Genomic DNA, 115343 nt, shown 5'->3' on the forward strand with positions numbered 1-115343 from the left:
TTTTCGATGATGTTCGATGCAGCATTGAATCATCTCCTGAATGCGATAAACGGATTGTGTATAGATTTCTACAAAGACACGGCGTTTTTCGTAATCAGATAAAAGTTTGTCGAAATGATCGCTAACTTTATGTTTTGGTGCTGTATGCAACGGGCGATCGGCGCTTTTTGAATCTTGTAATAAGATAAATACGCCATCATTTTTGAATCTTGTCGCAAATGAATAATCGCCATGATAAGCATCAGAGAAATCATCATAATCCGCAATAAATTCTCCTGAATAAACGATATATCCATGTGCAGTTTGAATTCCAAATCCATACGTTTGAGGATAGGAATGGGTTACTGGGAAGAAGATCACTTGGCGTCCACCAATTCTTCTTGTTTCTTTTTGACGTACGACTTTTAAACGAGCTCCGGTAATATGATTTTTCTTTAATAATTCGTTTACAACGCCAAATGTGAATGGAGAAACATAAACATCTGCTTTGATTTCCTTCAATAAATAAGGAAGAGCACCCATGACATCATCATGTCCATGAGTAATCAAAATTCCTTGAATGCGATCTTCATGTTCCTTTAAATAAGTGAAGTCAGGCACGATGCACTCGACTCCTAGTGCCCCTTTAAAATCAGGGAACTTTAATCCGGATTCTACGATATAAATATCCCCATCAATTTCGATGACGAGCATATTTTTACCATCTTCATCCAATCCGCCAAGGGCGAACAGTCTGATGGTTTCATCTTTCTTGAGAAATTCTGTTCCAGCCATTTCGACCTCCATGACTATTAAGTGAGATTTATTATTCTTAGTATAACATCGACTTGCTAGTCGACCTTGATTCCGTTAAGAGAAAATGTTCTTGCTTGCTCAATTTTGACATTGACGATATCGCCTTCTTGAATATTTTCTCCTGTAAAGTTGACTGGAATCGATGTATCTGAATATCCACAATATACATTCGGATCTTTTTTAGATGGTCCATCAACTAATACTGGAACGATTTTTCCCACCAATTGTTGATGGTTTTCATTCGCCTGACGATTCCATAATTCATTCAAACGATATAAACGTTCTTTTTTCGTTTGCAGGTCAATATCATCTTCCATTTTTGCAGCTGGTGTTCCAGGGCGCGGTGAATAAATAAAGGTATACGCATTATCAAAACGACATTCCCGAACCACATCTAATGTATGTTCAAACGCTTCATCACTTTCTTGTGGGAAACCTACGATAATGTCTGTAGAAATCGTAACGCCCGGAATGGTATTGCGAATTTTATGGAACAATTCTTTATATTCCGCACTCGTATAGCGTCTTCCCATACGACGTAAAATATCATCATCCCCACTTTGTAAAGGCAGGTGGATGTAAGGCATGATGTTGTCATATTTTGCGATAATTTCGATCATTTCATCGCTAAAGTCCCAAGGATGGCTTGTCATAAAGCGAACTCGTTCAATTCCAAGTTTTGCACATTCTTCAAGTAAGCGCGCAAAGTCCCAACTATTTGGTAAATCTTTGCCATACGCATTGACATTTTGTCCTAATAAAGAAATCTCTTTATAGCCAAGTTTTTTAAGGACTTTCACTTCTTCTAAAATTGCCTCTGGCTGACGGCTTCTTTGTTTCCCTCTTGTATAAGGAACGATGCAGTATGTACAGAATTTATCGCAGCCATACATAATGTTGACCCATGCTTTATATTTTCCCGCACGATGTTCAGGTAAATTTTCATAAATTTCCCCTTGGCGTGAATAAACTTCAACCACTTTTTCGTTATTTTTGCAACGTTCGATATAATCCGGCAACTGGTTAAAATTGTGAGTGCCAAATACTAAATGACACCATGGATATTTTTCTAATAAAGTGCGTGTAAAGCCTTCTTCTTGAGCCATACATCCGCCAACTCCAATAATGAGATCCGGTTTATTTTTAAATAACTTTTTATAACTTCCGACTTCGCCAAGTACGTTATTGGCCGCATTTTCGCGAATACCACAAGTGTTCATTAAAATGATATCTGCATCTTGTGCATTTTGGGCTGGGCTGTAGCCACAAGCTTCTAAAATCCCCGCAATATTTTCGGAGTCTCTTTCATTTGCTTGGCATCCATAAGTAGAAATATAGTATTTCTGATTCAAGCCCATCGTTTTTTGTGATTCTGTAATCTGGAATGTGGAGATCGTTTCCACTTGATCGCGGTTCCGTTTTGCGGCTTGGTCACGATTTGGCAAATGCCAGTTCTCTTTAATTTTCATATCGAATTCCTTTCTAGTTTGATATGTAGACGATTCAAATCCTTTTCATGTTTGAATTGAATAATTGTTTTCCTATTCATTTAAAATGTCCTAAGTGGATACTTTAGCACAATTTCTCTTATCTATTTTACAGTAGCACTCACGAAAGCAAAACTTTTGTGTTCGATCAAAATTAAATCGCACTTTAAACCGCGCAAATGCCAAAAAAAAAACCGCTCAAGGCGGTTTTGATTGATTTGTTTAGTTATTTCGCAATTTCCTGTGCACGGACTTCGCGAATTACGTTCACTTTGATCTGTCCGGGATAAGTGAGTTCAGATTCAATTTTGTCACGGATTGCTCTTGCCATCTTAACGCAAGCTGTATCATTAACGGCATCTGGTACAACCATGATGCGAATTTCACGTCCAGCCTGAATTGCATATGCTTGGCTGACACCTTCAAATTCATTGGCAATTTTTTCCAAATTTTCCAATCGTTCTACATAAGCTTGAGCAGATTCTTTACGAGCACCTGGTCTTGCAGCTGAAATGGTGTCAGCAGCAATAACTAAGTGGGAAGTTAAGTATTTAGCTTCAACATCTCCGTGGTGTGAGGCGATGGCATTCAGCACGATGTCTTTTTCGCCATGTTTTTTACAGAATTTATAACCAAGATCGACGTGGCTTCCTTCTTGTTGATCGATATTCAGTGCTTTACCGATATCGTGCAATAAGCCAGCTCGTTTTGCCATATGCTGGTTCAATCCCAGCTCCGCAGCCATGCTGCCGGCAATCAACGCCACTTCAATTGAGTGTTGAAGCGCATTTTGACCATAGGAGAAACGATATTTCAAAGTACCGATTAAACGTACGATTTCACGATCAATACGCCCGATACCCAACTTGAATACTGTTTCTTCTCCAGCTTTCATGATTTCGGCTTCGACTTCGTGTTGGAATTTCTTCACGACTTCTTCGATACGTCCTGGTTGAATTCGTCCGTCTCGAATTAAATATTCAAGAGCAAGACGCGCCACTTCACGACGAATTGGGTTGAAACATGTGATTGTGATTAAATCAGGTGTATCATCAATATTCAATTCGACGCCTGTAGCCTGTTCAAACGCCCGGATATTACGGCCCTCACGTCCAATGATTCGACCTTTCATTTCTTCACCAGGGATGGTGACTACCGAAATTGTACGGTCCATTGTTTCTTGTTGAGCCATGCGTTCGATGCTCAAAGCGATGATTTCTTGTGCGTTACGTGCAGCAGTGGATTTCGCATTGTCTTCTTGCTCTTTGATATAGGCCATGGTTTCGTGTTCCATTTGTTTTTCGACCAATGCAAAGAGTTCAGTGCGAGCTTCTTGCGACGTCATGCGAGCGACTCCTTCAAGAACTTCGATCTGACGATCAATTTCTTTTTGGAGTTGTTTATCTTTTTCTTCCAGAGCAATCAATTTTTCATTGACTTTTTTTGTCTGGTTGGCGAGATCTTTTTCTTTTTGATTCAAAGACTCGTCTCTGAAATTCAAACTATCCTCGCGGCGCAGAAGTTTGTTTTCCATTTCCATAACTTCTTGACGACGCTCTTTGATTTCTTTTTCCGCTTCTACTTTCAGATCATGTGCTTGTGTTTTACCATCAAGTACAGCCTGTTTAAGACGCGCTTCTGCATCACTTTGTGCTTTGTCTAAAATTTGTTGTGCCTGTTGCTGATTTTTATTTAGACCTGCTTTAGAATAGGCAACCATTAACAATATGCCTAAAACAAGTCCGACTATCCCGGCCAGAGTGATCCATAATGGAGTCATATATTCTCTGTCCTTCCTTGACATTCTCCATAAAATTCATGAAGATTCTTGTTTCATCCACCATTTATCTCATTTTTTTATTGTAAGCAAGGAAAAGATGAGTAAACCGTGTCCACAAGCTAGTTTAGACTGTTCCCGCTGTCGAACGGTGCAGTTTTGTTGCATTTATTTTGAATCTCATATCCAGTCAAATTCAATTGACTAGTAGAGTTTATCAGAGAAATAAAGCAATCCAATTATAACAAATCCGACTTGTTTGTCTATGTGTTCTACCCTGCAATAGTCTCGAAATGAATGTTTTTGCGTGATTTCGATGTAACTTTTTGAAAACGTTTACGTTATTTCTTTTCTCTTTTCGATTTTTTAATCAACATAATCCCTGAAAAGGGTAGAAAAAAAGCAGAGCATTACGCTCTGCTAATAGGCTTATTCACCGACTTCGAGTACCTGTCTGCCATTATATTGACCGCAAGATGGGCAAACTTTGTGAGATAATTTGTATTCTCCGCAGTTTGGGCATTTTACGATTGCAGGTTTAGTCAGTTTGTAATGAGTTCTTCTTTTTGCCTTACGGTGTTTAGAACCTCTTCTCTGCTGTACAGCCATCAGTGCACCTCCTACTTAATCCTCGAATTTAAATTCTTTGAGTTTTGCCCAACGTGGATCCTCTTCTTTCGTTTCAGGAATAACATCCTGATCGCTAATCAGAGTCCAACCTTCACCTTGTGGGTATTCTTCACGGGCTAAATGAGTAATGCTCATGGGTGCTTCATATGCTATGGCTTCTTCTGCCTCATCCGTCAGGTCAATTACATCTTTAAATACCCGAATGATTTCTTCTTCATCATCATCCTCGATTAAAGGATCAAAAGAATATTCTTGTCTCGAATCCGTTTCGAAATCCACATCCAGATCTTCTCCGGTTATGGAGTCAATGACAGTCATAGTTCCTGTATAATGAAGGCTGCTTACCACTTTGCTTTTGCCATCAAAATGAAGTGTTCCTTCAATATGACAATGGGGCAAAGCTTGAACAGGCGTGTTGACAAACCGTTCTCCAGTTGGATCACAGTATTCTAAGTCAACTGGAATACTGGACTTCGGTGCAGCCAGAAAATCGCTTCTTTTAAATTTCACGATATTCACCTCATGTAGCATTTGATATTATATGCATGCTGTTTGCAAATGTCAAACAAAGAAATCATGTCATCAAAATGTGCAAAGAATCTTAAAAATCGGCCAACAAATATCGCCTGTATTCAAATTGCAAAATGACAATTTTCGATCTCTTTATCTAAGAATTGATATTCATTTGAATATCAACTCCATCATAGCAAATTTTTTATCGAGTCCGTTTCCTTCCATGCATATTTTAAAACTAACTTTTTCTATATTCATAAATAAAATCACAAAGAAACCTTCTTTGGATTTTGTTTCTTGTCTTTTTCGTTCTATTTTTGAGTCACAGTAATTGATTCAATTACTGGTTGTTGGTCCGCTTCAATCGTTCCGTTGTTATCCGTTGGTTCTGCTTTTTGGGCAATTTGATCAACGACTTCCATACCGGAAGTTACCGTTCCAAATGCAGCATAATTTCCATCTAATGATTCATTATCCGCTTGCATAATAAAAAATTGTGAGCTTGCTGAATCTGGATCATTGCTTCTTGCCATCGAAACCGTTCCACGAACATGTTTTAGACTGTTATCAAATCCATTAGCGGCAAATTCTCCCGTAATTAAATGAGAGCTTCCGCCCGTTCCAGTTCCAGTTGGATCGCCACCTTGAATCATGAAGCCTTCCATAATGCGATGCATCGTCAATCCATCATAGAAACCAGATTGGGCAAGTTTTACGAAGTTTTCAACAGTTTCTGGCGCAATCCCTTCATCCATCGTAAAGACAATAGGTTGATCATAGTCTTTCATCTTGATCACTGCTTCATATTGCGTTTGTCCCGGTTCGCTATGATCTGCTTTTGCTTGAGTTGTTTGCGTTGTTGTCGATTCCAAGTCCGCTTTGCTTTGTGTAGATGATGTTGCATTTGTTGAGTTAGAACATGCAACAAACAACATCGAACTTAAAAGCAAGATTGCTCCTGTTTTAACTTTCATTTGATTCATAATTTTTCACCTTCTAAAAATACTTCAAGCCTCAGTATTCGCTTGAATCTGCTTTTTTCATTTTGTCATTGAACAAAATCCGCTTTAGTTGCGTTTGTCTTCATTACATTAAACTATCCACTTCGCTTTTACACCGTTTTCGTTTCAAAAACACAAAGAATTCACTATTCTCTTCGTGATTTTAAAAAGTTCTCCCTTTCCTTTTACACTTAAATAGCTTGTCGATTAGCATCTTCACTTTCGGTTTATCTTGAATTTATGATTTAAAATGAATCGAAGTCTTCGATTGTTTGATAGACTGAAAGCATGATTATTGCAGGTGTGATTGCTGAATTCAATCCGATGCATGATGGGCATCGTTATTTACTTCAAACCATCAAAGAACAACTTCATCCCGATGTTTTAATCGTTGTTCTATCTACTTATTTTTCTTCTCGAGGTCTTCCTTCCTTAGAAAATGTCGAAACAAAAACAAAACTGGCACTCGAAGCTGGTGCTGATCTAGTGATCGCTTTACCAAGCGTTTATGCCATGCAAAGTGCGGATTATTTTGCTCGTTATGCGATCGAAGCTTTATCGAGCGCTCAAGTCAATATTCTATGCTTTGGATCAGAAAGTGCCAATTTGCATACCCTTCAACAAAAAGCCAAACAAATTCAACTCTTAAACGTTGATCCCTCTACATCACTCGCCCGAAATGCGGCCAAGTTCGATCTCGACTTACAACCAAACGATATTCTCGCCATCCAATATATTCGTTGGTGTGAAAACTTTAATATCAAGCCCTATCCGATTTTACGCGATCAATCGCTCAAATCCGCTACTCAAACCAGAGCAGACTATTTTTCCGGAATAGAGCAAGTTGAAGATCATTTATTCGAACCTCAGCAAAATTGGTCTTCCTATTACCCTTTTTTGCGTTATCAACTTTTAGAGAATGATCCAAAAGTGCTGAGTCAAATTTTCTTAGTCGAAGAAGGAATTGAACATCGCTTAATTCAATGTGCCCTTTTGCATGATCGTTGGGAAGACTTCTTAAATGCGGCAGTAACGAAAACTTATTCTAAAGCGCGGATTCAAAGAACTTGCTTTATGATTTTGCTACAAATTTCTAAAACAGAAGTGAAAGAACACCCCTCTTTTTTTGAAATGCAAATCCTTGGCATGAATACAATTGGTCGCAATTGGATTAAGTCTTTGCCAAAAGAAACACCCATGGCAAGCAAATTCAACCAATTGCCCACTCACTTACAAAAATGGCATCTCAAAGAACACCGTTTATATTCTTTGATTTCGCCAAAGACAAAACCTTGGAAAGTCGTCGTTGAACACGAATAAGAAAATCGCAATTTCATCGAGTGGATCAACCAAAAATCAAAATACTTCTTGTGCGAAAGGAGAATTGATGATGAAACAAAATCCCCACAACAAAACAAAACGATGGATCGGCCTTGCTGCTCTAATTGGAACATGTGTTATGATCTATCGTCATTACTTACCCCCAATTAAAAAACCAAAAGACACTCCTTATGAATATGGATTAGTCCTTGGTTGTGCTGCTCATGATGATGGAAGCATGTCCAACTCCCAACTTGGACGTTGCCAATTCGCTTTAAAGGAGTATGATCGCGGTCGTTTTAAAACGCTCATTTTATCCGGATCCGCTGTCCAAAATGAATATGTAGAAGCTGAAGTCATGGCCAAATGGATCCAAGAACAAAATCCCAATATTCCTTTACTTTTAGAAACGCAAGCCAAAAATACGTGGGAAAATTTAAAATTTGTCCAACAAATGATCAAAGATGCCCCTATTGAAATCATCACTGGCTCGATGCATGCAAGAAGAGCCAGTGCAATTGCCGCCAATTTCTTCCCGAATTATTGCGTTGCGAGCTATCCTGACTTCACGTTCAAAAAACTAATTTTAGAAGCTCGTTCACGCTTGCTCTATTGTTTTATCGAACTAAAAAAATCATTACAGAACACTCGTTAAAAAACTGCTCGACGATCTAATCTATCCGATCGATTCGAGCAGTTTTATTTTGAATATGATCATTTTATTGGAATTGATTATTTGGATTTTATTCGCAAGTAAGGCCTTCTTGAGTTTCAAAACCTTCTACTAAATCTTTATAAACTAATTTTGTATCTTCTGGAAGTTCAGCAACTTCTAAAATTTTGGAGAAATCCTCGAGTTCAATCGAGAGTTTTAAACTTTCTTCTGTCATTTCTGATTTAATCGAATCTGCTTCAACATTTAACATCGATCCAATAGCTTCTTTATAGACTGATTCATTTTGTTTGACTGCTAATTTGACATCTTCATCGGTTAGTTCAGCACCTGCTACTCCAGATAAATCACGGATTGTCGAATATGGCATTTCGAATTCACATGTCATGCTATCGATTTCGGCATCTTCACTTGGTGCAGTAATTGTAAATGCGACTTTCATTCCGTCTAATTCCGTAGCGCAACTTGTCGATACAGTTTTGGATACTGGGGCATTGTTTGAACATCCTACCAATAGGGTTGCTCCGATCAATAAAGCTGAGATTGATTTAAAATTTTTCATTGTTTTTTCCTTTCTTGGAAATGGAGTAATCCTGATCACTTATCGTGATTTTCTTAAATCCACTATAACTTGTAAGCGCTCATAATGAAATAAAAATACACAAAAAAATACATATTTTTTTCATTTCACCTTCAAATAATTCTAAGCCTGTTCTTTTTATTCACCGAAAAATAAAAGGAATGCTTTTCACTAGCATCCCTTTCTTATTGATGAATTATATTTTATTGAATCGTACGAATGATTTCATTGACGGAATGAACACGATTTTTTGAATTTGACGTGTTCAATAGATCGGAAGCTGGTCAAGATTGATTTGAGAAGTTTTTGATCAATTATTGATTGTGTTTAGATTTAATTTGGTTTTTTATTCGCAAGTTAGTCCTTCTTGAGCTTCTAACTTTTCAACTACATCTTTAAAGATTAATTCAGTATCTTCTGGAAGATCTGCGATTTCATAGAATTGATCCATGTCATCAATATCAACTGAAAGTTTTATGCTGTCTTCGGTAAATTCAGCTTCCACAGATTCCACATCAACGTCAAATTCAGATGCCACTGATTGTTTATAAATTTCGGCATCTTGTTGAGCCGTCGCTTTGAATTCCTCATCAGAAACATCCGTCATTCCCGCTAATTCCTTAATAACTGAAAACGGCATTTCAATTCCAGTTTGAACGTGATCAATTTTGGCATCTTTGCTTGACGCACTAATTGTAAATTTCATTTTCATTGCGCCCAATTCAGTCGAACAGCTTTTTGATACTGTTTTAGAGACACTAGGTACAGTTGCATTATTTGAACATCCAACAAATAAAGCTGCTCCAATGAGTAAAGCAGAAATTGTTTTTAAGTGTTTCATATACTTTTCCTTTCCAGATTATCGAATAATCCCAATCACTTAAAACTACTTTAAACACTTTAATTATAACTCGTAAGCGCTACAAGCAATATAAAAAACGCTAACTTCTTTAGCGGTTATGTCTGTTGGCATGACCGTTTTTTCTCTATCTCATCAAATAACAAGAATTCGATTGCACGATTCAATCATGGACAACACTCTGTTTTTCATGGAACTGAAAAAAGGCAGCAACTCAAGGAGTTTACCTTAAGTTCCTGCCATTGCTACACCTGAATTATAGTTAACTATTCTTCATTATTTTTTGATTTTGATAGATGCAAGATCACGGAAGATAAAATAACAAACCCAAAATAAGTCAAGGTTCCACCTATCAAATCATTACCAGGGATTGCTAATAACCAGCTTGTAGCAATCGCCAAAATGATATAAATTATCGTACATGTAATAATAAATTTTTTTACAGATTCAAACATAGCTTGCCTCTCAATAATTGAAAGTAGTGTAATTCGCCATTTGATCTTCAAATCCAGTAACATTGAAAGAAATACCTGCACCAGGGCCAAAACTTACGCCGATTCCACCCACCGATGCCTTTCTATGACAATATGAAGAACTGACATTAGCAATGCCACTACTGTCATTTTTAGAAATTTTGGCATTAATTCTTACCCATTCTAACGCTTGTCCATAATAATCACTGCATTCCACAGAATATCCTACACCTTGATTTGGGGATTGAGAGATTAAATTAGTTTTTCCTGCGGCAACCCCAATGCTTTTATATGAAGCTGTAGCACTTGAAGAAATAAGAGCAAAATTATCTGCCCATGCAAGAGCGAATGCATCTTGCATTCTAAATGCAGGAACCATTTTCCATGTAGCAGTAGCGGTTATATTGAAAGTATCCTTTCCAGACTCCGGTACTCTTGATGCAGTAACATAAATTGACATTTCATTGGAACCTATTGCACCTTTTGTTAATACACCATCATAATTTTTTAAATATTCTTCTTCAGTTTCTAAAACTTGAACTGTTTTTGTAATCGCAACAAGCTCCCCTTCGTAAGAAAAATTAGGATCGATTTCGTAAATCTCATATAATAGTTCTATTTCTTTTTGGCTCAAATGGTCGTATTTATTTCCCTCAAACTCGTTAGCGTTAATTGAGGATGTAGGAATACATAAAAACGTTATCGAAAAAATTAGAATTATGTTAATTAGTTTTTTCATAAGTATATCTCCTTTCTAAACTAAATTTCACATATACGCAGTATACTTTCCCATGGTTATCACATCTCCCTATTTCTACTTTAATTGTAAAACATATTATTTTTTTATGTTAGTCTTATGCAATCACCAAAAATATATTATAATAATAAAATACGATCTACATCATCGACATTTTCAGCAATCATAAACATTAAACATAACGATTGTATGTAAAAAATAATGTATCAACATCCAAGCACACCCTTGGAAGAGAGTGTACTTTTTTCTCTGTTAATTTTTTATTCAGTAGAACAATCGAGTAAAGAAGTGACTGATTAGTACTGTTTTTTCATCTCACAACACCTACACAGGAATATGTGATGGTTCAAGTAATTTTTTAGTTCTTATTAAATGTTAATAAAGAGAGTTGATCAAGTATGGTCGATTCCCTTTCCTCTGACGATAATGACTGTATTCGAACTTTCACCCACTAGATGCGTGTCATGCTCGCCGCAGCACTTAAAAAGAGAATGCCTAATTTCAAGCATTCTCTTCTTGTTGATGAATTTTATTTTATTGAATCGTGCGAATGACTTCATTGACGGAATGAACTTTTTTCAAGTTAGCGATCAGCTTTTCAAGCATTTGTCCATTGCGCACAGTGATGTCAATTTTGGTTGTCGCGGTTAAAGAATCGTTATTCACGTTAGAAGAAATTCCTTTGATTCCAATCGCATTTTGTTGAAGAACAGTAACCAAATCGGACAACAAATAGTTGCGGTCTTCCGATTCAATTTGTAAATGAACTAAATAACTATTATCCTCAATTTCTTCTGCCCATGAAACAGGAATTAAACGTTCTTGTTCTCGTGCAATATTTGGACAATCTTTGCGATGCACTTTAACGCCACGTCCTTTGGACACATAACCAACAATCTCATCTCCTGGAATTGGGCTACAACATGGTGCTAAAGACACTTGGATCGTATCAACACCTGTAACAATGACGCCACAAGCGCTTGGTTTACCACGATTTCCATTTTTTGAATACAACTTAATAATTTCCGCATTATCGTCAGATGCTGCTTTCGTTGTTGCAAGACGGTCGATAATCACTTGCACTGGGATTCGTTTTGAACCAATTGCTGCATATAAATCTTCTGTGTTGTGATAAGAAAACGATGGCAGCATTCCTTCAATTCGTTTGGTGTATTTTGCAAGTTCGTCCATCGAATTTTCTTTTAATGCATGTTCAAGCATCAATTCGCCTTGTTTAATCATCTCACGACGATCTTTTAAGTCGATTTTTTGGAAATAAGAACGAATCTTATTTCGCGCATGAGCAGATTTAACAATTTTAATCCAGTCACGGGATGGGCCGGATGATGTTTTACTCGTCAAAATTTTGACAACATCCCCGGTTTTTAAAGGTGTATTTAAAGGCACAATAGCGCTATTGACTACTGCTCCTGTCGTATGGTTTCCTACTTCAGTATGAATGCGGTACGCAAAGTCGATTGGTGTCGATCCAGAAGGCAGAGCGATCACTTTTCCCCGCGGAGTAAAGCAATATACATTCGCTTCAAAAATATCTTTTTGAACTGTCGACATGTATTCTAATGGGTCTTCACTATCTTCATCCGTGATGATCGAGAAATCTCTAAACCACGAGAGTTTATCTTCCATTTCTTTAATATTGCTTTCATCGCTACCTTTACCATTTTCTTTATACAACCAATGGGCAGCAACCCCTTTTTCCGCAATGGAATCCATTTCTTCTGTTCGGATTTGGATTTCAAAGATACTTCCATCTGTACTCGAAATGACTGTGGTATGCAAAGACTGATACATATTGGATTTTGGCATCGCAATATAGTCTTTAAAACGACCTGGAATTGGTTTGTAGGTCGCATGGATGTAACCTAAAATTTCATAACAATGGGTAATCGAATCAGTAACGATACGAATTGCCTGCATGTCGAGGATTTCTTCGAATCGTTTATGTTTACTCATCATTTTTTTATAGATGGAGTAGAAATGTTTAGAACGACCAAAGATGCGATAAGGGATATGGAATCCATCTAGAATATATTCAATATCCGTGATCATTTCTCGAACTTGAGCATTACGTTCACTGACACGTTCAGCAACCATGCCTTTGATCATTTCGTATTGTGTTGGATATAAGTATTTAAAAGAAAGGTCTTCTAGCTCATTTTTCACTTTAGAAATCCCTAAACGGTGCGCAATTGGCGCATAAACTTGAAGCGTTTCTTTAGCAATTTTCTGTTGTTTTGCCGGAGATTGGTATTCAAGCGTTCGCATGTTATGTAAACGGTCGGCAAGTTTAATCAAAATTACGCGAATATCTTTGGCCATCGCAATAAAAATCTTGCGGTGGTTACTTGCTTGATATTCTTTTTCGTCTTTAAATTGTGAATTAATTTTCCCAATTTTTGTAACTGCTTCGACAAGATCTGCAATTTCACTGGAAAATTCATTAACGATCGTGTCGTAACAAACTCCATCACAGTCTTCTACCGTATCGTGGAGTAAGCCCGCTGTGATTGTTTTTGGTGAACAATGCAGTTCTGCTAAAATATTCGCCACTTGAATGACGTGGATGACATAAGGTTCACCTGATTTTCTGAATTGCCCTTCATGTGCTTTCAGAGCAAATTGGTATGCTTTTTCGATGAGTTCAAGATTCTCCGGCTTTTTAATATAAGTTCGGATATTTTCCATACATTGATCCATCGTTACACTTTTTTTGTCCGGCATAATTGAGGTCCCCTTTCTGTTTTACGGTCCATCAAATCATTGAGTACGCAAATGACATGTATTGATTTCTTTACTTTAAACTACAAAAAATTCTCGTTTTTTTCATATTTTATATTGTGATGACTCGATCAACAATAAAAACACTGTGTTTTTGAGCACACAAAAAAACGAGGTATTTTTTTACAATTTAATCATTTCTATCCCAAAATACAACATATAATGCATGTTCTTTTTGTTTATTGACAAAAAACAAAACCAATCTAAAACAAAAGACAAAAAATCCTGTTATTTAGAATGCCCTAAATTAGATCCATTCGTATAACAGGATTATTGGATTAAAATCGATTAATTTTCTTCTATAAAAAATAGGCTTATTCACCTTCGTAATGAACTAAGCTTAATACTGGTGCATCATCGAGTTTGTTACGACCATGCAAGTCATCTAACTCAACAACAAACGCATAACCAACAACTTGGCTATCACAACGTTTTACCAAGTTTGAGATTGCTTTAACCGTTCCACCTGTTGCTAATAAATCATCAACAATTAAAACTTTGCTATCTTTTGTTAACGCATCTGCATGCATTTGTAAACGGTCAACACCATACTCTAATTCATAAGTTTCTTCAATGACTGCACGTGGTAATTTACCTGGTTTACGTACTGGAACAAAAGGTAATTGAGCTGCAATGGCTGCTGGAATACCAAACATAAAGCCACGTGCTTCAGGCGCTAAAACATGTGTTGCTCCTACTTCTTTAGCAAAGTCGGCAATTTGTTGAGCTGTTTGCGCTAATGCTTCTGGATTAGCAAGGACTGGTGTGATATCACGAAAGATAATTCCTTCTTTTGGATAACCAGGAATACTTTCAATAATTGTTTTTAAATCCATGATGAATGATTTCTCCTTCAATAAATACGTTCTTTTCAATTTAAATCTATAAAACGAAAAACGCATTCTCTATTCTATACTACTTTAGCTCTGGAAAAACGACCTCTATCAATTTTGTCGCGTTTTTGGTCATTCTATTCCTTATTTATAGATAATTTCATCAATCAAGAATTCTGCTTTTTCGCGTCGATAGCTCGATAAGTTCACGGTACCGATCAGCGCTTCGATTTGTTCAAAAGGGGTATGGGCATCTTGTTGGCTTTGATTGAAGTGAATCGCTTCAACACCATTCGCAAAAACAAATTTACGATGTACCCCTTGACTGAGATCAAAACTACGAATAACGAGGGGATCACGCAAAATAAAACGAGGTAATTCAAAACCTTGGCCAAATGGACGAAAAGCATCTAATGAACGCACATTGTCAACATTAATTTCATCCGGTTCGATTTCCACTAACGTTTCTTCTTGTGCTTGCCACTTATAGTGATGACCTTTCTCAATTAAATAAGATTTAAAGTCTTCATAGCGAGTTGGATCAACCGTCATTCCTGCTGCTTGTTCATGTCCACCATGCTGCAAAAAGCCATCAAAGTCAGCTAAAAACTCAACGCAATTAAATCCTTTTGGGGCGCGCATAGAACATTTAATCCCATCAGGATTGATTGTCCCGACAATTGCTGGTTTTCCATATTGGGAACAAAGATTCCCCGCTGCCAAACCAATAATTCCTTCTGGAAATTGTTCGTCTGCCGCAAATAAAACCGAATGCATCGGATTAATCAGCACTTGTGCTTTGCCATAAACAAAATTGGATAACTCTTTTCGCTTATTGTTGATCTGATTTACAGATTGCGCATAAGCAGCCACTTGAGGCGCGGACTGACATTCCATATAACGCACAAACGTGTTCACATTGGCAATATTGGACAAACGACCCACAGCATTGATCTTGGGCGCAATTTGAAACGCTGCATCACGTTCATTAATCGGATGGCGCGTAATAAATGGATCAAAATGAATATTTCCTTTTTCATTCATTAAAGCCAATCCTTTTTGAATAATACTTCGCGTCTGTCCACCAACTCGCATACAATCGGCAATGGAGGCAATGGCAGCATACTCAACGAACTCATCACTGATCACATTCAATGCTCTCATGCACTCAAAAGCGACACCTGCTCCACACAAACTCGAAAAGCAAGGTTCTAATAAATCAGGATGCACTAAAACTTCACATTCAACTGTTTCAGGAAGAATATGGTGATCCGTCACAATGACGCTCATTTTTAATTCTTTAGCTTTTTGTAATGCATCTTTCGCTTTCACGCCATTATCACAAGTAATAATCAGCGAATAACCTTTATCATAAGCCATTTGTACTGTTTTTTCGGATAAGCCATATCCTTCTTGAATACGATCAGGGATATAATAGCCACACTCTAAACCAAGTTGTGATAATCCTTCATGTAAAATCGTTGTGGACATAATGCCATCACAATCGTAGTCACCAGCAATCAACACTTTTTCTTTCTGATCTAACGCTTGTTGAATGCGCTGTTTAAACGATTGAATACATTCGCTTTGCGATACTGGATATAAATCACGAGGATGTAAAATTTCATCGATTAAGTCTTCATCTGGAGAAATTGCAGAGAGGACTTTTTGAATAAATTTGCTCAAATTTGTCATACATCTCATTATAAAGGACTCTATTTTTCATTCAAATTTCATTTTAGATTCTTTTTGTTCATCTATATCTACGTACTTGAAGCATCTGTAAATATTTGAAAATAATAGAGTGTAAGATAAATCCCTCAATTCGTAAAAGACACACACTAATAAAGGCGAGAACCAAGTGAATTCAACTTCACAAAGAATATTGCACCCAATCAAATTCTCACCTATTTTATATTTAATCCATTCGGCCGCCTAATCTAACATCAAAAATAAAATCCAAATGTTCTTCCGCGTTTGTTCCTATTTAGATAGTATTTGCGAGGCAAATGCCATTTTCACCCCTTAGCGTCCAATATCGACGTTAAGCTCAAAAAAAGCTTAAGATAAGGTATCACATGTATAGTTTAGTCTGGTGGAAAACTTGTATTTTAATATACAAAATACATTGTAATAGCAAATAACATGCATATACCAAAGACAATGATATTTAATATAGTCGTGATCACTTTCACTAAGACATTTTCATTATCTTTTCGTAGTTGAGATATTTGTAAAGCGGTATTCATAGCTTGAATCACCAATAGCAATAAAAATATGCAGACCCGCCAAAAATCATCGATTTTCGTAAACAGAAAAATTACGTATAATACAATAAAAATTAATGTTCTATATAAATATTTCATACCCATTCACACTTTAGGTTAGTTATTTCTATTATAGACATTAATTCCCCACTGAATATCAGCCTGATCTTTAGGATCATCAAAATATGATGAAAACCACTCTAGTTTTGTTGTTCCAGAAGTAATTTGAACAATTCCAGCTGCTGCCTTCAAAGTATTCGGTCCAAATATCTCACTTCCTACATATCCATAATGGAAATTCCCTATAGTTTCTCCCGTCATTGTTGCTCGTAATTCTGTTTCAAAATATTGAGTATTTAATCCCAAATATGCTTTATAATCCCAAATACCTCCACCTTTTACTCTCTGAGCAAAGTATGTCCCCGCTACAACTGTTGCAGTACCAAAAACTGCATTGTCATACACAGATCTTAATTCTGCCGCATGTGCTCTACATTCAGTCATTAAATCAATCGTTTCTGCTGCAGGCATTGGTCTAAAAGGAGCTTCTGGCGCATGGAGTATGGTAAACGACAAATCGGAATCCACTTTTAAAACATTTAAATCAACTAAATAATTAATTTTGCTTACAAATTTATTTAGGATATTTAGCTGATTTATGTCAATATTCCTCCCATCTATATGCGTATCAATCTTCCCCATGTTTACAGGGACAAACTCTTTATTTTTTCCAATGGATTAGATAAAAGTGAATTTTACTTCGACTTATCTTTTACGGGTTCTCCATTTTCGTCAATTGCTCCCTCAACCCTCAAGCCACGCCATAATACCAAACTTGCAAAACGGGCATGTTATCACATCTTTGTAAACCTCTTGATTGCAACATGGACAAATAACATATTTTTCATTCTTTACATTTTCCATCTGTTTATCGCTCCCATACAATTTCAAATTTGTAGTTTTCTGCTTTAAATTCTTCGGGAATTGCCTATTCTTCAATTTCATAATTCATGCTAGTGTGATCAATTGTTGGTGCCACCTCTTCATGATCTTGTTCCGTTGCGGCACTATTGACACTTTCTGTAGAACCAGCCTGATCATTTATATCTTGATTTGTCACACAACCGCTGAATAGCAAAGCAATAGCGAATAATAGATTCAGTTTTTTTCATACCGACACCTCATTACGAACCAATAAACAGAATCCCATCATTTTAGATTTAATAAACGTAATATCCTCCATTACCATTCAAAGCTTGAATCATCGTTGATTGTGAAACAGTTCTTAGATAGTCTCTATCTTTATTTGGGTCGCTGTAATGCAAATTTTCATTTGCATCATATCCCACTCCGACAACGAAATGAGGTGTAAATCCTTGATAATATGGATCCAACAAACTCAACATATTCGATGGATTGAGCTCTAATATTCATAACAAGTTGATTGGCAAACTCATTATCACCAATTTAAAATCTAATTATGATTATGTAGATCAAATTTATTTAATAAGCTCTGTGTTTTATTTACATTTCTATTGTAAATAAATTCAACTAAAAGAAAAAGCGCTTTCATTATATATTTCAGAGTTTTTCATAGGATGATTTTAGATACTAGTAACTTCTTTACATTTTTATCTAAGACCAAATCTGAATATTTAGATAGACTGATTGTAGAAGCAATCGTTTTTAATGTAGTTTTTCCAGACATGCACCACTTTTCCATCTGGATATATCAAAACTCAAAAAAAAAATCCTTTTAGTCTTTTCTCGAATTTACTCTTTCGAGTATTGACTAAAAGGATTCTTCCGATTTCATGTTTGTTAAAAATCAAAGTATCCAAACCATCCCAACTATAATTTAGATCCATGCTGGTTTTAGTTTTGTTCTTCTTGATTCGTAATCGATTGGGCATATGATTCTGGAACGGGAATATTTAAATGTTGATAAGCCTTGGCAGTTACCATTCGCCCTCGTGGTGTTCTATTGATTAAACCAATTTGTAATAAATATGGTTCATACATATCTTCTAAAGTAGTCGCATCTTCCCCGATTGAACTAGCTAAAGATTCAAGACCAACAGGTCCTCCATTGAAACGATAAATGATGCCCTCTAAAAATTTGCGGTCCACCTGATCTAAACCAAGTTCATCAATGCTCAATCGTCTTAAAGAATCTTGAGCTACTTCTTTGGTCACTAACCCATCGTTATACACTTGCGCAAAATCACGAATTCTTCGTAACATGCGATTGGCAATTCGTGGTGTACCACGAGAACGCAATGCAACTTCATGAACCGCTTCATCTTCCATTTCACAACCTAAAATTGATGCTGTTCTTGAAACAATCTTTTCAAGTTCTTGCGTGGTATAAAACTCCAAGGCTGATACAATCCCAAAGCGATCGCGTAGTGGCGCCGATAAATCTCCAGCACGTGTTGTTGCCCCAACAAGTGTAAATGGCGGTAAAGGTAAGCGAATGGAATGCGCTGTTGTTCCTTCTTTACCGACAACGATATCTAAAAAGAAATCTTCCATTGCGGGGTAGAGAATTTCTTCAATTTGGCGAGGGATGCGGTGAATTTCATCAATAAATAAGACGTCACCTGCTTCTAAGGTCGATAAAATTGCCGCTAAATCCCCACTTCGTTGGATTGCTGGACCACTTGCGGTCACTAAATTGCCTTTCATCTCATTGGCAATAATCATCGCCAATGTCGTTTTTCCTAGTCCTGGAGGTCCATATAATAAAACATGATCCAGTACTTCATTGCGTGACCGTGCCGCTTGTATATATACATTTAAATTGGCTTTTAATGCATCTTGACCAATATATTCTTTCAGAGATTGAGGACGAATTGCTTGTTCGCTATCTTCCCCTTCAAACTCGCTTTTTTGTGCATCTAAGATCCGCTCTTCTGCCATGCAAGTCTTCCTTTCTTGATTACTTTATCTTTTATGATTTATTGTCATTTAGAAACGCTTATTTTTAGCAAGGATTTTCAAACAATGACGAAGCAGATCGTTCACATTACCTTTTTCAATCTGATCTGCACTCAATTCAATCGTATTAATTTCGGCCTGCTTATAACCAAGAGTCAATAATGCTTCACTGACTTCATCCCAAACTGGCAAGTCGACAGTTTTTCCTTTGCTTTGACTTGGTAGCGTTGTTTCGATCATGATTTTTCCTTTTAAATCCAAGATCATTTGTCCTGCTGTTTTTGCGCCAATTCCCGGCAGTTTTTTAAGTGTTCCTGTATCTTCTTTTTCAATCGCCGTGATGATCGTTTGACAATCCATTGCCCCAAGCATATTCAATACACTTTTGCAGCCTAATCCTTTAACTTGGATCAATGAGGTAAATAATTCATATTCCTCTTCTGTTTCAAAGCCGTATAAATATTGACCATCTTCTTTGAATTGGTGGTAAGTAAATAATTCCACTTGTTCATTTCGTTGATATTTGGATGGCCGATTTACATAGACATCATAGCCAACTTGGCCAACTAAAAGAACAATGCAATCTTTTCGTTTGGTCAGTACTGTTCCTGATAAATAAGCGATCATGGTTGAATCTCCTTTTTTAATTCATTTTGTTCATGCCTTCTTGTACTGATCAAAATGAGGATCGAATGTCTGATCTGTCGACAAAACAATTCGATATTGATTATAACAAAAGAAACGTATAAAAGCGCAACGAGTTTGCTGCGTGATTTTCAATGAACTTTCATGTATTTTCATTATTTTCTGTAAGCAAATTTCCGTTTTTCTCATTTTTTCGAACTCTTCTTGTACATTTTTTATCGAACTAACTTAATTCTTCCGTAATTTTTAAATTTGAGTGATATAACTTTTGTATTACATTCGGAATTGTCTACGTTTGGAGTTCAATCGTCGATAATTTATGAACAGTAATGCAAATTCAAATAAGATAGGAGATACAACAATGAGTAAGATTTATAACTTTTCTGCAGGACCAGCCTGTATGCCAGAATCTGTTTTAAAAAAAGCAGCAGAAGAAATGCTAAACGCAAATGGCTCAGGAATGAGCGTTATGGAAATGTCACATCGATCTTACGATTTTGAATCCATCCTTAAAGATACAAAAGATACGATGCGTCGTTTAGCCAATATCCCAGAAGAATATGAAATTCTGTTTTTACAAGGTGGAGGAAACTTACAATTCTCCATGATCCCGATGAACTTCAATCAACATGGTGCTGACATCATCAACACGGGTCAATGGACAAAAAAAGCGATTAAAGAAACGGAAAAATTAGGACGTGTGCATATTGCTGGAGATAGCAGTGATGCAACATTCTCTTATATTCCAAAGATCACTCAAGATGATCTCGATCCCGATACGGATTATGTTTATATTTGTGAAAACAACACGATTTACGGTACGAAATATAAACAACTTCCTCCTCATGAAGGAAAACGTTTAATTGCCGATTTATCTAGCTGCATCTTTACCGAACCACTTGATGTGACCCAATACGACCTCATCTTTGCGGGTGCTCAAAAAAATCTTGGTCCAGCTGGTGTCACCGTTGTCTTTATTAAAAAAGATTTATTGGATGAACAACGCGATGATATCCCGTCGGCAATGCTCGACTATAAAACTTATGTAGACAATGACTCCATGTACAACACGCCACCAACTTATGGAATTTATATGGTCGGACTCGTCTGCAAATGGTTAGAAGAAGAAATCGGTGGATTAGCTGAAATGGAAAAAATTAACCATAAAAAAGCTTCTCTGCTCTACGACTATTTAGATCACTCCCAATTATTCTCTAACCCCGTCGCAAAAGAAGACCGTTCTTACGTCAATATTCCTTTTGTCACAGGGAATGCTGATTTAGATAAAAAATTTATTGCCCAAGCAAAGGAAGCTGGCTTTGTAAACATTAAAGGTCACCGCTCTGTTGGTGGTATGCGTGCTTCTATTTATAACGCAATGCCATTAGAAGGTGTCCAAGCTTTAGTTGATTTTATGAAAAAATTTGAAGAGGAAAATGCATAATGAATAAAATTTCTTTAATGAACGTCATTGCCCCCAAAGGCTTGGCAGTATTCGATCAAAACTATCAATGCCAAGAAAAAGCAGAAAACCCAGATGCGATTATCGTTCGGTCTGCTGATCTACACGACTATCCTTACAATGATAACTTAAAAGCAATTGCGCGAGCTGGTGCGGGTGTCAACAATATCGATTTATAGGCTTGCACAGAAAAAGGGATCGTTGTTTTTAACACCCCAGGTGCAAATGCTAATGCCGTAAAAGAACTCGTTATTGCCGGATTATTACTGGCAAGTCGCGATCTCTATCATGGAATTGAATGGGTCAACACCCAAAAAGGAAGCGAAACGTTAACAAAAGATGTAGAGAAGCAAAAAAAGAAATATGCGGGTCATGAAATTGCTGGCAAAACACTCGGCGTTGTTGGCTTAGGCGCAATTGGCAGCAAAGTTGCCAATACGGCTTTACATTTAGATATGAACGTTTTGGGATATGACCCTTATCTTTCTGTCGATTCAGCATGGAAACTTAGCCGTTGGGTTGAACATAAAGTTGATCTCAACGATTTATTTGCCAACTCTGATTTTATTTCTTTGCACTTACCTTTATTAGATTCCACAAAAGGATTAATCAATAAAGAAGCAATCGCCCACATGAAAGACGGCGTTAAAATTCTTAACTTTGCCCGTGGTGGTTTAGTCGATGATGATGCTATTTTAGAAGCATTAGATTCAGGGAAAGTTGCTTTATATGTGACAGACTTTCCTGATGGTAAACTCGCTGGCCATGAAAAAGTCATCGCTTTACCACATTTAGGCGCAAGTTCTGAAGAATCTGAAGAAAATTGTGCTGTTGCTGCTGCACAAGAAATTCGTGCTTATTTAGAAGAAGGAAACATCATCAACTCTGTGAATCTGCCTAATGTTTCTTTGGACATGCGTTCTCCATACCGCGTTGGGGTCATCCACACCAACACTCCAAAAATGCTTTCGCGAATTACCGACATTTTGTCCAAAGACGATGCCAACATTGAAAACTTAATGAATAAATCTCGTGGCAACATTGCCTATACAATTTTGGATCTAGATACTGCTCCTACTCAAGAATCATTAGATGCGATTGCCCATCTGCAACAAGTCATGCGCATCAACTTATTCAAAAAATAAGCATGAGTCATAAGCTCAATCGTATAAGATAAGTTAAGCGTCGCAAAAACAAACACTCCCACAAACATTACGCCTACAGTTTTTTGTGGGAATATGCATACTCACGAATAGAGTGTCCCCCCAAAAAAAATTCTAAATACTCCTCCACTCAAAACTCATCATTTTCCCTACTCACTTACTCAATACAACTCACAACATGAGTTGGCTAGACATGTAACTTTCTCAATGACGCTTTACTAATCAAAAAACCCGATGGAAAACTTTGCGGTATAATCCATCGGGCTATTTTTTATCCTATAAAACAAAAACAATATTTATTGTTGGTTTGCTTTTCGAAAAGCGACTTCATCGAAATCAAGTAAAATCGGGCAATGATCACTGCCATAAATATCGTCTAAAATTGTAATTTCGCGAATATAAGGCATGAGTTCAGGAGAAGCTAGCCAATAATCGATGCGCCATCCATCATTGCGCTCTCTTGCCCGGCTGTAATAAGACCACCACGTATATTGGCGAGTTTGCGGATGCAGTTCGCGAAATACATCTTTAAAATAAGGCATTAAATGCGCTTCAAATCCCTGCCGTTCTTGAATTGAATATCCAGGGCTATTCTTCCCGGCTGCTTCATTATAAATATCGAGCTCAGTACGAGCGACGTTAAAATCACCGCAAACCAAAACTGGACAACCCAATCGACGCAAATGTTGACCAAAAGCTTCATCCCATTGTTGACGAAATTCAATTCGCTTCAAACCATCTTGGGCATTTGGCGTATACACGGTCACTAATGCAAAGCCATCAAAGATTGCTGTAATGACGCGTCCTTCTTGATCTAATTCTTCTACACCTAAACCATAAGTGACTTGTTTTGGTTTGATGATACTTGCGATCATCGTTCCCGAATAACCTTTTCGTTTTGCGGAATTGATGAACACTTGATCAAAGAGATAAGGATCCATTTCAATTTGTTCAGGTAAAGCTTTGATTTCTTGAAAACAAGCAACACTTAAATCAAGCATCCCTAAAATGTCTTCTAGACCTTTCTTTTGGATTGCACGATAACCATTAATATTCCAAGTTAAAAGTCTCATCCTATCCCTCCATCATGCGATTTTGAATTGCTTTTTTGGCTAGGTGCTGTTGCGATCAATGGCATTTGTTTTTCATCTTTTAAATCAAAATTTGCTTCACGACATAAATAGATCGGACGTTCTTTCACTTCCATGTACGTTCGCGATACATATTGACCTAAAATACCAATGGAAAGAAGTTGTATACCACCAATTAACATAATGATGCAAATTGTACTTGGCCATCCTGCAACCGGATCGCCAAACATCATTTTGCGAACGACAATAAATATAATCGCGAAGAAAGAAACAACCGATAACAGCATTCCAAATGCCGAGGCAAATTGTAAAGGCACAGTTGAAAAAGAAACGATTCCACTAATCGCATATTTAAACAATTTCCAAAACGACCACTTCGTTTCTCCGGCTACTCGCTCAACATTTTCATATTCAAGCCATTTTGTCTTAAAACCAACCCATCCAAATATTCCTTTGGAAAAGCGGTTATATTCGCCCATTTGTAAAATGGCATTCACAAATGGACGGGTCATCATTCGATAATCACGAGCACCATCCACCATATCGACATCTGATGCTTTATTCATCAACTTATAAAATTGGCGAGCAAAAAAGGAACGAATCGGTGGTTCTCCAGCTCTCGTTACTCGTCTAGTCGCACAAGAGTCATACCCTTCAATTTCAATCGCATCAATCATCTGTTTTAAAAGAGCCGGGGGATCTTGTAAATCCGCATCCATAATGACGCAATAATCGCCCTGCGCATTTTTTAATCCTGCATACATCGCCCCTTCTTTTCCAAAGTTTCTTGAAAAAGAGATATAGTGCACTCTTGGATCTTTTTCGGCAACTTTTCGAATTTCTTCCATTGTCCGATCCCGAGATCCATCATCCACAAGCAAAAATTCAAATTCATAATCACTCAGTTGTTTAGATTCGTGATCTAATGCCTCATAGAGGATGGGAATCATTTCTTGTTCGTTATGACAAGGCACAATAATACTTACTTTCGCCATCTTTCCCTCCAATTTCTCAAATATTCACATTGAGTTTATCTTCTCAACGAATTCTTTATTCCATAATTCTTTAAGATGGTATCACGATTTATAAACTTTTGCTTGTAGGATTCGATCTAGATGCATTTTCAAAAGAGAATCAATTCTAACTCTCTTTTGAATTCATCCACGATCATAATCTAAAATTGAATCTTAGTGTCCCATTGATGACTTCTATTCTATTCGATTCTTTTATTGTATTGATTTATAATAATGATAATTATGAACAGAAAGGTAACACGTTATGAAAAAGAAAAAGTTGATCTATTTTATTTTGATGGTTTTCCCTTTAATCGTAGTCTGCCTTACACTCCCGTTTTTACCCGAACAAATTCCTGCGCATTATAATTTGAACAATGAAGTGACGCGCTGGGGATCAAAATATGAAACTTTGTTTTTTCCTTGTATAGCCCTTTTTGTTGGATTATTTTTGCTTGGAATCGCCAAGTTGAGTTCAAAGGATCTGGAAAATGGCCAACAAAACGAAGAAGTCTGCTTATTGGCAGGGATTGTCGCATTGCTTATATTCAATGTCATGACTTTATTTTTTCTCTATACAGACTTCAAATCCATTGCTAATTTGAATTCTGTCCCCATCGATCTCTACCAACTCATTTTCGGCACACTCGGGTTTGGATTGATCTTTCTAGGTCAACAAATGCCTAAAGTAAAGATGAATCATTCCCTCGGTTTACGAACACAATGGAGCATGAAAAACGAAACCACTTGGTTAAAAAGTCAAATATTTGGTGGCTATTCATTTATCGTGACCGGCATTGCCATTTTACTGATTTGTTTTATGACTAACGGATTAAATTTGTTTTTATGGGTATTTGCAGTAATCATCCTCCAGTTGATTGTCGATATTTTTGCAACCTGGAAAATCGCAAAAGACAATGAAGCCAATATTGAATAAACTTTTATCAAGCGATTTTTTATACAACGCAAGTAGCGAAAAATCCCTTTTCTAGATTTTCGCTACTTTTTATATTCGCCATAACTAAACCCATTTTCCTTTTTCTACATCAATTGAATAATTTCAAAAAAAGGGGATTGACCTGAAAAAATCTTGTTTAGAACTATACTTCTAATCTTCGTTCCCTTATTACTCATAAAAAAATTTTGCGTGATTAGACGCAAAACTTTTTTAAAAGATTCCTTTGTTGTATTTCATCTGCGCGTAAAATATTAAGCATAAACCAATCACACAAGATGAAATCAAAACATACTGCACGTAATCTTGATTCCAAAACGTCATGAAATAAGCCAATACAAGTCCTAGCCCAATCACTACTGTTCCAAACCCCATAACTTTTCCATATCGTGGACGATCTTCTTCAGTTACTTTGCGGCGATTATACCCGTGAATTGTACTGATATTCCCTGTCATATTTGTGATGCCAATGACGATGATGAACACGCCAACAATGAGTAATCCTAAATCTCCCATATAATCCTCCTAAAAATAAAACAAGTCTTCAAATTTCTTATCCAATGCGATGCAAAGCACCAAAGCTAATTTAGCTGTTGGATTAAATTGTCCCGTTTCAATAGAACTAATCGTATTTCTCGATACCCCAACCATTTTGGCAAGTTGGGCTTGCGAAAGATTGGCCTTCATACGGATTTCTTTTAAATGATTTTTTAAAACTAATTCTTCATTCATGGCGCCACCTCAATTAAACGTGCGACAAATCCTGCCAAAGCAGCTAATGCTAAAGATAAAAATGTAATGGATAAAACATAATCACTTCTTGTTTTCATTTGTCTATGACGAACAAACCAATTCGTTGCCAGTAAACTAAAATAAATGACCCATGGACTATAAATAAATGCATCTGCAATCCAAAGCGAAAGAAGTGAGAGGACACAACAAACCGTTGCGCCTACTCTTAACGCATAATGTCCAGCACGCTTAGCGACTTCAAGTTCTACTAAATCTTTGTCGCCATTCTCTTTTCGACTCGCCGATAAGATCTCTTCTTTGTTCATATAACCTCCTTTTGCCAAGTTTTATTGGCGCATTTAATATATCTCTTGCCAAGTATACTTGTCAACTCTATTCATTTTGCTTTTGTTAAAAAGATTCAATTTCAAAAGTAAAGAAAAAAAGACAGAGGGTTTTGTTTCCACTCTGTCTTGTTTGATTCAATTTAGTTTTCGATAAATTCGAATTCAAATCCTTCTAATTCGACGATGTCGCCATCTTGACATCCAGCCTCACGTAAGTGTTGGTCGATTCCTAAGAAACGCATCTGGTTAGCGAAGTTGTAGAAATCTTCATCTGTATTCAGTTTGTCGATATTGAAGTTTTTACGAATTAATGGTCCATATACGCTAAAGCGACCTGGTTCGACTTCTTCAATCGTGTATGGTTTTTCTTTTTCTTGGAATGTATAAGTAACGCCTTCCGCTTCTTCTTTTTCATCTAAGATTGGGAAGATTGGAGTCGTTGCTAGAAGATCTGCCGCTTTGTATAAAACTGGGGCTAAACCTTCATGAATAATCGTTGTCGTTTCAAATACTTCTAGATCTGGATAAGCTTCTTTAAAACGTTCTAGATTTTCTTGTGCATGTTCTTCATCCATTTTATTCGCCACAACGATTTGTGGACGTTCTAATAAGCGCAGATGATATTTTTCCAACTCAGAATTAATGTTGGCGTAATCTTGTACTGGATCACGTCCATCTTGTGCCCCCATATCGATTACATGGATAATGACACGGCATCTTTCGATATGTTTTAAGAACTGTAAACCAAGTCCTTTTCCTTCACTTGCTCCATCAATGAGTCCAGGAAGGTCGGCCATTACGAAACTTCTTCCATCTGGAACTTGCACAACACCAACATTAGGCGCAAGCGTTGTAAATGGGTAATCCCCGATTTCTGGTTTTGCGCGGCTGACAGCATCTAATAATGTTGATTTTCCTACTGATGGATAGCCAACTAAACCAACGTCAGCTAAAGTACGAAGTTCAACCATTACATCGAATTCTTCGCCCTCTTTACCTGGTTCAGCATAACGTGGCGCAACGTTACGGCTTGATTTAAAACGCGCATTTCCGCGTCCTCCACGTCCACCTTTCGCAACAACTTGTCTTTGGTGAGGTTCTGTTAAATCGGCTAAAACCATCCCGTTATCGATTCGTTTTACAACAGTTCCAAGTGGGACTTTAACGATTTGATGGCCTGCATTCGCTCCATGCATGCGCTTGTTTTTCCCTTTTTCTCCAGGTTGCGCACGAATAATACGGTGATAGCGTAAGTCAAGAAGTGTGACCATGCCTGGATCGGCTTCAAAAATGACGCTTCCGCCATCTCCACCATCTCCGCCGAATGGTCCACCATTAGCAACGTATTTTTCGTGTTTAAATGAGACTAGTCCATCTCCACCTTTTCCGGCTTTGACATGAACTTTTACCTGATCCACAAACATGTCCAATACCTCTCTTTCATTTGTCGTAGGTTCTACTACGATTTTATCTATATCGCTACTTTTTTGCATTGTAAGCAGCTACAAAATTATATGCAAGAAAAAAAGCCTGGTCTAGGAAGATCAGACTTATTTATCATTCGGATTATTCAGCAGGATATACTGAAACCTGTTTTCTGTCACGGCCAAGTCTTTCGAACTTAACTACGCCATCAACAGTTGCAAACAAAGTGTCGTCTCCGCCTCTGCCTACATTTTTACCAGGATGAATTTTTGTTCCACGCTGACGGTAGATGATGGAACCAGCAAGACATTTCTGTCCATCAGCCAGTTTGGCACCTAAACGTTTGGAGTGGGAGTCACGTCCGTTTTTTGTCGAACCTACCCCTTTTTTGGAAGCGAAGAACTGAAGGTCCATTGTGAATCTCATGATTATACCTCTTTCTCTTCTGTTCGATTAATGTTTTATTGTTTATCCAATTGGATGTGATCAGGATATGATCGCATCATCATATCCAACTGCGTATATAGAAAATTTAACACATTTTGGATCGATGGTGAATTTTGAATCACGCGAATCAGAATTTTATTCTGACTTGCAGACATTTCACAACAATCTGGATAAAGCTCATCTATCGCATTAAGCGATGACAATGCGATTGCCGAAACACCAGCACACACTAAATCTTGGCCATATGGACCAGACATCGCATGTCCGCTGATCTCAATCGTATTGATCTCAGACTCTTTCGTCTGAACTTTGATTCGAATCATACTCTAATTAAGCAGTGATGGATTCGATTTTAACACGTGTATAAGGCTGTCTGTGACCCTGTTTTCTGCGTGTAGAAGATTTTTTAGGACGATATTTCACGATAGTGATTTTCTTTCCTTTACCTTGTTTTTCTACTACACCGCTGACTTTTGCACCTTCAACGAAAGGTTTGCCAACTTTTCCGTCTACAAACAGAACTTTGTCGAATTCTACAGTTTCACCTTCCTGAGCGTTTAATTTTTCAACCCAGATAGAGCAACCGTTTTCAACTTTAATCTGTTTTCCACCGGTTTCAATGATTGCGTACATTTTAGTGTCTCCTTTCCGATTCTTGATACTCGCCATAAAGGCGGACACTTGTCTCTTATAAGCCTTTTCTGTGCGGTTGCAAGTCGTAAAAAGACTGCAACATTAGTATATTAATGATTTGTCTAGTTTTCGTCAACCAAAAAATTAGTTAAATCTTAAAAAACTCTTTTTTGACCCTGCTCATTTACCGCCTATCTCAGTATTTGAATTGAGCAATAGACAAAGATCAGTGATCAAAATCACATTTGTGCTCTTTACATTTTTTTGCCATCGATTAAACCAAAATGAACCGCTGCATTCCATACTCCATGTTCATCAATGTCATCTGTAATATAATCCGCTGCCGCTTTTGCACCTGATGTCGCATTGCCCATGGCTACTCCAATTTTTGCATAGCGCAACATACTTTCATCATTTTGTGAATCGCCAAATGCGATAATCTCTTCTTGAGTAAAGCCATGTTTTTTGCCCATTAAATATAAACCATACGGTTTACCTTCTAAATGAAGTTCTCTTTGTTCCTTACATACTGGTGCTATATCAACACCATAGGGATTCCATCTTGCTACAACGACATGATCTGTTAAATTTTCTTGAAATGCTTCTTCTTCTTCCACTGTAAAATAAGCCACAGCGCCCACAAGTTCTTGATCGTGCCAAGGTTTCGGATCGGGAATTTCAAGATTCAGCGCCTTACAAGCAATGAATGTCTGTGGCGTAACGATATTCATGTAAAAATCATCCATCGTCACAAGCATCACAGCATATTGCTCTTCTTGAAACAAGCGCACCATAATCTCTTTATCCTCTTTTTCAAAAGGAATGCACATTTCTACATTACGATCTTGATCTAATAATAAAGATCCATTTAATACAACATATCCATCAAAATGAAGATCTCTAAAATCTAGCTCATTGATTTCAAGAAGATGTCTTCCTGTCGCAATATAAACTTTGATGCCATTTTCTTGCATCATATGGATTGCCTTGAGTGTTGAATCCGGAATTTTTCGTTGACTATGAGAAAGGATTGTTCCATCGATATCAAAAAATGCTGCTTTAATCATAGCGTCCTCCATTTATTTGTATTTGCAATAAACCTTTTCATAATTGTACTCATTTTCTTGATCAAAACTAAAACAACTCTGCTTTTTTGCTCAAAAGTCAAGTGAAAACCTCATGTCTATATTCACTATTGCCAAACTGTTCTATAATTTTTTCTAGACCAAATTCAGATCCGGATTTTGTTTTATTGTCATAAATCCATCTCGAAAGTACATTTCAATACACACTATGGAGGACCCAAATGTTTAAACCGATGCGCCGCATTCAACAACAACTTCAAGACCAAGAAGTAGATGAAATTTTAGAAAAACATACCTATGGCGTACTTTCTCTTTTTTCTGAAGATGGATACCCTTATGGTCTACCTTTAAACTATGTCAAAGAAGGTGACAAACTTTATTTCCATGTCGCAAAAGTTGGTCATAAAATAGATGCGCTCCATCATTACAACAAAGCTTCTTTTTGTGTCGTTGATCAAGACCAAGTAGTTCCTGAAGAACTCACAACTTACTACAAAAGTGTGATTGCTTTTGGCAAAATTTCCATCATTGAAGATTTAGAAACCAAATATTCTGTCCTCGACCATTTCATTGCTCGTTTTAATCCTCAACTCAATATGCAAGAGCGTAAAGAAGCCATTTTGCCTAGTTTTGATCGCGTTGAATTGATCCAATTTGAAATCGAGCATATCACAGGAAAACAAGCAAAAAAATTTGCTTTAAAACAGTAAAATATCCACTATCCTATAAAACTCATAAAAAAGTGAATCCATTGAGCATAAATAAATGTGCTTTTATGGATTCGCTTTTTAAATAACATCTATGATTTGCATGCCATTGAAAATCGCACTATCTGGTCGGTTTTTATTCACTTGTAAAATGACAAGTTTATTCGTTTCCAGTTGCGTTTGGACACGTTGCCACTGAATCGGCATAATGGCGATATCCAGAGTTCCAGTATCATCTGCTAAAGTAGCAAATGCCATTTGATCACCTTTTTTGGTTTTTTGTGGCCGAATTGATTGGATGATCCCCGCAATTTGCATATGTCCATTTTGTTTAAGGGCTAATTCCAAAGATAAAATTTGGCGATTTTTTTGACGTAATAAAGTAGCCGGATGGCGCGTAATATAAAAGCCTAACAATTCTTTTTCTTTTTTAATCCGCTCCATGTTGTTGATGGGCATCTTGTGCAAAACAGGTGGAGTCACACCGGCAAATTGCCACGTTCCCCCTTCTAAAGTAATCAAATCCGCAAACGAAATGATTTGTTCTAATTGAGCAATTAAAGTTTCTCTCGTCACTTTGAGTTCATCCAATGTCCCTACTTGAATGAGCGCTTCGACTTGTTGGTTCGATAAACCAATATGAATTAAGCGAATCACACTCAAACAAGGATCTTGATATAAGCCATGTTCGTGACGCTCTTGAATGATGCGTTCAATCGTTGGACGATTTATCGATTGGATCAATGAAAATGGCAGTCTTAATCCATTGACTTGTTGACTATACGTTTCAAACGAATGGTTTAAAGAGAATGGTAAAAATGAAATTCCTCTTGATCTTGCTTCTTGAATAAAAATATTCGTCTTTGCGCCTGATCCGATACATGAATCTAAAAGTACTTGATAGAACGCAAGTGGATAATTCACTTTCAACCAACACATTTGATAAACAATTAAGCCATAAACATATGAGTGTGACTTATTGAAGCCATATTCAGCAAACTCGAACATCACTCCAAAGATTTCTTGCGCTTTTGTTGAATCGATGCTTTTTTCTTTTGCGCCCTCAACAAACTGATCTTGCCACTTGGCCATTTCTTCCGGCTTTTTTTTCGACATTGCTTTTCTAAGCATATCCGCTTGAGCTAAGCTAAATCCACCAATAACTTTCGCCGCTTCCATGATTTGTTCTTGATAAACAAAAATGCCACCTGTTTCTTTTAAAATCGGATCGAGTAACGGATGCATTGATTTTTGGTTTGCACGATTAAAGCGCGCTTTTAAAAAGGTATCGATATTTTTCATCGGTCCTGGTCGATACAAAGCGAGCACTGCGGCAATATCTTCAAACTTTTCTGGTTTATAACGAATGAGTAAATCGCGGATCCCCGCACTTTCTAATTGGAAAACGCCCATCGTTTGTGCGTTTTGAAGCAATAGATAAACTTTTGGATCGTCTAACGGCAACTTGAGTAAATCAATTTTCTTTCCTTCTTGTTTTTCAATCACTTCTAACATCGATGCAATTAAAGTTAAGTTTTTCAGCGATAAAAAGTCGAATTTGATTAATCCAATTTCTTCTAAGTATTCCATCGTGAATTGAACAACAGGAAGATGTTCACCGACATCTACAAGTGGAGCTTGCTGAACAATCGAATCACGAGCAAGAACAATTCCTCCAGCATGCAAAGAGGCATGACGAGGGAATCCTTCAATCGAACACGCCGCTTGATACACGGCTTGCAAACGCGGTCGACTTTCGATCATATGTTTAAAAGCTGAATTGTGTTGCGGAAGTTCTGCTAATTTCCATTCAGAATTATTGGGAACAAGTTGCGTCAGTTGACTAATTTCACGATTCGAAACATTCATCGCCCTTGCACAATCTCGTAAAGCAGAGCGTGATTTCATTCGTGAAAAAGTCACGATATGCGCAACATGATATTTGCCATACGTTTCTTGAACATAATCTAAAATCTCTTGGCGTCGATTGTCTGGAAAATCTGTATCAATATCTGGCATTGAGATTCGACTCGGATTTAAAAAACGTTCAAAAAGCAACGAATTAGCAACCGGATCGACATGGCTAATTCCTAAAGTCCAAGCTACAAGAGAACCTGCGGCACTCCCTCTTCCTGGCCCAACGAGAATTGAACGTGAACGAGCTTCCCGAATAAAATCCCAAACGATTAAAAAGTAATCTGAAAAGCCCATGCTTAAAATGACATCTAATTCCATTTGAAGTCTGTTCCAATAATTGCTCGGAACATTTTGATTGAATCGCTTTTTTAATCCTTTAATACAAAGTTCTTTTAAATAAATATCACTTTGCGCCCCAACTCGATTAGGAAAGATCGGTAAGTTTGCTTTTGGAATTTCATAATCTTCGATTTGATCAATAATTTGATCGGTATTGGCAAGTTGTTCAACTGAATATAAACTTGCCATTTCCTTTTCGCTTCGATAATAACGACCTTTTCGCGCTTGAATTGTTGGATCATCCATTGATTTTGTTTGACCAATTGCCCTTAATAAACGCAAAGTTTGCTCGTCTTGAGGGTGCTCATATTCAACGCGACTGAGGGCTACACAAGGCAAATCCAAAGAATTTGCGGCGAGTTCTAATGTGGCATTAGACTTAGCAAACCGAGGCGAATCTTGTAAAGAAATTGCGACATAAAATGAATCAGCTATTTGTTCGAGCGTTTGGAACAGTGTTGCAATTTCAACAACCATATTTTGATAGGCCATATTCTCCAACACTTCATCCCCACCCGCATTCATCAAAATCAGATTTGTTCCAAATGCTTTTAAAACATCAATGGGCATCGGTTGCGAATGGGACATAACCCACGTTGAAATTTGATATAAGTTTTGTAATCCTTGACCATTTTTTGCGATCGCTAATAGCGAGTAAAGATTTCCATTTTCTTCGATTTCAAATTCTAAACCGATAACGGGTTTTAATCCTGCCTTCTTGGCAGCATGCAAAAACTCCATCGTTCCATACATTGTACAATGGTCAGTTAAGACAACAGTTTTTTGATGATGTTCTTGGGCTAAACGAATAATATCTTCAATCGTCAAGCCACTTTCAAGTAATGAATAACAAGAACGGACATGTAAATGAATCATGGCTCTATTATAACGACTTTCTTGTCCACATAAAAATCCAAGATCAAAGTAGCTTCTTCTCTTACTAGAAAATCAGATCTTACATGATCCTTGATCTACATTGATCACAAAATAAGATCAAAGTATGATTCTGGCTATTCATCATCTTCTTTCATATTTTAAAAAACAAAAAATCTACCCATGAAGGCGTTTGATTTCCTTAATGAGTAGATTTCAAATGATGATTCATCATAAAAGATTCATCTAAAAACAAATAGACAAACTTTACGATATTTTTTTCAATTTTCCGACTAAACCGGAAGCCAGTCTGTACCACAACGATACTTGGAATCAGTAAACCCTCAAGAAAAAACTCAGACTAGCCAAGAAAAAGACATGCTTTATGCGCTTTTCTTTTTCTCTTGAATTAATTTTTCTAACTCTTCGATTTCACTATCCGTGATATCATTGGAGACGAATTTTGCCACGAAGTTAAACACACGATCTTCACCGATATTCGAGCGATCATAATCATATTTGCTAATTTCAGGCACGTAGTAACGCATTAATACTTTGCTTTTGAGTTCTACTTTGTTAATGCTCAAATAGCCATTATTTAATAATTTTTTGAGACTGACTAAAACAGTGTTTCGATTTAAATTTGGATGATTTTCTAAAATATCTGAAGAACTGATTGGTTCTTTAGAATTCCAAATAATTTCCATGATCTCTAGTTCTTTTTTAGATAAATGCATATGCTCTCCTTTTTAATTTTCAATCAATCAATCAATCAATCAATCAATCAATACATTATGATGACGTAATAAATTATTTAAGCAACCCTTCAAATATATGAGAATTGTTTTTACGTCCCATTTATGTGAATTCACCTAACTCAACAAGCATCTTTGCCTTTGAGTCTAGATCAGATCGTCATCATGATTTTAACGCAAACTATCACGAAATGACTAGAGTCTTTGAATTTACTATTTAATTCGCTAGGATAATGTCTTCTTGTTGTCGTTAAGCTATTGCTTCTTTTGAATATGATTGATTTGATTTATACAATAAAATTCTTTTTCACACCCTAAAGAATCTATCTAATTTAATTATAATACAAAAAATAAGTATATACGGTGTTTTTCAACTTGTTTTATATAAAATCAGATAACCAAAAATATCGCCACTTTTTTCTAAAGTCTTCCTTCACCGATCTATACTCTCAATAAAAAACTCTCCAAGTTATATTGACCCGGAGAGTTTTGATATCATTTTAGTTTTCGTTTTGAGCAAGTTGTTCAAGCTGTTCAATTAACGAAGTTAGCTTGCGAACATCTAAATTTTTAATGCCGCATGCTTGTTGATGACCGCCGCCACCATATTGATTAGCCAACTCATTGATCGCTACTTTTGCTGAACGAAGTGAAGCAGAATATAAACCGTCAGGTTGCTGAGTAAACAACGCCCAAATCATAATTCCTTTGATGTTGTTTAAAGCGTTAACTTGGCTTTTTGCTGTCTCAAAAGAAACCCCTCGAGATAAATAATCTTGTTGACTCACAACACTAAAAAGGAAAGCACCTTTTTTTACTGCACGACTCGCGATAAAAGCCGAGATTTCAAATGTAGAATAGTCTCTGCTAAATAAAAACTTAGCCGCTTGTTGTGGATTAGCTTGTTGTTCCATCAACCATGCCGCAGCTTCAAATGATTGTGGACGTACTGTTGTAATCGTAAAGCGCTGCGAATCCGCCATTAATCCTTGGAGCATCTCTTGTGCCGCTTTTGGCCCAATGTTCATGCCTGCTTGTTTAAACATTAAAGCCTGGATTTCGCAAGTTGCTGATGCATGAATATCCACTAAATCCAGTGGACCAAAATCTTCAATTTGAAGATGGTGATCCATGCGCGCGATTTGGTGAGCAAGCAGAAAACGTTGATCATCTACACGATCACGATTTGCCGTATCGGTCACAATAGCTAAAGAATTTGCGATTGTTTGATCATCCACTTCATCCATTTCATCACTACGTTCTCCTTGTCCTAAAGCATAAACTTGCTTATCAGGATATGCGTATCGAATCCATTCTTTTAAAGCGAGTTGAGATCCATAAGCATCAGGATCGGGATTCACATGACGAAATAACGTGATGATTGGTGCAGATTCAATTGCATCTAGCAATTGTTTAAAAACTTCAAAATTATGCATTTTTAAGATTTTGGTAAGCGTCACGAGCTAACATAACTTCTTCATCTGTTGGGATGACATAAACTGCAATTTTGGATTCTGGAGTAGAAATTTTAACTTCTTTTCCACGGCAGTTGTTTGCTTCGCGATCTAATTCAACGCCAAATACACTTAAGCCGTCAATAATAGCAGCACGAGTATCAGGAGCATTTTCACCAATACCACCAGCGAATACGATCGCATCAGCACCACCCATTAAGCCATAGTAACCTGCTACAGTTTCAATTACACGGGCATCAAAGAGGTCACGAGTTAAAATTGCACGTTCATTACCTTCTTCAACTGCGTTTTCGATATCGCGGCTATCACTAGAAATACCAGAAACACCGAGTAAACCAGATTTTTTATTTAAAATATCATCCATTTCTTTAGCGGAGTATCCGTATTTTTCCATTAACACACCTGGAATTGCTGGATCGATATCACCAGAACGTGTACCCATCATAACCCCTGCAAGTGGAGTTAAACCCATAGATGTTTTGAAGGATTTACCGTTTTTGATTGCGGTGATTGAAGCTCCATTTCCTAAGTGGCAAGTAATCATATTCATTTCTTCTGGTTTTTTATTTAACATTTCAGCTAAACGTAATGTTAAATATCTGTGGCTTGTTCCGTGGAAACCATAACGACGGATATGATCTTTTTCGTAATATTCGTAAGGAATTGGATACATATAGTTTACTGCTGGCATCGTTTGATGGAATGCTGTATCGAAAACGAATGTGTGCACTGCATTTGGAAGTGCTTTGTCGAATGTACGATATCCAGTTAATCCAGCTGGGTTGTGCAATGGTGCAAGGGGGATGCATTCTTCAACTTTTGCAACAGCATCAGCAGTAGCAACAACGGAATCAGCATAGAATTCACCACCGTGAACTAAACGGTGACCAACTGCTTTAATATCAGTAAGTTCGTTTACAACGTGGTGTTTTAATAAATTGTCAATTAACATTTGAACAGCAACTTCGTGATTTGGGATATCCGTAGTTTCGCTAAATTTTTCACCGTTGATTTTAATTGTGAAAATTCCGTCATTTAGACCAATTCTTTCTACTAAACCTTTTGCTAAAACTTTTTCTTCCGGCATTTCATAAACTTGGAATTTCAAGGATGAACTTCCGGCATTAACAGACATAACAATAGCCATAACTCTTTAAATACTCCTCTTCTTTATATTTCGTAAACAGTTTACCGCCATTTCAACTATAGACCAAATATTCCTTCTTTTTCTTGTGAAATATTTTCGATTTTTAAACAATCTGTCCATGTGATCTCTTTTTGAAAGACTATAGAAAATAAAATTTCATTACTCATGAAAATAATTCATTCACAATCTCCAATTCGTGATTTTATTCACGAATTGGATACTATTATTCTGAACATTTCATCGTCAAAAACAAAAAGATGTCTAACGAGATCAAATAAGATCTTGTAACTAGACATCTTTCAATTTAAAGAGAAAAACAATTTTTAAGCATCAGATTTCATTTGCTGCATGATAGCCCGAACGTACCGCTTCAGCAATGCTTGCGGTTCTATCTTTCGAGCAATCCCCTACATTCCAAATTGGCGTGTTCATACCTTCAACAGCTAATGTATTTTTCTTGGAACCAACAGCCATAACGACCATATCGCAATCGATTGTAAAATCTTCATTCGTTGCAGTATTCGTCGCCTGGAATTGGTCATGCAAAATCATGAGCACCAATAGCACAAATCACGGCATCAGCTTCATTCATGATCTCTTTGGTGCATTCGCGATTAAGTTGCACATTTACACCTAAACTTGGTCATACGTTTTCGAAGTATTCGATTGAACGTAAGATTTCATCTAATCATTTTATAAATATACTCTCCGTCTTTAAATTTGTTTCGCTACGTCGTATCCTTCGAAAATCGCATCTTTAATGGATCGAGCTTGTTTGGCATCTCCGATTAGATGATATGGATTTCCGGCTTCTTTGAGCATTTCTTCCATTGCTGGATCGCTACGATATCCAGTCGCAAAAACTAATGTATCAGCATCTTCAATAACATGTTGTTCATTATTTTGCGTGTAGTAGATTTTGTCTTCTTCAACGCGATCGACTTTTGCTTTACAAAGCATATTGATTCCTTTTGCCATCATGCGTTGTACAAGTAAGGATCGACCCGGTCCACTTTCTTTCATCATGACTTCATCCATCATTTCTAAAACCGTGATCACGCGGTTGCGTGGGAATCGGTCATTAACAATTGGAGCAAGGTAATCGGCTGTTTCACAACCTACGCTACCGCCACCTAAAATCACGATATTTCTACCTGGGAAAGCACGTCCCGCTAAAATATCATCTGCAGTCATTGTTTGTTTAAATGAAGTAAACGCATTGATTACAACTGGTTTTGCCCCTGTTGATGCGATGACTTCATAATCTTTAAATTCATTTGCGAGCATTTCTGAAGTTACTAGGCAATTCAAACGAACTTCAACACCATAACGCTCAAGACGACGTTGCATAAATTGGATGACTCTCGTTAAATCTTGCTTACCAATTGGCACAGCCGCCAAACGAGTTAATCCCCCAAGTTCATCTTCTTTTTCACATAAAACAACATGATGACCTTTTTTATGGGCTACATAAGCAGCTTCCATACCGGCAACGCCCCCACCGATGACTAAGACCTTTTTCTTGACTGGTGCTTCTTGTAAAGTATCTTCATTTTCTAATTCGAATGAAGGATTGATCGTACAAGAAACACGGTTACCAAACATAATTCCATTTAAGCAACGCAAGCAACCGATGCATGGTCGAATTTCATCTTCTCTTCCTTCTCTTGCTTTATTCGCAAATTCTGGATCACAAAGATTGGCACGTCCAATCATGCAAACATCCGCTTTCCCATTCGCAATTAATTCTTCCGCAAGCCATGGTTCAACAATACGACCTACTGTTGCTACAGGAATATGAACATATTTTTTGATTTCTTCTGATAATGCCGAGTGGGATCCCATTTTTGTTCCTGGAGCAGGAATGGAACTTCCACGCGCAATTGTTGTTCCGCCAGAAACATGGAGCATATCAACGCCCGCTTTTTCCAGCTCTTTAGAGACATAGATCATGTCATTCATATTCAATCCGCCATCTGTATATTCATCTCCAGAGATGCGTACATCGATAATAAAATCTTCTCCACAAACTTTGCGGACTTCTTCAATGACTTCTAAAGTCAATCTTAATCTGCCATGAATATCGCCACCGTATTCATCTGTTCGCTTATTGTAAAGTGGTGATAAAAAGCCACCCAATAAACCATGGGCATGCGCAGCGTGAATTTCTACACCATCCCCACCTGCTTTTTTTACACGTAAAGCGGCTTGACCAAACTGATGAATAATGACTTTTAATTCTTCTTTCGTCACTGGACGAGGTGCTTCCTTTGCATAGTATGGTCCGACAAAAGAAGGAGCGATTAAACGTGGTGTTCCCGGAATTGGAAATGCCATATAAGCCGGGTGAAATAACTGTGGCAAAATAAGTGCTCCATATTCATGAACACCATCAACGAGTTTTTTCCAACCTTCGATGAATGAATCATCATAGATTGACATATCGCCAGGTAAATAAACATAGGTAGGTTCTACTGTCACAACTTCGGTCACAAATAAACCTACGCCGCCTTTTGCACGTGCTTTATAGTGCTCAACCAACTCATCTGTGACATAGCCATGGTCTCCTAAATTCGTGGATAAAGGTGGCATAAAAATGCGATTTTTTGCTACTTTGTTGCCAATTTTAATTGGCGAAAATAAATGTGGATATGAATTTTCCATTGTTATCTCCTTTTTGTATATTGTAACGCGATTATTCCTTTTTGAATGTACTTTATTCTTTTTTCCACAAACAATCACCAATATTGTATAGACGCAAAAATATTCTTATTTCTGTTGATTTATTAAATACATGAGATTATGTATAGACAACATATCTCATTTTCTTACGTTAGAAAAGTGTTCAGCTTGAATCAATCTTCATACGCAAAATACACAAATCGCTTTTTGAGCAAAGTAAAAGCAGTCTAATCGAATAGACTGCCGAGTTGTTCTGTATATTCTGGATGTTCTTTTAAAAATTGGCGTAGTTGGTTTTGTTTATCAACCAAATGAAGCTTAGACTCAAAATCCTCCATCATCGCCACCCCTTTTTTTAGTGCATCATAAACTGCAGCTTTAGAAATATCCAAGTTTTCTTGAATTTCTTTTAAAGAAAGATCTTCTTGAAAGTAAAGTTCTAAAACTTCTTGTTGGCGCGGAGATAAAAACGCTTCGTATTGATCCAACAACAAATTGGCTTGAATATGCGAAATCATTATTCTTCTTCCAAACCTTTGGTAATTCCAATTAAATAGCTCGATAAATCAAATGGGCGTAAATCAGCTGGTTTTTCACCTAAACCTAAAAAGCGTACTGGTAATCCCAATTGATCGCGAATAGCCATCACGACACCACCCTTAGCGGTTCCATCCATTTTTGTCAAAATAATGCCCGATACTGGAGTGACTTCCATAAATTCTTTAGCTTGACTAATTCCGTTCTGGCCAGTTGTTGCATCGAGGACGAGCCATGTTTCATGTGGCGCTCCTTCGATTTGTTTTCCCGCAACGCGACTCATTTTTTCTAATTCGCGCATCAAGTTCAGCTTGTTTTGTAGACGTCCTGCTGTATCACAAATCAAGACATCCATGTTATGTTCTTTGGCATACTTGCAGCCATCAACAATAACACTTGCTGGGTCTTGTTTTTCTTTTCCCGCAACACATGGAGCATTTAAACGTTCTGCCCAGATTTCAATTTGATCCACAGCTCCCGCACGGAATGTATCGGCAGCAGCAACTACTGGTTTTTTTCCAAGTTCTTGGAAATATTGGATCAATTTTGCGGTTGTTGTCGTTTTCCCTGAACCATTGACGCCGACCATCATAATGACTGTTGGTCCTTCTTCTTGCAAAGACCAATCTTCGTCTTGTTCAGGATTATAGAAATCATAAAGAATAGAGATTAAGTAATCTTCCATTGAGTCATAGTTTTTGATTTCTTTCGATCGTTCTTCAAAAAGTTCAACTACTTTTTGTGCGGTATGGATGCCCATATCACTTTCAAGAAGAATAATCATAATTTCTTCTAATAATTCATCCGTTACCCCATGGAATGAATTAGAGAGCGCACGAATGCGATCCCCAAAACTCTTGCGGCTTCTGGATAATCCAGTCAAATATTTGTCTTTATCTTGAGAACGAATAAATTTCGATTTTATCTTTTCAAAAAAAGCCATATCTATTCACCTACTTACTCATTTCTGTTGCATCTTTGAGCATCACTTTTAAAACTTGGCTGACCCCATCTTGTTGCATCGTCACGCCATATAACGTATCGCATTGTTCCATCGTTCCCGGACGATGAGTAACCGTAATAAATTGCGATTGATCTTTAAAATTCGATAGATATTTAGCAAAGCGTTCAACGTTCGCCTGGTCAAGCGCTGCTTCTACCTCGTCAAAAATGCATAAAGGAACTGTTCTTGCTTTTAATATAGCAAACAGTACAGATATCGCAATTAATGCTTTTTCTCCCCCAGAAAAAGTAGACATATTTTTAACTGCTTTTCCCGGAGGTTGAACATCGACATCCACACCTGTATTCAACAAATCGTTAGGATCACATAAAACGAGTTTCGCTTTACCGCCCCCAAACATTGCTTTAAACACTTCATCCAAGCAATCGTTAATGCGATTAAACATCTCTTCGAATTGAACTGTCATGGTCTGATCCATTTCATCGACTGCTTCTAAAATTTGTTTACTTGCTTGTTCGAGTTCTTCTTTTTGACTTACTAAAAACTCGTATTTTTCTTTAATTTCTTTTAATTGATCGGGCGCAGCTAAATTGACATTGCCCAAAGAACTGAGGGTTTTGCGTAACGTTTTAATCCGACTATCTGCCGCGTCAACGTCCACTTCTTTTTTCTGTTCTAATGCGGCTTCATACGTTAAGGCATAATCCGCAGACAAACGAGAAAGATTTTGTTCTAAGCGGGTTTCAATTCGGGCAAGCTCCAATTCTTTTTGTTGGATTGTACTCGAAAGTGCATTTTGTTCACGACGACTTGTGCGCAATAAATCATTGAGTTCACTACTGCGCTGGGAACATTCTTGTTTTTGGGCACTCAAACGAGTGAGTTCCCCTTCAATTTCATCCATACGTTGATGTAACTCGGACAATCTGGCGATTAAACCATTTTGCGCATTTGCCCGATTACGCGTTTCTTCATTTTCCTTTGCAGAAAGATCGAGTTGCGAAATTTGCAGTTGTAAACTTTGATACTTTTCTCGTTTAACTTGCACAAAGTTATCGAGTTTTTCTTTCTCAATTCGACTTTGCATTACTTCGTTGGTGAATTGTTCAACCTCACGAGTGATGCCTGCGATTTTTTCTTGCATATCTTGCAAATCAAATCGTTTTTGTTGGATCGCTTCTTCTAGACGAGCTTTTTCTTTTTTCAATGCCGGAATCGGATTGGATTGTTGACGCATGGAACCACCCGTCATTGCCCCACCAGCATGAACGACATCGCCACCAAGGGTCACAATTTTGACACTTTGTTTGAGTTTTCTTGCTGCATCGTTGGCACATTCCAAATCACGAGCCACTAAAATTGAACCTAATAAGCGCATTTTTAAAGGTTCATACACATCTAAACAACGTACAAAATCGCTCGCAACCCCTAAAATTCCCGCTGATTGTTTTGCAATTTCTTGTTGCCAATCGGCAAGTGTTCTCGCCTTGCAAACGCTCAGCGGTAAAAACGTTGCTCGTCCACTTTGCGAACGTTTCAACCAGTTAATGGCCGCTCTTGCACAACCTTCGTTATCGACAACAATTTGTTCAGAAGCACTAGATAGCGCCGTTGTGATGGCCGATAAATATTCGTCATCGCATTCTAAAAGTTCACTCACCAAACCATGAATGCCGGCTAATCGATCTTGATTTTTCATCACCGCTTGCACGCCATGGTTTCGATACGGTGGATGAGCAATTCGCGATTCAATTCCCGCCAACTCATTTTCTAAATGATGTAATTCATTTTGTAGCAGTTGCCGACGGCTGTCATAACCTTGTAATTCATTGCGTGCACGTGACAGCTGTTGTTCTTTTCCTTGTAAAGAAACGATCGCTTGGTTTAAACGATTGCGGCGGTCTTCATATTCAAACTTTGCTTCGCCAAACAATTCAATTAACGATTGGCGTCTAGCTTGTTCATCCTCACTCGACAACAAGTTCTTTCGCCGTTCATCTAAAATTGCTTTTTGTTTTTGCAGTTGCATCGATTCTTCCATGCATTGCGATTTTTCACGTTGCATTCGTGCTAATTGGCCATCTAATTCCAAAATTCGTTTAGACAATGTTTCTAGTTCATCATCCGCTCTTTGGCCTGCAGCATTTTGTTGAATCAGCTGATAGTTCAACTGTTCCAAATCTTGGCGAATTGCCAATTCTTGTTCTTTTAATTCACCAATGCGAATCGCAAGAACAGAAATTTCAATCGAAGCAAGTTCTTCTTTTGCTTCAATATATTTGATCGCATCTTTTGCTTGTTCTTCTAAAACATCAACTTGATCTTTGTGGGTATCAATTAAATCTTGGACTCGATCTAAGTTATTTTTGACATTTTCAAGTTTGGCAAGCGATACACGTTTGCGCTTTTTATACTTGGCAACACCCGCTGCTTCTTCAAACAACAAACGTCTTTCTTCTGGCTTAGCATCCGCAAATGAAGAAATGTTCCCTTGCGAAATAATCGATAATGAATCTCGACCAAGACCGGTATCCATGACCAAATCTTGGATATCCTTTAAACGACATGGCGTTTTATTGATGTAGTTGGAGATTTCGGAAGCACCACGCGAAATCTGTCTCGTAATTTCAATTTCGTCATATGGTGAGTCAAATATTTTTTGCGTATTATCAAAGACTAATGTCGCCCGCGCCATATTGACTGCTTTTTTAGACTCTGATCCTGCAAAGATGATGTCTCCTAGAGATTGTCCGGATCGCAACGCTTTAGCGGATTGTTCCCCTAAAACCCAGCGAATCGCATCGGTGATATTACTTTTTCCACAGCCATTCGGACCAACAATCCCTGTTAATGGCTGATCAAATTGAATCACAGTTTTATTCGCAAAACTTTTAAATCCGGATAGTTCAATTCGTTTTAAAAACATCCAGGCTCTTCCTTTCTGTTCTATCTTCAAATCCAAAAACATCTCTTTTCTTGTTCCTCTTCTTATAGAATTGAACATGAAAAGATCTTCGTGTTTTTTGGACTCGTTTTGTTATTTTCTCACGTCAACGCGTATTTCTCAAATTTCCAATAAGATCCATGCGATCTAAGATTAGATCTTTTTTAAATCATCAAAGTTTTTCATCCAACTCGATCTGTTTTTGCATCAAAAAAATCCTGATCCTTTTCGATTTTGAGCAATATTGATAAACCGTAACGATTTGTTTGGCATCTTTATTTCAACCACTGAATAATCGTGGCATGATAAAGATAATATAATATTTTCATATTTCATATGAAAAGTTCGTTCTATGCTTTTATCTAGTTTTTAATACTAGATCTCATTATAATAAACACTAGAAAGAAGGACTTGTATGGAAAAGACAATTCATCATTCATCACAACAACCACAGCTGATGAAAAATACGTATCATTTGACGTTCCGTGAAGAAGTCGGCAATGCCGTCAGTCATGGCGTCATGATGTTTCTCTATCTTTTTGCGCTACCCTTTCTTTCCGTCTATGCCTATTTACAAGACGGGTGGATTGGTGTAGTTGGCATGGGCATATATGGAATTTGTATGATCGCCATGTTTGGTGGTAGTTGTCTCTATCACATCATGCCTTATGACACAAAATGGAAATTTGTTTTCCGTAAGCTCGATCATATCTCCATCTTATTGGCAATAGCCGGAACATACACTCCAATTTGTTTAGGAATTGTCGATCACTACATGTTAAAAATCGTATTGGCTGTTGAATGGTTATTAGCGATCGTCGGCATTCTTCTCAAAAGTATTTCCAAATATGCTCATCCGGCTATCTCTATGATCCTATATATGTCTATGGGTTGGTTAGCAGTTCTTGTCTTACCGATTATCATTGCTCAAACCGGATGGAATTTCGTTTTCTATCTTTTAGCCGGTGGTTTATGTTACACAATAGGCGCCATCTTCTATGCGAAAAAGAAACCTTATTGTCATTTCATTTGGCATTTAATGATTGCGGCTGCTTCCTTAATCTTCCTTTGGGGCATTTTACTCTACGTTTAACAAATACTAGTCTGAACTGATTTTGATAAAATTTTTAGGCCTGCTCGCTCAGTCCTTTTATATTTTGAAAGATTGATTCTTCAAGATCATTCAAGCGCACAAAAGCCTGGCTTAATCGCAAATGCGAATGTGGCCAGGCTTTTCAGCTTTTTAAATAGAAATCAAATTTCGTTTAAGCGATTCAATTGATTGTTTGAATACAAAACTTTTTTAGCTTATGATGATTCAACCTTATTTTGTTGGAACTAATGAAGTACGGAAGGCGATACCTTCATCATGCCAACCATAAGAAACTAATGCATTCTTTTCTTGTTGATTCATCGTGTAATGATGTTGACCACCATTTGGATTATAAACACGGAACACTGGTGCACTCTGTGGTTTATTAGATGCATACCATGAAACTTTTTCATCGTGCCATCCTAGAGAAACAAGAGTATTCTTTTCATTTTCATCTGTTGTGTAATGATGCAATCCACTATTTGGATTATAAACACGATAGACAGGATTTCCTTCTTTATTTGCTTCAGTCATGAATGAAACACCTTCATCATGCCAACCAATATTTGTGATATGCATGAATTCATCATAGTTAGTTGTATAGAGGTGTTCCCCATTATTTGGATTGTATGCACGATAAACCGCATTTTCTACTTTTTCTGTATATCCAATGGCTGGAATGGAAACAGGATCTGTTTTGTGATGACAAACTACGCAATATTGATATTTAGCACCTGCTTCATCTTTCGTAGGTTCTTTATCGATCACCCAAGTATAAGTATGTCCAGTCGCAGGGATTTCCGTTGGCTTTGCTAAATCGTTTAATCCCTTTTCGTCTAAATAAGTTTTATGACATACAGTACATTCATAATGTTCTTCAACGCCAGGTTCTGTGCAAGTTGGATCTTTGCTTACTTTTTTGACTGTATGTACGTGAACATTGCCACTTGGTTTAATCCCTTCCGGTAATTTTTCAGTAAAATTACCGCCGTTTACAGTGACTGAAGAACTTTGAGCAACATTCAGTTTACCTTTGATTTCACCACCACTAATTGTTAAGCCACCATCTTTTGCAACACTCTTAGTAAAAACTGCAGTTTCACCTTTAACCACTGCATCACCAGAAATTGTTAGTTTGCCAATCGAAGTAGCGGAATCGTTACCGTTATAAATGGCTGCTTTTGCTCCTGCATTTGGATTATTATTTTCAATATATCCGCCTTTAATCTCTGCTTTATTCCAGTTCATAATGGCATATTGATGATTAGATGTAATAGTACCACCGTTGATCGTTAACTCACCATTTTCATCGTTTTTAATGGAATTTATACCACCACTAATATATGCACCATCATTAATCGTAAGTTTTGCGACAGCTTTTCCACTATCTGGAATATCCTTTGAACTAAACCAACCGTTTTCAACGCAAGATGAAAAATCACCCACATTGCTGATTGTTGCTCGATAAACTGTCAATGTACCATGATTCACAGCTGTGTAATAAGAGTTACGTGCTACTGATCCATTTTGATCATGATCATTTGGGCGATCAAGTTTAATCCCGCCATCTAAAACGGCAGTCCCATTATTAATTAGAGCAGCTTTTGCATGAGATGTATTTTGAATAGTTCCCTCTCCAGTAATTGTTACAGTTGCTCTTTGTCCAATTGTAATCGTATCTTTGTTAGCTTCGTTCGTTAATCTAGCTCCTTTTGCAAATTGCAAAGTTAATTTCTTACTATCTGGAATAGAAATACTTGCCGTTTGTTCTCCCTGAATTTGAATTGTGTCTCCATTTTTTGCATTGTCGATGGCTTGTTGAATGGAATTCGTTGTTTGACTCACTTCTGATTCATTAACTACTTCAAATTCATTTGCCAATACGCTGACTGGTGATTGGGTTAAAACCATAGATGCCATTAAGCAGGCACCCATCCATTTTTTCATTTTCATTATGTTCTTCTCTTCTTTCCCAACGATTATCGTCATTAAATATAATCATTGCGATTTCAGGTTACCCCCCCCCCGCTATTTTGTCAATTATCTAATTCATACTATACTTAAACCATTTATATGGTTTTTACACATATACCCTTTACTCATTACCGATCAGAATAAAAAAGCATCTCTACTTCAATTGAGTAAAGATGCATAGATTTAGAAAAAGCGGACAATATCCATATAAGTTGTAAAGATCATTAATCCAATCAACAATGCAAAGCTTCCTAATAATAAATATTCTAAAAAGCGTTGTGGGATCTTTCGTTTAAAGATTGCTTCAAATAAAGTAATCAAAATACGTCCTCCATCTAATGATGGAATAGGTAGTAAATTGAATAAACCAATATTCAAAGAAATCAAAGAACAGAGGCTTAAATACGATAAGAATCCATAGGAAACCACTTGTTCTGTCACTTTATATACCCCAACTGGCCCCGAGAGATTCTCAAGTCCTTTTAATTGGAAAAGCTGTAATAATGAGCGACCCATCATTTTCGTATCATTCCACAGTTGTTTTGCGCCAACCACAAATGATTCAAAAAAGCCAACTTCACGAATCGTGGATTGGGAAGTGAACCCTAACATGTAACGCTGTGATTCTTCATCATATTGCGCAGTCATTGTCGCGCTAAATGTTTCATCGCCACGTAAAATTTTATATTCGTTTGCGCCTGTATTGTATTGTAAAAACTCAACCACATCATCTTGTGTTTTGGGTTTAACACTACTGCCATCTTCAGCCATAATTTGCAGAATTGTATCACCTGAAACGAGTCCTGCTTTAGCGGCTGGCGAATTATCGATGACTTCATAAACAATCGGTTTTGGCGAATCGACGACAGTTCCTTGAACCATAATCAGTGAACTCATCAACAACCAGGCAAATAAGACGTTAATGATGACACCGGCACTCATCACAAAAACTTGTTGCCAAACAGGCTTGTTGTTGAGTCGTTGGTTTTCGGGAACTTGATTCAACCATTGATCTTCATCATCTTCATCTACGTCAACATCCATCGCAATCGAAACGGATCCGCCAAAAGGAAGGGCACGTAAAGAAAAGAGAGTGTTTTTCCCTTGTTTTTGCCAAAGTTTAGGTCCTACGCCAAATGAGAATTCATGGACGTAAACACCACAAGCACGAGCTGCGAAATAATGTCCCGCTTCGTGAATAATCACAATGACAAACAACATCAAAATGAATGCGAGTATCCCTGTCAGAAAATTCATTTCATCAAACCTTTCTATGTCTAAAAAGAGTTTCTGTCTTTGTTTGACGCAAAAATACTAAAATATTTTCAATCTAACAATCAAGCCTAAGACTTAAACGGCAATTAAAATCCAGCAATTCCATTTGTTACTACAATACTGCTGAAAGAATGCCAAATAAAATAAAGTTCATCAATAATGAATCGACGCGGTCTAATACTCCACCATGTCCAGGTAATAGATTGGAGAAGTCTTTAAGTTTATATTCGCGTTTAAAGCTGGAGAAGCATAAGTCACCAAGTTCAGCAAACACAGGTGCCAGTACGCAAATAGCAAGATTTAATGTGTAATTTAATTCTTGAACATAGAATAAACTCAATCCCCAAGATAGTGCCATTCCTATGATCCAGCCCCCGAAAAATCCTTCCCAAGTTTTCTTAGGAGAAACTCGTTCATTCATTTTATGCTTACCAAAAAAGCGTCCGCAAAAATAAGCACCACTATCGGATCCATAAGTCGCAAAACAAAGTGTCCATAAATAACGATGTTCTTTTAAAATCAACTCTTGCATGCATAAAAAACATATGCCAAAAATTGCAAAGAACGTTAATGCCGCAAAGGCATTCGTTTGGGAAAAACTTTCAATAAAAATTGGTAATACCCAAATTGAAACGATGCCAAGGGCAATCCACGCAAATAACAATTGTGGATAATAAGCTTTAACGACCGGTGTTAGTAGGACTAAAACGATTTCTAAAATCGTGACACCGATTCCCCATGTTTTAAATCCATCCAATGCATGGAGCCATTCATAAGCCCCAGCACAAACAATAAAAACACCTAATGCCTCAAGTGCCCAGCTACCATATACAACTGGAAAAAAGACAACCGCAATAATAAACAAAGCGGTAATAATTCTAGTCTTCATTACTTAGACCTCCAAAACGACGATCGCGATTTTGATATTCGGCAATGCACTGTTGCAATGCTTGTTCATCAAAATCTGGCCATGGTGTCGGCGTAAAAATCAATTCCGCATAAGCGATTTGCCACAACAAGAAATTGGAAATGCGACATTCGCCACTTGTGCGGATCATCAAATCTACATTTTCTTGAACAAAAAGCAATTCATTGACCTCTTGTTCTTGAATATCGTTTTCCCTTTGCCCACTTGCCACTTGGTTGGCATAGTTTTGCATCGCCAAAACGAGTTCTCTTTGGCTACCGTAGTTGATTGCCAAACATAATTCCATGCCCGTATTGACAGCTGTTTGATTGACTGCTTTTCGAATCACTGCTTTGGTATTTTCTGGGAATTTTTCTAATTCCCCCGCAAATGTGACGCGAATGTTATTGTCCATCAATTCTTGAATGAATTTATTAAAAAACAATCCTGGAAGTTTGCATAAGTATGAAACTTCATCTTCAGGACGTTTCCAGTTTTCTGTCGAAAAGGCATAGAGGATTAATTTTTGAATGCCTAAGCGTTTTGCTTCTAAGGCAATATCGCGGACGCGATCGGCACCTTTTTTATGTCCTGCAGTACGAGGCAAATTTTGTTTTTTTGCCCAACGTCCATTGCCATCCATAATAATGGCGACCGTTTGCGGTGTGTTTAACATCCTAATCTTTCCTTTCAAAAAAAAGCCCTATTCGGGCTTTATTGCGTTTATCCTTCGAGAAGATCTTTTTCTTTTGCAGCAGCCAAAGTGTCTACTTTTTTCACGAATTTATCAGTTAACTTCTGGCATTCATCTAACCATTCTTTAGATGTATCTTCAGAAATTTCTTTATCTTTTTTGATTTTGTCATTCGCATTACGACGGATATTACGTAAGTTTACTTTTGCTTCATCTGCGTATTTTTTAGCTTCTTTAGCGAGTTGTTTACGACGTTCTGTTGTCAGTGGTGGTACGTTAATACGGATGCAGTCAGCTTCAGCTTGTGGTATTAAGCCAAGGTTAGCTGCAGAAATAGCATGGTTAATATCTTTAACTGTTGTTCTGTCGTAAGGTTTGATCACTAATTGTGTTCCTTCTACAACAGAGATTTTTGCCATTTGGTTAATTGGTGTTAATTCACCATAGTAATCTACACGAACGCGGTCTAACATCCCAGCAGAAGCACGTCCTGTACGGATTGTTTTTAAGTTATTTTCGAAGTTCTCGATTGTTTCTTCCATTTCGAGTTCGGCAGTTTCTAAAAATTCAGCCATGTTGTTTTCTCCTTTTAATTTTTCTTGTTGTTTTTTATTGTTTTATTGAGTGATTGTTGTTCCTTCAACTTCGCCTCTAACTGCTTTTTCAATATTTCCTTTTTCGTTCATATTGAAGACAATTAAATCGACATCGTTATCCATGCACATAGAAATGGCAGTTGAATCCATAACTTTTAAACCTTTGTTTAAAACGTCCATATAAGTGAGGCGATTGAATTTTTTCGCTTCAGGATTCAATTTTGGATCGGAATCATAAACACCATCAACCCCATTTTTTGCCATTAAAATGACATCTGCGCCAATTTCGCTTGCACGAAGTGCTGCTGTTGTGTCTGTAGAGAAATATGGAGAACCTGTTCCAGCTCCAAAAATCACTACGCGTCCTTTTTCTAAGTGACGCACTGCACGGCGTAAGATAAATGGTTCAGCAACTTTTTGCATTTCGATTGCAGTTTGTACACGTGTTACAACGCCTTCATTTTCTAGTGCGTTTTGAACTGCAAGGGCATTAATCACTGTCCCGAGCATTCCCATGTAATCTGCTTGGGTACGGTCCATCCCCATATCTTGGATTTGTTTTCCTCGAATGAAGTTTCCACCCCCAACGACAATCGCAAGTTCAACGCCTGTTTCTTTCACTCTTTTTAATTCAATAGCCAGCTCTTTTAATACTGCTGGTTCAAGATTGTTTTCTTTTGATGAAAGAGCTTCTCCGCTCAATTTCAATAAAACTCGTTTATACATTTGTCAATTCGTCCTTTTCATTGCCCTCATTATACATGAGCCATTCAAGAAAAAAAAGAACAGGCCTAAGAGCCTAATTCTATCGATTCATTCTCTAATCAATCTTTCTGTTTTTCAAGTTTTTCATGCCATTATTCTTTTGATTCGATATTCCAGCTCATCAAAATCATCTTTTTTGCACTGCAAATCACAAGATTCATTTTCAACATTACATTGCACGCTTTAGAATTTAATAATAACTATTTAATTTGTTCTCATGTACAATATGTATATTCAAACATGCATACTTGTATGACTTTCGATAGATATAATCATGTTCTCTTGATGATTTCATATCTATCCAAACAATAGCGAAAGGAACATTATGTCTTCTCATCCACCTATGATTGAGGTTCGCAGTTTACGCAAAGAATACCCTGTTGAAGACGATCCTGTTGTCGCTTTAGATCATATTGACCTCAATATCGCTCAAGGTGAAATTTGTTGTATATTTGGTCCTTCTGGTTCGGGAAAAAGTACCCTTTTAAACTTACTCGCCGGACTAGAAAAACCAACCCGAGGCGGCATTCGAATTCATGGCGTTGTAATCAACCAACTCAACGAATCAGAGCTTGCCCTATTTCGTCAACAAAATACGGGATTTATTTTTCAGTCTTATAATCTTTTACCCGCATTAAATGCATTAGAAAACGTCGCAATGCCATTGATGTTTAAAGGTGTATCTAAATCAAAACGAGAATATGTTGCCAAAGGTTTATTAAAAATGGTCGGGCTCGAAAATAGAATGAATCACTACCCTTCCCAAATGTCAGGGGGGCAACAACAGCGTGTCGGGATTGCCCGCGCCTTTGTCACAAAGCCTTACGTGATTTTTGCCGATGAACCAACAGGAAACCTCGATTCAAAATCTTCTTTAGAAGCTCTCGAAATGATCCGGACGTTTTCAAGACGATTTAATCAAACCGTTGTGATGGTTTCTCACTCAGCTATGGCTGCTCGTTATGCTGATCATATTGTCACCATTGAAGATGGTCGCATCATCAAAGAAGAATTTCCAAGCAAAGATCAACCTTTAAATCTCGTTGAAATCTAAGCGTCAACAACTAACCTCAAAGATAAACACACAAAACGAATTTCGTTTGATCTATCAATCCCTAATTGGATTTAGAAAGCAATAGAATTATGAAGCATCCAATCATGACCTCATTACTTAGTGTCAGCCTTGCTTTGGGACTGACCCCTATTCTTCAACCTACAATCAATACCCCGGTTCACGCAAAACTTGCCCCAACAACGGGATCTCTCAACTTATTAGTTTGCGATGTTCTCGATAGTCAAAACAATCCCGTTTATCAATGGGATCCGGCAAGTCCGTATACCATTCGCATGGTCTTCAAATCAACAGGATGGCTTACGCATGAAGCGGTCCAAAAAGATGAATTAAAAGTTGGACAAGTGATCAAAAGCGTGCAAGCGGATCTCCTTAAATCTGACTTTTGCGCTGATGCCGGGACGGTTAAACTGTTATCCAATGCCAATGATCCATTCCAAATTGAAGTCTTATTTAAAAATGCGAAATGGCTCGGACCTGGCAATAACGTATCTTGGGCTATTACTTATCCTGCAGCCCAAAAACCGGGCATCAATGGTTCGATCCCCATTGTCGCAACAGATAATTCAAATCCAATGCCAGATACACCTCCAATGCCGGAAGCACCGCAAGAAGGTGGAGATCAACAATCGGATTCGGTAGAAGGATGGAATGAATTTAGTGGCGATCCTAATGAAGATCCTGGCGATACAGCGCCAGAAGCACCAAAACCAGCCGCTGCCGCACCTAATTTAATTATCGATAACTATTCCTATGGCGGAACGAGTGTCCAAGCCGGTAAAACTTTTGATTTATCCATTAACTTTATGAATACCTCTAGAGCATTAGCGGTCGAAAATATCGTGATGTCTTTAGAAACAGCTGAAGGTATTTCGATTGCGAACTCCAGTAATACGTTCTACTTTGAAACACTTAAACCACGCCATAACATCACCCAAAACATCACTCTTCGAGCGACAGGTAAAGGCGAAAATAGTTCGCCAACAATTGGAGTGAATTTCCGTTATGAATATATTGATCAAAATCAACGTATGGAAATTACGCGAAGTGAAACGATCGCAATTCCAGTTACCCAACCTGAACGTTTTGAAATCACCGAACCGACACTTCCTGAAATGCAAGTTGGTATGGAAAGCGTATTAAGCTTCCCTTACGTGAATAAAGGAAAAGGAACGCTCTACAATGTAGCAGTCAAAATCGAAGGCGATGTCGATGCACTACAACCTGTGCAAAACTTAGGTAACTTTGAATCCGGACGCTCTGGAACAATCGATGCCATTTTCACAACAACCCAAGAGGGACCAACACCATTTAAAATCATTGTGACTTACGAAGATGCCGATGGAAACGAAAAGAAACGCGAATTCAAATATGAACCAACCGTAATGGCTATGCCTGAACCAGAACTTCCCCCAGAAATGATGGATCCCATGGATCCACAATTAGTAGAACAACCAAGTCATAACTGGATGTGGATTGTTGGTGTAATTCTCATTGTTGCTTTAGGCGGTGGCTTCTGGTGGTTTAAAAAACGCAAAAAGAAAACAAATAAAGTCAGCGAAGCCGAAAAAGAAAACGAAGAGATCGATTGGTTTAAAAAAGAAGATTTAGAAATCGAACAACAAGAAACAAAACAAGAAGCACAACCTGCACCTACTCCAAAACAAGAAACACCAACTTCTTCTCACGATGAAAATGTAGAGGAATAATCATGAAGTTTACAGATCGCCTACTTAGTGCTCTACAAAATCTGAGACGGCATAAAACAAGAACAATTCTCACTTCACTAGGAGTAGTTGTTGGCTGTATGTCGATTTTGATCATGGTCTCGATTGGCTTTGGTTTATCAGAATCCCAACAATCGATGATTGAAGGAATGGGTGACATCACCAAAATCACGATCTACAACAACCAAAATTTCGGTTCAACAAGCAATATCACAACAGGTACAACTTCCTCTACAACCAATGCGATTAATGACGAAAAGCTTTTAGAGTTTAAAGCGATTGAACACGTCAAAGTTGTTTCTCCCCTTTTACAACTCGATGATTTACAAGTGAAAGTCTCTGCCAAAAATGACATCTATCAAGCAGATTATTGTCCGATTGTCGGAATGTCGAAAGATTTAATCAATGAAGAATATTTAGGTTTAGAAGAAGGGATCTTTCCTCAATCGTCAACTTCCACACAAACAACAGACGTTTTAGTCGGTGCTGACTTTGCGTATCTCTTTAAGGATACCCGCCGTCCGGAAGGACAAAATATGATTTATCCTTATGAAGATGGCATGGGTTACTATGGCGTAATGGGACAAGAAGAAGTACTTCCAGAAAAACAAGAGCCTTATTTCCAACCTTTAGACGAAACAATTAAATTGACACTCAGCTCGTTTACTGAATCGAGTTCAACGCCAAAAGAAACGAGTTTTAAACTTCGTCCCGTTGGGAAAACCGTGGCTGATTACAACTTAACTTATGAAACATCGGAAGGGATCATGATGGATCTCGATAGCTTTAAAAACATCGTCAACCAAGCAAGACGAGATGCGGGATTACCTCGTAAAAACTTCACATATAGTTCTGTTGTCGTTTATGCTGACTCAATCGAACATGTCAAAAGTATTCAAGACACAATTACCGGCATGGGCTATGAAGCATTTTCGACCCACGACACAATCGAATCGATTCAAGAAAGTAGTCGCTCCATCCAAATGATTCTTGGTGGAATTGGCGCAATTTCCTTGCTCGTTGCTGCCATTGGCATTACCAATACGATGATTATGTCTTTAACAGAAAGAACCCGCGAAATCGGCATCATGAAAGCACTTGGATGTCGAACGAAAGACATTCAAATGATCTTCTTAACTGAAGCTGGAACCATCGGATTTTTAGGCGGATCTTTCGGGATTTTGTTCTCATATCTCATCAGTTGGGGCATCAATTACCTAGCTTGGCAGCCTAAAGGCGGTTTCATTGAATTTATACAATTTATCTTTACAAGTGGTAGTGGACGAATCTCTGTCATCCCTTTATGGCTAGCATTATTTGGCTTATTGTTCTCCATTATTATCGGCTTAGTTGCTGGTTTTATCCCGGCTAGACGAAGCTTAAAAGTATCGGCTTTAGAAGCGATGAAATACAACTAATATAAATGATTTAAGGCACAACGTTTCGATCGTTAACCATCAAACCTTTCGAAAACGTCGTGCCTTTTTTCAGATCAAAATAAGAACGGAGACTAAACTATGAATCCAATCACCACCCTAACTCGGGCATGGCTAACGAGGTCATTTCAACCTTTTACGTTTCAAAATGAATATGATCAAGTCTTAGATTATCAAGATTGCGAAAATTTAGGACTTTATGTCCATATTCCTTTTTGTCGCAGTTTGTGTAACTTTTGTCCATATTGTAAAGTGCGCTATCAACAAGATTTATGTGATCAATATATTGATGCTTTACTTGAAGAAATCCATCTTGTAGGCAGCCAATCTTGTAATCGTAAAAAAGTGACCAGTCTATATTTTGGTGGCGGTACACCGGCTCTAGTTGCCAATCGCATCAAGGAAATTATAGATGCTTTAAATGAACATTTTGAAATTATTGAAGGCATTGGTTTAGAACTTCATCCTGATAACGTCAATATTCCTACACTTCAAATGCTCAAAGAAGTCGGAATCACAAAGATCAGCATTGGCATTCAATCCTTTAGTCATAAATACCAGACAATTCTTGGTCGCCATCAAATCGATCGAGAAGGGATCAAACAAGCGCTTCATGCTGTTTCATTCGAAACTGTCTCGATGGATTTTATTTTTGCTTTACCCAATCAAACTTTTGAAGATTTAAAAGTTGATATTGATCAAGCATTTGAACTTGGGGCTAACCATGTTGCCATCTATCCTTTCATCGACTTTACATTCACCACAAGTCAAGTTAGCGCTATGTCCAAAAAAGAGAAACGCAAACTACTTGATCAAATCACAAATTATTGTTTAGATCAGGGCTTTTATCGAAATTCGATTTGGACTTTCTCCAGCCATGAACAAGCTCAATATTCTTCCATGACTCGAGATAACTTTTTAGGATTTGGTTGTTCAGCAACCACTCTTTTAAAAGACCAATTTAAAATCAACACCTTTGATATCGCATCATATTTCCAAAGAATCCAAGAAAGAAAACTACCTACTTCTTTAACAATCCGCTTTACATTGCGACAGCGCATGATTTATTGGTTGTTTTGGACTGCCTATAGTACAAGAGTCAATGCCAACGACTTTGAACACTTCTTTGATATGACACTTCAAAATATGTATGGCCTTGAACTGTGGCTTGCTCAAAAACTTGGCTTCATCACAAAGCAAGATGATCTATATGAAATGACGCTCAAAGGCGCATTCTATTATCATTATTACGAAAATTTCTATACATTAGCGTATATTGACAAGATGTGGGGAATCTTAAAAAATGAATCCTTCCCCACAAAAATCACATTGTAAATTTGCAACTACTATTAGAGCAAAAGTTTTTTCAAAAGATTTGACATCTTTTCTCATTTTACTTTTAATAAAGATGACGAGTAGAATTACTCAAAAAGCGGTGAACCCTACCATAAGTGGGAGCTAAAAAAGCGGTGAACCCTACCATAAGTGGGAGCTAAAAAAGCGGTGAACCCTACCATAAGTGGGAGCTAAAAAAGCAGAGGGCTGGATCGCAGGATCCAGTCCCTTTATTTTAGGAGATCAACATGAAATTTTCATTTTATATGGTAGATGCCAACTATTGTGATTATCTGCGAAAGAGCGATCCATGTGTACCTTATACAATGGAGAATAAAACGACTCGTCCCTTCGTTGGTATCGTCTTTTCTATCAACAACTTTCAATACTATGCACCTTTAACTTCTCCAAAACACAAACATTTACAAATGAAAAACCAAATTGATTTCCTCAAAATCAATGGAGGCAAATGGGGAGCCATCAATTTTAATAATATGATCCCTGTCCATCCTAGCAGTTTAACTAAAGTAGAAATGAAGATTTTTGATACAGACTCCCCTGCAGATATTGCCTACAAAAATTTGCTTTCTAATCAGCTATCGTGGTGCATCTCAAATCGTGATGTCATTTTAAAACAAGCAGAAAAACTTTACCGCCTGATCGTCAGCAAAAAAGCTTGGGATCATCTTATAGATCGTTGCTGTGACTTTACTTTGGATGAAACGTTATGTGAATCATATAAGACTGAAAAATATCTAACTCAAAATTAGAATTCTGCCACATACTTAGACCACTGTTATTTTGTAAATATACAATTGATGATTTTAAAATTTTCAAAAACAGTTAACCCCGCCACCAGTTTGATGACGGGGTTTATTCGTTTTTCTAAAGAAAAACTACTCTTTATCCTTTTCAAGAAGTGTAAAAATTTTATTCAGATTGTCTCTTCCCTGTTTTAAGGCATAGCCAATGAGGTAAGCGGATATAGCGGAAAGGACTAAACAAACCGTTCCAATGATTTGGATGGCAGGGTGAATATTACTGCCAAATAATGCTAAAACTAAAGAAAGTGATGAAATATTCAAAGCCACTTTAAGCCAACCTTTTAGATTTCCAAACAGTTTGGACTGAGTAACTGCTTGTTGTTTTAAAATGGAACGAGACATCGATTGATTCATTTTTAAACCTCCTAAAAATTCTAAATTTAGTAAGTCAGAGCTGGATCGAAGAATCCAACAAGAACGCCGACAAAGGAAATAACAACTAACAATAACATTACTGTTAATGGAGACATTTTCTTTTTAGCCATCAACCACCAGCAAAGCATGATAAATGCAGCAGTTAAGAATCCTGGATAAACACTGTTGAGTGTGTCATTTAAAATAAGGAATGGTTCTTTTGCTCCTGCAGCAGTCATGGTAAATGAAGTCGAGACTTTAACCCAGCTTGCCGCAACTGCACCGATAACGATACCGCCAAGCATTGTAACTGATTCGCGAAGGGCTGTACCTTGTGATCCGATCAGAAAATCTACAGCACGTCCACCAAGTTCATAACCTGTTTTATACAAGAATTTCATTCCAAAGTAAGCACATAAGTTCCAAACGATAATATAGAAGATTGCTCCTAGAGGAGAACCTCCACCAGACATTCCCATTGCAATACCAAGCAGAATTGGAATAAATGTTCCAACTACCAAAGAGTCTCCAATACCAGCAATAGGACCCATTAAACCTGCACGTAAACCATTAATTGTTTCATCGTCTACATCACTTGCCCCATTGGCACGAGCTTCTTCTAAACCTGCCGTAATTCCGACAATCACAGTACCTAACTGTGGTTCTGTATTAAAGAATGCTTTATAAGTACTCAGTGCATTCATTTGATCTTCTTTATTAGGATAGAGTTCTTTGATCAATGGCAACATGGAGACTAAATAACCAAATGTCTGCATGTGTTCTTGCGAGAAGCAAGTTAAGTGCCCATAGTACCAGTTGTGGAAACTTTTATTGAGGGCCTTTTTAGATAGTTTCTTTTCCATCTTAAATATCCTCCTCATCGTCATCGTCAACGATTACAGCTGTCGCATTTGCCGTTTTTGTGAGTTGAAGCATTTTAATACGATAATTCAAATAAGCAAACATGCTTGCAATAATCGTTGCTGATACTAAGTTGATGCCTAAAGAAGCAGCTAATGTAAAACCAAAGAAGAATGGAATGAAGTCTAATGCTTTTGTGACAATCTGTTTAAGCAAAATAGCAATACCAACGCAAGGAAGAATTGATCCAACTGTGAACAGTGTCTTCATTGCCAAACCATCCATTGGTAAGTAGTTTTTGATCAAATCAACCATAGGAACACCCATTTTAACCATGATCATTGTTGGTAAAAATGAGAATAATAAGTGGGAGACCCAAGGATAGACCATATCAACAAGATAAAGTTTGTCGAAATCACCTTTTTCAATACTTCTCCAACCCATGTGTTGCCAAACAAGGTTCATTGTTGCTGTTCCGTAGAACAATACAGTACCTAACGTTCCGACCATTGTTCCAAAGGAAGTTGCAAGAGCTTGACCATCTGCAGAATCTGCTGAAAGGCCATAAGATTTTAAAGCGACCATTGCTAGTGGAATCCCGATATAACTGATTGCACGAACATCAGCTGATACAGTACCTCCTGGTGTAACTAAGGCAATGTAAACAATTTGCATCGCAACACCAACTAAAATACCAGTCGACATATCGCCTAAAACTAATCCACAAATTAAGCCACCGACTAATGGACGACCAAGTGTGTAGTTCCCGATACTAGTCCCACCCATACCAGGCATACTGGCAAGGGAGGCAAACAGCCCTAGAATTGCGGCTTGAATCCAACTAATTTCCATATTGTTTCCTCTTTTCTTTTCTATATGCCAAATCGCGAATGCGATTAATAGCCAAACTTAGATTTGAAGTCATCCCATGCACCAATTGATACATCAGGTAACAGTGCAAATTTCACTTTGTAGTGAGCTTTTGTAAGTTGTTCTAACGCATCTGCTTCTTCTTGGGTAATCGATTGATTATTTCCTAATTTGACTGATCCTTCACGATCATTACAAGGTCCAATAATCACTGTATCGATTCCGGTTTGAATCCCGGCATCAACCAAGATTTTTTTCATATCGATTGGATTTTTTGTGATCAAGAAATAACGAGTATCAGAATTCAGAACTTTATCTGCTTTTTTAATGAAATCTTCCACTGTCCATACAAATGTTTTCTTCCCAGATGCTGCTTTATATGCATTTTTCAAAACGGGATTAGCCGCTGCTTTATCGTTAACCGCAATTAATCCATCACATGGATACTCTTTTGCCCAACGTGTGCAAGTTTGACCATGAATCATACGGTCATCAACGCGAATGAATGATACTGACATGATTTAACCCTCTTCTTCCTTTATTAGATGTCCTCTTCTTCAGTGACTGATGCGAGAACAAATTCTGCCAAAGCATTTTTTCCTTCACTTAATGCTGTTTCCTTTAACATATCTAAATCCATGAAATCTATGGAAAGTAAGTCACTAAGAATAGCAGGTAAGTTCATTCCGCCGACAATGCGTAAATTTTGGCCAAAACCTTTTTCAACCAAAACATTGCATGCCGTAGTCAATGGACTCCCACCAATGAGATCTCCAAATAATAAAACTTCATCTTCTAATGAAATTTTCTGTACAACCGCTTCGAATTCTAGTGCAAATTCATCTGCGCTCTTTCCATCTTTTAATCCACACGCAATCAAGTTTTCACGATCCCCTGCTAGCATGGATAACGCGTTTTTCAGTCCATTTGCGAATTCACCATGGCTTACAAGAATGATATATTTCATCTTTTTCTCTCCTTTTTTTTACAGCCTTAGCTTACTTTTTTCCTTCTTGGATTCCATCTGAAAAATGTCATTGTCCATCGTGACAAATTGCACGAAATAGACATGACATTTGTAATATGGTAAAAAATCGATTTTCCGTTATTGTGAAAGAGCATAGGATTAGCGATAACTACGCCTTAAATTGATAAGTTTTAAAAAGAAGGAGAAATAAGAATGATAAAACTACTTGCGCTAGACTTAGATGAGACACTTCTATCCAACGATAAACATGTCAGCAAAGAAAATATTGCTGCTTTAAAAAAAGCTAGAGAAAATGGAATTCATACTGTGATCGCAACTGGACGACCTTGGTTTTCGTTTCATGAGACTTTAGAAGAAATTGGAACAAGACATTTAAAAGATGAATATTCGATTTCTTTAAATGGTGGCGCAATCGTCGAAAATGAAAATGGAAAAATCATAGAATTAGATGGTCTGGATTACCCAACAACGAATATGTTGTTTCAACGTGCATCGTCTGATCAAAACCTCTGCATTCATGTCAATACAACTGATACTGCCTATGGTTGGAACCTAAACGATGATGAACGAAAATTCTTAAAAGGAAGATTAGAGATCATTGAACTCAAGAATCCTGATCTTAGCGCGCATCAAGATGAACACTTTGTAAAAGTGTTATACGGAAACACCAATATTAACTATCTACAAAACATATTAGAAGAAATGAATACTGTATCGGGTGATTTTGATGTTTCTTTTTCTTCAAGTCGCTATTTAGAATTTAATAAAAAAGGCGTCAATAAAGGAAGTGGACTTAAGAAGCTTGCCAAAATCCTAGATATCGACATTTCGCAAACTGCTGCAATTGGCGATCATGCCAATGATCTTGAAATGATCAAAACGGCTGGACTTGGAATTGCCGTTGCTAATGCGATTGATGAACTCAAAGAAGCTGCCAAGTATATTACTACTCATGACTACGATCATCATGCTGTTGCAGAGGCTGTTGAATATATTTTTGAACTGAACAAAAAAGAACGAGAAGCCAATCAAACAAAATAATTGAATATCCCCTTATCCAATTCCCCTCTTCTATTTGCATCGATAAAATAAAAATGGACCAAAGCTTGAGCGATATTGTGTATCGATTGCTTTGATCCATTTTTTATATCTTCTTGCCTAGAATCATTTCATATTGATAACGATGTCTTATTCTCATTGCCTAGTCTGATTCACAATAAACATAATTAAAGTCACATTAGGCGTTATTGATTAGACTTTAGAGCATCATCCATCGTTTTTTGTAGTTCAATCATAAATAAATCTTTATCTTTTGCATTTTGATAACCAGATCGAATTTGATTGTCTGCTAAAGTCAACATATTTTCATAGTTCGGAAAACGGACTAATGGTTTACTTCTTGTTAAAACTGTTTCAAGAAGTTTTGGGTCAAGTTGGTCATCAAAAGTTTTATCCATAGTCGAATCTACAAAAGGTTTTGTTGCAGGAAATCCTTGAGAATACTCTTTGAGCATCTCTCGTGTTTGCACATCATAACAAAGCGTTTTTAATAGTTCCCATGATTCTTGTGGATGATTGGTTGTAGATGACATGGACATCAGTAATGAATCCGTAGCACTGCTGATCTCTCCGGCATTTTTAGCTGGCATTGGAATAATAGTCCAATCAAACCGGGAAAACTTTTTTATTTTCCAAGGATAAGGTTTATAAGTTTTATATTCCGCATAACTCATAGGTGAAAAAGCAACTCTACCTTGATCAAAATCATTTTGAGTAATCGTCGTATCTTCTCGTAATTCATCTAATTGAAACGCGTACTTAATTGCTTCACTCACAGATTTTTCCTGCAGTCTAGTCTTGGATCCATCCGCTTCAAATAACCGTTCTTGAAATGCTAACATTGAGTTTTGCCAATCATAATTATAAATCCCGAACTGATCATTTCGACCATCACTATTTGTATCTTTTGTGACTTGTTCACATATGCGATACAAATCAGACAATGTCCAATTTTCATCTGGGACTTCAATTCCCTCGTTTTTTAACAACGTTAAATTGACAAACATAAACTGTAAATTGGATTCATAAGGAAGTGCATATAAAGTATTATTCCATTTTCCAGCATTGTACGTTGCCTGATAAAACTGATTAACATCAATTCCATTTGCACCTTGAGTAAAATGATCCAAAGGATGCAGCGCTTGAATATTCGCTAGCGTTGGGAATTCATTATCCAAAACCATAAAAACATCGGGCATTTCCCCTTTTAATACTTTACCGCATAGCCAATTAGAATAATCTTCTTTGCGAATGCCAGATTCATAGACGACATCGATTTGCGGATTTTCTTTTTCAAAGCGAGCAATCGCATCATTGATGATTTCATAGACATTGCTTCCTGGAACATCCCAATTGCTCCCCGCAAAGATTCCTAAACGGAGCACACATGGTTTTGATATACCCCCGTAACAAATACCTAAACACAAACATGCGCAAAGAAAGAAAATGAACATTTTATATGAATTCAAAATTTTTTTCATTGTATATCCTCAGGATGGACAACACCACTTTGAACTGCCCAAATCGCTAGCTGAGTGCGATCGCGCAACATTAACTTCGCTAGAATGCTCGATAAGTAATTGCGGACTGTTCCCTCTGATAAAAACAACTTGCTGGCGATTTCTTTATTGGAAAGTCCTAATCCAATTAGAGAAACAACTTTCCATTCAGTTGCGGTGATTTCCTTTTTTCCTGATTCATCAACCGTTATAAATCTTTCTGGTGTTCCCATTTCTGAAAAGAACGAGACCACTTTACTTGCTATATTGGGATTGATCAGTGCACCACCGGAATGAACTGTTTTGATCGCATGAATAAGTTCATCCATTCCGACCCCTTTTAACAAATAACCACTTGCCCCATATTTAAGGGCTGAAAAAACAAAATCATCATCATCAAATGTCGTTAAAATAATCACCTTTGTTTGAGGCCAATCTGTTTTTACTAGTTTCGTACAATATACGCCATCCATAACAGGCATCCGGATATCCATCAAAATCACATCAGCAACTTCTCGTTCCATCACATCTAATACCGCTTTACCATCTGGGCAAGTTGCGATAATTTCAATTTCCGGGTCCATTGACAAAACAATTTTTAAAGATTCACGTAATAATTCCTGGTCATCAGCAATGATCAGCTTCATGATTTTTCTCCTTTCTGTAAGGGAATAATGGCATGGGTTTTAAAGCCATTTGAGCCATCAAATTCAATATGGCCATGGACCGTCACAATTCTTTCTTCCATTTGACGTAATCCATATCCATAAACAATCGTTTCACAACCTTGCCCATTGTCGCTAATATCAACCATCAAATTCTCTTGTTCAACAAAAATGTGAATATCGATTTCATTGGCTTTACCATGGCGAATTGCATTCGTCATACTTTCTTGAATTAAACGGAATAACACATTTTCTTTTGCGACATCAAAATCTGCATTATCCGCTTCAAATACAAAATTAATTTTAACATCAGAAACACCTTGGAACTCTTGAATCATCTTAATCAAAGCACCTTTCAGTCCTTGTTCTTCTAAAGCTCCTGGGCGTAATTTTTTAAGTGAATTTCGCACATCGGTAATTCCTTGCCGAACAACTTTTGAAATTAATTGTAGCTGATTTTTGGCGGCATCCGGATTTTTATCGATGATCGCAATGCAGGCATCCACACCTGAGGCAATACCTACTAATGCATGACCTAAAGTATCATGAATTTCCCTTGCGAGGCGTTTACGTTCCTTATCTTCTCCAATTTTTTCAGTGATCGATGCATAATTACGCAATTCTTGATTGACTTGCGAAACCATTGAAAGTTCTTGCGAAATGTCTTCGTTTTCTTGAATCTGCCAAGACAAGAATAAACCGATATAGGTAACCGTCATGATAATGATTAATGCTTCAGCCACGCTTTTAATCAATACCAAAACCGCTTCATTCGAAAAGGAAGAAAAAAATATGCTGGTATCCATTAACGGGTACACGAGATTGACCAATTCATAGTTACAGAAAAAATAAAGAAAGACATTTAAAAAGATAAATTCTCTTCCTTTTTTTGAGCGGCGAAAGTGAAAAATACAATCACAAAACACCAACAAAAAGATCCCTGAGCAAGAAAAATTCAGCAACATACTGATTACGACAGCCATCAATGTTTCAATCGCTGCTCCGGCAATATTTTCTTGAATGTTTTCAATATAAGAAATCCGTCGTCGCATTAGTGTTGCGCCTAAAACCAATAAGCAGAGAATACATCCAATAAAGACGACTTGCGGATTTTTAGGAATGTGCGTCATTTGAATAACAAAGGAAGTCGTTTTTTGCGTATCAATGATTCGTTTGACAGCCAACATTTGAATCGCAACAGAATACATCACCACAAATGTATTGACTGCCATTAAGGCATTTCGCAAAAGCATCATCCAGCTATAATAGGACCTTTTCATTGCCATGCCTCCAGTGAATAATCATCGAGATTTTCTTTGCGAATGAGTTTGACATCCACCAACTGTAGTGAGTCAACGTCTTTTCCTGCAATTAAATCATATGCAGACTTGATCGCATTTTTTGCCATCGTATAAGGAGATTGAGCAACTGTTGCCTTTAAATTAGGATCACTAGTCATTCTCGATTTAAAATCTGGTGTACCATCAACACCATAAATATACAGATCTTTACGGTTTAACGATTCCGCCGCTGCTGCTGCACCTAGTGCCGATGGATCATTTAAACACATAATAATATCAATTTCAGGATGATCCGATAACACTTCAGCTGCTTTTGGCATGGCTTGTTCGAGTTGTCCTTCACACTCTTCTCGAGCGACAACTTTGTATTCTGGATGATCTTTGATCGCATCTAAAAAGCCTTTAATTCTTTCTCTTCCTGAATCTGCTTGGGCATGTTCCAACAATAAAATCTCACCACGATCCAAATCTTCCATCATGGCTTGGGCACACATCGCCCCCGCTTCATAGTTTTTCGAAACGATCGTTGTTTCAATCAGTTCTTCGTGCTGAATCGAACTGTCAACGACTACAACTGGAATTCGTGCATCTTTTGCCTTTTTCAAAGCATCTTCTAAAGTTGCAGAATTTACAGGGTTAAGGATAATCGCATCCACCTTATTTTCTATCATTGTTTCGATTTGTTCTTCTTGTCGATTAGAAGAAAGCATTGGGTCTAGGATCATCAATTGATCCCCTTTTTGTTCAGTTTCTTTTTTCAATTCATTATTGATCACTTCAAAAAAGGGATTGTTTAAAGTCATAGACGAAACCCCTATTACCCTTGCTTGCGTATTATTCGGGCGATTATAGAAGTCATATAAAATACAGCCACAAAACAGGGTCACACAACATAGGATTGTCCAAAATCCATCATTTTTGTTTTTCACTCTTTTTCCTCTTATCAATTTTGATTTATGTTTACGAAATAATCAGTTTAAAAAGTCATCCTTAGAATACCATTCAACGTAAGTCCATTCCATTAATATTTAATGATCCCAGTCTCTTTTCAAGGCACGATTATGCTTATAGCATAAAATGCTTTTCATCTATACGCGTTACTAATTTTCTATCCCAATCACAAGTACAAATCGAATCTCATTATGACTTTACAAACGTTCATCACACTTCTTTCCTATTAAAAAAGGCTCTATGGAAAATCGTGTGGGATCATCTATTAATCAAGCTGATCGATAACGACTCATATCAATTAACTTCAAGAAGAAATATTCGTCATCTCAAAAACCATAAGACATTCTTCGAATCGTTTTGATTCTACTATTGATCCCTTCTATTTTACCATTAGACAAGCGTAGAATCGCATGACTAATCAATCCATTCCAGTGTTTGAGGATTAAGTTAGAGAGAACCATTTAAAATGTTCATTCTTTGTCGCATTGCAGATTTCTACAATATGCGTAAGATGATTTGCCATTGTATTTTCGTCACTTGTCGCATAGGCCTCTTTTAGTTCTTCTTTAATGAGATCTATGGCGAAAAATAGTTCGTTCTCTTTCAATAGCAGTTCCACAACAAGGACAAACAGAATCTTCTGGAGTAATGACAGCCCCAGGAATAGTTTGACTGATGGTTACAGAACAATAAGTATGCATATGAGATCTCCTTATGTTGTTTTGTGGTTATTACAATTTTAAAGAGAGCTCTTATCTTTTGCGAAAAAAGAGATTCAATTTTTGAATCCAAAAGACAAATCACACAGTTTTACTTAGAACCATTAAAAATCCCTTTTCGTGACAACAGATTTTTATTGATTTTGTTGTCACGAAAAGGGATAGAATTATCTTAAATATTGTTTAATTATTATTGTTTATTCCATTTTTAGTTTATCTATTTCGTTCAAATGATAAATATCTTGTACCTTGAAAGTTCAGTTGTCCTTGATCTTTCTCTGCTAGCATGCCGTACTCTGATCCGGGAACAGTGAATTCCATTCGATCTCCACTCTCGACTTGAAAGGTTACATAGTATGTGGTGTGTGAGGTGGTATGGAATCCATGTGCACCTGTTGGATCACCGGCAACTGCTTGTTGAGCATAAGTCGTATTTTGACGTTTTGCGACTACAGTCGCAAATACAGTCAAACGTGGCGAATTGTTATTTTTAAACCATGTTGAAATTCCTTTGGCAAAACTCAAAATAACCATAACAAAAATCAATAGAAAGAGAATGGGAAATAGGACATCAAATAAGTCAAACATTTCGTTACCTCCTCATTACATGTATATATTCATTATGCCTAAACGCTTGAAGCTTTGTCATTACATTTCAAAAATAATCTATCCATCTAGTGATCATAATCATTTCAGTGCATGACTTTTTTTGCGATTCAAATTCAATGCAATCAAAATTTCAACATAATAAAAAACGGCACAGTCATTTGACCATACCGTTTAAGATTAGCTTTTCTGATTTAAATCGTTTGTGTTAAACGACTATTTTTGAGCAGCTGCCATTTGAGCTGCAACTTCAGCTGCGAAATCTTCTTCTTTTTTCTCAATACCTTCACCAACTTGGTAGCGAGTGAAAGATACAACTTTTGCGTTGTTTTCTTTGAGGAATCCAGCAACTTTTTTCTTGGAATCTAAGAAGAATTCTTGATCTAATAAGCATTCTTCTTGGAAGTGTTTAGATACTTTACCTTTTAAGATGCCTTCGATCATTTTTTCTGGTTTACCAGCCATTTTTGGATCTTCTGCCATGATTTTTCTTTGAACTTCTTCTTCATGAGCAAGAACTTCAGCTGGGATTTCGCTTTGGTCAACGTATACAGGACGCATAGAAGCTACTTGCATAGCGATGTCTTTAGCTACTTGTTCATTTCCACCTTCTAAAAGAACTAAAGCGGAAATAGCACCTTTGTTGTGCATGTAAGCACCGAATGTTTGTGCATCAGTTTTGTTAACTACAGCGACACGACGAAGAGTGATTTTTTCTCCGATTGTAGCAGTAGCAGAAACGATTGCATCATTAACTGTACCTTCTGCAACGTTTAAGTTTAATGCATCTTCAAGAGTAGCTGGAGTGTTCGCTAAGAATACTTCTTGAAGAGTGTTGAGCAGTTCAAGGAACTGTTCGTTTTTGGAAACGAAGTCTGTTTCGGAGTTAACTTCGAATAATACAGCTGTGTTTCCAGATACAGCAACGCGTGTTAAACCTTCAGCAGCAATGCGTCCGGATTTTTTAGCGCTTTTTGCAATTCCGTTTTCACGAAGCCAGTCGATGGCTTTTTCCATATCACCGTTTGTTTCGTTGAGGGCTTTTTTGCAGTCCATCATACCTGCGCCGGTTTTTTCACGCAGTTCTTTTACCATTGATGCAGTGATTGCCATTGTAGATTTCCTCCCTATGCAAACTTAAGCTTGTGCTTCTTCTGCTTTTGGAGCTTCAGCTTTAGGAGCATCTGCTTTTGGAGCGTCGTTTCTTGGAGCTCTTGGTGCTTGTCCATCGCGTGGTCCACGATTTTGGTTAGGACGGTTATTGTTGTATGGACGACGACCAGCATTGCGGCGTTCCATGTTTCTTTTACGACGTTCTTCGTTTCTTTGTCTACGACGTCTTTCGTTTTCAGCGATTTGTGCTTCAACGTTACGAACAACATCTTCCATGTTAACGTCAGTTTCTGGGTTGTCGAGGTATGCGATTTCAACAAGTCCACCTTTAGCATCAACGATAGCGTCAGCTAAGATTGTTGTTACTAATTTGATGGAACGGTTAGCATCATCGTTAGAAGCGATTGGGAAATCAGCATCTTCTGGATCGCAGTTTGTATCGAGCATTGCGAATACAGGGATACCTAATTTTTTAGCTTCTGCAACTGCGTTATGTTCTTCTTTTGGATCAACGATAACGATTGCATCTGGCAGTTTTTTCATTTCTTTGATACCGCCAAGAGAAGTTTCAAGTTTAACTTTTTCTTTTAAGAATTGAGCCTGTTCTTTTTTAGTGTAAACTTCTAATTTTCCAGAAGCTTCCATTTCTTCGATTTCGATCAGGCGTTTGATTCTTTTCTGGATAGTACGGAAGTTAGTTAAAAGACCACCTAACCAACGTTTGTTTACATAGAAAGAACCAGAACGTAATGCTTGTTCTTCGATTGTTTCAGTTGCTTGTTTTTTAGTTCCGACGAAGAGAACTTTTCCGCCTCTTTCGGAGATTGCTTTTAATTCAGCATAAGCTGCTTCGATTTGAGCAAGAGTTTTGTTTAAATCAACGATGTAAACCCCATTTCTGCTTGTGTAAATATAAGGTTTCATCTTTGGGTTCCATTTGCGGGTTTGATGTCCGAAGTGAACACCATTTTCCAGCAATTTTTTCATGGATACAATGTTAGACATAATATATTTTCCCTTTCCGTTAGTCCTCCACCACTTCGAAGAGAATCAACACAATTGTGCACGGGATTCCCCATTCATGGTGTGTGTATTTGCGCTATAAAAACGCAACTGTGATTATAACAAACACGCAAGGCGTAAACAAGCATTAATTGGGATGAAAATCATCAAACGCTTGTTTACACGCTTTCGTGAGTTTTTCGTTAGAAATATGCGTATAAATTTGAGTTGCCGAGAGTGAAGAGTGGCCGAGTAACTCTTGTACCGTGCGAATATCTGCTCCACCATCAAGTAAATGGGTCGCATAAGAATGGCGTAACATATGCGGATGAATCTTTAAGCCCATACCAATTTTGTCAGCATGCGATTGCATACGATATTGAATTCCCCGACTCGTTAGCGGTTTGCCATTCTTGTTATAAAATAGTCGCCCCTTGCCACCGGTTTCGACTTGCCATGCTTGCAATAATTCAAGTAGCCATTTAGGAATAGGCACAATGCGCTCTTTGCTGCCCTTCCCCATGATACGCAGGATTCTTTGCGTAAAATAAACGTCTTGCCAATCTAGATTGCATGCTTCTGATACGCGCAAGCCACAACCATAAATTAACGAAAACAAAACTTGATCGCGGCGATCTAATGGATTGTCCAAATCAAATCCCGAAAGAAATTCTCCTACTTCATCTTGGAATAAAAATTCTGGGAGATTTTTTTCTTTTTTAAAGGAATGGATTTGGCTTAAAGGCATCCCTTCAACAAGTCCTTGCACGGCTAAAAACTTATAAAATTGCCGAAGCGTGGAGAGCTTACGAGACATTGTCGAGTTTTTGAGTTGCTTCTGGCCATTTTGGGAGCGTATTGCTGAACAATATTCCAGTACGACTAAGCGGTCCACTTGCAGATAGTCTAGATGGCGTTTTTGAATCCATTGCCGAAATTGTTCGAGATCAATGCGTTGGGCATTGGCAGAATCCATCGAGCGCGAATTCGTCGCAAATTGGTGGGCAATGAATAATTCGATTTGATCCTCCATATTTGAAGGAATGTCATTTGTATTCAAATGAATCTCTTCCATACTGCCCCTCCTGAATTGCGTTTTATTGTTGTTCTAGTCTTTGTTCAAGTGGCGCTGCTGGTTGTAAAGAAAAATCATTTGCTTCAAGCCAAGTAAAGTCTTCATTGACTAGTTGTGCTTTTTCTTCCATGATCGCCAATGCATTTTTCGCCAAAACATCTTTACGATCTTTTTTACGCACTTTTTCTTTTAACGAGAAAATACCAAAATTGGCATTCATGGGTTGGAAATGGTTTGGTTCGGCATGAGAAATGTAAAACGCTTGTGAACCCATTGCCGTTTGTGTTCCAAATAAAACCGGTTCTTTTTCTTGGAGTTGTCTTGCTAAAGCAACCGCTGCCGATAAGCCACTCGCTGCACTTTCTACATAACCTTCAACACCACTGATCTGTCCGGCAAAAAATAAATCTTGACGTTTTTTTGTTCGATATTGTTCATCGATCACTAATGGTGCACAAATAAAGGAATTGCGATGCATGACTCCATAGCGAACAAATTTTGCATTTTCTAAGCCTGGGATCATAGAGAAGACGCGTTTTTGTTCCGGCCAAGTTAAATGGGTTTGGAAGCCAACGATGTTGTACATTGTGGCGCTGACATTATCTTGACGCAATTGCACAACCGCTACTGGACGTTCACCTTCTTTTTCTAATCCGACTGGTTTTAAAGGACCAAATAGTAGCGTTTGATAGCCACGTTTAGCCATTTCTTCAACTGGCATGCATCCTTCAAACACTTTTGGATCTTTCTCAAATTCGTGCAGATTGGCACATTGAGCATGGATCAATTCATTGTAGAACGCTTCATATTGTTGGGCATCCATTGCACAGTTAATATAAGACGCTTCACCTTTGTCATAACGAGATTTGTAGTAAGCTTTTTCAAAATCAATTGAGTCTTTTTCGATAATTGGAGCCGCGGCATCAAAGAAATGCAACGCTTCTTGACCGGTAAATTCTTGAATTGCTTTTGCTAATGGATCTGCACATAGTGGCCCGGCGGCAATGATCGTTGGTCCTTGTGGAATTTCTTTAACTTCTTCTCTTACGATTTGAATGAAAGGATGCTTTTCCATCGCTTCTGTGACTTTGGCAGAAAAGCTTTGGCGGTCAACCGCTAATGCACTGCCCGCAGGAACGCGCGAAGCATCTGCTGCTGACATAATCAAAGAGTTGAGTTGACGCATTTCTTCTTTCATCACACCGACCGCATTTTTTAAAGAATCTGATCGCAATGAGTTTGAACAAACGAGTTCTGCAAATTGATCAGTATGAAAAGCCGGTGGATAAGCGTTAGGGCGCATTTCATAGAGAATTACAGGGATATTGCGACAAGCTAGTTGCCAAGCCGCTTCACAGCCCGCAAGTCCGGCGCCAATAATTTTGACTGGTTCCATAGTAAATCATTCCTTTTTCTTTCTTATTTATTGTAGAGTACTTCACTTTTTTTAACAAACAAACCCGGCAAGTGCCGGGTCTTGTGCAAAATGATCCTACCTATGCTGACTAGATAGGCATTTAAATTTTACGATTCTTGCGTTGTTTGTTCAGTTGGTGTAGAGGTTTCGCTTGCTTCCTCTTCTTTTTTTGCTTTAGGTGCCTTTTGAATATAACGGCATTTTGGATAGTTGGAGCAACCAACAAAGGATTTGCCATATCGAGACACACGACGCACTAAATCATGACCACATTCTGGACATTTTTCTCCAGTTGGTTCTGGTTTTGCTTTCGCTTTTAATGGTTCGATATGTTTACATTCTGGATATCCTGTACAAGCCCAGAATGGTCCAAAGCGACCTTTTTTAATGGTCATACGATTTCCACATTCCGGACAAATCTTTTCTTCTTTTTCTAATTCATTTAAAGAATCATCCGCATTTTCTGTGTACTTACATGTTGGATAGTTAATGCAAGAAATAAACTTACCAAAGCGGCCATTACGATAAACGAGTTCGCCACCACAATCTGGACAAGTTCTGCCGACACGTTCTAATTCTTTTTTCGGCATATCTTGATATGCTTTTTCGACAAGTGGTTCGAAATCTGCATAGAACGTTTTTAAAAATTGGATGTAATCTTCATCACCATCGGCAATGTTATCCAAGTCTTTTTCCATTTCTGCAGTATATTCAACGTTAATAATCTTTTTGAAAAATTCCTGCAATTTTTGGTTGGTCAATTCCCCTTGATCGGTTGGCTGGAAATATTTTGTCTTCGATGTTTCTGAGACTTTATCCAATGTCACATAGCCACGTTTTTGTAGCGTATCGATAATCGATGCATAAGTGGATGGACGACCAATTGACTTTTCTTCTAATTCTTTGATCAGTTTTGCTTCTGTATAACGAGCTGGTGGTTCGGTGAAGTGTTGATCTCCTTTGATTTCGACACGATTCATCTGTTCGCCTTCTTTGAGAACAGGGAGTAATGTGTCTGTTTGTTTTTCATATTTTGAATAAACTCTGGAGTAACCATCAAAGATGAGCACTTGACCACTTGCACTAAATTCACAACCATTATCGAGAAATTTTACGCTTGTCACATTGAATTTAGCATCTGCCATTAAAGAAGCTAATGTGCGGGCATAAATCATCGAATATAAACGGAATTGTTCGTTTGTTAAATATGGGCGAACTGTTTCTGGTGTGTAATTGATGCTCGTTGGACGAATTGCTTCATGGGCATCTTGCGCATTCTCCGAGTTTTTCTTATGCGCTTGTCCTTTATAGTCAGATCCATATTCTGATTCGATATAGTTTTCTGTTTCTTGTACAAACAAGTCAGATAAACGCGTCGAGTCCGTACGCATGTACGTAATCAAACCGGTCGTTGTCCCACCTAAATCGACCCCTTCATACAGTTTTTGGGCAATCGACATCGTTTTTCTCGCTCCATAGCCAAGCTTTGTTGAAGATTCTTGTTGCAAAGTTGACGTTGTAAAAGGCAGTTTAGGCGCCTTTGATTTTTTGCGGTTCGTAATACTGGAGACAACAAAAGGTTGATCTTGTACTTTTGCTAAAATTTCTTCCGCTTGTTCTTTGTTCGCCAGTTTTGGTTTTTTGCCATCGACTTTCGTTAATTCTGCATGGAATGTAGAATTGCCTTTTTTAACTTCTGCGCCAATGGTCCAATATTCTTCCGATTTAAATTTACGGATTTCTTCTTCTCGTTCCACGATTAAACGTAACGCAACGGATTGAACACGTCCGGCTGATTTGGACTGAATTTTGTTTTGCAACAATTTTGAAAGTTTAAACCCAATAATACGGTCCAACATACGACGAGTTTCTTGCGATTTCACTAAATCCATATCGATTTTATGTGGGTCTTGAATCGCTTCTAAAACGACTGGTTTAGTAATTTCGTGGAATGTGACACGGTTATTGTCTTCTGTTGATAAGCCTAGTTCTCTTGCTAAATGCCAAGCGATCGCTTCCCCTTCACGGTCCGGGTCACTTGCGAGAATGACTTTATCGGATTTTGCGGCTAAAGATTTTAATTCTTTAACCACATCTTTTTTCTCTTTGGATACACGGTAAGTCGGTTTGAAATCATTTTCGATATCAATCCCTAAGCCACCTTTACCGGAAGTTGCTAAATCGCAAATGTGGCCTTTTGACGAAACGACTTTATAGTCTTTTCCTAAATATTTTTCAATTGTTATCGCTTTGGATGGCGACTCAACAATGACGAGGTTCTTTTTCAAATCAATCTCCCTTTCCTTATATGTGAGACTTCATAAAAAAGTCTAAGGAGTTAAACGAATCTACTTTTATCATGCAACATTCAACTTAGCAACTGAAATAGCTATGTTGTTTTTAAGCAACTCCATTTTTGACTAGAAAAAGTCATGTATACAATACACTTTTGAAAATTTATTACTTTATTTACACTTTTCTCTTACAACCATTTTCATTCATTCATCGTCAGCTACTTGTCCATTTTTTCACCATTTCAACCACAAAAAAACAGCTTCTCTAATCTAAAAGAGAGAGCTGTTGAAAATCGTTGATTTCTTCTTGTTGTTTTTCTAATTCTTGTTGTTCGATCACTTTTTGGACAGGGCCATAAGAGCGTCTATAAAAGTCTTGAACTCCATATTCTCCAATGGCTTGTAAATGTGCCTTTGTTGGATAGCCTTTGTGTTTCGCCAATCCATATTGGGGATAAAAATGATCGAGTACTTTCATATATCGATCCCGACTCACTTTTGCTAAAATGCTTGCCGCCGCAATGGAAATCGATTTTTGATCCCCTTTGACTACCGCCTCAAAATTCGAACATGAATTTAAAGGCATTGCGTCGGTCAAGACATATTGAGCTTGGGCTTGTTGAGCAATCCAATCCATTCGATTTTGCGTTGCGCGATAAATATTTTCTTTGTCAATCTGTCGTTCGAATACAAATTCAATCCAATATGCTTTGGCATCTTGTTGAATTTGGCAAAAGAGAACTTCGCGCTTCTTTTCACTCAATTTTTTCGAATCATTGATATTGTCGTTGGTATATCCGGCTTCAAAAATAACACCTGCTACAACTAAAGGACCACAAATCGGTCCTCGTCCCGCTTCGTCCATACCGAGAATATCAGCATGGTCCGGCCATAAATTTTCTTCTAAAGGATGTTCCATAGACTGTATTAAGCGCCTATTTCCTCTTGTTCACTTGTTGGAATTTCCCAAGTAATACGACCTAGTTTGGAAGAGCGAATATCTTGGATGAATGTGCGCATCGTGCGGTTTTCATCAATATCGCCTTTCAATAGCCAGCCTCTTTTACGCGCAATAGCTTGTAGCGTTTGCCAAGGGGTTTCTTCAAGTTTGCTTAATCCATATGTTTGCAATAAAGCCTCAGGTTGGTGATCCATTAAATATTGGCAACAATATAAAGCTAGATCATCCATATGCACGACATCGTCTTTAATAGAGCCTAAAGCAGCTAAAATCAAACCACTTTGTTGGCTTTCGAATTTAGGCCACAACACACCTGGTGTATCCAACACTTCTAGTTCTGGACCTACTTTAATCCATTGTAGTGATTTGGTTACCCCGGGTTTATCTCCGGTTTGCGCTGCTTTTCGCTTAGCAAGTGAATTGATCAAAGTTGATTTTCCAACGTTGGGAATGCCGACGATCATTGCTCGCAATGCACGAGGGCGAATTCCTCTTTTCTTTTGCTTTTCAATAAAAGCTCGGTTAAGTTCTAAGCTTTCCTGGATAATTCGCGAACGGAAATTATCATGAATTAAATCGATCGCAATTGCGCGAGTTTGTTCGTTATTCATCGCTTGAATCCATTGTTCGCTACGTTTAGGATCAGCCTTATCTTTTTTAGACAAAATCACTAATCGCGGTTTTTGATGAACCATTTCATCAATAAGGGGATTTTTGGAACTATAGGGCATTCTGGCATCACGAATTTCGATAATGAAGTCAACTTTCTTTAAGTTTTCTTCCATCTGTCGTTTTGCTTTAGCCATATGGCCTGGGAACCACTGAATTACATTCGATGGCATTATTTCACTCCAATCTTGTCAAATGGGAATAAGACTAAAACGCCTTTTCCATAAAAGCTATCGCCATTTACTGGTCCGACATAGCGAGAGTCTTTGGAATAAGGGCGGTTATCTCCCATCACAAAGTATTCATCCTCGCCTAGTTGCACAGGTCCAAAGTCCATATTGAAATGGCCATAGTCAATACCATTTTCTGCTTTGAATTGGGCGAGCATTTCATTCATAAATTCTTCTTTTAAATAAGCACTTTCGTCAAGCGCTTTATCATTTACATAAACAACGCCATCACGGCATTCAATTTTTTCGTTTGGAAGTCCGATCACACGTTTAACCCAACGCTCCTCTTGACCACCATCATTGACATTGACGACCACAACATCAAAGCGATCTGGTTTAGAAAGTGCTGTCGAGATCAAACTCGTAAAACCAAATTCACCATTATTTAATGTTGGATCCATCGAATGACCGACAATATTGACCGGATGGGCGATGAAATTTGTGAATAATAAAATCACGACCGCACTGATGACAAAAACACGGGTAAAATCGAGTATGTCATCAATGAATGTTTTTTGATCCTTTCGTTTGGCACTGAATTCTTTATCTTTATTAAAAGCCATCTGCAGCCTCCTTAAAATATTTTCCTGAATTGTATTTCGATTGAACATCGATCTGTTTTTATTATAGGCGTTATTGATTTCTTTTTTCAAAAACATGCCATATTTATGTAAAGAAATGCGATTTCTCTAGCTTGATTAATATTCAATACCCATAAGATTCAAAATCAAAAGAAAAACCTCCGTGATTCCTAACGGTATCATGGAGGTTCGTTTCGTTATGATTAATGACGAATTTCTTTAAGACGAGCAGATTTACCAGAACGGTTTCTGAGGTAACGTAATTTGTTACGACGAACTTTACCGTGGCGTACAACTTCGATTTTGTCGATGATTGGGGAGTGAAGTGGGAATTTACGTTCTACACCAACACCGTTGGAAATTTTACGAACGGTGAAAGTTTCTCCGATTCCTCCACCTTTTCTTTCAGTTACGATTCCTTCGTAAACCTGGACACGGCTTTTGTCGCCTTCTTTGATTTTTACGTGAACACGTACAGTAGAACCAGAACGGAATTCTGGGATGTCTGTACGAAGCTGGCTTTTGCCAATTTCGTTAACAAGATTTAAATTCATTGTCTTTTCTCCTTTTCTTGCTTTCTGCTTTTCAAGATTCATTCGCAAATATGCCAGCGGAACCCGCAGAACTTTATAGATACTAGCACATTCCGTAGTGCTGCGCAATTTTTTTAGTGATTTGACTGCAATAATAGTCAAAAAATCGCATCTTTTTTTATACGAAACGATCAAATCCAAATTGCTTAATAAATTGGTTCATTCGCGAGTGGATCATCTACGATCGGTTCATCTCCATAATTAGGATTGACTCCTTCTTCAAGTGGATACGAGTTTGAATCTTCCATTGGATAAGAAGGATCGACAACTTGCGTGCCATCCTCGATTGGCTCATTGTAAACAGGTTCGTCGACAATTGGCGCTTGCTCCATTGGCGTTTCTTCGCTTGGTTGCGTATTTTCTTGTGTTGATGCCGGTTCTGGTTCAACTGGTGCTACATTTGCCGGAATTGCGCCCCATTCAAAGTGTTTATAGTCATTCAAGCCCGCAACCGCTCCGCGCCAGTTAAATCCCGCATTTCTAAAGGCTGTCACTGCATAATCATTTTCATTAATGAAATGATTATAGTTTACCGTTCGATCTAAATATAACTGTCCTTCCATCGGGAATACAGAAAGCGAGTTTCCGTTATCTTTAATCAAAGGATTATACAGTGGGTTTATATCAATCGCATATCCTCTAGCATGGAAATCAGCTTGGTTATCCGCCGTCAATCCAAAACATAATCCGACCGTGTTATTGTCGGCATAAGATTCAGAAATACGCGTACCATAAGCATCGGCTAAAATCATTTTGCCAATTTGATATTTGTGAATATATAAATCGAAGAAGACTTCTTGAACAGCCGCTGCGATTTCTTTATTCACCATAATTTCACCAATTACCGTGTTGTTATCGAAGTCGCGATATAAAACGCGCAAATAGGCGAGTTGTTCAGGAGCAATATTCGCTTCTGTCCACCCCATGTTGACTAAACGTTGTTTGAGCTTATCGTCCAAATCAGTACTGAAAAAACAATCTCGTAATTCACGATCAGAAAAACCAGTCACATCTGCTTGATCCAGGGCATTTTTCTTTTTGATTTGTTCAACCTCTTTTTGATGAGAGAGTGTATTGATCGGTGCCGTCGTTTCGTCATTTCCAATTTGACTAATGACTGGCATTAACATCCGCCATACTTTAGTCCCACCAAAAATCAATCCCCCAAAAAGGGCGACCGCTAGGGTTAAAGAAATGACTAAACGTCCTAAACGCAGTCTTTTTTTCGTTTTCTTTTTTTGTTTTGCCATAAATATACCTTAGCGAGTTTTGCGGATAAATAAAAGGAATTGGCGTATGAAACGCTTTTCTATTTCCTAACTTTAGCGCATCGATCCCGCTTATTGGTTTGATTGTTTGTTTTTATATGCATCTAAAAAATCGAGATCCGCTTTTGATAAATCGGCCTTTTCCAAAAGATCTGGTCGATGGTTAAGCGTATTGATTAACGATTGTTCGCGACGCCATTTTTGAATATTGGCATGATGACCACTTAATAAAACTTCCGGAACTTTTAAGCCATCATATTCAGCCGGTTTTGTATATTGTGGATACTCCAACAAGCCATCCGCAAATGAATCGCCCGCACTCGAATCATGTTTAATCACACCATCAATTAAACGTAAAGTAGCATCGCAAATCGCTGCTGCTGCCGGTTCTCCTCCAGTGAGCACAAAATCGCCAAGGGAGATTTGCGCATCACAAGCCAAACGAATTCGTTCATCAAAACCTTCATAGTGGCCACAAATCAAAATCAAATGTTCAAGTTGGGCATATTCTAGTGCTTTAGCATGGGTAAATGTTTCGCCTTGTGGGGATAACAACACCACTAAAGAGTTCTCTGTGCGGATTGCTTTTAAGCAATCGAGAATGGGTTGACATGCTAAAAGCATCCCTGCTCCCCCACCATAAGGGGTATCATCGACATGTCCATGTTTCGATAATGTATAATCGCGAAAGTTAATGCACTCCACTTCGAATAGCTTGTTATCTAAACCACGTTTAATAATCGATGTGTTGAGCATGCCCGAAAAGTATTCCGGAAATAAAGTTAAAATAGAAATTTTCATCGTAAACCTACCATCTCTTCAATTTCGATGATTTTCTTTTCAGGATCTACTGCTTTAACGTGCGCTTTGACAAAGGGTAATAAATACGTTTTGTCTTTTTCTTGAACACGTAAAACAAGATTGGCGCCGGTTTCTAAAATATCAATGACTTGTCCGATATTTTCGTGGTTTTGGTTATAAACCGTGCACCCATTGAGTTGGGAATAGTAAAATTCATCGTCATCCTCTAATTCCCCGAGTTGATCTTCTGGTAAGTAGAGGGTTTGATTTTTAAGCACTTCAGCTTGTTCAATACTGGTAATTTCTTCAAATAAAACATAGCCAAAGCCTTTGTATTCAGAATATTTAACCACCGTTAATGGTGTCTTTTCTTCAAGATAAAGTGTATTGCCTTTGGAAAAGCGGACTTCTGGCTGATCGGTATATAAATTAAGCTTACATTCGCCTTTTAACCCTCGTGTGTTGATAATTTTGGCAATTCGAATCATCGTAGTCCCTCCTTGTCAATTGCATATCGTTCGACAATCATGCTTTTCTGCTTTCGTTTTCGAATTTTATTCGTTGTTCATGTGCTTCAATGCACACAATTTATTTTATAAAGTGCCAAATAGAATTGAAGGCCACAGAGCATATCTTTCTGTGGCCTTGTTTTGGTTGTTTCAATCTTGTCTTTCCAGCATTAATATGCTTCGAATTTAACAAGAATTCTTTGTTTGGATGATCTTGCTGCTGCACTCATCATAGAGCGAATCGATCCAGCAATGACTCCTTTACGTCCGATTAATCGAGCGATATCGGCATCATCTGCATAGACGTACAGCAAAGTTTCCTTTTCGTTTGCGCTTGCCATTGTTTTTACAGATAAAGCATCTGTTTTTTGGACAAGTGGCAAACAAAGATCATAAAGCGTTTTTTCGAGATCTAACATCGTTTGTTCCTCGTTAATAAGCCAAAAGGCTTATGTTCACTTTCGTTAATTACTTGCTGTATTTAGATTCGTGGAAAGCTTTCATAACACCTTCACGAGAAAGAATAGAACGAACAGTGTCAGAAGGTTGTGCACCTGCTTTAAGCCATTTTAAAGCTGCTTCGTGGTTTAATTCAACTGGAGCATCAGCTTTAACTGGGTTGTAAGTTCCGATTTCTTCGATGAAACGTCCATCACGTGGGCTTCTAGAATCAGCAGCTACGATTCTGTAGAATGGCTGACCTTTTTTACCTAATCTTCTTAAACGTAATTTAACCATAATGTATTTAGATTCCTTTCAAGATATTTATCATTTTTTGTAATGCTTAAACACTATACAAAATCGAATGTAGGCCGTCAAGCTTTTTTACTTGACACCTTCACCTTTACAGCAAGTGGCGTCATGTTTGCGACATATTTTGAAGGATATTGATCATTTTTGTCATTTTCCCGCACAAAATAGCTACGCGCAAACCAATCGCCATCGCGATCTTGATCAATTCCTAAATGAATTGTGTGTTGACCATAGACACCATAAAGGATGATTTTCGATTTTAACTTCGTGTTTTTAACTTTTTTAGGATCGAATAAAACGGCTTGGGGATGATGGAGCATCTCGACAAGTTGCGCAAACATCTCATATTCCTTTTGATAATAGGCAAAATCATTGGGGTTGATGGCTTTTAACAAACGCATTGTAATCTTTCCTTCTTGAATATTGCGCCAGCCTTTTATTCCTGAGTATTCATCTAAATCTTTCGTGACATGATCAACAAGCGAAGCAATTGACATTAAGTGACAAAAATTTGCTTTTTCAAACACAAGATCGGCACGAAAAGAGCGCCTAGCCTTTTGACTAAACGTATAATGGAATACTTTTTGCGTGAGTTCTCTTTCATACAGATTGGCTAGATCGACTAACTTTGGCTTTTTGCCAAAGAGCTTTGCCAATAAGACGCGAAAAAGAAATTTTCCCTTTAAGCTCGACATAAATGTCCTTTCCTCAATCATGAAAAAGGGGCATAAGCCCCTTTGTTTTTAGATTGTGATTGAATTAGGCAGTCTATTTTATTTTTTCTTTTTCTTCTTAGAAGATTTTTGTTTTTTACTGCCAGAATGTTTGGATGAGTTTGGAATTCCGCCACCGCGGTTCAATCCGCCACGACCCATCATACCGCTAAGGCCACCAAGCATACCGCCAAGACCTCCACCAGACATCATTTTGGAGAGAGTTTGCATTTGTTCCGTTTGTTGGATGAGTTTATTTAAATCTTGAACTTTTAAGCCAGCCCCTTTGGCAATACGTTGTTTACGACCTGCTTTTAAAATATTTGGATGTTCACGTTCGTAAGGAGTCATGGACTGAATTAAAGCACGGATTTTTTTCACTTGTGCTTCAATTTGTTCATCATCTACTTGTTTGGATAATTTTCCCATTCCTGGAAGGTGGCCAAGCATAGAAGAGAACGAACCAAGTTTCGTCATTTGTTCCATTTGCGCTAACATATCGTTAAATGTAAAGACACCCGACTGCATTCTGCGCATTGTGTTCATTGCTTCTTTTTCATCAAGACGTTCTTGCGCTTGTTCAATCAGGGTTAACATATCCCCCATACCCAAGATACGTTCCGCCATCCGGTCTGGATGAAATTCATCTAAATCTTCTGGCTTTTCACCGGATGAAACGAATACAACAGGCACTTTGGTAATGGAACGAACAGATAAAAGTCCCCCACCACGAGCGTCACCATCCATTTTAGTCACAACTAAACCGGTAACGGTTAATTTATCGTTGAATTCTTTTGCGACAGTAACAATATCTTGCCCAGTCATCGCATCGACTGTTAATAAGATGTTATTTGGATGAACTTCAGCTTTCATGTCAGTCAGTTCAGTCATCAATTGTTCATCGATATGTAAACGACCTGCCGTATCGAAAATAACAACTTCAAAGTCATTGCTTCTCGCATATTTTTGGGCTGCAATTGCTGTATCTACAGCAGAAGTTTGCGTACCTAAAGAGAATACTTCTACACCGATTGTTTGACCGAGTGTTTTTAACTGTTCAATTGCCGCTGGACGAACAACGTCGCAAGCAACTAATAAAACCTTTTTATTCAGTTTAGTTTTAACAAAACGAGCAATCTTTGCGGATGCAGTTGTTTTACCTGTACCTTGTAAACCAACCATCATGATGTTGGTCATTCCATGTTCGTTGATGACAAGTTTTGCTTGATCTGGACCTAATAAAGATTCCAATTCATCACGAACGATTTTTACGACCATTTGTCCTGGATCAAATGATTCCAGAACTTCTGTTCCCATCGCTTTTTCTTTAATATCATTCACGAAATTTTTAACGACTTGGTAGTTCACGTCTGCTTCAAGAAGGGACATGCGCACTTCTTTGAGCATTTCGTTCATGTTTGCTTCAGTTAATTTTCCTTTACCTGAAATATTCTTCAGCGCCTTAGAGAGCTTATCCGATAAGGATTCAAACGCCATAATTCAAATTCTCCATTCTATTTTCTTTTTATCGACAGAATTCATCATTCATCACAAAATCAACTTTACCGATCGATCGATGTGAATTCTTTTGTTCGTATCACAACTGTTAATTATGCCCGAATTCACTGCAAATGTCATCGTCTAAAAAAAGCACGTCATGAATTCGGGCATATCTTGAATCATTGTCATTGTTTTTTTACTGTCTTGGTTTGATCGCTCGCAAATAGCGTATCTAAATTGAGATCAGCCGGTGGTTTTTGCAAGGTATCATGGACATCTTTAGGCATCTTCAAAATATTAGGGGATAGTTTGAGCATCGCAATCCCCAACCATGCCCAATATGCAATGTACCAAAATGGCGGAATGGGTGTTTTTTTCCAATTAAAGTCTGCCGGTACAAATTTGGCATGATCTTTACGATGAACAAATAAAATCAGCGTATAGATCAATACCATGTCCGTATTATAGTATTGAAGATCAAAAGAGAATTTTTCTCCTTTAAACAGTTTATTAAATTCTTGTTCTTGATATTGATAAGCCCGACGCATTAAATAAACCGTCTCTAAAGACATGCAATTGGTTAAAGAACCAAAGCGTTGGGCATAGTGATAATAGCGATTTGGAATCGTTCCGACTCTTTTTGCTTTTGCAATGGCTTTAAAGATTGTGCACGTATCTTCAAAACCTTTCATATTTTCCGGAAAGTGAACACCATCAAAACATTCGCGTTTATAGAGTTTTCCCCAAGGATAATTATTTAAGTAAAATTCTTTCGCGAGCATTTTCATCGCTTCTAAAGTAGAGAAATCTTTGCGAAAAGTCGGTTTTCGATAAAATGGAATCGGACCATAATCCATGACAAAGTTGCATTGGACAACATCCAAATCTCGCTTAATTGCCGCTTGATACAATTTTTCAATCATGTGGTGATCAATAAAATCATCACTATCGACAAACGTAATATATTCGCCATGGGCTTGTTCTAAAGCGCGATTTCTTGTTTTCGAGATCCCAGCATTTTCGTAGGAATACACTTTTACACGTGAGTCTTTTTTTGCATACTGTTCAAGTTTTGAAAGTGAATCATCCGTGCTGCCATCATTGATGACAACAATTTCTAAATCTTTGTATGTTTGATTCAATAAACTTTTCATACAACGATCAAGATATTTGGATGTGTTATAAACAGGGACAAGTACAGAAATCAACATGAAACCTCCAGGCAAGATGGATCAATATCGTGGATCTTGCCAAACGCATTCTGAACCAATTTACTCGAATCGCTCATCGCTGACAAGCACTTCGTTTAATTGATACGCTTTTGTCTCATAAAATAAGATCAAAAAGTCAAAATAAAAAACCAACCCCAAAAATTCAGAGTTGGAACTATTTTAGCTAAATATAAAGGATTTAAACTTACTCTTCTGTTTGATTGTCAAGATTTCATTTTCATTTTTCACAATTATGCGCATTCCTTGTTTTTGTAAAGAAGCCACGAATGCAAAAACTCCAAAGTTTTTCAAATCCCCATGCCAATAGAACAAGCCAAATACTCCAGGCCAAAACCCCGGCTGCATTTAAATCCAAACGTGCCATTTGAATATGACGACCAATTCCACTAGCTAGACCAGTCAAGATTTCCGACGTGACACAAACTTTAAATGCCATCGACGAAGCACTCTTAAGCGCTGCAGCAAATGCCGATTTTAACATCGGGATACAAATCGAAACCATCAATACCTGTTTAGGTTGTGGGTATAGTTTCCAGATCGGATGCCATGTTTCAATAATCGCATCTAATTGCTCAACAAAGATTCGATAAATCATTGGACATAAAAGAAAGATGCCCGTTAAAATCACCGTCATATTCCGTGATGTCCAAAACAATAACATGATGATGTAACACACATTTGGAACTGTTTGCATCAATGCCGAAATTCGATCTAAAGGATAACGAAAGATCCTAGAATAAAATGTAGCCAAAAAACTGAGCGGCAAAGCGAGGATAAAAGAAAAAAACAAAGCAATTAGCGCTCGTAACATTGTAGAGGCACACGCCTGCCACATCTCAATCGTTTGAATTTGCACAATCATTTGCCAGGCAACAGCAAGAGGAGAAGGAATAATTAAAGGATTGGCCACCACAATTGAAACGACTTGCCAAAAAACAAAAGCGCCTAAAACAAAATAGAAGGCATCTATGTGATGTTGGCTTGAACTATGATTCATATTCTCTATATTCTCTTTCTCGATTTGTATTCATTTTTGATCCTTCTTCTTGTGGCCTACAACTTTTCAATCCTATTCAGTTTTACCCAATTCATGATGATTTGCAAGGCGTGTTTGTCACACATATTTTTCTCGAATCTCTTCTTCATTTCAATTTATTTATTTTTGCTTTCCTATTATTTATTGAAAGAGAACGCTTTGTTTTTCGTTTTGGATCAGCGTAGGCCCTCAATTTGATCATTTCATCACAAGTTTTTAGTCGAACATGTGGAATCAAGTTTACAATTTTAAATCACTATTCTATGATTTAACCGTTGAAAGAGGAGAAAATTCATGACTATTTCACCATTACAAAAAGCACGCTATGAGTACGCCCCAAAACTTCCTGGCATGCTCAGACATGGAATTCAAGAAATTTCCGTTAAAGAAGGCTTAGCTACACAAAGTGTTGCTGACCAAGAAAAAATCCAAGCGTTATTCCCTAACACTTATGGAAAACCTGAAATCACTTTCGTTAAAGGTGATGCAAAAGACGTTACTCCATCCAAAAAAACAGTTGGTGTAATCCTTTCTGGTGGACAAGCTCCAGGTGGACACAACGTTATTTCCGGTTTATATGACGCTTTAAAAGCATTAAATCCTGAAAACACTCTACTTGGTTTCAAAGGTGGACCAAGCGGATTAATCGAAGACTCTTATGTAGAATTTACAGATGAATTCATCGATGAATACCGTAACACAGGTGGATTCGACATCATCGGTTCTGGCCGTACAAAATTAGAAACTCAAGAACAATTCGCAATTGTTGCTGAAGTTGCTAAAAAACACGGTATGAACGCAATCGTAATCATTGGTGGTGATGACTCCAACACTAACGCTGCTGTTTTAGCTGAATACTTTGCTGCTCACAACACTGGCGTTCAAGTCATTGGTGCACCAAAAACAATCGACGGTGACTTGAAAAACGACGATATCGAAACTTCTTTCGGTTTCGACACAGCAACAAAAACTTATTCTGAAGTCATCGGAAACATCGAACGTGATGCTAACTCCGCTAAAAAATACTGGCACTTCATTAAAGTTATGGGCCGTTCCGCTTCTCACGTTGCATTAGAATGCGCTCTTGAAACTCAACCAAACATCTGCTTAATTTCTGAAGAAGTTGCAGAAAAGAAAATGTCTTTAGCACAAATCGCTAACTACATTGCTGATGCTGTTGAATATCGTTCTAACCATGGCGAAAACTTCGGTGTAGCAATTATCCCAGAAGGTGTTGTTGAATTCGTTCCAGAATTCTCTACATTAATTTCTGAAATCAACGAATTACTCGCTGGTTCTAAAGCTGATGCATTCAACGCTCTTCCATCTTGGGCTGAAAAATATGCATTCATCGAAAAAGGCTTAACTGCTGAATCTATGGATGTATTCAAAATTCTTCCAGTTGGAATCCAACAACAGTTATTCTTAGAACGTGACCCACATGGTAACGTCCAAGTTTCTTTAATCGAATCTGAAAAACTGTTCTCCGCTTTAGTTGCTGACGAACTTGCTCGTCGTAAAGAAGCTGGCACTTACAAAGGAAAATTCAATGCTCTTCACCACTTCTTCGGTTATGAAGGACGTTGCGCATTCCCATCCAACTTCGATGCTGACTACTGCTACTCTTTAGGTTATAACGCTGCTCTGTTAATCGAAAATGGTTTCAACGGTTACTTATCTAAAGTATCTAACCTTTCTAAACCAGCTGAAGAATGGGTTGCAGGTGGTATGCCAATCACTAAAATGATGAACATGGAACGTCGTCATGGTGAAGACAAACCAGTTATCCGTAAAGCATTAGTTGAACTTGAAGGTAAACCTTTCAAATTCTTCGAAGCTCATCGTGATGAATGGTCTAAAAACACTTGCTACACATATCCAGGTGCAATCCAATACTATGGACCAGCTGAAGTTTGCGATTTAACAACTCGTACATTAGCTCTTGAAAAAGGCGAATAGTCTTATTCAATCATTAATCCATACTAAAAATTGCCGAATCCCATTTTGCGGATTCGGCTTTTTTATATCCAAAAATCAATACTTACACATTCCTGATCAAGATCTATTCATAGGCATCTAATTTGATATCAATACGAATTCGTACTAATAATGATGGTGTCAATTCACTACAATGTATGGGAGGGAGAACATGACAGATGATCGAGCGGACATACGAAGGTTGATGATCGCACTCAATCAAATCGATGGCATCTATTATTACATTGCCAAAAAAGCGGGGACAAAAGGAAATATGATTTTTCTTCTCTATGCCCTTAGTGATGGCCAACCTCATAGTCAAAAACAAATTAGCGAGGAATGGTTAATCCCCAAAACTACGATCAATACGGTCGTAAAAGAGTGTATTCAAAAAGGATATGTGAAAGTTTCGGCTCTAGAAAAGAAAGAAAAAAAGCTTGAACTAACCGAAACGGGCAAACAATATACACAAACGATATTAGCCCCACTTTTTGAAACGGAACATCAAGCTTTAGATCAAACGATCAAAAATTATTCGCCTGATTTTATCGAGGCTCTTGAATACTTTTCTTGTCGATTGATTCAACAATTCACGACATCACTTGGAGATGAAGAACATGAATGATCAATCGACTTATTTTTCGCAAGAAAAACCGACAAAAGTATTCCTTCATTGTGCACTTCCTGCAATGTTCAGTATGGTATTTAGCGCTATATATGTCATTGCCGATGGCATTTTTGTTGGACAATTCGTTGGCGAAAACGCGCTAGCGGCCGTCAACTTAGCAATGCCTCTAGTGAATATTTCCTTTGCGATCGCCGATATGATTGCAGTTGGTTCTGCTGTTGAAATTGCGATGCTGCTTGGGCAAAAAGAGCATAAACAAGCCAATATCATGTTTAGCGTTTGTGTCAAAATGACATTCGCTGTTTCCGTTGTGATTGGCCTACTCTTTCTCTTGTTCACTAAACCCATCTTTATGTTAATGGGAACAAGTGGACAAGCGCTTGAATATGCATATCAATACATGCTGATTTATGCGTTTTTCTCACCACTAACCATGATTTATTATGCAGCGGACAACTATTTACGCATTTGTAACCGGCAAAAATACAGTATGATTTTAAACATCTCCACCGCGTTATTAAACATCGTTCTCGACTTTCTTTTGATCGTTGTGTTTGATGGTGGTGTTTTAGGTGCTGCTTTTGCAAGTTGCATCAGTATGGCGATTGGTAGTTTCTTTTCCCTACTACCCTTTGCGCGAGGCAAGTTAGAACTTCGCTTTACACGCGGAAAGATTGGTGCCAAACAATTTCTTTCCTTACTTGCGAATGGTTCCTCAGAATTTTTCAGTAATATTTCTGGCTCCATTATGGCCTTTATTTTGAACCTTGTATTGATGGATCTTGGTGGGACAAGAGCTGTGGCCGCAATGTCGATCGTATTATATGTCGATAGTTTAATGGCGACGATGATCTTTGGAATGTGCGATTCCATGCAACCACCGATTAGTTATTGCCATGCTGCCGGACTCAAGAAACGAGTGGCTTCTTTTGAAAAACGCGTGTTAGGTTTTGCAGCTCTATTATCGTTGATCGCATTTGTGCTCTTACGTTATCACAACGATCAAATCATCCCTTTATTTGCAAATTCGCAAGATTTGGATCTAATCCAATTAGGGGAACAAGCGATGAGCATCTTTGCCTTCTCTTATTTAGCAAACTGGATTTCTCGTTGTCTTTCGAGTTATCTTACGGCTTTGGGAAAAGCTGTCCAATCGTTTATTACCTCGATTTGTGGAACTTTGATTTTCCCACTTGTCGGTTTAGCGCTATTAGCACCGACTTTTGGATTTAATGGGGTTTGTTTCATGCCTGTCCTTGCCGCTATATTCAGTGCTGTTTTAGCCATTGTTTTAGCCATTTCAGCGACACGAAAAACTTATCCAGCTCAATAATCCTTTTCTCTAACAAAATTCAAGACTGACGATTTAATTGGTCGCCAGTCTTTTCTTTTTCTCTTGTTTTTGAAATGATCAAAAATCCAAAACCCGATCTAAAAAGGCTGAATATTCATATAACCTCTAGATCACATCAATCTTAGCTCAATTAGATTTCGTGCAAAACCGGTGTTAAAAACAGGTGATTTGGACATATCTATGCCAATCGTTTTTAGATAAAAAGCAAAAAAACTCCCTTTGCCAGAACTTGTCGATCGTATCGACAAAAGTCTTTAAAAAGGGAGTATTTTATTGCATGTTTTAGGCCTAGAGCACTAACACTTTTTAATGATTTGAATGATATATGCAATTTCATTATCATCAAATTTGATATAAAACTCATCTTCGATGAGACTTAAAACTTCACATAAATCATTGTATAATCGCTTGTTTTTGCTGATGAGTTCTTTTGCGTTAACATTTCGCGTTGATCTCTCATCATTTTGCAAGCGATAAGTTGCACAAGCTAAATGCATGAACAAGCCAACCTCTTGGTCTGATGAAAGGCCATGTGTGACTTTGCGAATTTTCATGATTGTTTTTGGTAAGACTTCTTTTAATAAATCAAAGTCAAATCCTACCAACTCTTCTTTTAGATATTCATAGATGGCATCGTAATTGACGGACATCACTGATTCAACCGAACTAGAAGACAACAACAATTCTAATTTATCTGGCGAGGTATCAAATAACTTAGAAATCGGAATATAAGGAATTCCATATAATTTCGGATCATAAACACCAATGACACAAATCACTTTTTGATTTTTTTGAATCTGATTCACTTTCTTCAATAAATACTCATGATCCGATATTGCCATCGGGATAATCTCCGTATTTTCTAAATACACATGTTGCTCAATGTAGTTTTTGATTTGGACAGCGGCCCCATCCCCAGTCATACATAAAGAAATAATCACTTGTGGTTTTTCTTGTTTTTGGTATGACTGTTCAATTTCTGGATACATCGATTGATACGAATTCATTACATCGTTATAAATATCATCTAACGAGTTATGGCAACTTGCTTTTCGTGAACAATCCAGAGCAATTAAAGTTGCCGGAATGCAGAACGTTTTGATATTGATTCCCGTTTCCTTAGAAATCATTTCCGCCATCGTTTTCAAAGACCCCATGTCATAGAGCATCAAAATCCCTTTACCTTGATGGATTTCGACAATTGTTTCACTTAACTCTTCATACACTTTTTGCATGTCTTTATCGAGCGATAAATCAAAAGAGAAAATATTTCCCTCATTGACTAACGTATTTGCGACTTCGACAATACTGCTTGCTGTACTGTTACCATGCATGGCAACCAAGACAACAGGTTTTGGCTCCTGGATTTCTTCAATCTGTTCTCTCGAGATAAACATCGATAAAAAGACAACTTCATCGATCGCAATTTTGATATCAAATTCTTTTTCCAATAAAGAAGTAAACTTTGAACAAAAGATATATTCTTCATTGTACATTTTGATCGCAGTAACGATTTGTTCGTTCGTCATTTTTTGGGATGTTCCCTGTCGTTCAATCATTGCTGATAGATGCAAGCACATTCCATAAAAGACGGAGTTGGAATAAATTCGATCAAAACGAATCGAAGCGTCTTTTAAAAATTGATCAACTAAGCCAATGATTTTCGGATCTACTACTTTGGCAATAATATCTTTATCAATTTCTTTTTGTTCAATATTCGAATTTAATTTTTGGAATCCGTAATCCAAATCTGCGTGAAGAATTGTCATAATGTCTTGATCTTCCACACCATGCGATTTCAATTCTTCTACTTTACGGTCGATCATATTGTAGTAGTTATCGTCTGATGCGATAGCATTCTCATCCTGACTTGCATTCATTTCTTGACTAGAGAAACTATAAAGATAATTGTCGGGAATAATCTGTTCAATTTGCGTTCGATATTTTCGATAAGACAAAAAGCCTTTGCGAACGTAATTTGGAAAATCATGAATGTTTAATTCAATTTGGCTATCTTCTTTATCAAAATTTCGGGCATAACCATTGGCACAACCTAATTGAATATCCATTCTCAATTGTTTGATATTGAGCTGACATGGATACAACATTAAGCAGCGCAAAACTTCCGAGTTGATCTTGATGTTTTTATGAATACATTCAACTTCTTTTTGGAAAAACAATTGAATCAAATCGAGTCGTTCTTCAAAGGTTCGATTGGCTAAAGATGGCAAATCGATCACGACAGAAAACTTCGATCGATACAAGCTCAAATAAGAAGGATTAATCGAATCATCAATGGAATACACTAAAATCATATTGCTCGAAGAATTTTGTGCCATTTCCACATAATTGAGCAATAAATTTTGAATGTCGTGGTATAGCCGATTAATGTGATCGATAAATAACACGCCACCTTGGGCTCGTTTCATAGCGCCAAATTCTTCAGACAGAAAAATGTCACGTATTTTTTCGTTCGATTCTTCCGCTAAATATTTGCAATTGATTTTGACAAATGGGGCTTCATCGTCAATCACATGGTTTTCTTTCGCATATTCATAAATCAACTTGGCCAATAAACTTTTTCCGGAACCATCTGGTCCAGTGATCAAAAGGGGAAGTGAATGTCCGGGATACATCAAAGCTGCTTTAATTAACTGAACAGTTTGTTTTAAGCTACCATCGCTTCCAATCATTGTCTGAAAACAAGATTGGTCTTTTTCCTTCACCAATGAGTAATACACTGGTCTTCCATTCGTTTTCTTCACACGATTTTCTTTTGCCAATTCATTTAATAATTTACTCAAATTCGAACGCTGCATTTGCAAGGCTTCCGACAATTGTTGCGTCGTAAAATGAACTTCTTCTTGCGTAGCTAAAACTTGTTTTTGCATGTATTCCAAAACAACATCTTTAGATAATTTCATATTCCCTTGCCCCCTTTCTTAACCCAATTGATTTCCATTTCGCTTTAGCGAGAATAAATCGTGTTTCCATCGACGATTGTTTCTGTGACTTGAATGGTTTCGAGTTCGTCTACATCAACTTTAAATGGGTCTTTTTCTAAAATTGTAAAATTGGCTTGTTTTCCTTTTTCAATGCTACCTTTTCGATCTTCTTCATGATATTGATAAGCCGCATTGATCGTAATCGCCTTAAATGCTTCTAAAACAGAAACGCTTTGTTCTTGAGACAGTGCAACCCCATTTTTAGTCACACGCTTAACGGCGCATGCGATTGTCTTCATCATATCGGGTGCAAGAACTGGTGTATCTTGGTGGAATGTGTAAACAAGATGAGCGTTAATGGCATCTTTTACTGGTGACATACGGCTTGCTCTTGGATACCCTAAATTTTCGATATGGATATCGCCCCAATAATAAGTGTGCGCCACAAAGAAACTTGGAATCATGTCAATCGCATTCATTCTTTTTAACTCTTCATTGCCAACAAATTGCGCATGAATCATGACTGGACGATAAGTTTGTTCGACATGGTCATCATGACGCACTTTTTCAAATGTATCCACATATTGTTTTGCTGCAGCATCCCCATTACAATGCGCTAACAGTTGCGCTTGATCTTCTAAAGCACGATGAACTAATTCATATAAATGTTCATCACTATGAACTGGATAAGCACAATCATTAGAGTTTGTGTATGGTTCTTTCATCCATGCTGTTCTTCCTTGTGGAGAACCATCTAAGAAAATTTTATAGCCTCCTAAACGGAAGTGATTGTAATATTGGTGTTTTTGTGGGTCATTCACATAGAGCTCACGGCTGTTTTCTAAATCGATATAACCAACTACATCCATTTTAAGCGCTTTTTCATGTGCTAATAATTGATAGAGTGGATAAAGTTCTTTTGTCACCATTCCATCTTGGATCGTTGTAATTCCATATTTAGCGTATAGATCTTGCGCTTTGGCTACATTGGCTTTTAAAACATCGAGATCAAAAGAAGAAATCGATTTTTGGAAATCGATAAACGCATTTTCTTCCATATATCCGCTTAAAGAATGATCTGCAAATCTGCCATATTTTCCACCTTGTGGATCCGCAACATCATCGTGAATATTTTGTTTTTTCAATCCTGCGGAATTGACTACACCCATGTGATTTGAAACATGGACTAACAAGATCGGAATATCCGTGCTAATGCGATCTAACACAATACGATCTGGATGCGCTTTTTCCGCTAAGAAGTTATGGTCATAGTTGTTAGCCACAACCCATTCTCCCGCTTTTACATCGTGCTCTTGAATAAACGCTTTGATCGCTTCTTCAATTTCAGCAAATGAATAACATTGCGAAAGATCACATTGGGATAATGCATTGGCACAACCAACAAAGTGAGAATGGCCATCAATAAAGCCAGGGAACATCACGTTTTGGTTTAAATCCACTTTTTCCCCTTGCCAATCGGTTGGTACTTCTTGATACACTTCAATGATTTTGTCATCTTCAATGGCTACTGCTTGTGCAGTTGGATGGTTTTCATCCATCGTATAAATCGTTCCATTAAAATATAGTTTTTTCATGAATGTCTCCTTATAGTCGAACTTCATAATTTCCGAGCACTTGATCTTGTTTTGTGATCGTCACAAATGCATCGGGATCTTTTTCTTTGAGTTTTTCTTGGAAAATTCGTACTTCATATTTTGATAAAACACTATACATGACATAAGTATCGTTCTCTGTATATCCCCCGACACCATTCCAATACGTCACTCCACGATGTAATTCATGAAGAATCATTTCGCAAACATCTTTATTTTTCGTAAAGATCAAGACGCTTGTATTGATGTTTTGGAGATGGGTTTTATCGATTGAGAACGAATAAATCATAGAATATACAATCGAATAAATCGCTACAGGAAGCTCGAATAAAATTGCACACATCGTATAAATCATCGCATTGATGATCAATGTGAATTTACCCACGCTAAAATCTTTCTTTTTCTTCGTGAAGTACAACCCTAAAATATCGAGTCCGCCACCAGAACCTCCCGCTTTTAAGGTAATGCCTACACCCGTTCCGGCAAGGATTCCCCCCATCAAACAAGAAATTGCATATTCATTGAGAATTGGCGTTTGTGGAATCGGTAAATAGGTAAAGATAATTGTTTGTGTCACTAAAGAAAATAGTGTTTTAAAAAACAATGTTCGTCCAAAGGAGAAGAAGGCCAACATCAAAAGTGGGATATTTAAAAGAAAGTTCAAAATCCCGGCAATGTCAAAACCAACATTTAAATCAAGTAAAGTACGGATAATCTGAGAAATTCCGACCGTTCCTCCGTTATACAAACCAAGGGGAACAATAAACCAGTTTAATCCAGCACAAAACAAAAAGGAACCCGCTAAGATTGTAAAATAACTATTTATTGTTTCTTTTTTCATACTAAAGAAAAAGCGAAAGAAACTTTCGCTTTTAATCCACATCCTCTCCGTTTGATTCAATGACTTTTTTGTACCAGTAGAAGGAGTCTTTTTTATAACGTTTCAGGGTTCCAGAACCATCATTGTTTTTATCCACATAGATGAATCCATAACGTTTTTTCATTTCTCCTGTAGAAGCACTCACTAAATCGATGCATCCCCAGTATGTATAAGCCAGCAGATTTACGCCATCGTTTACGGCATCTTTCATTGCTAAGACATGTTCTTTTGTATAAGCAATACGGTATGGGTCATGGATTGAACCGTCTTCTTCTAATTGATCCACTGCACCTAAGCCATTTTCAACAACCATTAATGGGAGTTGGTAACGGCCATAAAGTTCGTTTAATAAATAACGAAGACCTTGTCCATCAATGCTCCATCCCCATTCACTGTATTTCAAGTAAGGGTTTTTAGCACCTGTAGAGAAATTTCCTTTTGCTTTTTCGGCATTTGGATCAACTGTTGTACATCCAGTGGAGTAATAAGAGAAAGTAACCATATCAACTTTTCCTTCTTTTAAATCCACTAAATCTTGATCTGTAATGTCGAGTTTTGCATCAAATTCATTCCATAAACGTTGTGCAAAATATGGATATTCACCACGAGCCATTATATCGCAGCAGTAGTAGAAATCATCTTGTTGACGTTTTTGGTTTGCAATAACATCATCTGGATGACAACGTAATGGATATGAAGTTACACCGGCAACCATTGTTCCGACTTTCATGTCTGGATCAATTTCATGAGCAGCACGAACAACACGCGCACTAGCAACGAATTGGTGGTGTAATAATTGTAAATCGTCTTTTACTTTTTCTTTTGGATAGTTTGGCACAAAGCTGCGAATCAATAATGGGCTATTGATTTCGTTGAAAGTCAGCCAGTATTTCACTAATCCTTTGTATTCATTAAAGAGAACACGAGCGTATTTTTCATAGAGATCGATTAATTCTCTGTTTCCCCATCCGCCTAAATCTTCTTCAAGATAAACTGGAAGATCATAATGGTAAATCGTAACTAAAGGTTCGATATCGTATTTTTTCAGTTCTTTAAAAACATTGCGATAGAATTCGATACCTTCTTGGTTTGGTTCGTCTTCAATTCCTTTTGGGAAAATTCTTGCCCAGGAAATGGACATTCTGAAAATCTTAAATCCCATTTCTGCAAAGAGCGCAATATCTTCTTTGTAATGATGATAGAAATCAATACCTTCATGGCATGGATAATAGTATCCATCAAATACGGCACGATGAGCTCCTTTTGGAAGTTCTTCAAACATAACCGCTTTTTTCTTTTCGCCCTCTTTTGTTACGTAAGTTGTATAACGAGGTTCTGTTAAAGTTCCTGCTGTACTTGCATCAGTGACGGTCATTCCTTTTCCGCCAACATTCCAAGCACCTTCACATTGGTTTGCAGCCGTAGCTCCACCCCACATAAAATCTTTAGGAAAAGCCATAAGTTTTTTGTCCTCCTGATTCAACTTATTTTTCTAAGAATTCAACTAAATCACCGTCATTGATCAGTTCCATCATTTGATATTCATCTTCATCTAAATGACCGATTAAATTTCTTGTTCCATCATTGACGATTGGGATCCGAACAATCTGGATTTCTCCAGCATAGTGTTTGTAGTTGTCATTCACGAGAACGACATCGCCGACTTCAAACATGTCTTGATCCACTTTTCTTGGTGCTAATACTTCATTTGGCTGGCTATATTTAAAGCGAGCAATACGTGTACGCCAGATCCATTCTGAGCTGTCGCCCATTTCTAAGTGAGGGAAGAAATCGAATAAGACTTCTTTTTCTTTCTCTGTGATGTTTTCATCTAATGTCACACGGAGTCTTTTGATTGGTTTATCTAAGCTGATAATTCCATGATCGACTAACATTTTTAATGTTGGATCCAATTCGCCGGACAGTTTATCACTTTCTTGGAGCACTTCTTGAAGCTTTTTGAATTCTTCTTCCGTTGCAAATGCGTTTCCAATTAAGATATCATCCACATCCCCTGTCGCAAGTAACATTCTTGCTTGTAAATCGATTGGCAGTTTGCGCAATCTTTCAACAGTTGGAAGACCTTCAGTCGCATCCCAAACACCATGTGTATTTTCGGCAGTTGAAGAAATAAAAGCTCCAATTCTTAAATCTCTTGAACAAGCTTTTAATTCTTTATTTTTGGCAACAAATTTATTCCATTTCATTGCCGTATATCTTTGTGGATAGAAGTTATGGCAAACTAAGAAATCTTTAGGGCAGATTCCTACTTCCATTAATCCTTTGACAATGACTGGAGAGTTATTGAACTCAATGACAATTCCATATGGATTTCGAACTAAATCTGCATCCCCTTGTGGTCCATAGCTGAGGTCCATACGAAGGATGTCGACATCAATGCTCTTAAAGACGCTTAAATCTTGAGGTGTTGCCCCCATTTTTTCAAAGCACATTGGGTTAACGTCTAAAGACACTTTTAAATTATTTTTATGGGCAGCGACGATGAGTTTTCTAAAGTATTCCAATACTTCTTCTTTTGTTCCTTCAACAGAGAACATACTTGAGAATACTCTGGATACGCCATAGCGTCCGGCAAGTTCAAAATAAGCTTCAATTTCTTCTAGTGATTTTAAATCTGGATATACGGAAATTCCTAATTCATGTTTCATCGTAATCATCTCCTTATCGCTTTCATGCTTCATCCCTATTCTAATCATGTCCTTTGCATGACTACGAATAATTTTAAGTCCCTTCTATCCTCATGATAAAAGGGACTTAATGGTTCAAAATTCTTATTCTTGTGCTTCAGCTTCTTCTTTAGCGATGCATTGTTTTTCGTAAATTTTGAAGAATGGGTAGTAGATCAAGAATACAATTGGGAACATTAAGAATACAAAGACAACGTTTCTCCAGTCTAATGTAGACATGAACTGTTGAATTCCGACTGGCAATGTAGTCATGATCAAGATTTGTGGTACGGACATCAAATTAAATTTGAAGCCAACATACATGAATCCCATAACAACTAAAGAGTTCAAAATGAATGGGATTAATAATACTGGGTTATATAAGATTGGGAATCCAAAGATTGCAGGTTCGTTAATGTTGAATAAACCTGGTACAAATGATGCTTTAGCAACAGCACTGATTTGTTTAGATTTGGATTTCAATCCCATAATGCAAAGTGGCAATGTGTTACCAGAACCACCAAGAATTGTTAAACATCCATATAAGAATACTGGGTTAAATACTAAAGGTTGACCTGCTGCAGCTAATTCAGCGTTTGTTGTATAAGCAGCGATGTAGATAGGCATAATTGCTGTGAAGACAACACTTCCACCGTGGATACCAAAGAACCAGCTCAAGCAGAATAAAATAACAATTACGATCATTCCAAGTGGTGAAACGAGGTAGGATAATGGAGTGGCAATAATTGTTGTGATCAATGTACCTAAAGTCATTGCACCGTTTGTCAGGTTAGAAATTAAGATTGCTAAACCATACCAAATTAAAATATTGATTCCGGATGGAATAATGGAGTTAAAGCTGTTTAAGATCCCTTCTGGTACAACATCTGGCATACGAATGATCCAGTTGTGATCAACAGAGAATTTTGTGATACGAACAGAGATCAATCCGATCAATATAGCAACGAAGATTCCGTTTGCCCCTAAAGATCCAACATTTAAAGCACGAACTGTTTGACCTGATTCAGTTGTTGCTGAAATCAATGGTGAACAAACTAAAATGAAGCATACCATGGATGTGAATCCAGATTGAAGTTGTGCTTTAACACCTAAACGTTTTGCATAGCTATAAGCTAATGTAAAGGACATGAACAACCCTAACAGTCCCATTGTTAATTCATATGGCATGTAAAGAAGGTCATAAATTGGAGTTCCCGCTTTCCAGCCAAATAACATACCACCAACGGCACAAATAATTTGAACAACCGCACCGATCATGATGAGGCCCATTGTTCCTCCCATACCTTGGCTAATTGTTCCAAATGCAGGGCTTTGTGATAACTTCGCACTAAAACCCTGAACTTTTCGCATAAATCCGCTATTCGCGAATTGTTCTAACTTGCTATTCACTTACTCTTTCCCCCTTCAATCTTGTTTTTATTTTCCCGTGATTTTGTGGGCTAATTCCATTACTTTATCTGCATTTCCAACAGCGTAGTCTAAAGATGGAATAGATGCAGCTGGAATGGATAATACTTTTTTCAGTTCATCTAAACGGTAAGAAACCTGTGGGCCAATTAATACGCAATCGTAATCGTTTTGATAACCTTCAACGTTACCTACGATATCGCCAACTGGTACAGCGTTGATTTTTAATTCTTCGCCTTGGCTTTCGCAATATTTTTCAATTTTTTTCATTAAGATACTTGTGGATAAACCTGCGCCACATGCTAATAAAATTCTCATTTTGTTCTCCTTTGAAAATTACTTTTCTAATCTTTTGTATAATTCGATCATTTCTGCAACCATTTCTTGAGCTAACATACTTGTCATTAAATGGTCTTGAGAGTGAATCAACAATACGTTGATTTCTGGTTTTTCACCATTTGCTTCTGCTACCAATAAATCTGTTTGACCTTGGTGTGCTTTTGTAGAAGCTTCTTGGCTTTCTTTCATTAAACGGTCTGCTTCTTCAAAATTATTTTGTTTTGCCGCCTGTAATGCTTGGAATGCCAAAGATCTTGCATCTCCTGAATGAGCAATCAAAGTCATTGCGATCATTTCTGTATTCATTTGCCTACCTCCTTTTGTTTTTTGTTACAGCCTCATTATAGGTAGAAGTGTTCTGTCAACAAAATGAGGTTTGTAAGCGCAAAAACCGATTTTTTATACACTACAAGCCAATTTTTCACATTCAATTCTTTTTGAGCAGTCAAAATGCTCCTTTTTCAGAATTTAAATCGCAAAGTTATACATTAAACAATGCACAGTACGCTAATTTGACGAAAACTAAAGATACAGATGAAGCCGAATTCATACACAATTTAATTTCAAATCTTTTTTTTACACTAAAATATCGATCGTTGACACCTATTTGCTCACTCTATTCTGTATTCCTATTTATACGCAAAGCAGTCACTCTTCTTTTTTCTTGTCTTGATCTTCTTTAATATAGAAAGAGGAACGGATTTATCGTTTCAATTCAAGCAAAGTGTGTAAAACTGGGGGGCAATATGGTTAAGATTTTTCTTAAACAATCAACCCTGGTTGTGTTAGTATTCGTTTATGACGAAAAAAACACTTTTACTGGGCATCACATTGTTCTCAATGTTCTTTGGTGCCGGAAATTTAATCTTTGCGCCTTATCTTGGTGCCCAATCTGCGAGTGATGCTTGGTTAGCTCTTGCAGGCATGCTCACTACTTCTGTTTTAATGCCTGTTTTAGCGATCGTGATTATCGCTCCTTATCAAACTGCGAATAACATGATTAGCCGAATTTGGAAACCACTTGGCCCAATCTTCATGACCCTTGTCTACTTACTCATTGGACCTTGTATCGCCATTCCGCGAACTGCTTCGACCGCTTTAGAAATGTGGACTTGGCTTGTTCAAGGACAATGGGCGACAATTCTTTGGATTGTCCTTTTCTTTAGCGTGGCATTAATTATGGCTATTCGCCCAGGCAAACTAAAAGATATTTTAGGTAAAGTGATGGGGCCGATCTTAATTGTGCTGATCTTGCTCGTTTGTATTCCTTTATTATTCAATGAACCCCAAGTGGTTGCAGCCGGAGGAATTTATGCATCGAATCCATTTTTCACAGGACTCAATGAAGGATATCAAACGATGGATATTTTGGCGGCCTTCTGCTTTGGCATCATCATCGTGATGAATATCAAAAAATTAGAGATTAAAAAAGAGAAACAAACCTTAGCACTTTCCGCAATCATTGCCGGAACGCTTTTGGCAAGTCTCTACATTTTATTAGCCTTTACTGCCTCACAAAACAGTGGCATATTCCAACCTCTGTCTAATGGAGCCCAAATTCTTTCTTTAGCCGCTTCCATGACGTATGGAAGTTTTGGCCAAATTTTATGTGGACTCATCTTCTTGATCGCTTGTTTGAATGTTTGTTCAGGATTGTTAGCTTGTTGTAGTGAATATTTCCATGAACACTTCCCTGTTCTCTCCTATTTCCAATGGCTGATGTTATTCACCATTGCCGGAGCGATTACGGCTTGCACTGGTTTAGATTCGATTTTAAGTTGGTCAGGAACATTACTATCCTATATTTGTCCGCTTTCTTTAGTACTTTTGGTCTTTGGCGTATTCTTTTCCATTAAAGATCGTCGTTCTCAAACAAAATAAATTTTTCCAATAAAAAAAGGTTTTGAATGCTCCTATTCAAGGATCTTCAAAACCTTTTTCTTTTTGGTTGATTGTTTATGCCGAACGTAATGTCGCTTTGCATTGGTTAACAATCGCATCGATAATCGAGTTGAAAATCGTTGTAATTGTCTTATCGTCTAACGTTTGGACATCAGATTGGAATGTCATCGTTAAAGCGATTGATTTTTCATGTTCTCCAACGTGTTCTCCTTGGTACACATCAAAGACATCGACATTTTTAACGATCGATTCTTTACCGAGTTTTCCAGAGCGTTTGATCACTTCAACAATTTTACTTGCTGGTAAATCTTTTTCGACAACGAAAGCTAAGTCACGATAAACTGCTGGATATTTTGAAACTGGAGTAAAGCGGATTTTTGATTTTTTCGTCTCTAAAATTTGATCGAGATCTAATTCCGCCATCACTGCATGTTTTAATCCGACTTCATTAGCATAGAGTGGATGAATTTCACCCATTAAACCGATGAGATCTTTTCCAATATATACTTCTGCCGAACGTCCTGGGTGGAAGTGAGTTGTATCTTTTTGGTTTGGTTTAAAGAATAAACGATTTTCGCTAATTCCGGATCGTTCTAAAATCGTTTCGACTAAACCTTTCAAGGTATAGAAATCAGCTGGAGTAGATGTTTTTAACCAACGGGTTTCGTTCATTGCGCCAGTTAACACGATTGCTAAATGTTCAATGACACCTTGAGTTGAAGTCAGTTCGGAGATTTCGAACATGTTCACACCTTTATTGCCACGAGAATGGTTATAAGCAGCACTTTCTAATAAAGAAGGCAGAATGGAAGTTCGTAAATAACGACGTTCTTCAGAAAGTGGAGTTGGTAATTCTAATGCATCTCCAGTCGAGAAAATTGCATTCTCTTTTTTAGTAGAAGAAACAAGGGTATACGTAATTGCATCTTGCAGACCATTTTCACAAAGGAAAGTCTGGATGAAACGACGTTGACGTTGTTGTGGATTCAATTTTCCTTCTGTCATTTCCATAACAGGAAGTGTAGAAGGTAAGCGATCATAACCAATCATTCGGATCACTTCTTCAGAAAGATCCGCCATTCCTTCTAAATCTAGGCGAGTAGATGGAACTTTAACGGTAATGGTTGTACCTTCTACAGTTGGTTCAAGATTTAAACGTGCAAATACATCAACGATTTCTTCTTTCGCAAAGTCAGTTCCTAAACGATGGTTTATCTGTTCTACTGTGCAAGTAATTGTTTTTTCTTCGTAATGATCACAACCAAATTCAACAGTTTGTTCGAAGTCTTTGGCATCTGCATATTGGATTAATAAATCCACAGCGCGATCGATCGCTTTTTTCGCAGCTAAAGGTTCAATTCCTTTTTGATAACGAATCGAAGACTCTGTATTTAAGTTTAAACGACGTGCTGTATTTCGAATGGAAACGTGATCGAAGCTTGCACATTCAATAATAATCCCTTGCGTATTGTCTTCAACTTTAGAGTCATTGCCACCCATTACACCACCAATACCGATTGGTTGACCATTGCTGGTGATGACCACATCACCAGATTGTAAGTGATAAGTTTCTCCATCTAAAGTTGTGTAATCTGTATCTAAGTTATCTTTAACCGTGATTTCTTGGTGTGGTAATGCATTTTTGTCATAGAAATGCATTGGCTGGCCTGTTTCTAACATCACGATATTGGAAATATCGACAACGTTATTAATCGAGTTCATGCCAGAAGCACGTAATAATTCTTGCATCCATTTTGGAGATGGTTTAATTGTGACACTGTTCACGACTTTGCCATAGAAATGAGGACATTTTTCAGTTTCGGATACGATTTTTAATTGAGTTGGCACATCGCTTGCAATATCAGCCGCACCTGCAACTTCTGGTAATTGGCAAGGAATATTTAAGATCGCTGCTGTTTCGCTTGCCATATTCCAAGCGGCTTGGCAATCCGCACGGTTTGGTGTTAATCCAATATCTAATACAGTATCGTCATAACCTAAATAACCAAGTGGATCCGTATGTCCTACTGGCGCATCTTGATCTAAAACTTCAATTCCCGACAGTTGTGCTTCACTTAATGTATGTTTATCTACACCAAGTTCTGCTAAAGAACAAATCATACCGTCGGATACTTCACCACGAATTTTTCCAGATTTAATTTCTCCACCTGGTAATTTTGCCCCTGGTAAAGCGACGATAACTTTTTGTCCGGCAGCAACGTTTGGTGCACCACATACGATTGGACGAACTTGATCGCCTGTATTTACTGTTGTGATATGTAAGTGATCGGAATCTGGATGATCTTTACAAGTCAAGACTTCTCCAATCACTAAATTTGTTCCTTGAGAAAGAGGAACGATATCTTCGACTTCAAATCCAGCATTCGTTACAGTTGTCGCAATTTCATCCATGGAACGCTGACCTAAATCCATGTAACGTTCAAGCCATTTTTTTGAAATTTTCATGACACGATACCTCCTTAGTCCATACGATCAAACGTTTCATTAAAACGTTTGTCATTTGTATAGAAATGACGAATGTCGTCGATTCCGTATTTCAGCATGGCAACGCGTTCGATTCCAATTCCAAATGCGAAACCATTCACTTTGTTTGGATCATATCCGGCCATTTCTAATACTTTTGGATTGACTTCACCAGCACCTAAAATTTCAATCCAGCCAGTTCCTTTACAAGTTGAGCATCCTTTACCACCACACATGTGGCAAGATACGTCAACTTCAACACTTGGTTCTGTAAATGGGAAGAAGGATGGACGGAAACGGATTTCTCGTTCTTGTCCAAACATTTTGCGGGCAAAGAATTCCAAAGTTCCTTTTAAATCAGACAGAGGAACATGTGGTCCAATGACTAATCCTTCCATCTGCATGAATTGATGAGAATGCGTCGCATCGTCATCATCACGACGGTATACCTTACCTGGGCATACAACTTTAATTGGATTTGGTGCTTGTTCTTCTAACACCTTCATCTGAATTGCGGTCGTATGCGTGCGTAATAAATGAGCAGGATCTAAATATAAAGAATCTTGCATGTCACGGGCAGGGTGATCTTTTGGAATATTTGCTCGTTCGAAGCAATATAAATCATCGACTACTTCATCCCCTTCAATCACTTGATAACCCAAACCAATAAAGAGATCTTCTAATTCTTGTTCGATCAAATGTAATGGGTTGAGGTTACCATGAGATGGTTTTCTTCCTGGCAAAGTTAAATCGATTGTTTCACTTGCTAGTTTTTCTTCTAAAGCTTTTGCTTCAAGTTCTTTTTTCTTTTCTTCTAATAATGCAGAAGTTTCTGCTTTTAATTGGTTGACCGCTTGACCAAATTCACGTTTTTCCTCTTTGGCCACATCTTTCATTTGTTTCATCAAATCTGCGATCTTCCCTTTTTTACCCAGATATTGAATACGTAATTCGTTTAAAACATCTAATGTTTCTACTTCTTTAAATTCTTGCGCAATCTGCGCTCTGAGTTCATCAAAGTTCACCATAATAACTCCTTTCGTCTATGTCTTAGAGCATTGAACTATTTCAAGGCAATGTCTTTTCAAAATAAAAAAAAGGACGAATGCGAAAACGGGGATCGCCCGCGGTACCATTTCGCTTCGTCCTGATTAGACACACTCAAATCATGATAACCGTATGAAACGGGGAGTTTTTCTCCATGCTCCGGAGTGAATTCACAGAATTGTTGTGGTTATTCTTTCACCATGCGAATAACTCTCTAAACACAACTGCCTTTCTGCCATGTTTCCTTCATTGCACATTGCTATTCTAACAAAGGAAATAATCAAATCAAATTTTCCTTTTTGAAAAGTGAAAAAAAGACGATTTTTCAAGAGAATGTTGAAAAACATTCCAATGATCCGCCTTTCTTTCGCTCTTTGTTTCCTTGCCCTATGGAATACGATACATTCGTGATGAGATTCTCAGCATTTTGCTATATTTTCGTATAGAATAGTGATGTTTATCTTGAAAGGAGAACAATATGATCATCGAATCTACTTCTAATTCCACTATTAAAGAGCTCGCAAAACTGGCCCATAAAAAAGATCGTGATGCCAAAAATATGTTTTTAGTTGAAGGAGAACACTTATTACAAGAAGCAAAACAAGCTGGTGTTTTATTGCGTGTCTTTCAACGTAGCGATCTTGATCGTTTTGATTTTGATGATGTCACGCTTTGTTCTCAAGCTGTCCTCAATAAATTATCTACACAAAAAAGTGATGCAAAATATATCGGCTTATGCAAAATGATGAAGCATAAAGCAGAAACAAATGGCTCCCTTTCCTTGGGCAAACGAATTTTAATTTTGGATCACCTTCAAATTCCTGGCAATATGGGAACACTCATTCGCTCCGCTTGCTCTTTTGGGATCGATCAAATCATTTATTCAAAAGATTGTGCCGATCCTTATGGACCAAAAACGATTCAATCGACACAAGGCGCTTTGTTCCATGTTTCTTTACTTGAAGCCGATCTTTTAGAAGTCATTCCGACTTTAAAGAAACGATTGCCTGTATTTGGCGCCGCTTTACATCATGATTCCATTGAACTTCATGATTTAAAGATTCCCGAAGAGTTTGCGATCATCATCGGTAACGAAGGACAAGGCATTCGCCAAGAGGTTCTCGATCTTTGTAGCGATCTTGTGCATATCGAGATGCAAAGCTTCGAATCCCTCAATGCCTCAATTGCGGGCAGTATTTTGATGTATGCTTTCCAATTTCCAAGCAAATCCTAATTGAGTTTATTCATCCCACTATTTAAAAATGCTAGCCCAATTGTTGAGCTAGCATTTTTTATAAATCTAATTTGATTAAGGTCTTACGCGATCGTTACGATAAATATTATTTTCGCGGTCCGCACCTACAGAAATCATAGATACAGGAATTTCGCAGAATTGTTCGATAAATTCAACATAGGATTTGCAAGCTTCTGGTAATTCATCCCAAGTTCTGCATTTTGAAATATCTTCTTTCCAGCCTTGTAAAACTTTATAAACTGGTTTTGCCTTCGCAACGTCGGATTGATCACTTGGAACATAGTCATAAACTTCGCCATCGATTTCGTATCCAATGCAAACTTTGATTTCATCCAGTCCGCCTAATACGTCTACTTTCGTTAAAACGATGTCTGTTAATCCGTTGATCATATCAGCATGTTTAACAACGAGTAAATCTAACCAACCACAACGTCTAGGACGACCTGTTGTTGCCCCATATTCGAAACCTTGTTGACGTAACAGTTCACCTTGTTCATTTAAAAGTTCAGTGACGAATGGTCCTTCACCAACACGAGTAGAATATGCTTTCACTACACCGATCACTTGATCGATCTTGCTTGGAGCAATGCCTGCACCTACTGTTACACCGGCAGCAGTTGGAGAAGAAGATGTTACGTATGGATAAGTTCCATAGTTAATATCTAACATCGCTGCTTGTGCACCTTCGAAAAGAACTCGTTTGTTTTCTTTAATTGCTTGATTGACAACATGCGTACTTTCGATAATCATCGGTACGATTTGATCATGAATCTCTTTAAATTGCGCAACCATTTCTTCAACATCCATTGGTTTAGCGCCATAAACACTTGTGAACAATTTGTTCTTTTGTTCAACGCTGTATCTTAAACGTTTTTCAAATGTTTCAAAATTTTTAAATTCATGGAAACGAATTCCACGACGAGCATATTTATCTTGGTAGCAAGGCCCGATTCCTCGTTTTGTTGTACCAATTTTATTTTGAGCAGCTGCTTCTTCCAGTTCATCCTGGTAGCAGTGATAAGGCATCAAAATCTGTGCACGGTCAGAAATCTTAATATGATCTGTGCTTAAACCACTTTGTCTTAATGTTTCCATTTCTTTTAATAAAACAAATGGGTTACATACGACACCTGGTCCAATAATGCATTGTGCTTCTTTACGAAGAACTCCACTTGGAAGTAAATGCAGAACGTGTTTCACTCCATTTACAACTACTGTATGACCAGCATTGTCTCCTCCCTGAAAGCGAACGACCATATCAGCCTGTTCTGCAAGGACGTCGACGATTTTACCTTTCCCTTCGTCACCCCATTGGGTTCCAACTACGACTTGAGCGCTCATAATATTCTCCTTTATGGTTTGAAAACTTGAAAGTTTCTTTCTTCATGAATTAAATTTCATGATTCTTTCAAACCCACAATTCAGTATAGCAAGTTTGTTTTTCTTCTCAACTTTTTAATCATAAACCGCAATAAAAATGCATATCCTTATTGGAAATTTTCACTTCATAAAGTTGGACTTGAAGTCAAACAAACAAGAAAGAAGGATCATATCACTTGACCATATAAAAAGCCACAGAAATTCATATTCATTCTGCAGCTTTTATCGATTAGAATCGAAATTATAGCTTCACTTCAATTGAATAGATTCATGGGTAAATATAGATCTTTATCCATAAACTTGACGGATGGATCATTCACCCGATTACTCATCCATACAAAACACACAAATATTTAAAAATATCCTAAAGAACTAATCAATGATTTGCGATTTTGATCTTCATCCTTTACTGATACTCCTATCTTATTTCAAATCCAACATAGTTAACTTTTGAATCCATATTTAGATCGATTACTTCTTTGTTCAATATGACATTTCCACTAACGTGTAATTTTAACAGTTGATTCTTGTCATTGACACAATATAAAGCATCATGATATGCGATTGCATTTCGAATAGACTCTCGAGAATCCAGTCTTTGTAGAATCAAATTTTCTTCAAACTGAGAAACATAGTATATGATGTCTTCTTCTGGTTCATGATTAATCAAATACAATTCATCGAATAAATTCAAGACCATATTATATGAAGTATTGAAAATAATTTTTTCGTTATTCTCGTTGGAAAACTCATATGTTTTATTATTCTCTACATCTAACAAATAATCTGTTGTCGCAAAATAAATCTTATCGTCGATCTCATAAAATGTCCCCGCAGTCTCGACAGGTATTTCCTTTACCAATTTTCCTTGTGAATATATCATTATTTTCGTTTTATCATTCGGACGCAATCTAGCATTCGAAATATATATATTGTCTTTATAGGCTATAAAATCATTTACCGGAAAATCTAATGAAATTTGCATTTCATTTTGCAGAGAACATATTTTACTCTCATATGGGGAATCAGCATTCGCCATACCTATGTTTTCATAAAAATATAATTCTTGATCTTCTACAGAAATATCATTGATATCTTTTGTTGAAAGTTCACTCATTGAGAACTCTTCAATACTGATTTTTAATAATCCGCCTGGACCAAAAACATAATAATTTTCATTTTGTTCATCTAAATAAGCATAAGAAAGATCGCCTTTGGAATTGAATTGTTCTTGAGAAACACAATTTTTATCTGAATTCCAAAATTTAATCTTTGTTGTGTTATCAGAGAAACTATAATCATTTTCGATCGTGACATACTCAATGAATTGCTTTATTTCTGTTTGCGTCAAATGAGAATGATCCATTCCGCATCCCGACAATATAAAAGCTAATACAAATATTTTTTTCATCCTGCTGCAACTTTCAAATATGTATCGGCATCTTTCATTAAATGAATCGGCAATATTACTGTTCAAGGCAATGCTCCTCCTCGCAAATCATATCCCGCTTCTTTCCAAGCATAATTAACAAGTTCACTACAGTAAAAATCAGAAACGATTGGTAAAAATCCATAATCATATCCGATGTGATTATATACATAATCCGTAGCGATAACATACTCATGATTGATTGCTCCATGAATACTATAAATGCCTCCGTCTGCACAATTCATCCAGTAAGTGCTTATTCTATTTGCATATAACTTCACTCCAACATCTGGATTAGCTTCAATGACACTATCCGAATCATAGTATCCTATTCCAGCATGACCATGTTTAACCGCAAATTTTAATTTGTTCGATGACTTCTAGAGGGGTGGTAGGCCACCAGCGGCAAACACATCCCATAAACTATCAATTTTATTTTTTAATTCACCTGTAATCATTACTCGTTCTCCTCATTCCTCATAGATGAAACTGATCTGTTCTCACTCCATTAAATGATTTCATACTTTAAATCGCTTTTTTACTCATATTTGGATACCTCTTCATTATTTGGCTTTTTTTATTTGCTCCATATTCTTTCTGATTTGTTCATACCAACCAAAAATACTCATCTGCTCTATTTCATCATCTGCATCTTCCAAAAGAAAAGCGCACAAAAGCCCAAAATAAACATAGATAGTATCTCAATCTCAATGACATCATAAATGTCATGATTATATACACGACTCGGATTTGTCAGATTATTATAATTTATAGATTTTGTGATTCTTTTTCGTGTTCAACTTTATTCTTCTTTTTAAATCCACGAATCACAAATATTGAACAAAGAATCCCTAACTCGCTCAATAAGCAGCCCGTCTTCAAGCCCGCTGGGGTATAGACTAAACGAAGTGAATGATCTCCGGCTTTTAAGTCCACGCTGACTAAAGCATTTTGCCAAGGTTGAATATCGACTTGTTGACCATCAACATAAGCACTCCATCCTTCATCATAAGGAATGGTAAAAATCATAGTTTCATCTTGAGCACTTGAATACGTTCCTGTAATTGTATTGCCTCGAATGGATTCTTCTTTTAATCCATGTTCAATAAAGTAATTTGCCGCCGCATCAATTGATTCATTTGAAGAAGTTGCTCCTTGGACGAGAACTTTACCTTCTTGTTGATCCTCATCCACTTGAATTGTGATTGTAATCAAATCATCCATTGTGACATCACCTAGATAGATGATATTTCCTTCATATTTATTATCGATCAAAATCGTTCCATTTTTATGTACGATAAATCGCTTTGCGCCACTCATTTTGGCATAGACAAAAGCATTTTGCGCTTCAAAGCGGTCTAGCGTAAAAGAGAACTCTTCGTTTTCCTTTAAATCTTGAATTTGATACGTATCATCTTGACGATCAACCCATTCATGTCCAGTGACTTCACTCACATTCAAATCAATCATTTGGTAAACATTGGCAAAAAGATGGTTGAGATTCATAAACTTATTGGTCGATCCAATCGTTTGTTGGCTATTCTCTAAACAAAGCCCAATCGGAATATCGTAAGCCGATCGCCACACGGCCATATTTCCAATTACTTGCGTCAATTGATAAGGATAAGGCATATGCGTACTGGTATTGGTGATGACGCTTTGCACATCTAAAAACAATCCCGAAAGTGGCGTTAAGCCATACATTCGATAATAGTTTTCCCCAGAAGCAAATCCCAACTTTCCGAGTAATCCAGCCGTTTTCGGATTAATCACCGAGTTAAATGCGGAGATCCCTTGAATCCCATATAACATTGGCGCATTCGCGATGTCGCTACAAAAGATTTCCGTTCGTCCAAATCCATCCAGATTTTCACCGATATGTGCCATCTTGATATATTGATCCATCTCTATAAAATTACTCGATAACTTTCCCGGAGCGCACATGATTAATCCACAATAGCTTTCTATAACGATCAATGCCGTCATGATCGCTTTATGTTTGAAGATCGCCAACAAGCCATAGAGGATACAAAGTGTTGGCAAAACAAAACCTAACCACTCTGTGCTTGATCCGGAAACGACAAAAAGAACACCATAGATGATCGCACTCAAGCCACTTGCCAAAACGATCCACTTCATTTTAGTGCGATTTAGATTCAACAATCCTTGATACATCATCAATGTCACTAATAGTCCAATCACAAATCCATAGCGATTGGGGACTTGCCGTTGTAAATAAAATCCATGGAATAAGTAGTTCAGCCAGCTTTGTTGCAAAGAAACAAAATACAAGCTCACCAATAACACGATGCCAAGCTTATAGCGTTTCGAAGCCTTGCCACTCACCACAAATAATAAAGTTCCAATCAAAGCCGCTGTGCCCATATAGAGATTCATCGTTCCGCGATTATGCGAGATGCGAATCACTTCCGCATCCGGAAGAAGGCGCGATGCAATATATTTTGCATCATTGAACCATTCAAAGTCCGGAGGACTCATTCTTGAAGCATTCGCCATTAACATGCCCTGAACAACTGGAATTAAAACAACGGACGCTATGAATACCGCGCTAAGTGAACAAGCCACAAACCAACCGAAATCCACAATTCCTTTTTTGGAAAAATATAATCGAATAAACAAGTAATAGAATGCTAGAAAAATACAAACGATTGCGCCCATATAAAAATTCGTTAATACGCCAAGCGCTAAGCTGACAATATAGATGAGACGCCCTTTTCTTGTATTTAACCGTTCTATTCCATATAACATGAGCGGGACAAGGGCAATACAATCCATCCACATAAAATTGACCGCATAGCCTAAAAAATAAAATCCAAAGCCGTATGCTAGTGCACAACTAGCAGCCAAAGTCCATGAGGACTTTTTACTTTTTGAGGGCAAGTACCAAGCCATGATCGCAATCACCAATATGTTTTTCAAAACAATAATCAAGTTCGCTGCTGCGGGAATTTGCGATTTTGAAAACAAAAGCACCAACCACGTAATCGGACTGAATAAGTAATATGCCATCGTCAAAAAGAAGTTCTGGCCAAGTCCGCCATTAAAGGTATAGAACAAGCTTCCTTCTTCATGGACCACGGACCAAAGTTCCGATAGAAACGGCATATATTGAGCAAAGCCATCATTCGTACAAAGTGAATGTGCGCCAAAGGGGGCTAAAGGAACAACAATGAACACCACAAGCCAAGCAATACTAGCCAGTACAGTTGCAAGGGCAAGGGAGCGCCATTGTTGATTTTTGATCTTTAAGAAAGGTTTTAAAAGAGATTGACTGACGAATTGAATCCTATCCAAGATCTTTTGAAATGTTGTCATGTCCTTATCCTTTCTAGATTGTTTCACAAGTAAATCTTTCAATTTGAATCTTTATCTATTGTAACGGATTGCACCGTTGTTCCTACATCATTATTAAATCTTTTTCGTATTCGCCATTCTTGAATTCAAAAAGAAATCTATTCTCCACTATTTTGTGCATTTTATTCAAACTGCGATCTATAGAATGAGCAATGCAATCCTATTTTTAAAACCTCTATACCGTAAAAAAATTAGTGTATGATTAAAAACGCGTGTTAAAATACTCGTTCGTCCAACACGAATGACTGCCCAATCATTTCGCATATTTGGACCCGATTCTTTAAATAAGACAAATCTAGAATTGAATCACAAAAAAGAAAGGAGACATTATTCATGAAAACAAAATCTGCCAATCAAACCAATAACAAGGTTGATTTAGGTTCAGCCCCAATTGGAAAACTATTACTCAAACTCGCCATTCCATGTATTACGGCACAAATCATCAATGTTTTATATAACATCGTTGACCGTATGTATATTGGACACATTCCTCATATTGGATCCGATGCTTTAACTGGCGTTGGGGTAACGATGCCTCTAATTACCGCAATTGCTGCTTTTGCGAGCTTAATTTGTATGGGTTCAGCCCCTCGTTCTTCCATTTTTTTAGGCCAAAACAACAAAAACGTTGCCGAACGCATTATGAACCAATCTTTTGTCTTACTCATCATCGTCGCAATTGTTTTAACTGCTGGCGTTTTAATATTTGGCCCTAATCTATTAAGTGCCTTTGGCGCAAGTGAAGCAACTCTTCCTTATGCCTGGTCTTATATTCAAATCTATGCTTTAGGAACGATCTTTGTTCAAATCGCACTTGGAATGAACGCCTTTATTAACTCACAAGGCTATTCACAATGGGGGATGTTGACCGTCTGCATCGGAGCTATTTTAAACATCATCCTCGACCCTATCTTCATTTTCACCTTAAATATGGGTGTCCGTGGAGCCGCACTGGCGACGATTATTTCGCAAGGTGTATCAGCCGCTTTTGTTTTTTGGTTTTTATGTTCAAAACACTCTTATTTACATATTAACCCGAAGTTCTTCAAAATATCATGGCATATCGTGGCGCCTTGCTTAGCTTTAGGATTATCGCCATTCATTATGCAGATCACAGAAAGTGTTTTAACCATTTCGTTTAACTCTTCCCTGTTGCGCTATGGAGGAGACTTAGCGGTTGGATCAATGACCATTTTATCCTCGGTTATGCAATTTGCTTTACTTCCTTTAACAGGACTGACGCAAGGTGCACAACCCATCTTGTCGTATAACTTTGGAGCCGGAAATAAAGAACGCATTATTCAAACATTTAAATTGTTATTAGTTTGTTGTTTAGTGTACTCTATTTCCCTTTGCGCATTTTGTGAAATCGCACCACGAAGCGTTGCCATGATCTTCAGTTCTGATGCCCAATTATTGGATTACACCGAATGGTCTTTACGCATTTATATTGCTGGTGTTGCCATATTTGGTATGCAGATTGCTTGCCAACAAACATTCGTCGCTTTGGGCAATGCGAAAACTTCTCTCTTCTTAGCGATTTTCAGAAAAATTATTCTGTTAATCCCTTTGATCTATATCTTACCGATGTTCGTTGAAAACAAAGTATTCGGTGTATTCTTGGCCGAACCGATTTCTGATATCGTTGCGGCAACAACTACCGCAATTGTATTTGTAAAATACGCAAAAAATAAACTTCCAAAATTACTTGCCGAAAACCTAAAGAAAAGCCAAGCGCAAAAACAAGCCGCTCAAGCTTAAATCAATGATCTGCAAGTATCCTATTCGAAACTTTATACAAAAAAGCAGAGACTTGTATCATTCGTACTGAACGGATGATCAATCTCTGCTTTTTGTTTGTTCAAAAGAAAACAGACTCACATATGTCAGTATGCATAAACATCGAGATCAGGACAAAGATTTCTCCTCTTCTGGTTTTACCTACTCTCTGTAGAACTGTTTTCGATCTCATAGCCACTATGGACCATTTTTCTACCGTTTCAGACTGATCGTTTTATAAATCAACCCTATTTAATATTATGCGTACTTCCTATACAAAATCTAGTTTGCACTTTTACACTTTGCGAGTTGTACTTATTTTTTACTATTTATTGATTTCTTGTGGCAAGACATGAAAAAATCGCTATACTATATATGTAATGTTTAATTTCTCTCTTGGTGATCCCTGTTCCAGGGATCACCTTTTCTTTTAGCCTCTCTTCGAATGTATATATTTTCTTTATTAGAGAATGATCGTCAC

103 protein-coding genes, 2 pseudogenes and 1 other annotated feature (1 of these 106 cut by a window edge) are annotated in these 115343 nt (G+C 37.5%); of the genes and pseudogenes, 19 read left to right on the plus strand and 86 right to left on the minus strand.

Features of this window, described 5'->3' with window-relative positions; translation table 11 throughout:
- From ALLST_RS0105730 to ALLST_RS0105760, 6 genes are all read right to left on the minus strand, one after another.
- Positions 1-774, minus strand: the 5' end (the start) of a protein-coding gene (locus tag ALLST_RS0105730; protein WP_019893143.1) for a ribonuclease J. Its footprint begins 912 nt before the window's first position; the window shows 774 of its 1686 coding nt (coding positions 1-774); the start codon lies at positions 772-774; the stop codon falls past the left edge of the window.
- Positions 775-830: 56 nt separating this feature from the next.
- Positions 831-2264 (minus strand): tRNA (N6-isopentenyl adenosine(37)-C2)-methylthiotransferase MiaB, encoded by a 1434-nt coding sequence (gene miaB / locus ALLST_RS0105735; RefSeq protein ID WP_019893144.1) that lies wholly within the window; start codon positions 2262-2264, stop codon positions 831-833.
- 244 nt (positions 2265-2508) lie between these two features.
- On the minus strand, positions 2509-4062 hold the full coding sequence (gene rny, locus ALLST_RS0105740) for a ribonuclease Y (protein ID WP_019893145.1): 1554 nt from the start codon (positions 4060-4062) through the stop codon (positions 2509-2511).
- A 426-nt stretch (positions 4063-4488) separates the two neighbouring features.
- Positions 4489-4668: a 50S ribosomal protein L32 gene (gene rpmF, locus ALLST_RS0105745; RefSeq protein ID WP_019893146.1), complete on the minus strand. Its 180-nt coding sequence runs from the start codon at positions 4666-4668 to the stop codon at positions 4489-4491.
- 15 nt (positions 4669-4683) lie between these two features.
- Positions 4684-5199 (minus strand): YceD family protein, encoded by a 516-nt coding sequence (locus tag ALLST_RS10255; RefSeq protein ID WP_019893147.1) that lies wholly within the window; start codon positions 5197-5199, stop codon positions 4684-4686.
- Positions 5200-5513: 314 nt separating this feature from the next.
- The gene (locus ALLST_RS0105760) at positions 5514-6185 is read right to left on the minus strand and encodes a peptidylprolyl isomerase (RefSeq protein WP_019893149.1); all 672 of its coding nucleotides are present in this window, start codon (positions 6183-6185) and stop codon (positions 5514-5516) included.
- A 306-nt stretch (positions 6186-6491) separates the two neighbouring features.
- Between ALLST_RS0105760 and ALLST_RS0105765 the strand changes: the two genes are divergently transcribed.
- Positions 6492-7523 carry a nucleotidyltransferase family protein gene (locus tag ALLST_RS0105765; protein WP_019893151.1) on the plus strand — a complete coding sequence of 344 codons (1032 nt, stop codon included), beginning with the start codon at positions 6492-6494 and terminating at the stop codon, positions 7521-7523.
- A 67-nt stretch (positions 7524-7590) separates the two neighbouring features.
- Entirely contained in the window at positions 7591-8178 is a 588-nt protein-coding gene (locus ALLST_RS0105770) for a YdcF family protein (RefSeq protein ID WP_156816572.1), read from the plus strand.
- A gap of 88 nt (positions 8179-8266) precedes the next feature.
- Here the strand turns inward: ALLST_RS0105770 and ALLST_RS0105775 are convergent, their stop codons facing one another.
- The 11 genes from ALLST_RS0105775 to ruvA form a co-directional block, all read right to left on the minus strand.
- On the minus strand, positions 8267-8758 hold the full coding sequence (locus ALLST_RS0105775; RefSeq protein WP_019893153.1) for a hypothetical protein: 492 nt from the start codon (positions 8756-8758) through the stop codon (positions 8267-8269).
- 364 nt (positions 8759-9122) lie between these two features.
- Positions 9123-9617, minus strand: a complete 495-nt coding sequence (locus ALLST_RS0105780; RefSeq protein WP_019893154.1) for a hypothetical protein — start codon at positions 9615-9617, stop codon at positions 9123-9125.
- A 284-nt stretch (positions 9618-9901) separates the two neighbouring features.
- Entirely contained in the window at positions 9902-10090 is a 189-nt protein-coding gene (locus ALLST_RS0105785) for a hypothetical protein (protein WP_019893156.1), read from the minus strand.
- A gap of 10 nt (positions 10091-10100) precedes the next feature.
- Positions 10101-10847, minus strand: a complete 747-nt coding sequence (locus ALLST_RS0105790) for a hypothetical protein (protein WP_019893157.1) — start codon at positions 10845-10847, stop codon at positions 10101-10103.
- A 552-nt stretch (positions 10848-11399) separates the two neighbouring features.
- Positions 11400-13607, minus strand: coding sequence for a RelA/SpoT family protein (locus tag ALLST_RS0105795; RefSeq protein ID WP_019893158.1), 2208 nt, complete (start codon positions 13605-13607; stop codon positions 11400-11402).
- 371 nt (positions 13608-13978) lie between these two features.
- Positions 13979-14500, minus strand: a complete 522-nt coding sequence (locus ALLST_RS0105800; protein WP_019893159.1) for an adenine phosphoribosyltransferase — start codon at positions 14498-14500, stop codon at positions 13979-13981.
- Between the two features lie 141 nt (positions 14501-14641).
- A complete protein-coding gene (locus ALLST_RS0105805; protein ID WP_019893160.1) occupies positions 14642-16192 on the minus strand; it encodes a single-stranded-DNA-specific exonuclease RecJ in 1551 nt (516 codons plus the stop codon).
- 689 nt (positions 16193-16881) lie between these two features.
- Positions 16882-17466 (minus strand): polymorphic toxin type 44 domain-containing protein, encoded by a 585-nt coding sequence (locus ALLST_RS10260; protein ID WP_019893161.1) that lies wholly within the window; start codon positions 17464-17466, stop codon positions 16882-16884.
- 286 nt (positions 17467-17752) lie between these two features.
- Positions 17753-17884 (minus strand): hypothetical protein, encoded by a 132-nt coding sequence (locus ALLST_RS11780; RefSeq protein WP_281166749.1) that lies wholly within the window; start codon positions 17882-17884, stop codon positions 17753-17755.
- Between the two features lie 755 nt (positions 17885-18639).
- Positions 18640-19686 (minus strand): Holliday junction branch migration DNA helicase RuvB, encoded by a 1047-nt coding sequence (gene ruvB / locus ALLST_RS0105835; protein ID WP_019893165.1) that lies wholly within the window; start codon positions 19684-19686, stop codon positions 18640-18642.
- A 48-nt stretch (positions 19687-19734) separates the two neighbouring features.
- A complete protein-coding gene (ruvA, locus tag ALLST_RS0105840) occupies positions 19735-20331 on the minus strand; it encodes a Holliday junction branch migration protein RuvA (RefSeq protein WP_019893166.1) in 597 nt (198 codons plus the stop codon).
- A gap of 379 nt (positions 20332-20710) precedes the next feature.
- Between ruvA and serC the strand changes: the two genes are divergently transcribed.
- Both serC and ALLST_RS10830 read left to right on the plus strand, forming a co-directional pair.
- Entirely contained in the window at positions 20711-21793 is a 1083-nt protein-coding gene (gene serC, locus ALLST_RS0105850; protein ID WP_019893167.1) for a 3-phosphoserine/phosphohydroxythreonine transaminase, read from the plus strand.
- A 17-nt stretch (positions 21794-21810) separates the two neighbouring features.
- Positions 21811-22956, plus strand: a pseudogene (locus ALLST_RS10830) (3-phosphoglycerate dehydrogenase family protein).
- Between the two features lie 314 nt (positions 22957-23270).
- Here ALLST_RS10830 and ALLST_RS0105860 read toward each other — a convergent pair.
- Positions 23271-24047: an exodeoxyribonuclease III gene (locus tag ALLST_RS0105860; RefSeq protein ID WP_019893171.1), complete on the minus strand. Its 777-nt coding sequence runs from the start codon at positions 24045-24047 to the stop codon at positions 23271-23273.
- Positions 24044-25060 (minus strand): glycosyltransferase family 2 protein, encoded by a 1017-nt coding sequence (locus ALLST_RS0105865; RefSeq protein WP_019893172.1) that lies wholly within the window; start codon positions 25058-25060, stop codon positions 24044-24046. Before ALLST_RS0105865 ends, ALLST_RS0105860 begins: the two co-directional genes overlap by 4 nt.
- Before the next feature lie 283 nt (positions 25061-25343).
- Here ALLST_RS0105865 and ALLST_RS0105870 point away from each other — a divergent pair, with 283 nt between their 5' ends.
- The gene (locus tag ALLST_RS0105870) at positions 25344-26015 is read left to right on the plus strand and encodes a DUF1648 domain-containing protein (protein WP_019893173.1); all 672 of its coding nucleotides are present in this window, start codon (positions 25344-25346) and stop codon (positions 26013-26015) included.
- A 231-nt stretch (positions 26016-26246) separates the two neighbouring features.
- Here ALLST_RS0105870 and ALLST_RS0105875 read toward each other — a convergent pair whose 3' ends face one another.
- From ALLST_RS0105875 to ALLST_RS0105910, 8 genes are all read right to left on the minus strand, one after another.
- Positions 26247-26549: a DUF3784 domain-containing protein gene (locus ALLST_RS0105875; protein ID WP_019893174.1), complete on the minus strand. Its 303-nt coding sequence runs from the start codon at positions 26547-26549 to the stop codon at positions 26247-26249.
- A 9-nt stretch (positions 26550-26558) separates the two neighbouring features.
- Complete coding sequence (locus tag ALLST_RS0105880; protein ID WP_019893175.1) at positions 26559-26765, minus strand: type II toxin-antitoxin system RelB family anti-toxin; 207 nt, start codon at positions 26763-26765, stop codon at positions 26559-26561.
- Positions 26762-27091: a DUF6442 family protein gene (locus ALLST_RS0105885; protein ID WP_019893176.1), complete on the minus strand. Its 330-nt coding sequence runs from the start codon at positions 27089-27091 to the stop codon at positions 26762-26764. Before ALLST_RS0105885 ends, ALLST_RS0105880 begins: the two co-directional genes overlap by 4 nt.
- 161 nt (positions 27092-27252) lie before the next feature.
- Positions 27253-28536, minus strand: a complete 1284-nt coding sequence (gene obgE, locus ALLST_RS0105890; RefSeq protein WP_019893177.1) for a GTPase ObgE — start codon at positions 28534-28536, stop codon at positions 27253-27255.
- Positions 28537-28678: 142 nt separating this feature from the next.
- The gene (gene rpmA, locus ALLST_RS0105895; protein WP_019893180.1) at positions 28679-28963 is read right to left on the minus strand and encodes a 50S ribosomal protein L27; all 285 of its coding nucleotides are present in this window, start codon (positions 28961-28963) and stop codon (positions 28679-28681) included.
- Positions 28964-28998: 35 nt separating this feature from the next.
- Entirely contained in the window at positions 28999-29307 is a 309-nt protein-coding gene (locus ALLST_RS10275) for a ribosomal-processing cysteine protease Prp (RefSeq protein WP_019893182.1), read from the minus strand.
- A gap of 7 nt (positions 29308-29314) precedes the next feature.
- The gene (rplU, locus tag ALLST_RS0105905; protein ID WP_019893183.1) at positions 29315-29617 is read right to left on the minus strand and encodes a 50S ribosomal protein L21; all 303 of its coding nucleotides are present in this window, start codon (positions 29615-29617) and stop codon (positions 29315-29317) included.
- Between the two features lie 15 nt (positions 29618-29632).
- Positions 29633-29705: a sequence feature (ribosomal protein L21 leader region), on the minus strand.
- A gap of 166 nt (positions 29706-29871) precedes the next feature.
- Positions 29872-30684, minus strand: coding sequence for a Cof-type HAD-IIB family hydrolase (locus ALLST_RS0105910; RefSeq protein ID WP_019893184.1), 813 nt, complete (start codon positions 30682-30684; stop codon positions 29872-29874).
- 239 nt (positions 30685-30923) lie between these two features.
- Here ALLST_RS0105910 and ALLST_RS0105915 point away from each other — a divergent pair, with 239 nt between their 5' ends.
- Entirely contained in the window at positions 30924-31412 is a 489-nt protein-coding gene (locus ALLST_RS0105915) for a pyridoxamine 5'-phosphate oxidase family protein (RefSeq protein ID WP_019893185.1), read from the plus strand.
- A 78-nt stretch (positions 31413-31490) separates the two neighbouring features.
- Here ALLST_RS0105915 and ALLST_RS0105920 read toward each other — a convergent pair whose 3' ends face one another.
- The 9 genes from ALLST_RS0105920 to ALLST_RS0105965 all read right to left on the minus strand — a co-directional run bounded on the left by ALLST_RS0105920 (position 31491) and on the right by ALLST_RS0105965 (position 45024).
- Positions 31491-34541, minus strand: coding sequence for a DNA polymerase III subunit alpha (locus tag ALLST_RS0105920; protein WP_019893186.1), 3051 nt, complete (start codon positions 34539-34541; stop codon positions 31491-31493).
- Positions 34542-34921: 380 nt separating this feature from the next.
- A complete protein-coding gene (locus ALLST_RS0105925) occupies positions 34922-35275 on the minus strand; it encodes a BlaI/MecI/CopY family transcriptional regulator (RefSeq protein WP_019893187.1) in 354 nt (117 codons plus the stop codon).
- Between the two features lie 518 nt (positions 35276-35793).
- Complete coding sequence (locus ALLST_RS0105930; protein WP_033399908.1) at positions 35794-36729, minus strand: DHH family phosphoesterase; 936 nt, start codon at positions 36727-36729, stop codon at positions 35794-35796.
- Positions 36722-37915, minus strand: a complete 1194-nt coding sequence (locus ALLST_RS0105935) for an acetate/propionate family kinase (RefSeq protein WP_019893189.1) — start codon at positions 37913-37915, stop codon at positions 36722-36724. The genes ALLST_RS0105930 and ALLST_RS0105935 overlap by 8 nt, the downstream gene beginning before the upstream one ends.
- Positions 37916-38245: 330 nt before the next feature.
- Positions 38246-38476 carry a hypothetical protein gene (locus ALLST_RS0105945; protein ID WP_169336055.1) on the minus strand — a complete coding sequence of 77 codons (231 nt, stop codon included), beginning with the start codon at positions 38474-38476 and terminating at the stop codon, positions 38246-38248.
- 153 nt (positions 38477-38629) lie between these two features.
- The gene (locus ALLST_RS0105950; protein WP_019893192.1) at positions 38630-40579 is read right to left on the minus strand and encodes an oxidoreductase; all 1950 of its coding nucleotides are present in this window, start codon (positions 40577-40579) and stop codon (positions 38630-38632) included.
- 245 nt (positions 40580-40824) lie between these two features.
- Positions 40825-41115 carry a sigma factor-like helix-turn-helix DNA-binding protein gene (locus ALLST_RS10280; RefSeq protein WP_019893194.1) on the minus strand — a complete coding sequence of 97 codons (291 nt, stop codon included), beginning with the start codon at positions 41113-41115 and terminating at the stop codon, positions 40825-40827.
- Positions 41115-42077: a signal recognition particle-docking protein FtsY gene (gene ftsY, locus ALLST_RS0105960; RefSeq protein WP_019893195.1), complete on the minus strand. Its 963-nt coding sequence runs from the start codon at positions 42075-42077 to the stop codon at positions 41115-41117. The genes ALLST_RS10280 and ftsY overlap by 1 nt, the downstream gene beginning before the upstream one ends.
- Before the next feature lie 10 nt (positions 42078-42087).
- Positions 42088-45024: an SMC hinge domain-related protein gene (locus ALLST_RS0105965; RefSeq protein WP_019893196.1), complete on the minus strand. Its 2937-nt coding sequence runs from the start codon at positions 45022-45024 to the stop codon at positions 42088-42090.
- A 433-nt stretch (positions 45025-45457) separates the two neighbouring features.
- On the opposite strand from ALLST_RS0105965, the gene trhA reads away from it, so the two are divergent.
- The gene (gene trhA, locus ALLST_RS0105970) at positions 45458-46135 is read left to right on the plus strand and encodes a PAQR family membrane homeostasis protein TrhA (protein ID WP_019893197.1); all 678 of its coding nucleotides are present in this window, start codon (positions 45458-45460) and stop codon (positions 46133-46135) included.
- Positions 46136-46366: 231 nt separating this feature from the next.
- On the opposite strand, the gene ALLST_RS11070 is transcribed toward trhA, so the two are convergent.
- The 6 genes from ALLST_RS11070 to pyrH form a co-directional block, all read right to left on the minus strand.
- Positions 46367-48088, minus strand: coding sequence for a hypothetical protein (locus ALLST_RS11070; RefSeq protein ID WP_019893198.1), 1722 nt, complete (start codon positions 48086-48088; stop codon positions 46367-46369).
- Between the two features lie 204 nt (positions 48089-48292).
- Positions 48293-49366 carry a M50 family metallopeptidase gene (locus tag ALLST_RS0105980; RefSeq protein WP_019893199.1) on the minus strand — a complete coding sequence of 358 codons (1074 nt, stop codon included), beginning with the start codon at positions 49364-49366 and terminating at the stop codon, positions 48293-48295.
- Between the two features lie 130 nt (positions 49367-49496).
- Positions 49497-50273, minus strand: coding sequence for a phosphatidate cytidylyltransferase (locus ALLST_RS0105985; RefSeq protein WP_019893200.1), 777 nt, complete (start codon positions 50271-50273; stop codon positions 49497-49499).
- Positions 50263-50967: an undecaprenyl pyrophosphate synthase gene (locus ALLST_RS0105990; RefSeq protein ID WP_019893202.1), complete on the minus strand. Its 705-nt coding sequence runs from the start codon at positions 50965-50967 to the stop codon at positions 50263-50265. Before ALLST_RS0105990 ends, ALLST_RS0105985 begins: the two co-directional genes overlap by 11 nt.
- Before the next feature lie 47 nt (positions 50968-51014).
- Positions 51015-51560 carry a ribosome recycling factor gene (gene frr, locus ALLST_RS0105995; RefSeq protein ID WP_019893203.1) on the minus strand — a complete coding sequence of 182 codons (546 nt, stop codon included), beginning with the start codon at positions 51558-51560 and terminating at the stop codon, positions 51015-51017.
- A gap of 42 nt (positions 51561-51602) precedes the next feature.
- Positions 51603-52307 carry a UMP kinase gene (gene pyrH / locus ALLST_RS0106000; RefSeq protein ID WP_019893205.1) on the minus strand — a complete coding sequence of 235 codons (705 nt, stop codon included), beginning with the start codon at positions 52305-52307 and terminating at the stop codon, positions 51603-51605.
- A gap of 364 nt (positions 52308-52671) precedes the next feature.
- Here pyrH and ALLST_RS10290 point away from each other — a divergent pair, with 364 nt between their 5' ends.
- The 5 genes from ALLST_RS10290 (at position 52672) to ALLST_RS10295 (ending at position 58686) form a co-directional block, all read left to right on the plus strand.
- Entirely contained in the window at positions 52672-53400 is a 729-nt protein-coding gene (locus ALLST_RS10290) for an ABC transporter ATP-binding protein (protein ID WP_019893206.1), read from the plus strand.
- A gap of 89 nt (positions 53401-53489) precedes the next feature.
- Complete coding sequence (locus ALLST_RS0106010; RefSeq protein WP_019893207.1) at positions 53490-55127, plus strand: COG1361 family protein; 1638 nt, start codon at positions 53490-53492, stop codon at positions 55125-55127.
- A 2-nt stretch (positions 55128-55129) separates the two neighbouring features.
- Entirely contained in the window at positions 55130-56563 is a 1434-nt protein-coding gene (locus ALLST_RS0106015) for an ABC transporter permease (RefSeq protein WP_083922020.1), read from the plus strand.
- Positions 56564-56662: 99 nt separating this feature from the next.
- Positions 56663-57916, plus strand: coding sequence for a coproporphyrinogen-III oxidase family protein (locus ALLST_RS0106020; RefSeq protein ID WP_019893209.1), 1254 nt, complete (start codon positions 56663-56665; stop codon positions 57914-57916).
- Positions 57917-58164: 248 nt separating this feature from the next.
- Positions 58165-58686 carry a type III toxin-antitoxin system ToxN/AbiQ family toxin gene (locus ALLST_RS10295; protein ID WP_019893210.1) on the plus strand — a complete coding sequence of 174 codons (522 nt, stop codon included), beginning with the start codon at positions 58165-58167 and terminating at the stop codon, positions 58684-58686.
- 126 nt (positions 58687-58812) lie between these two features.
- Here ALLST_RS10295 and ALLST_RS0106030 read toward each other — a convergent pair whose 3' ends face one another.
- The 5 genes from ALLST_RS0106030 to ALLST_RS0106050 are packed head-to-tail and all read right to left on the minus strand — an operon-like array spanning position 58813 to position 61792.
- Positions 58813-59094: a hypothetical protein gene (locus ALLST_RS0106030; RefSeq protein ID WP_019893211.1), complete on the minus strand. Its 282-nt coding sequence runs from the start codon at positions 59092-59094 to the stop codon at positions 58813-58815.
- Positions 59095-59120: 26 nt separating this feature from the next.
- Entirely contained in the window at positions 59121-59957 is an 837-nt protein-coding gene (locus ALLST_RS0106035) for a PTS system mannose/fructose/sorbose family transporter subunit IID (protein WP_019893212.1), read from the minus strand.
- Position 59958: 1 nt separating this feature from the next.
- The gene (locus tag ALLST_RS0106040) at positions 59959-60807 is read right to left on the minus strand and encodes a PTS mannose/fructose/sorbose/N-acetylgalactosamine transporter subunit IIC (protein ID WP_019893213.1); all 849 of its coding nucleotides are present in this window, start codon (positions 60805-60807) and stop codon (positions 59959-59961) included.
- Positions 60808-60851: 44 nt separating this feature from the next.
- Positions 60852-61343, minus strand: a complete 492-nt coding sequence (locus ALLST_RS0106045; protein WP_019893214.1) for a PTS sugar transporter subunit IIB — start codon at positions 61341-61343, stop codon at positions 60852-60854.
- A gap of 23 nt (positions 61344-61366) precedes the next feature.
- A complete protein-coding gene (locus tag ALLST_RS0106050) occupies positions 61367-61792 on the minus strand; it encodes a PTS sugar transporter subunit IIA (protein ID WP_019893215.1) in 426 nt (141 codons plus the stop codon).
- 213 nt (positions 61793-62005) lie between these two features.
- On the opposite strand from ALLST_RS0106050, the gene ALLST_RS0106055 reads away from it, so the two are divergent.
- Complete coding sequence (locus ALLST_RS0106055; RefSeq protein WP_019893217.1) at positions 62006-62854, plus strand: Cof-type HAD-IIB family hydrolase; 849 nt, start codon at positions 62006-62008, stop codon at positions 62852-62854.
- A 203-nt stretch (positions 62855-63057) separates the two neighbouring features.
- Here ALLST_RS0106055 and ALLST_RS0106060 read toward each other — a convergent pair whose 3' ends face one another.
- The 25 genes and pseudogenes from ALLST_RS0106060 to ALLST_RS0106175 all read right to left on the minus strand — a co-directional run bounded on the left by ALLST_RS0106060 (position 63058) and on the right by ALLST_RS0106175 (position 86321).
- Positions 63058-64353 carry an ABC transporter substrate-binding protein gene (locus ALLST_RS0106060; protein WP_019893219.1) on the minus strand — a complete coding sequence of 432 codons (1296 nt, stop codon included), beginning with the start codon at positions 64351-64353 and terminating at the stop codon, positions 63058-63060.
- Entirely contained in the window at positions 64350-65021 is a 672-nt protein-coding gene (locus tag ALLST_RS0106065; RefSeq protein ID WP_026472811.1) for a response regulator transcription factor, read from the minus strand. Before ALLST_RS0106065 ends, ALLST_RS0106060 begins: the two co-directional genes overlap by 4 nt.
- Positions 65015-66322, minus strand: a complete 1308-nt coding sequence (locus ALLST_RS0106070; protein ID WP_083922021.1) for a sensor histidine kinase — start codon at positions 66320-66322, stop codon at positions 65015-65017. The genes ALLST_RS0106065 and ALLST_RS0106070 overlap by 7 nt, the downstream gene beginning before the upstream one ends.
- Positions 66313-67266 (minus strand): sugar ABC transporter substrate-binding protein, encoded by a 954-nt coding sequence (locus ALLST_RS0106075; RefSeq protein WP_156816573.1) that lies wholly within the window; start codon positions 67264-67266, stop codon positions 66313-66315. The genes ALLST_RS0106070 and ALLST_RS0106075 overlap by 10 nt, the downstream gene beginning before the upstream one ends.
- A 348-nt stretch (positions 67267-67614) precedes the next feature.
- A pseudogene (locus ALLST_RS11825) lies at positions 67615-67898 on the minus strand (transposase); the annotation flags it as partial.
- Positions 67855-67989, minus strand: a complete 135-nt coding sequence (locus tag ALLST_RS11785) for a hypothetical protein (RefSeq protein WP_281166750.1) — start codon at positions 67987-67989, stop codon at positions 67855-67857. The gene ALLST_RS11785 and the pseudogene ALLST_RS11825, both read right to left, overlap by 44 nt.
- A 231-nt stretch (positions 67990-68220) precedes the next feature.
- Positions 68221-68595 (minus strand): DUF2500 domain-containing protein, encoded by a 375-nt coding sequence (locus ALLST_RS0106085; RefSeq protein WP_019893225.1) that lies wholly within the window; start codon positions 68593-68595, stop codon positions 68221-68223.
- A gap of 234 nt (positions 68596-68829) precedes the next feature.
- On the minus strand, positions 68830-69726 hold the full coding sequence (tsf, locus tag ALLST_RS0106090) for a translation elongation factor Ts (RefSeq protein ID WP_019893227.1): 897 nt from the start codon (positions 69724-69726) through the stop codon (positions 68830-68832).
- Positions 69727-69750: 24 nt separating this feature from the next.
- Entirely contained in the window at positions 69751-70731 is a 981-nt protein-coding gene (gene rpsB, locus ALLST_RS0106095; RefSeq protein ID WP_019893228.1) for a 30S ribosomal protein S2, read from the minus strand.
- A 145-nt stretch (positions 70732-70876) separates the two neighbouring features.
- The gene (locus tag ALLST_RS0106100; protein ID WP_019893229.1) at positions 70877-71803 is read right to left on the minus strand and encodes a tyrosine-type recombinase/integrase; all 927 of its coding nucleotides are present in this window, start codon (positions 71801-71803) and stop codon (positions 70877-70879) included.
- Between the two features lie 22 nt (positions 71804-71825).
- Complete coding sequence (trmFO, locus tag ALLST_RS0106105; protein ID WP_019893230.1) at positions 71826-73199, minus strand: methylenetetrahydrofolate--tRNA-(uracil(54)-C(5))-methyltransferase (FADH(2)-oxidizing) TrmFO; 1374 nt, start codon at positions 73197-73199, stop codon at positions 71826-71828.
- 128 nt (positions 73200-73327) lie between these two features.
- Positions 73328-75508: a type I DNA topoisomerase gene (gene topA, locus ALLST_RS0106110; protein ID WP_019893231.1), complete on the minus strand. Its 2181-nt coding sequence runs from the start codon at positions 75506-75508 to the stop codon at positions 73328-73330.
- 271 nt (positions 75509-75779) lie between these two features.
- Positions 75780-76433 carry a ribonuclease HII gene (locus tag ALLST_RS10305; RefSeq protein WP_019893232.1) on the minus strand — a complete coding sequence of 218 codons (654 nt, stop codon included), beginning with the start codon at positions 76431-76433 and terminating at the stop codon, positions 75780-75782.
- Positions 76434-76441: 8 nt separating this feature from the next.
- Positions 76442-77317 carry a ribosome biogenesis GTPase YlqF gene (ylqF, locus tag ALLST_RS0106120; RefSeq protein WP_019893233.1) on the minus strand — a complete coding sequence of 292 codons (876 nt, stop codon included), beginning with the start codon at positions 77315-77317 and terminating at the stop codon, positions 76442-76444.
- On the minus strand, positions 77317-77937 hold the full coding sequence (gene lepB / locus ALLST_RS0106125; protein ID WP_019893234.1) for a signal peptidase I: 621 nt from the start codon (positions 77935-77937) through the stop codon (positions 77317-77319). Before lepB ends, ylqF begins: the two co-directional genes overlap by 1 nt.
- Positions 77938-78158: 221 nt before the next feature.
- Positions 78159-78509 carry a 50S ribosomal protein L19 gene (gene rplS, locus ALLST_RS0106130; RefSeq protein WP_019893235.1) on the minus strand — a complete coding sequence of 117 codons (351 nt, stop codon included), beginning with the start codon at positions 78507-78509 and terminating at the stop codon, positions 78159-78161.
- 185 nt (positions 78510-78694) lie between these two features.
- On the minus strand, positions 78695-79798 hold the full coding sequence (locus ALLST_RS11075) for a M15 family metallopeptidase (RefSeq protein WP_019893236.1): 1104 nt from the start codon (positions 79796-79798) through the stop codon (positions 78695-78697).
- 90 nt (positions 79799-79888) lie between these two features.
- The gene (trmD, locus tag ALLST_RS0106140) at positions 79889-80617 is read right to left on the minus strand and encodes a tRNA (guanosine(37)-N1)-methyltransferase TrmD (RefSeq protein ID WP_019893237.1); all 729 of its coding nucleotides are present in this window, start codon (positions 80615-80617) and stop codon (positions 79889-79891) included.
- A complete protein-coding gene (rimM, locus tag ALLST_RS0106145) occupies positions 80614-81105 on the minus strand; it encodes a ribosome maturation factor RimM (RefSeq protein WP_019893238.1) in 492 nt (163 codons plus the stop codon). Before rimM ends, trmD begins: the two co-directional genes overlap by 4 nt.
- A gap of 191 nt (positions 81106-81296) precedes the next feature.
- On the minus strand, positions 81297-81545 hold the full coding sequence (locus tag ALLST_RS0106150; protein WP_019893239.1) for a KH domain-containing protein: 249 nt from the start codon (positions 81543-81545) through the stop codon (positions 81297-81299).
- A gap of 49 nt (positions 81546-81594) precedes the next feature.
- Positions 81595-81867 (minus strand): 30S ribosomal protein S16, encoded by a 273-nt coding sequence (gene rpsP / locus ALLST_RS0106155; protein WP_026472814.1) that lies wholly within the window; start codon positions 81865-81867, stop codon positions 81595-81597.
- Positions 81868-81941: 74 nt separating this feature from the next.
- Complete coding sequence (locus ALLST_RS0106160; RefSeq protein WP_019893241.1) at positions 81942-82574, minus strand: PBECR4 domain-containing protein; 633 nt, start codon at positions 82572-82574, stop codon at positions 81942-81944.
- A 78-nt stretch (positions 82575-82652) separates the two neighbouring features.
- Positions 82653-84089 (minus strand): signal recognition particle protein, encoded by a 1437-nt coding sequence (ffh, locus tag ALLST_RS0106165; RefSeq protein WP_019893242.1) that lies wholly within the window; start codon positions 84087-84089, stop codon positions 82653-82655.
- A 188-nt stretch (positions 84090-84277) separates the two neighbouring features.
- Positions 84278-85303, minus strand: coding sequence for a glycosyltransferase family 2 protein (locus ALLST_RS0106170; RefSeq protein ID WP_019893244.1), 1026 nt, complete (start codon positions 85301-85303; stop codon positions 84278-84280).
- Positions 85304-85541: 238 nt separating this feature from the next.
- On the minus strand, positions 85542-86321 hold the full coding sequence (locus ALLST_RS0106175; RefSeq protein WP_019893245.1) for an ABC transporter permease: 780 nt from the start codon (positions 86319-86321) through the stop codon (positions 85542-85544).
- Between the two features lie 333 nt (positions 86322-86654).
- Here ALLST_RS0106175 and ALLST_RS0106185 point away from each other — a divergent pair, with 333 nt between their 5' ends.
- From ALLST_RS0106185 to ALLST_RS10315, 3 genes are all read left to right on the plus strand, one after another.
- Complete coding sequence (locus ALLST_RS0106185) at positions 86655-88319, plus strand: diphosphate--fructose-6-phosphate 1-phosphotransferase (RefSeq protein WP_019893247.1); 1665 nt, start codon at positions 86655-86657, stop codon at positions 88317-88319.
- 190 nt (positions 88320-88509) lie between these two features.
- Complete coding sequence (locus ALLST_RS0106190; RefSeq protein ID WP_019893248.1) at positions 88510-88962, plus strand: MarR family transcriptional regulator; 453 nt, start codon at positions 88510-88512, stop codon at positions 88960-88962.
- Positions 88955-90298, plus strand: a complete 1344-nt coding sequence (locus ALLST_RS10315) for an MATE family efflux transporter (protein WP_019893249.1) — start codon at positions 88955-88957, stop codon at positions 90296-90298. The genes ALLST_RS0106190 and ALLST_RS10315 overlap by 8 nt, the downstream gene beginning before the upstream one ends.
- 317 nt (positions 90299-90615) lie before the next feature.
- Here the strand turns inward: ALLST_RS10315 and ALLST_RS0106200 are convergent, their stop codons facing one another.
- From ALLST_RS0106200 to ALLST_RS0106235, 8 genes are all read right to left on the minus strand, one after another.
- Positions 90616-93243: a PRD domain-containing protein gene (locus ALLST_RS0106200; RefSeq protein WP_019893250.1), complete on the minus strand. Its 2628-nt coding sequence runs from the start codon at positions 93241-93243 to the stop codon at positions 90616-90618.
- A 44-nt stretch (positions 93244-93287) separates the two neighbouring features.
- Entirely contained in the window at positions 93288-94859 is a 1572-nt protein-coding gene (locus tag ALLST_RS0106205) for an amidohydrolase (RefSeq protein WP_019893251.1), read from the minus strand.
- A 10-nt stretch (positions 94860-94869) separates the two neighbouring features.
- Positions 94870-95760 (minus strand): YitT family protein, encoded by an 891-nt coding sequence (locus ALLST_RS0106210; protein ID WP_019893252.1) that lies wholly within the window; start codon positions 95758-95760, stop codon positions 94870-94872.
- Positions 95750-97216 carry a glycoside hydrolase family 1 protein gene (locus ALLST_RS0106215; RefSeq protein WP_019893253.1) on the minus strand — a complete coding sequence of 489 codons (1467 nt, stop codon included), beginning with the start codon at positions 97214-97216 and terminating at the stop codon, positions 95750-95752. Before ALLST_RS0106215 ends, ALLST_RS0106210 begins: the two co-directional genes overlap by 11 nt.
- Before the next feature lie 25 nt (positions 97217-97241).
- Complete coding sequence (locus tag ALLST_RS0106220; protein ID WP_019893254.1) at positions 97242-98426, minus strand: MupG family TIM beta-alpha barrel fold protein; 1185 nt, start codon at positions 98424-98426, stop codon at positions 97242-97244.
- A 123-nt stretch (positions 98427-98549) separates the two neighbouring features.
- The gene (locus ALLST_RS0106225) at positions 98550-99854 is read right to left on the minus strand and encodes a PTS sugar transporter subunit IIC (RefSeq protein WP_019893255.1); all 1305 of its coding nucleotides are present in this window, start codon (positions 99852-99854) and stop codon (positions 98550-98552) included.
- A gap of 27 nt (positions 99855-99881) precedes the next feature.
- Positions 99882-100190 carry a PTS sugar transporter subunit IIB gene (locus tag ALLST_RS0106230; protein WP_019893256.1) on the minus strand — a complete coding sequence of 103 codons (309 nt, stop codon included), beginning with the start codon at positions 100188-100190 and terminating at the stop codon, positions 99882-99884.
- Between the two features lie 18 nt (positions 100191-100208).
- Entirely contained in the window at positions 100209-100517 is a 309-nt protein-coding gene (locus tag ALLST_RS0106235; RefSeq protein WP_019893257.1) for a PTS lactose/cellobiose transporter subunit IIA, read from the minus strand.
- Positions 100518-101009: 492 nt separating this feature from the next.
- On the opposite strand from ALLST_RS0106235, the gene brnQ reads away from it, so the two are divergent.
- Positions 101010-102092 (plus strand): branched-chain amino acid transport system II carrier protein, encoded by a 1083-nt coding sequence (gene brnQ / locus ALLST_RS10320; RefSeq protein WP_019893259.1) that lies wholly within the window; start codon positions 101010-101012, stop codon positions 102090-102092.
- Between the two features lie 75 nt (positions 102093-102167).
- Here brnQ and pheT read toward each other — a convergent pair whose 3' ends face one another.
- On the minus strand, positions 102168-104579 hold the full coding sequence (gene pheT / locus ALLST_RS0106245; protein WP_019893260.1) for a phenylalanine--tRNA ligase subunit beta: 2412 nt from the start codon (positions 104577-104579) through the stop codon (positions 102168-102170).
- A 14-nt stretch (positions 104580-104593) separates the two neighbouring features.
- Positions 104594-105625, minus strand: a complete 1032-nt coding sequence (pheS, locus tag ALLST_RS0106250) for a phenylalanine--tRNA ligase subunit alpha (protein WP_019893261.1) — start codon at positions 105623-105625, stop codon at positions 104594-104596.
- A 497-nt stretch (positions 105626-106122) separates the two neighbouring features.
- Between pheS and ALLST_RS0106260 the strand changes: the two genes are divergently transcribed.
- A complete protein-coding gene (locus ALLST_RS0106260; RefSeq protein ID WP_019893262.1) occupies positions 106123-106878 on the plus strand; it encodes a TrmH family RNA methyltransferase in 756 nt (251 codons plus the stop codon).
- A gap of 75 nt (positions 106879-106953) precedes the next feature.
- Here the strand turns inward: ALLST_RS0106260 and ALLST_RS0106265 are convergent, their stop codons facing one another.
- The 4 genes from ALLST_RS0106265 to ALLST_RS0106280 form a co-directional block, all read right to left on the minus strand.
- Positions 106954-108240 carry an adenylosuccinate synthase gene (locus ALLST_RS0106265; protein ID WP_019893264.1) on the minus strand — a complete coding sequence of 429 codons (1287 nt, stop codon included), beginning with the start codon at positions 108238-108240 and terminating at the stop codon, positions 106954-106956.
- A gap of 457 nt (positions 108241-108697) precedes the next feature.
- Positions 108698-109756 (minus strand): hypothetical protein, encoded by a 1059-nt coding sequence (locus ALLST_RS0106270; RefSeq protein WP_156816574.1) that lies wholly within the window; start codon positions 109754-109756, stop codon positions 108698-108700.
- Complete coding sequence (locus tag ALLST_RS0106275) at positions 109753-109953, minus strand: hypothetical protein (RefSeq protein ID WP_019893266.1); 201 nt, start codon at positions 109951-109953, stop codon at positions 109753-109755. The genes ALLST_RS0106270 and ALLST_RS0106275 overlap by 4 nt, the downstream gene beginning before the upstream one ends.
- Before the next feature lie 523 nt (positions 109954-110476).
- Positions 110477-113044 carry a YfhO family protein gene (locus tag ALLST_RS0106280; protein ID WP_019893267.1) on the minus strand — a complete coding sequence of 856 codons (2568 nt, stop codon included), beginning with the start codon at positions 113042-113044 and terminating at the stop codon, positions 110477-110479.
- Between the two features lie 372 nt (positions 113045-113416).
- Between ALLST_RS0106280 and ALLST_RS0106285 the strand changes: the two genes are divergently transcribed.
- Entirely contained in the window at positions 113417-114844 is a 1428-nt protein-coding gene (locus ALLST_RS0106285) for an MATE family efflux transporter (protein WP_019893268.1), read from the plus strand.
- Positions 114845-115343 lie beyond the last annotated feature (499 nt).

This window comes from Allobaculum stercoricanis DSM 13633, from assembly GCF_000384195.1.
Classification (GTDB): Bacteria; Bacillota_I; Bacilli_A; order Erysipelotrichales; family Erysipelotrichaceae; genus Allobaculum; species Allobaculum stercoricanis.

Excerpts from the sequence above, each read along its gene's own strand:
- miaB (WP_019893144.1), bottom strand. The coding sequence starts at position 2,264 with ATGAAAATTAAAGAGAACTGGCATTTGCCAAATCGTGACCAAGCCGCA.
- rny (WP_019893145.1), bottom strand. The coding sequence starts at position 4,062 with ATGACTCCATTATGGATCACTCTGGCCGGGATAGTCGGACTTGTTTTA.
- rpmF (WP_019893146.1), bottom strand. The coding sequence starts at position 4,668 with ATGGCTGTACAGCAGAGAAGAGGTTCTAAACACCGTAAGGCAAAAAGA.
- ALLST_RS0105760 (WP_019893149.1), bottom strand. The coding sequence starts at position 6,185 with ATGAATCAAATGAAAGTTAAAACAGGAGCAATCTTGCTTTTAAGTTCG.
- ALLST_RS0105765 (WP_019893151.1), top strand. The coding sequence starts at position 6,492 with ATGATTATTGCAGGTGTGATTGCTGAATTCAATCCGATGCATGATGGG.
- ALLST_RS0105770 (WP_156816572.1), top strand. The coding sequence starts at position 7,591 with ATGATGAAACAAAATCCCCACAACAAAACAAAACGATGGATCGGCCTT.
- ALLST_RS0105775 (WP_019893153.1), bottom strand. The coding sequence starts at position 8,758 with ATGAAAAATTTTAAATCAATCTCAGCTTTATTGATCGGAGCAACCCTA.
- ALLST_RS0105780 (WP_019893154.1), bottom strand. The coding sequence starts at position 9,617 with ATGAAACACTTAAAAACAATTTCTGCTTTACTCATTGGAGCAGCTTTA.
- ALLST_RS0105785 (WP_019893156.1), bottom strand. The coding sequence starts at position 10,090 with ATGTTTGAATCTGTAAAAAAATTTATTATTACATGTACGATAATTTAT.
- ALLST_RS0105790 (WP_019893157.1), bottom strand. The coding sequence starts at position 10,847 with ATGAAAAAACTAATTAACATAATTCTAATTTTTTCGATAACGTTTTTA.
- ALLST_RS0105795 (WP_019893158.1), bottom strand. The coding sequence starts at position 13,607 with ATGCCGGACAAAAAAAGTGTAACGATGGATCAATGTATGGAAAATATC.
- ALLST_RS0105800 (WP_019893159.1), bottom strand. The coding sequence starts at position 14,500 with ATGGATTTAAAAACAATTATTGAAAGTATTCCTGGTTATCCAAAAGAA.
- ALLST_RS0105805 (WP_019893160.1), bottom strand. The coding sequence starts at position 16,192 with ATGACAAATTTGAGCAAATTTATTCAAAAAGTCCTCTCTGCAATTTCT.
- ALLST_RS10260 (WP_019893161.1), bottom strand. The coding sequence starts at position 17,466 with ATGGGGAAGATTGATACGCATATAGATGGGAGGAATATTGACATAAAT.
- ruvB (WP_019893165.1), bottom strand. The coding sequence starts at position 19,686 with ATGGCAGAAGAGCGGATCTTAGATGCACAAAAAAGCGAGTTTGAAGGG.
- ruvA (WP_019893166.1), bottom strand. The coding sequence starts at position 20,331 with ATGATCGCTTATTTATCAGGAACAGTACTGACCAAACGAAAAGATTGC.
- serC (WP_019893167.1), top strand. The coding sequence starts at position 20,711 with ATGAGTAAGATTTATAACTTTTCTGCAGGACCAGCCTGTATGCCAGAA.
- ALLST_RS0105860 (WP_019893171.1), bottom strand. The coding sequence starts at position 24,047 with ATGAGACTTTTAACTTGGAATATTAATGGTTATCGTGCAATCCAAAAG.
- ALLST_RS0105865 (WP_019893172.1), bottom strand. The coding sequence starts at position 25,060 with ATGGCGAAAGTAAGTATTATTGTGCCTTGTCATAACGAACAAGAAATG.
- ALLST_RS0105870 (WP_019893173.1), top strand. The coding sequence starts at position 25,344 with ATGAAAAAGAAAAAGTTGATCTATTTTATTTTGATGGTTTTCCCTTTA.
- ALLST_RS0105875 (WP_019893174.1), bottom strand. The coding sequence starts at position 26,549 with ATGGGAGATTTAGGATTACTCATTGTTGGCGTGTTCATCATCGTCATT.
- ALLST_RS0105880 (WP_019893175.1), bottom strand. The coding sequence starts at position 26,765 with ATGAATGAAGAATTAGTTTTAAAAAATCATTTAAAAGAAATCCGTATG.
- ALLST_RS0105885 (WP_019893176.1), bottom strand. The coding sequence starts at position 27,091 with ATGAACAAAGAAGAGATCTTATCGGCGAGTCGAAAAGAGAATGGCGAC.
- obgE (WP_019893177.1), bottom strand. The coding sequence starts at position 28,536 with ATGTTTGTGGATCAGGTAAAAGTTCATGTCAAAGCCGGAAAAGGTGGA.
- rpmA (WP_019893180.1), bottom strand. The coding sequence starts at position 28,963 with ATGAGATTCACAATGGACCTTCAGTTCTTCGCTTCCAAAAAAGGGGTA.
- ALLST_RS10275 (WP_019893182.1), bottom strand. The coding sequence starts at position 29,307 with ATGATTCGAATCAAAGTTCAGACGAAAGAGTCTGAGATCAATACGATT.
- rplU (WP_019893183.1), bottom strand. The coding sequence starts at position 29,617 with ATGTACGCAATCATTGAAACCGGTGGAAAACAGATTAAAGTTGAAAAC.
- ALLST_RS0105910 (WP_019893184.1), bottom strand. The coding sequence starts at position 30,684 with ATGATTAAAGCAGCATTTTTTGATATCGATGGAACAATCCTTTCTCAT.
- ALLST_RS0105915 (WP_019893185.1), top strand. The coding sequence starts at position 30,924 with ATGTTTAAACCGATGCGCCGCATTCAACAACAACTTCAAGACCAAGAA.
- ALLST_RS0105920 (WP_019893186.1), bottom strand. The coding sequence starts at position 34,541 with ATGATTCATTTACATGTCCGTTCTTGTTATTCATTACTTGAAAGTGGC.
- ALLST_RS0105925 (WP_019893187.1), bottom strand. The coding sequence starts at position 35,275 with ATGCATTTATCTAAAAAAGAACTAGAGATCATGGAAATTATTTGGAAT.
- ALLST_RS0105930 (WP_033399908.1), bottom strand. The coding sequence starts at position 36,729 with ATGCATAATTTTGAAGTTTTTAAACAATTGCTAGATGCAATTGAATCT.
- ALLST_RS0105935 (WP_019893189.1), bottom strand. The coding sequence starts at position 37,915 with ATGGCTATTGTTATGTCTGTTAATGCCGGAAGTTCATCCTTGAAATTC.
- ALLST_RS0105950 (WP_019893192.1), bottom strand. The coding sequence starts at position 40,579 with ATGGAAAATTCATATCCACATTTATTTTCGCCAATTAAAATTGGCAAC.
- ALLST_RS10280 (WP_019893194.1), bottom strand. The coding sequence starts at position 41,115 with ATGATTTCGCATATTCAAGCCAATTTGTTGTTGGATCAATACGAAGCG.
- ftsY (WP_019893195.1), bottom strand. The coding sequence starts at position 42,077 with ATGGCTTTTTTTGAAAAGATAAAATCGAAATTTATTCGTTCTCAAGAT.
- ALLST_RS0105965 (WP_019893196.1), bottom strand. The coding sequence starts at position 45,024 with ATGTTTTTAAAACGAATTGAACTATCCGGATTTAAAAGTTTTGCGAAT.
- trhA (WP_019893197.1), top strand. The coding sequence starts at position 45,458 with ATGGAAAAGACAATTCATCATTCATCACAACAACCACAGCTGATGAAA.
- ALLST_RS11070 (WP_019893198.1), bottom strand. The coding sequence starts at position 48,088 with ATGAAAATGAAAAAATGGATGGGTGCCTGCTTAATGGCATCTATGGTT.
- ALLST_RS0105980 (WP_019893199.1), bottom strand. The coding sequence starts at position 49,366 with ATGAATTTTCTGACAGGGATACTCGCATTCATTTTGATGTTGTTTGTC.
- ALLST_RS0105985 (WP_019893200.1), bottom strand. The coding sequence starts at position 50,273 with ATGAAGACTAGAATTATTACCGCTTTGTTTATTATTGCGGTTGTCTTT.
- ALLST_RS0105990 (WP_019893202.1), bottom strand. The coding sequence starts at position 50,967 with ATGTTAAACACACCGCAAACGGTCGCCATTATTATGGATGGCAATGGA.
- frr (WP_019893203.1), bottom strand. The coding sequence starts at position 51,560 with ATGGCTGAATTTTTAGAAACTGCCGAACTCGAAATGGAAGAAACAATC.
- pyrH (WP_019893205.1), bottom strand. The coding sequence starts at position 52,307 with ATGTATAAACGAGTTTTATTGAAATTGAGCGGAGAAGCTCTTTCATCA.
- ALLST_RS10290 (WP_019893206.1), top strand. The coding sequence starts at position 52,672 with ATGTCTTCTCATCCACCTATGATTGAGGTTCGCAGTTTACGCAAAGAA.
- ALLST_RS0106010 (WP_019893207.1), top strand. The coding sequence starts at position 53,490 with ATGAAGCATCCAATCATGACCTCATTACTTAGTGTCAGCCTTGCTTTG.
- ALLST_RS0106015 (WP_083922020.1), top strand. The coding sequence starts at position 55,130 with ATGAAGTTTACAGATCGCCTACTTAGTGCTCTACAAAATCTGAGACGG.
- ALLST_RS0106020 (WP_019893209.1), top strand. The coding sequence starts at position 56,663 with ATGAATCCAATCACCACCCTAACTCGGGCATGGCTAACGAGGTCATTT.
- ALLST_RS10295 (WP_019893210.1), top strand. The coding sequence starts at position 58,165 with ATGAAATTTTCATTTTATATGGTAGATGCCAACTATTGTGATTATCTG.
- ALLST_RS0106030 (WP_019893211.1), bottom strand. The coding sequence starts at position 59,094 with ATGAATCAATCGATGTCTCGTTCCATTTTAAAACAACAAGCAGTTACT.
- ALLST_RS0106035 (WP_019893212.1), bottom strand. The coding sequence starts at position 59,957 with ATGGAAAAGAAACTATCTAAAAAGGCCCTCAATAAAAGTTTCCACAAC.
- ALLST_RS0106040 (WP_019893213.1), bottom strand. The coding sequence starts at position 60,807 with ATGGAAATTAGTTGGATTCAAGCCGCAATTCTAGGGCTGTTTGCCTCC.
- ALLST_RS0106045 (WP_019893214.1), bottom strand. The coding sequence starts at position 61,343 with ATGTCAGTATCATTCATTCGCGTTGATGACCGTATGATTCATGGTCAA.
- ALLST_RS0106050 (WP_019893215.1), bottom strand. The coding sequence starts at position 61,792 with ATGAAATATATCATTCTTGTAAGCCATGGTGAATTCGCAAATGGACTG.
- ALLST_RS0106055 (WP_019893217.1), top strand. The coding sequence starts at position 62,006 with ATGATAAAACTACTTGCGCTAGACTTAGATGAGACACTTCTATCCAAC.
- ALLST_RS0106060 (WP_019893219.1), bottom strand. The coding sequence starts at position 64,353 with ATGAAAAAAATTTTGAATTCATATAAAATGTTCATTTTCTTTCTTTGC.
- ALLST_RS0106070 (WP_083922021.1), bottom strand. The coding sequence starts at position 66,322 with ATGGCAATGAAAAGGTCCTATTATAGCTGGATGATGCTTTTGCGAAAT.
- ALLST_RS11785 (WP_281166750.1), bottom strand. The coding sequence starts at position 67,989 with ATGCATACTTATTGTTCTGTAACCATCAGTCAAACTATTCCTGGGGCT.
- ALLST_RS0106085 (WP_019893225.1), bottom strand. The coding sequence starts at position 68,595 with ATGTTTGACTTATTTGATGTCCTATTTCCCATTCTCTTTCTATTGATT.
- tsf (WP_019893227.1), bottom strand. The coding sequence starts at position 69,726 with ATGGCAATCACTGCATCAATGGTAAAAGAACTGCGTGAAAAAACCGGC.
- rpsB (WP_019893228.1), bottom strand. The coding sequence starts at position 70,731 with ATGTCTAACATTGTATCCATGAAAAAATTGCTGGAAAATGGTGTTCAC.
- ALLST_RS0106100 (WP_019893229.1), bottom strand. The coding sequence starts at position 71,803 with ATGGAAGAGATTCATTTGAATACAAATGACATTCCTTCAAATATGGAG.
- trmFO (WP_019893230.1), bottom strand. The coding sequence starts at position 73,199 with ATGGAACCAGTCAAAATTATTGGCGCCGGACTTGCGGGCTGTGAAGCG.
- ALLST_RS10305 (WP_019893232.1), bottom strand. The coding sequence starts at position 76,433 with ATGGAACATCCTTTAGAAGAAAATTTATGGCCGGACCATGCTGATATT.
- ylqF (WP_019893233.1), bottom strand. The coding sequence starts at position 77,317 with ATGCCATCGAATGTAATTCAGTGGTTCCCAGGCCATATGGCTAAAGCA.
- lepB (WP_019893234.1), bottom strand. The coding sequence starts at position 77,937 with ATGGCTTTTAATAAAGATAAAGAATTCAGTGCCAAACGAAAGGATCAA.
- rplS (WP_019893235.1), bottom strand. The coding sequence starts at position 78,509 with ATGAATTTAAATCTTGTTAACGAAATTGGCAAAAGCCAGCTTCGTACA.
- ALLST_RS11075 (WP_019893236.1), bottom strand. The coding sequence starts at position 79,798 with ATGGCAAAACAAAAAAAGAAAACGAAAAAAAGACTGCGTTTAGGACGT.
- trmD (WP_019893237.1), bottom strand. The coding sequence starts at position 80,617 with ATGAAAATTTCTATTTTAACTTTATTTCCGGAATACTTTTCGGGCATG.
- rimM (WP_019893238.1), bottom strand. The coding sequence starts at position 81,105 with ATGATTCGAATTGCCAAAATTATCAACACACGAGGGTTAAAAGGCGAA.
- ALLST_RS0106150 (WP_019893239.1), bottom strand. The coding sequence starts at position 81,545 with ATGTTAGATCTCGAAAAAACGCTTTATGATCTTTGTTTGCCACTTGTC.
- ALLST_RS0106160 (WP_019893241.1), bottom strand. The coding sequence starts at position 82,574 with ATGTCGAGCTTAAAGGGAAAATTTCTTTTTCGCGTCTTATTGGCAAAG.
- ffh (WP_019893242.1), bottom strand. The coding sequence starts at position 84,089 with ATGGCGTTTGAATCCTTATCGGATAAGCTCTCTAAGGCGCTGAAGAAT.
- ALLST_RS0106170 (WP_019893244.1), bottom strand. The coding sequence starts at position 85,303 with ATGTTGATTTCTGTACTTGTCCCTGTTTATAACACATCCAAATATCTT.
- ALLST_RS0106175 (WP_019893245.1), bottom strand. The coding sequence starts at position 86,321 with ATGAATCATAGTTCAAGCCAACATCACATAGATGCCTTCTATTTTGTT.
- ALLST_RS0106185 (WP_019893247.1), top strand. The coding sequence starts at position 86,655 with ATGACTATTTCACCATTACAAAAAGCACGCTATGAGTACGCCCCAAAA.
- ALLST_RS0106190 (WP_019893248.1), top strand. The coding sequence starts at position 88,510 with ATGACAGATGATCGAGCGGACATACGAAGGTTGATGATCGCACTCAAT.
- ALLST_RS10315 (WP_019893249.1), top strand. The coding sequence starts at position 88,955 with ATGAATGATCAATCGACTTATTTTTCGCAAGAAAAACCGACAAAAGTA.
- ALLST_RS0106200 (WP_019893250.1), bottom strand. The coding sequence starts at position 93,243 with ATGAAATTATCTAAAGATGTTGTTTTGGAATACATGCAAAAACAAGTT.
- ALLST_RS0106205 (WP_019893251.1), bottom strand. The coding sequence starts at position 94,859 with ATGAAAAAACTATATTTTAATGGAACGATTTATACGATGGATGAAAAC.
- ALLST_RS0106210 (WP_019893252.1), bottom strand. The coding sequence starts at position 95,760 with ATGTGGATTAAAAGCGAAAGTTTCTTTCGCTTTTTCTTTAGTATGAAA.
- ALLST_RS0106215 (WP_019893253.1), bottom strand. The coding sequence starts at position 97,216 with ATGGCTTTTCCTAAAGATTTTATGTGGGGTGGAGCTACGGCTGCAAAC.
- ALLST_RS0106220 (WP_019893254.1), bottom strand. The coding sequence starts at position 98,426 with ATGAAACATGAATTAGGAATTTCCGTATATCCAGATTTAAAATCACTA.
- ALLST_RS0106230 (WP_019893256.1), bottom strand. The coding sequence starts at position 100,190 with ATGAGAATTTTATTAGCATGTGGCGCAGGTTTATCCACAAGTATCTTA.
- ALLST_RS0106235 (WP_019893257.1), bottom strand. The coding sequence starts at position 100,517 with ATGAATACAGAAATGATCGCAATGACTTTGATTGCTCATTCAGGAGAT.
- brnQ (WP_019893259.1), top strand. The coding sequence starts at position 101,010 with ATGACGAAAAAAACACTTTTACTGGGCATCACATTGTTCTCAATGTTC.
- pheT (WP_019893260.1), bottom strand. The coding sequence starts at position 104,579 with ATGAAAATTTCAAAAAAATGGCTTGAACGTTACATGGATTTAGGTCAG.
- pheS (WP_019893261.1), bottom strand. The coding sequence starts at position 105,625 with ATGGTGAACTTTGATGAACTCAGAGCGCAGATTGCGCAAGAATTTAAA.
- ALLST_RS0106260 (WP_019893262.1), top strand. The coding sequence starts at position 106,123 with ATGATCATCGAATCTACTTCTAATTCCACTATTAAAGAGCTCGCAAAA.
- ALLST_RS0106265 (WP_019893264.1), bottom strand. The coding sequence starts at position 108,240 with ATGAGCGCTCAAGTCGTAGTTGGAACCCAATGGGGTGACGAAGGGAAA.
- ALLST_RS0106275 (WP_019893266.1), bottom strand. The coding sequence starts at position 109,953 with ATGAATTGTGCAGACGGAGGCATTTATAGTATTCATGGAGCAATCAAT.
- ALLST_RS0106280 (WP_019893267.1), bottom strand. The coding sequence starts at position 113,044 with ATGACAACATTTCAAAAGATCTTGGATAGGATTCAATTCGTCAGTCAA.
- ALLST_RS0106285 (WP_019893268.1), top strand. The coding sequence starts at position 113,417 with ATGAAAACAAAATCTGCCAATCAAACCAATAACAAGGTTGATTTAGGT.